The 95,128-nt window shown below is 39.2% G+C and carries 99 protein-coding genes and 1 pseudogene; 44 read left to right on the top strand and 56 right to left on the bottom strand.

The genetic code is table 11. From position 1 onward, the window contains the following. The first annotated feature begins 842 nt into the window (after positions 1-842). The 4 genes from Q8M41_RS16685 (at position 843) to Q8M41_RS16670 (ending at position 4,114) form a co-directional block, all read left to right on the top strand. Positions 843-1,406, top strand: a complete 564-nt coding sequence (locus Q8M41_RS16685) for an RNA polymerase sigma factor (protein WP_305366432.1) — start codon at positions 843-845, stop codon at positions 1,404-1,406. A 37-nt stretch (positions 1,407-1,443) separates the two neighbouring features. Beyond that, positions 1,444-2,016 (top strand): hypothetical protein, encoded by a 573-nt coding sequence (locus Q8M41_RS16680; protein WP_305366431.1) that lies wholly within the window; start codon positions 1,444-1,446, stop codon positions 2,014-2,016. After that, the gene (locus Q8M41_RS16675) at positions 1,997-3,238 is read left to right on the top strand and encodes a hypothetical protein (protein WP_305366430.1); all 1,242 of its coding nucleotides are present in this window, start codon (positions 1,997-1,999) and stop codon (positions 3,236-3,238) included. The genes Q8M41_RS16680 and Q8M41_RS16675 overlap by 20 nt, the downstream gene beginning before the upstream one ends. 102 nt (positions 3,239-3,340) lie before the next feature. Next, entirely contained in the window at positions 3,341-4,114 is a 774-nt protein-coding gene (locus tag Q8M41_RS16670) for a TerC family protein (protein WP_305366429.1), read from the top strand. An 11-nt stretch (positions 4,115-4,125) separates the two neighbouring features. Here the strand turns inward: Q8M41_RS16670 and Q8M41_RS16665 are convergent, their stop codons facing one another. Beyond that, positions 4,126-5,313, bottom strand: coding sequence for a class I SAM-dependent rRNA methyltransferase (locus Q8M41_RS16665; RefSeq protein ID WP_305366428.1), 1,188 nt, complete (start codon positions 5,311-5,313; stop codon positions 4,126-4,128). A gap of 148 nt (positions 5,314-5,461) precedes the next feature. Here Q8M41_RS16665 and Q8M41_RS16660 point away from each other — a divergent pair, with 148 nt between their 5' ends. The 4 genes from Q8M41_RS16660 to Q8M41_RS16645 all read left to right on the top strand — a co-directional run bounded on the left by Q8M41_RS16660 (position 5,462) and on the right by Q8M41_RS16645 (position 7,191). Continuing rightward, positions 5,462-5,797, top strand: a complete 336-nt coding sequence (locus Q8M41_RS16660; RefSeq protein WP_305366427.1) for a tRNA-binding protein — start codon at positions 5,462-5,464, stop codon at positions 5,795-5,797. Continuing rightward, positions 5,794-6,270 (top strand): nucleoside deaminase, encoded by a 477-nt coding sequence (locus tag Q8M41_RS16655; RefSeq protein ID WP_305366426.1) that lies wholly within the window; start codon positions 5,794-5,796, stop codon positions 6,268-6,270. The genes Q8M41_RS16660 and Q8M41_RS16655 overlap by 4 nt, the downstream gene beginning before the upstream one ends. 76 nt (positions 6,271-6,346) lie before the next feature. Next, complete coding sequence (locus Q8M41_RS16650) at positions 6,347-6,955, top strand: superoxide dismutase (RefSeq protein WP_305366425.1); 609 nt, start codon at positions 6,347-6,349, stop codon at positions 6,953-6,955. A gap of 68 nt (positions 6,956-7,023) precedes the next feature. Then, positions 7,024-7,191 carry a hypothetical protein gene (locus Q8M41_RS16645; protein WP_305366424.1) on the top strand — a complete coding sequence of 56 codons (168 nt, stop codon included), beginning with the start codon at positions 7,024-7,026 and terminating at the stop codon, positions 7,189-7,191. Here the strand turns inward: Q8M41_RS16645 and Q8M41_RS16640 are convergent. Continuing rightward, positions 7,188-8,129, bottom strand: a complete 942-nt coding sequence (locus tag Q8M41_RS16640) for a hydrogen peroxide-inducible genes activator (protein ID WP_305366423.1) — start codon at positions 8,127-8,129, stop codon at positions 7,188-7,190. The genes Q8M41_RS16645 and Q8M41_RS16640 overlap by 4 nt on opposite strands. A 241-nt stretch (positions 8,130-8,370) precedes the next feature. On the opposite strand from Q8M41_RS16640, the gene rluF reads away from it, so the two are divergent. Further along, complete coding sequence (rluF, locus tag Q8M41_RS16635; protein ID WP_305366422.1) at positions 8,371-9,111, top strand: 23S rRNA pseudouridine(2604) synthase RluF; 741 nt, start codon at positions 8,371-8,373, stop codon at positions 9,109-9,111. 9 nt (positions 9,112-9,120) lie between these two features. Here rluF and panD read toward each other — a convergent pair whose 3' ends face one another. Further along, positions 9,121-9,471, bottom strand: a complete 351-nt coding sequence (gene panD / locus Q8M41_RS16630) for an aspartate 1-decarboxylase (protein ID WP_305366421.1) — start codon at positions 9,469-9,471, stop codon at positions 9,121-9,123. Between the two features lie 214 nt (positions 9,472-9,685). On the opposite strand from panD, the gene Q8M41_RS16625 reads away from it, so the two are divergent. The 4 genes from Q8M41_RS16625 (at position 9,686) to Q8M41_RS16610 (ending at position 14,735) form a co-directional block, all read left to right on the top strand. Next, positions 9,686-10,609: a sugar phosphate isomerase/epimerase gene (locus Q8M41_RS16625; RefSeq protein WP_305366420.1), complete on the top strand. Its 924-nt coding sequence runs from the start codon at positions 9,686-9,688 to the stop codon at positions 10,607-10,609. Positions 10,610-10,722: 113 nt separating this feature from the next. Beyond that, positions 10,723-12,087, top strand: coding sequence for a Gfo/Idh/MocA family protein (locus tag Q8M41_RS16620; protein ID WP_305366419.1), 1,365 nt, complete (start codon positions 10,723-10,725; stop codon positions 12,085-12,087). A 45-nt stretch (positions 12,088-12,132) separates the two neighbouring features. Continuing rightward, positions 12,133-13,191: a PmoA family protein gene (locus tag Q8M41_RS16615; protein ID WP_305366418.1), complete on the top strand. Its 1,059-nt coding sequence runs from the start codon at positions 12,133-12,135 to the stop codon at positions 13,189-13,191. A gap of 188 nt (positions 13,192-13,379) precedes the next feature. Next, the gene (locus Q8M41_RS16610) at positions 13,380-14,735 is read left to right on the top strand and encodes a dipeptidase (RefSeq protein WP_305366417.1); all 1,356 of its coding nucleotides are present in this window, start codon (positions 13,380-13,382) and stop codon (positions 14,733-14,735) included. Between the two features lie 26 nt (positions 14,736-14,761). Here Q8M41_RS16610 and Q8M41_RS16605 read toward each other — a convergent pair whose 3' ends face one another. The 6 genes from Q8M41_RS16605 to Q8M41_RS16580 all read right to left on the bottom strand — a co-directional run bounded on the left by Q8M41_RS16605 (position 14,762) and on the right by Q8M41_RS16580 (position 20,594). Next, positions 14,762-15,022, bottom strand: a complete 261-nt coding sequence (locus Q8M41_RS16605; RefSeq protein ID WP_305366416.1) for a hypothetical protein — start codon at positions 15,020-15,022, stop codon at positions 14,762-14,764. A gap of 42 nt (positions 15,023-15,064) precedes the next feature. Next, positions 15,065-15,265 (bottom strand): hypothetical protein, encoded by a 201-nt coding sequence (locus Q8M41_RS16600; protein ID WP_305366415.1) that lies wholly within the window; start codon positions 15,263-15,265, stop codon positions 15,065-15,067. Positions 15,266-15,469: 204 nt separating this feature from the next. Next, positions 15,470-17,305, bottom strand: coding sequence for a glutamine--fructose-6-phosphate transaminase (isomerizing) (glmS, locus tag Q8M41_RS16595; protein WP_305366414.1), 1,836 nt, complete (start codon positions 17,303-17,305; stop codon positions 15,470-15,472). A 441-nt stretch (positions 17,306-17,746) separates the two neighbouring features. Further along, positions 17,747-18,106 (bottom strand): hypothetical protein, encoded by a 360-nt coding sequence (locus Q8M41_RS16590; protein ID WP_305366413.1) that lies wholly within the window; start codon positions 18,104-18,106, stop codon positions 17,747-17,749. Between the two features lie 196 nt (positions 18,107-18,302). Continuing rightward, a complete protein-coding gene (locus tag Q8M41_RS16585) occupies positions 18,303-19,682 on the bottom strand; it encodes a DUF4270 domain-containing protein (protein WP_305366412.1) in 1,380 nt (459 codons plus the stop codon). Between the two features lie 87 nt (positions 19,683-19,769). Further along, a complete protein-coding gene (locus tag Q8M41_RS16580) occupies positions 19,770-20,594 on the bottom strand; it encodes a glycogen/starch synthase (RefSeq protein ID WP_305366411.1) in 825 nt (274 codons plus the stop codon). Positions 20,595-20,741: 147 nt separating this feature from the next. Between Q8M41_RS16580 and panC the strand changes: the two genes are divergently transcribed. The 6 genes from panC (at position 20,742) to Q8M41_RS16550 (ending at position 27,837) form a co-directional block, all read left to right on the top strand. Next, positions 20,742-21,596 carry a pantoate--beta-alanine ligase gene (gene panC / locus Q8M41_RS16575; RefSeq protein ID WP_305366410.1) on the top strand — a complete coding sequence of 285 codons (855 nt, stop codon included), beginning with the start codon at positions 20,742-20,744 and terminating at the stop codon, positions 21,594-21,596. Beyond that, the gene (locus Q8M41_RS16570) at positions 21,593-22,600 is read left to right on the top strand and encodes a lysylphosphatidylglycerol synthase transmembrane domain-containing protein (RefSeq protein ID WP_305366409.1); all 1,008 of its coding nucleotides are present in this window, start codon (positions 21,593-21,595) and stop codon (positions 22,598-22,600) included. Before panC ends, Q8M41_RS16570 begins: the two co-directional genes overlap by 4 nt. Further along, entirely contained in the window at positions 22,584-23,078 is a 495-nt protein-coding gene (gene rfaE2 / locus Q8M41_RS16565) for a D-glycero-beta-D-manno-heptose 1-phosphate adenylyltransferase (protein WP_305366408.1), read from the top strand. The genes Q8M41_RS16570 and rfaE2 overlap by 17 nt, the downstream gene beginning before the upstream one ends. Before the next feature lie 149 nt (positions 23,079-23,227). After that, positions 23,228-24,367 (top strand): acyl-CoA dehydrogenase, encoded by a 1,140-nt coding sequence (locus tag Q8M41_RS16560; protein WP_305366407.1) that lies wholly within the window; start codon positions 23,228-23,230, stop codon positions 24,365-24,367. Between the two features lie 17 nt (positions 24,368-24,384). Beyond that, positions 24,385-25,632, top strand: coding sequence for a TlpA disulfide reductase family protein (locus tag Q8M41_RS16555; protein WP_305366406.1), 1,248 nt, complete (start codon positions 24,385-24,387; stop codon positions 25,630-25,632). An 87-nt stretch (positions 25,633-25,719) separates the two neighbouring features. Then, on the top strand, positions 25,720-27,837 hold the full coding sequence (locus Q8M41_RS16550) for a M1 family metallopeptidase (protein ID WP_305366405.1): 2,118 nt from the start codon (positions 25,720-25,722) through the stop codon (positions 27,835-27,837). Positions 27,838-27,883: 46 nt separating this feature from the next. Here Q8M41_RS16550 and Q8M41_RS16545 read toward each other — a convergent pair whose 3' ends face one another. After that, positions 27,884-28,231, bottom strand: a complete 348-nt coding sequence (locus Q8M41_RS16545) for a phage holin family protein (RefSeq protein ID WP_305366404.1) — start codon at positions 28,229-28,231, stop codon at positions 27,884-27,886. Positions 28,232-28,258: 27 nt separating this feature from the next. On the opposite strand from Q8M41_RS16545, the gene Q8M41_RS16540 reads away from it, so the two are divergent. From Q8M41_RS16540 to Q8M41_RS16520, 5 genes are all read left to right on the top strand, one after another. After that, positions 28,259-28,717, top strand: coding sequence for a hypothetical protein (locus Q8M41_RS16540; protein ID WP_305366403.1), 459 nt, complete (start codon positions 28,259-28,261; stop codon positions 28,715-28,717). 141 nt (positions 28,718-28,858) lie between these two features. Continuing rightward, the gene (gene rimP / locus Q8M41_RS16535; protein WP_305366402.1) at positions 28,859-29,323 is read left to right on the top strand and encodes a ribosome assembly cofactor RimP; all 465 of its coding nucleotides are present in this window, start codon (positions 28,859-28,861) and stop codon (positions 29,321-29,323) included. A gap of 32 nt (positions 29,324-29,355) precedes the next feature. Next, on the top strand, positions 29,356-30,591 hold the full coding sequence (nusA, locus tag Q8M41_RS16530; protein WP_305366401.1) for a transcription termination factor NusA: 1,236 nt from the start codon (positions 29,356-29,358) through the stop codon (positions 30,589-30,591). Positions 30,592-30,707: 116 nt separating this feature from the next. Then, on the top strand, positions 30,708-33,725 hold the full coding sequence (gene infB / locus Q8M41_RS16525) for a translation initiation factor IF-2 (protein WP_305366400.1): 3,018 nt from the start codon (positions 30,708-30,710) through the stop codon (positions 33,723-33,725). Positions 33,726-33,812: 87 nt separating this feature from the next. Then, on the top strand, positions 33,813-34,628 hold the full coding sequence (locus Q8M41_RS16520; RefSeq protein WP_305366399.1) for an FkbM family methyltransferase: 816 nt from the start codon (positions 33,813-33,815) through the stop codon (positions 34,626-34,628). 1 nt (position 34,629) lies between these two features. Here the strand turns inward: Q8M41_RS16520 and Q8M41_RS16515 are convergent, their stop codons facing one another. From Q8M41_RS16515 to Q8M41_RS16500, 4 genes are read right to left on the bottom strand one after another with little or no spacing between them, the layout of a single operon-like run. Further along, positions 34,630-35,574 (bottom strand): glycosyltransferase family 2 protein, encoded by a 945-nt coding sequence (locus tag Q8M41_RS16515; RefSeq protein WP_305366398.1) that lies wholly within the window; start codon positions 35,572-35,574, stop codon positions 34,630-34,632. 2 nt (positions 35,575-35,576) lie between these two features. Further along, positions 35,577-37,412, bottom strand: a complete 1,836-nt coding sequence (locus tag Q8M41_RS16510) for an ABC transporter ATP-binding protein (protein WP_305366397.1) — start codon at positions 37,410-37,412, stop codon at positions 35,577-35,579. A 41-nt stretch (positions 37,413-37,453) separates the two neighbouring features. Next, positions 37,454-38,461, bottom strand: a complete 1,008-nt coding sequence (locus tag Q8M41_RS16505) for a glycosyltransferase family 2 protein (protein WP_305366396.1) — start codon at positions 38,459-38,461, stop codon at positions 37,454-37,456. Next, entirely contained in the window at positions 38,461-39,336 is an 876-nt protein-coding gene (locus Q8M41_RS16500) for a glycosyltransferase family 2 protein (RefSeq protein ID WP_305366395.1), read from the bottom strand. The genes Q8M41_RS16505 and Q8M41_RS16500 overlap by 1 nt, the downstream gene beginning before the upstream one ends. Positions 39,337-39,431: 95 nt before the next feature. Here Q8M41_RS16500 and meaB point away from each other — a divergent pair, with 95 nt between their 5' ends. Next, complete coding sequence (gene meaB / locus Q8M41_RS16495) at positions 39,432-40,313, top strand: methylmalonyl Co-A mutase-associated GTPase MeaB (protein ID WP_305366394.1); 882 nt, start codon at positions 39,432-39,434, stop codon at positions 40,311-40,313. Positions 40,314-40,320: 7 nt separating this feature from the next. Here meaB and Q8M41_RS16490 read toward each other — a convergent pair whose 3' ends face one another. Beyond that, positions 40,321-41,610, bottom strand: a complete 1,290-nt coding sequence (locus Q8M41_RS16490) for an aminopeptidase P family protein (RefSeq protein ID WP_305366393.1) — start codon at positions 41,608-41,610, stop codon at positions 40,321-40,323. Between the two features lie 161 nt (positions 41,611-41,771). On the opposite strand from Q8M41_RS16490, the gene Q8M41_RS16485 reads away from it, so the two are divergent. From Q8M41_RS16485 to Q8M41_RS16465, 6 genes are all read left to right on the top strand, one after another. Next, on the top strand, positions 41,772-43,157 hold the full coding sequence (locus tag Q8M41_RS16485; RefSeq protein ID WP_305366392.1) for an OmpA family protein: 1,386 nt from the start codon (positions 41,772-41,774) through the stop codon (positions 43,155-43,157). 90 nt (positions 43,158-43,247) lie between these two features. Then, a complete protein-coding gene (locus tag Q8M41_RS18260) occupies positions 43,248-43,385 on the top strand; it encodes a DUF6728 family protein (protein WP_370870528.1) in 138 nt (45 codons plus the stop codon). Between the two features lie 57 nt (positions 43,386-43,442). After that, positions 43,443-43,823: a RidA family protein gene (locus tag Q8M41_RS16480; protein WP_305366436.1), complete on the top strand. Its 381-nt coding sequence runs from the start codon at positions 43,443-43,445 to the stop codon at positions 43,821-43,823. 2 nt (positions 43,824-43,825) lie between these two features. Further along, a complete protein-coding gene (locus Q8M41_RS16475; protein ID WP_305366391.1) occupies positions 43,826-44,755 on the top strand; it encodes an EamA family transporter in 930 nt (309 codons plus the stop codon). A 5-nt stretch (positions 44,756-44,760) separates the two neighbouring features. Beyond that, entirely contained in the window at positions 44,761-46,866 is a 2,106-nt protein-coding gene (gene recG / locus Q8M41_RS16470) for an ATP-dependent DNA helicase RecG (protein ID WP_305366390.1), read from the top strand. A gap of 38 nt (positions 46,867-46,904) precedes the next feature. Next, positions 46,905-48,173 (top strand): MFS transporter, encoded by a 1,269-nt coding sequence (locus Q8M41_RS16465; protein ID WP_305366389.1) that lies wholly within the window; start codon positions 46,905-46,907, stop codon positions 48,171-48,173. A 2-nt stretch (positions 48,174-48,175) separates the two neighbouring features. On the opposite strand, the gene Q8M41_RS16460 is transcribed toward Q8M41_RS16465, so the two are convergent. The 36 genes and pseudogenes from Q8M41_RS16460 to Q8M41_RS16290 form a co-directional block, all read right to left on the bottom strand. Continuing rightward, on the bottom strand, positions 48,176-48,388 hold the full coding sequence (locus Q8M41_RS16460) for a PLDc N-terminal domain-containing protein (protein WP_305366388.1): 213 nt from the start codon (positions 48,386-48,388) through the stop codon (positions 48,176-48,178). Beyond that, on the bottom strand, positions 48,385-48,609 hold the full coding sequence (locus Q8M41_RS16455; RefSeq protein ID WP_305366387.1) for a PLDc N-terminal domain-containing protein: 225 nt from the start codon (positions 48,607-48,609) through the stop codon (positions 48,385-48,387). Before Q8M41_RS16455 ends, Q8M41_RS16460 begins: the two co-directional genes overlap by 4 nt. 68 nt (positions 48,610-48,677) lie before the next feature. Next, positions 48,678-50,432 (bottom strand): ABC transporter ATP-binding protein, encoded by a 1,755-nt coding sequence (locus Q8M41_RS16450; RefSeq protein ID WP_305366386.1) that lies wholly within the window; start codon positions 50,430-50,432, stop codon positions 48,678-48,680. A 70-nt stretch (positions 50,433-50,502) separates the two neighbouring features. Then, positions 50,503-51,066: a ribosome recycling factor gene (gene frr, locus Q8M41_RS16445; protein ID WP_305366385.1), complete on the bottom strand. Its 564-nt coding sequence runs from the start codon at positions 51,064-51,066 to the stop codon at positions 50,503-50,505. A gap of 79 nt (positions 51,067-51,145) precedes the next feature. Further along, complete coding sequence (pyrH, locus tag Q8M41_RS16440; RefSeq protein WP_305366384.1) at positions 51,146-51,853, bottom strand: UMP kinase; 708 nt, start codon at positions 51,851-51,853, stop codon at positions 51,146-51,148. A gap of 32 nt (positions 51,854-51,885) precedes the next feature. Then, positions 51,886-52,995, bottom strand: coding sequence for an N-acetylglucosamine-6-phosphate deacetylase (gene nagA, locus Q8M41_RS16435; protein ID WP_305366383.1), 1,110 nt, complete (start codon positions 52,993-52,995; stop codon positions 51,886-51,888). Between the two features lie 56 nt (positions 52,996-53,051). Next, a complete protein-coding gene (gene tsf, locus Q8M41_RS16430; protein ID WP_305366382.1) occupies positions 53,052-53,891 on the bottom strand; it encodes a translation elongation factor Ts in 840 nt (279 codons plus the stop codon). A gap of 72 nt (positions 53,892-53,963) precedes the next feature. Next, complete coding sequence (rpsB, locus tag Q8M41_RS16425) at positions 53,964-54,821, bottom strand: 30S ribosomal protein S2 (protein WP_305366381.1); 858 nt, start codon at positions 54,819-54,821, stop codon at positions 53,964-53,966. A gap of 18 nt (positions 54,822-54,839) precedes the next feature. Next, complete coding sequence (rpsI, locus tag Q8M41_RS16420) at positions 54,840-55,226, bottom strand: 30S ribosomal protein S9 (protein ID WP_305366380.1); 387 nt, start codon at positions 55,224-55,226, stop codon at positions 54,840-54,842. A 9-nt stretch (positions 55,227-55,235) separates the two neighbouring features. Then, complete coding sequence (gene rplM, locus Q8M41_RS16415) at positions 55,236-55,679, bottom strand: 50S ribosomal protein L13 (RefSeq protein WP_305366379.1); 444 nt, start codon at positions 55,677-55,679, stop codon at positions 55,236-55,238. A 535-nt stretch (positions 55,680-56,214) separates the two neighbouring features. After that, positions 56,215-56,382: an Arc family DNA-binding protein gene (locus Q8M41_RS16410; RefSeq protein ID WP_305366378.1), complete on the bottom strand. Its 168-nt coding sequence runs from the start codon at positions 56,380-56,382 to the stop codon at positions 56,215-56,217. 1 nt (position 56,383) lies between these two features. Next, the gene (locus Q8M41_RS16405) at positions 56,384-57,238 is read right to left on the bottom strand and encodes an SPFH domain-containing protein (RefSeq protein ID WP_305366377.1); all 855 of its coding nucleotides are present in this window, start codon (positions 57,236-57,238) and stop codon (positions 56,384-56,386) included. Positions 57,239-57,433: 195 nt separating this feature from the next. Continuing rightward, the gene (locus Q8M41_RS16400) at positions 57,434-58,198 is read right to left on the bottom strand and encodes a polysaccharide deacetylase family protein (RefSeq protein ID WP_305366376.1); all 765 of its coding nucleotides are present in this window, start codon (positions 58,196-58,198) and stop codon (positions 57,434-57,436) included. Next, positions 58,195-59,136 carry a glycosyltransferase family 2 protein gene (locus tag Q8M41_RS16395; protein ID WP_305366375.1) on the bottom strand — a complete coding sequence of 314 codons (942 nt, stop codon included), beginning with the start codon at positions 59,134-59,136 and terminating at the stop codon, positions 58,195-58,197. Before Q8M41_RS16395 ends, Q8M41_RS16400 begins: the two co-directional genes overlap by 4 nt. Beyond that, positions 59,129-60,142, bottom strand: a complete 1,014-nt coding sequence (locus tag Q8M41_RS16390) for a glycosyltransferase family 87 protein (protein WP_305366374.1) — start codon at positions 60,140-60,142, stop codon at positions 59,129-59,131. Before Q8M41_RS16390 ends, Q8M41_RS16395 begins: the two co-directional genes overlap by 8 nt. A 116-nt stretch (positions 60,143-60,258) precedes the next feature. Beyond that, positions 60,259-60,660: an OsmC family protein gene (locus tag Q8M41_RS16385; RefSeq protein ID WP_305366373.1), complete on the bottom strand. Its 402-nt coding sequence runs from the start codon at positions 60,658-60,660 to the stop codon at positions 60,259-60,261. A 5-nt stretch (positions 60,661-60,665) separates the two neighbouring features. Beyond that, entirely contained in the window at positions 60,666-61,550 is an 885-nt protein-coding gene (locus tag Q8M41_RS16380; RefSeq protein WP_305366372.1) for a pirin family protein, read from the bottom strand. A 38-nt stretch (positions 61,551-61,588) separates the two neighbouring features. Further along, the gene (locus Q8M41_RS16375; protein ID WP_305366371.1) at positions 61,589-62,299 is read right to left on the bottom strand and encodes a pirin family protein; all 711 of its coding nucleotides are present in this window, start codon (positions 62,297-62,299) and stop codon (positions 61,589-61,591) included. A 17-nt stretch (positions 62,300-62,316) separates the two neighbouring features. Then, positions 62,317-63,108, bottom strand: coding sequence for an SDR family oxidoreductase (locus tag Q8M41_RS16370; RefSeq protein ID WP_305366370.1), 792 nt, complete (start codon positions 63,106-63,108; stop codon positions 62,317-62,319). Between the two features lie 52 nt (positions 63,109-63,160). Continuing rightward, positions 63,161-63,697: a YceI family protein gene (locus Q8M41_RS16365; protein WP_305366369.1), complete on the bottom strand. Its 537-nt coding sequence runs from the start codon at positions 63,695-63,697 to the stop codon at positions 63,161-63,163. A 111-nt stretch (positions 63,698-63,808) separates the two neighbouring features. Next, on the bottom strand, positions 63,809-64,396 hold the full coding sequence (locus Q8M41_RS16360; RefSeq protein ID WP_305366368.1) for a Crp/Fnr family transcriptional regulator: 588 nt from the start codon (positions 64,394-64,396) through the stop codon (positions 63,809-63,811). Between the two features lie 19 nt (positions 64,397-64,415). Continuing rightward, positions 64,416-65,147, bottom strand: coding sequence for a hypothetical protein (locus Q8M41_RS16355; RefSeq protein WP_305366367.1), 732 nt, complete (start codon positions 65,145-65,147; stop codon positions 64,416-64,418). Positions 65,148-65,296: 149 nt separating this feature from the next. Beyond that, complete coding sequence (locus tag Q8M41_RS16350; RefSeq protein ID WP_305366366.1) at positions 65,297-65,827, bottom strand: peroxiredoxin; 531 nt, start codon at positions 65,825-65,827, stop codon at positions 65,297-65,299. 44 nt (positions 65,828-65,871) lie between these two features. Further along, a complete protein-coding gene (locus tag Q8M41_RS16345) occupies positions 65,872-66,777 on the bottom strand; it encodes a prohibitin family protein (protein WP_305366365.1) in 906 nt (301 codons plus the stop codon). A gap of 251 nt (positions 66,778-67,028) precedes the next feature. After that, positions 67,029-67,523 carry a nuclear transport factor 2 family protein gene (locus Q8M41_RS16340; RefSeq protein ID WP_305366364.1) on the bottom strand — a complete coding sequence of 165 codons (495 nt, stop codon included), beginning with the start codon at positions 67,521-67,523 and terminating at the stop codon, positions 67,029-67,031. 174 nt (positions 67,524-67,697) lie between these two features. After that, positions 67,698-68,798, bottom strand: a complete 1,101-nt coding sequence (locus tag Q8M41_RS16335) for a porin (protein WP_305366363.1) — start codon at positions 68,796-68,798, stop codon at positions 67,698-67,700. 422 nt (positions 68,799-69,220) lie between these two features. Then, complete coding sequence (locus Q8M41_RS16330; RefSeq protein WP_370870527.1) at positions 69,221-69,685, bottom strand: ORF6N domain-containing protein; 465 nt, start codon at positions 69,683-69,685, stop codon at positions 69,221-69,223. Positions 69,686-69,764: 79 nt separating this feature from the next. Further along, positions 69,765-71,054, bottom strand: coding sequence for an amidohydrolase family protein (locus tag Q8M41_RS16325; protein WP_305366362.1), 1,290 nt, complete (start codon positions 71,052-71,054; stop codon positions 69,765-69,767). Positions 71,055-71,216: 162 nt separating this feature from the next. Then, positions 71,217-72,398, bottom strand: a complete 1,182-nt coding sequence (locus Q8M41_RS16320; protein WP_305366361.1) for a glycosyltransferase family 87 protein — start codon at positions 72,396-72,398, stop codon at positions 71,217-71,219. After that, positions 72,398-73,159, bottom strand: coding sequence for a bifunctional 2-polyprenyl-6-hydroxyphenol methylase/3-demethylubiquinol 3-O-methyltransferase UbiG (locus Q8M41_RS16315; protein ID WP_305366360.1), 762 nt, complete (start codon positions 73,157-73,159; stop codon positions 72,398-72,400). Before Q8M41_RS16315 ends, Q8M41_RS16320 begins: the two co-directional genes overlap by 1 nt. Positions 73,160-73,824: 665 nt before the next feature. Then, complete coding sequence (locus Q8M41_RS16310) at positions 73,825-74,037, bottom strand: hypothetical protein (RefSeq protein ID WP_305366359.1); 213 nt, start codon at positions 74,035-74,037, stop codon at positions 73,825-73,827. 3 nt (positions 74,038-74,040) lie between these two features. Beyond that, positions 74,041-74,142, bottom strand: a pseudogene (locus Q8M41_RS18255) (sigma factor-like helix-turn-helix DNA-binding protein); the annotation flags it as partial. Between the two features lie 156 nt (positions 74,143-74,298). Then, a complete protein-coding gene (locus Q8M41_RS16305) occupies positions 74,299-75,273 on the bottom strand; it encodes an SRPBCC domain-containing protein (protein ID WP_305366358.1) in 975 nt (324 codons plus the stop codon). Beyond that, positions 75,263-75,589, bottom strand: coding sequence for a helix-turn-helix transcriptional regulator (locus tag Q8M41_RS16300; RefSeq protein ID WP_305366357.1), 327 nt, complete (start codon positions 75,587-75,589; stop codon positions 75,263-75,265). Before Q8M41_RS16300 ends, Q8M41_RS16305 begins: the two co-directional genes overlap by 11 nt. Positions 75,590-75,702: 113 nt before the next feature. Further along, positions 75,703-77,100: an APC family permease gene (locus tag Q8M41_RS16295; protein ID WP_305366356.1), complete on the bottom strand. Its 1,398-nt coding sequence runs from the start codon at positions 77,098-77,100 to the stop codon at positions 75,703-75,705. 57 nt (positions 77,101-77,157) lie between these two features. Beyond that, the gene (locus tag Q8M41_RS16290) at positions 77,158-77,523 is read right to left on the bottom strand and encodes a hypothetical protein (RefSeq protein WP_305366355.1); all 366 of its coding nucleotides are present in this window, start codon (positions 77,521-77,523) and stop codon (positions 77,158-77,160) included. A 658-nt stretch (positions 77,524-78,181) separates the two neighbouring features. Here Q8M41_RS16290 and Q8M41_RS16285 point away from each other — a divergent pair. From Q8M41_RS16285 to Q8M41_RS16230, 12 genes are all read left to right on the top strand, one after another. Beyond that, positions 78,182-78,907, top strand: coding sequence for a GNAT family N-acetyltransferase (locus Q8M41_RS16285; RefSeq protein WP_305366354.1), 726 nt, complete (start codon positions 78,182-78,184; stop codon positions 78,905-78,907). A 3-nt stretch (positions 78,908-78,910) separates the two neighbouring features. Further along, positions 78,911-80,101 carry an argininosuccinate synthase gene (gene argG / locus Q8M41_RS16280; protein ID WP_305366434.1) on the top strand — a complete coding sequence of 397 codons (1,191 nt, stop codon included), beginning with the start codon at positions 78,911-78,913 and terminating at the stop codon, positions 80,099-80,101. A 4-nt stretch (positions 80,102-80,105) separates the two neighbouring features. Further along, positions 80,106-81,089 (top strand): N-acetyl-gamma-glutamyl-phosphate reductase, encoded by a 984-nt coding sequence (gene argC / locus Q8M41_RS16275; protein WP_305366353.1) that lies wholly within the window; start codon positions 80,106-80,108, stop codon positions 81,087-81,089. A 159-nt stretch (positions 81,090-81,248) separates the two neighbouring features. Then, on the top strand, positions 81,249-81,605 hold the full coding sequence (locus Q8M41_RS16270; RefSeq protein ID WP_305366352.1) for a four helix bundle protein: 357 nt from the start codon (positions 81,249-81,251) through the stop codon (positions 81,603-81,605). Between the two features lie 36 nt (positions 81,606-81,641). Continuing rightward, entirely contained in the window at positions 81,642-82,775 is a 1,134-nt protein-coding gene (locus Q8M41_RS16265; protein WP_305366351.1) for an aspartate aminotransferase family protein, read from the top strand. 21 nt (positions 82,776-82,796) lie between these two features. Next, positions 82,797-83,759: an acetylornithine carbamoyltransferase gene (locus tag Q8M41_RS16260; RefSeq protein WP_305366350.1), complete on the top strand. Its 963-nt coding sequence runs from the start codon at positions 82,797-82,799 to the stop codon at positions 83,757-83,759. After that, on the top strand, positions 83,756-84,580 hold the full coding sequence (argB, locus tag Q8M41_RS16255; protein ID WP_305366349.1) for an acetylglutamate kinase: 825 nt from the start codon (positions 83,756-83,758) through the stop codon (positions 84,578-84,580). The genes Q8M41_RS16260 and argB overlap by 4 nt, the downstream gene beginning before the upstream one ends. After that, the gene (proC, locus tag Q8M41_RS16250) at positions 84,580-85,398 is read left to right on the top strand and encodes a pyrroline-5-carboxylate reductase (RefSeq protein ID WP_305366348.1); all 819 of its coding nucleotides are present in this window, start codon (positions 84,580-84,582) and stop codon (positions 85,396-85,398) included. The genes argB and proC overlap by 1 nt, the downstream gene beginning before the upstream one ends. 5 nt (positions 85,399-85,403) lie before the next feature. Next, positions 85,404-86,462: a M20 family metallo-hydrolase gene (locus tag Q8M41_RS16245; protein ID WP_305366347.1), complete on the top strand. Its 1,059-nt coding sequence runs from the start codon at positions 85,404-85,406 to the stop codon at positions 86,460-86,462. Next, on the top strand, positions 86,462-87,055 hold the full coding sequence (locus Q8M41_RS16240) for a GNAT family N-acetyltransferase (protein ID WP_305366346.1): 594 nt from the start codon (positions 86,462-86,464) through the stop codon (positions 87,053-87,055). The genes Q8M41_RS16245 and Q8M41_RS16240 overlap by 1 nt, the downstream gene beginning before the upstream one ends. Next, positions 87,052-88,386, top strand: coding sequence for an argininosuccinate lyase (argH, locus tag Q8M41_RS16235; protein WP_305366345.1), 1,335 nt, complete (start codon positions 87,052-87,054; stop codon positions 88,384-88,386). The genes Q8M41_RS16240 and argH overlap by 4 nt, the downstream gene beginning before the upstream one ends. 49 nt (positions 88,387-88,435) lie before the next feature. After that, positions 88,436-89,692 (top strand): pyridoxal phosphate-dependent aminotransferase, encoded by a 1,257-nt coding sequence (locus tag Q8M41_RS16230; protein ID WP_305366344.1) that lies wholly within the window; start codon positions 88,436-88,438, stop codon positions 89,690-89,692. A gap of 45 nt (positions 89,693-89,737) precedes the next feature. Here Q8M41_RS16230 and Q8M41_RS16225 read toward each other — a convergent pair whose 3' ends face one another. Next, positions 89,738-91,060 (bottom strand): DUF6600 domain-containing protein, encoded by a 1,323-nt coding sequence (locus Q8M41_RS16225; RefSeq protein ID WP_305366343.1) that lies wholly within the window; start codon positions 91,058-91,060, stop codon positions 89,738-89,740. A gap of 186 nt (positions 91,061-91,246) precedes the next feature. Here Q8M41_RS16225 and Q8M41_RS16220 point away from each other — a divergent pair, with 186 nt between their 5' ends. Beyond that, positions 91,247-91,957, top strand: a complete 711-nt coding sequence (locus tag Q8M41_RS16220) for an SAM-dependent methyltransferase (protein ID WP_305366342.1) — start codon at positions 91,247-91,249, stop codon at positions 91,955-91,957. Between the two features lie 165 nt (positions 91,958-92,122). Here Q8M41_RS16220 and Q8M41_RS16215 read toward each other — a convergent pair whose 3' ends face one another. The 4 genes from Q8M41_RS16215 to Q8M41_RS16200 all read right to left on the bottom strand — a co-directional run bounded on the left by Q8M41_RS16215 (position 92,123) and on the right by Q8M41_RS16200 (position 94,962). After that, entirely contained in the window at positions 92,123-92,725 is a 603-nt protein-coding gene (locus Q8M41_RS16215; protein ID WP_305366341.1) for a tRNA-(ms[2]io[6]A)-hydroxylase, read from the bottom strand. A 114-nt stretch (positions 92,726-92,839) separates the two neighbouring features. Further along, on the bottom strand, positions 92,840-93,412 hold the full coding sequence (nadD, locus tag Q8M41_RS16210; protein ID WP_305366340.1) for a nicotinate (nicotinamide) nucleotide adenylyltransferase: 573 nt from the start codon (positions 93,410-93,412) through the stop codon (positions 92,840-92,842). Positions 93,413-93,477: 65 nt separating this feature from the next. Then, entirely contained in the window at positions 93,478-94,044 is a 567-nt protein-coding gene (gene gmk, locus Q8M41_RS16205; protein WP_305366339.1) for a guanylate kinase, read from the bottom strand. 54 nt (positions 94,045-94,098) lie between these two features. Next, the gene (locus Q8M41_RS16200) at positions 94,099-94,962 is read right to left on the bottom strand and encodes a YicC/YloC family endoribonuclease (RefSeq protein ID WP_305366433.1); all 864 of its coding nucleotides are present in this window, start codon (positions 94,960-94,962) and stop codon (positions 94,099-94,101) included. Positions 94,963-95,128: the final 166 nt, after the last annotated feature.

Below are 95,128 nucleotides of genomic sequence, written 5' to 3'. Positions count from 1 at the left end.
CTGTCAGTGTTAACTTTTACACATAAATTTCAGTTATTAACAAAAGAAAAAGAAGCAAAAAGAAAATCCTACAATAACAATAACCACTCTTTCTTAGAGATTACTAATCTAAAGGAAGGTGGTCGTATGTTTATAGAAACGCAATAGAATCCTGTTATTCGACCCTGAAGGGGTCGCATGTGAGAGTTTCCAATACATTCGACCCCTTCAGGGTCGGGATTTCCGTGTTAACGTAATTCTATAAACATTTGACCCATTCTGGGTCATTAGAAAAAATCTCAGCTTTATTGCAATCATCTGGATTGAATTAAACTCTTTATTTCATGATTTGCACCATCTGCATCAAGCTTATCGGTTTTTGAATACGAGGCTTAATTGGAAAATCGTCTACAAAACGTTTACTGAAATATATAAAAAAGGTATTTTATTAAGAACTTAATTTTAACCGGACAACAGTAATTGAGGAATAATCCAATAACACAGCGTTTAGTATGGCTTAGGGATCGAAGCGGCAGCTCATTTTGTCCAAAGAAATTTTTAGTTTAAAAGGAATTTATGGGCAAAAACTATAGCACAGAACCCGGTCCGCCCCAGGCGGAAAGCCCCAGATGGATAATTAGCGTATAATGCGAAAGGCAAAATGCTTAAAGTAAAAAGTTCAAAGCCGAAAGCCAAAACCCAATAGTAATTTCAACATTCAAAACATGATGTTATTTCTTAGGTCGCCTTCAGAACTCAGACCTCCTACCTCATATGCGAACCCCACCAATTAAATATTTCCCTTACCTTGATGCAACGTGGGAAAAATCCCTGCGTCTATTGATTAAGAAAAGCGTAAAAATTTGGAAGCTGTTTACGTAGATCAGCATTATGACCTTGTGGTTGAATGCAGAAACGGTAGTAGGAAGGCACAAAATGAATTGTACAAGCTCTATTCAAGGGCAATGTTCAATATTGCTATGCGCATTGTGAATGATGCGGATGAAGCGGCAGACGTGCTGCAGGAGGCATTCATAGATGCTTATACCCGAATTGCCGATTTCAGACAAGAGACCACTTTCGGTTTGTGGATGAAACAGATCGTTATCAACAGATCAATCAGTCAGATCCGTAAGCGCAAAATGGAACTGATCCCGATCGATGATACAGACGTTGAATCTATTCCGGATGATGAGGTGACTGATAACTCAGAATTCGAAATGCAGGTGCGGCAAGTACAGGCGACCATTCAGCAGCTTCCGTATGGATACCGTTTAGTACTTACGCTGTACCTGTTGGAGGGTTATGATCATGAAGAGATTTCACAGATTTTGCGCATCAGTGAAAATACTTCAAGGACACAGTTTATGAGAGCAAGAAGAAAGCTTGTTGAATTATTGAGGAATCAGGGGATAAGTTATAATTAATAATAAGATCCAATAAAGGATCAGGGAGAGGAAAAAGATGAAAGAAAAAGTAGAAAATTTTATCAAAGATAACAGGAGTGATTTCGATCAGTTCGAACCACCTGCTGATCTTTGGGCTAAAATCGAGAAACAACTGGATGAAAAACAGATAGGTATATCTCAAAATAAAACAGAGAAAAGGGAACGGGTTGTTCGTCTTAGTTTCCTGCTTAAACTGGCGGCTTCAATTATTCCGATTTTGTTTGCAGGTATCTGGTTTTATCAATATCAGTTTAAGCAATCATCTTATCTGAGCAATATTGATCCGCAATTGGCTCAGCAACAGGTACATTATGCATCATTGATAGAAGTTAAAAGGAGCGAGTTAAAACGAATTGAAAAGGAGGAACCTCAACTTTATCAGGAATTCTCAGAAGAGATCAAAAAGATGGATGCTAATTTTCAAAAATTAAAGCAGGATTTACCTGCAAGTCCGAACCAGGAAGAAACGGTTAAGGCGATGATCCGAAATCTTCAGATACAGATCGAATTATTGAATCAGCAGCTTGAAATAATACAACAGATTAACCAATTAAAAAAAGAACAAGGTGATGACACACAAAATATTTAAGAAAGCATTACTTTTTGCTTTAACGATGCTCTTTATAGAATTAGCATCAGCCCAGACAGTTGAGCCAGCCAGACCAAAGAGTCCCAGAGCGAACTCCGAACTTAAAAATATTGAGTTCGAAATAGCCGAAGCATTCAAAACAGTTGCAGTTGAAATTAAAAATATTGATTTTGAAAAGATCGGAAAAACGGTTGCAGTTGCTACCCGTGAATTTAGGAAAGGATTGGAAGACATTCAGATTATTATATCAGACAACCAGATTCCAGAAGATCCTGAGGAGCCTGTTGAATTAACCGGAACAGCCGAAAAGACAAAAAATATTACCAGATCCTTCTCGGTTGATAATAATGATAAGCTTTCGGTAAATAATCAATATGGAAAAGTTTCGGTGCATACCTGGGCTAAAAATGAGATTAAAGTTGAAATTGAAATTAAGGCTTATGAAGCATCTGAAAGTGGTGCTGAAAACCTGCTCGAGAGTGTTGATATCGCTGAGTTGAGAGAAGGGAATCTCATTAGTTTTAAAACAAATTTTGAGAAGACCTCTTTGAATTTCTGGTCGAGGGTGAAGAATGGGCAGGAAGAACGCAGAGGGGTTCAGGTTAATTATCAGATCTATATGCCATCAAAAAATCCATTGGATATCAGTAACCGTTATGGTAGAACTGAGATTGATGATTTTAACGGACCTGTCAATATTTCGAGCTCCTACGGTTCCCTTAAATCAGGGAAGCTGGATAATCCCGCTAACCAGGTAAAGGTTAGCTATGGCTCAGCAAGTATTGAAAACTTCATAAACGGAAATCTCTCTGTTGCTTATGGTAGTTTAACAATGAACCAGGCAGCAAAACTTAGTGCGACCATTAAATACAGTAAAGCTACTATTGCACAACTAAGTCAGGGTGGTAATTTTAATCTGGCTTATACCGGCGGATTTAAAATTGATGAAGTGGATAAAAGTGTTAAGAATCTGAATATCAACTCTTCCTATTCCGGTGTTTCATTAGGTCTGGAAGAGGGTGCAAATTTTGATTTTGATGTAACAGTAAACTATGCCGGGTTTAATTACAGTAATAGCCGTGTAAATCTTGTTGAGCAGATTACCTCATCAGATAAGCCAAAGACCTGGAGTCCAAGCAAAAACTATAAAGGTCAGATCGGTAAGGGTTCGGATAGCCGGATCATTATCAAATCCAATTATGGAGGGGTAAAATTTTTATAAACCAAATTGATTTGTCATTAAAACCTTCTTGTATTTACAGGGAGGTTTTTTTTGTTTTATTTCTATATGCTTTTAATTTACATTTGATGAAAGTTAAAAAATATGGAATGGATAGCAAATCCTGAGATCTGGATATCATTGATTACATTAACGGTACTTGAAATAGTACTTGGAATAGATAATATCATATTTATTTCAATAATGGCCTCTAAACTGCCGGCTAATAAGCAAAAGAAAGCCCGTCAGCTTGGTTTAGCATTGGCTATGATAACCCGTGTTTTATTGCTGCTTTCATTGAGCTGGATCATGACGCTGACCAGCCCGCTGTTTAATATGGGTGAATGGATAGGCTTAAGCGAAGGTGAATTATTTGAGAAGTTTGCTATTTCAGGACGGGATCTTATTCTGCTTAGTGGAGGATTGTTCCTGATTTATAAAAGTACCACAGAAATTCATGACAAGCTTGAAGGTGAAGAACATAAATCAGAAGGAAAAGCGGTGGTAACTTTTTCCGGAGTTATTCTTCAGATTCTTATTCTTGATGTTGTTTTCTCTCTGGATTCAGTGATAACAGCAGTAGGGATGGCTGATCATATTGGAGTAATGATTGCCGCGGTAATAATTGCAGTAATTGTAATGATGCTTTCGGCAGGGGGAATAAGTGATTTTGTAAACAAGCACCCGACAGTTAAAATGCTGGCTCTATCTTTCCTGCTTCTTATAGGAGTATCACTTTTAGCCGAAGGGTTTGAACAGCATATTCCGAAAGGATATATCTATTTTGCAATGGCGTTTTCGGTACTTGTAGAAATGCTAAATCTAAAGATGAATAAGGGTAAGAAGCCTGTCCAATTGCACAATGTACCTGAGGATTAGTAGGTGGAAATTTAACTAACCCTGCATAACAGCCCTTTTAAATATTCGCCTTCCGGGAAGGATGACCTTACCGGATGATCAGCGGGTTGTGAGAATTGCTGAATGAATTGTACATTTTTACCGGCATCAAGTGCCGCCCAGGCAATGATCTGTTTAAACATGCTGATATCGACCGCTCCCGAGCAGGAAAACGTTGCCAAAAGACCACCTTCATTCAATAAAAGCATTGCCAAGCGGTTAAGGTCTTTATAAGCTCTGGAGGCCTTTGTTAAAGCCGATCGTGAGGGGGCATATTTGGGCGGATCAAGGATGATAATATCAAATTTTTCATTTTCTTCCCTGAACACCCTCAATTGCTTATTTACATCAGATTGTATTTGACGGTGCGGGATATTTTGAAAATCATTGATTTCAATATTTCTTTTCAGAGTATTAAGGGCAAGTGCCGAACTATCTACACTAATTACCTCTTTGGCTTCGTTCTTCATAACATTCAGGCTGAAACCTCCTGAATAGGAAAAGCAATCCAATACTTTTTTTTCTTTCGCATATTCTGCGACCCATTTACGGTTATCACGCTGATCACAATAAAAACCAGATTTCTGACCCTCGGCAATATTGACCTGATAAAATATGCCGTTTTCTCTGACACTTACGAATTCAGGCGGTTCTGAGCCTAGCAGAACTCCCCCTGAAGAAGCTTCCATCCCCTCGTGTGCCCGTGCTGAAGCATCGCTTCTGTCGAAAATGCCTTTGGGCTTTAATAAACTCTGCAGTTCATCTAGCAGAATGTGTTTAATTCGTTCCACCCCTGAAGTTAAAATCTGTACGGAAAGAAAATCGGCATAACGGTCTACAATAAGGCCCGGCAAATAATCAGCCTCACTAAAAATTACCCGGTAGGTATTTGTTTGATCGGTATGCAGATCTGTTCTGAGTTTAACGGCATTTCTGATCTTTTTTCTCCACCAGGATTCATTGATTTCAGTTTCCAAATTCCATTCGAGTAAGCGAACGGCAACCCGCGACTGATCATTAAAGAATCCGTAAGCAAGAAAATCATTATTGCTGTCGGTAACCATGATAATATCGCCATTTTCAGGCTTTCCTTTAACATGATCTATCGCACCCGAAAATACCCATGGGTGTAATTGTCTGACAGCTTTTTCCTTACCTTTTTTTAATCTTACCGAATCCATGCTGCAAAGTTATCAAAGAGTTCCCCATTTCCTATTTCCCTTTCTACTATTCCCCATTTCCTAATTTACTGTTTCCCTCTGGTTGGTGTTATCACCAGCTAGCTCTGAAAACCTTTTGAATAATCCCGCCATCAACTTACCTTTGAACATGGAAGAAATAAACTGGGTTGATTTTGATAAGGTGGCATTGAGGGTAGGTACGATTCTTGAAGTTCTGGATTTTCCTGAAGCCAGAAAACCTGCATTTAAAATTAAGGCTGATTTTGGGGATCTGGGTGTGAAATGGAGCAGTGCACAAATTACCCGGCATTACACAAAATCTGAATTGATAGGCAGGCAGATAATAGGGGTTTTGAATTTTCCAAAAAAGCAAATTGCAAATTTTAGGTCAGAGTTCCTGGTTACAGGTTTTGCAGATCAGGATGGCCATATCGTTTTGGCTTCTGTAGAACGTCCGGTCCCAAATGGCTCAGCATTAATATGAGATACGTGAATTTTACGGATGGGCCGGAACAAAGTCCGGATGATTTTTTTATGGCAGAAGCCTTGAAAGAAGCACATAAGGCTCTTGCTCTTGATGAAGTGCCTATTGGTGCAGTTATCGTTCATGGAGGTAAAATAATAGGCAGAGGACATAACCTAACCGAACAGCTGAATGATGTTACCGCTCATGCAGAGATGCAGGCTTTTACAGCTGCTGCAAATTATACCGGAGGTAAATATTTGAAAGATTGCACACTTTATGTCACTATTGAACCTTGTGTGATGTGTGCGGGTGCGGCACACTGGACTCAGATTAGTCGCATTGTATACGGAGCTGAAGATGCAAAAAGAGGCTTTTCACAAATCAGTAAGCGGATTCTTCATCCTAAAACAGAATTGATATCCGGGGTATTAGCTGAAGATGCTGCAAGGCTGATGAGAGAGTTCTTTATTTCCAGACGTAACAAAACTTGACAACAAATTGAATAAATTCTAATAATTCGGTCTTATATTTGTTATAGAATAAATCATTAACCTAAATATAAAAATTATGGCATTTGAACTACCTGCGTTAGCTTATGCAACAGACGCTCTGGAACCACATATTGACAAGATGACTATGGAAATCCACCATGGCAAACATCATCAGGCTTATGTAGATAATGTAAATAAAGCATTGGCCGGAACTGACGGCGCGAATCTTAAGATCGAAGACCTGATGAAAAATATTTCTAAATTCCCGATGGCGGTAAGAAATAACGGTGGAGGTCACTTCAATCATACACTTTATTGGTCGGTAATGTCGCCTAATGGCGGCGGTGCTCCCTCAGAAGATCTGGCTAAGGCTATTGATGCTGCTTTCGGATCATTTGATGAATTCAAGAAAAAATTTGCTGAGGCAGGTATGACCCGTTTCGGTTCAGGATGGTCATGGCTTTCAGTTAGTTCTGATGGAAAATTACAGGTAAGTTCTACTCCAAACCAGGATAATCCATTGATGGATATCGCTGAGGTTAAAGGTACTCCAATTTTAGGAATGGATGTTTGGGAGCATGCTTATTATCTTAAATATCAAAACAAACGTGCCGATTATGTTGCAGCATTCATGAATGTTGTTAATTGGGTTGCAGTAGCTGAGCGCTTCGCGAAAGCAAAGTAATCGCATTTGGCATTAAAATTGAAATAGTGATGTATTTAATATACATCACTATTTCAATTTTAATGCTTATGAAAAATTTATCTTTTGTTGTAGCCTTTTTGGCTGTTAGCCTTTTATCGGGTTGTGATCTGATAACCGGCATTTTTAAAGCCGGTGCATACACCGGTATTTTTGTCGTTTTAGTGGTTATCGCACTGATCATCTTTGTGATTTCAAAATTCAGAAGTAAGGATTAGTCTGGCTTAATCTCCATAATTTCCTTTTTCTTTTTGCTGCGCATTCGTTTTGGAATAGCTTCAATAATTTCCTTCTCAAGGATTAATATTAGCTTGCGTTTAAGGAAATTTCTATGTGTAACAATACTTATTTCGCGGCTGGGTTCGGGTGTTTTAAAATAACGTACCCGGTCAAGCTGCTTAACTGAAAAATCACTTATTGAAAGCTCGGGCAAAAGCGTAATTCCTTTGTTCAGTTCAACCATGCGTTTGAGGGTTTCAACACTATCAGTATTGTATTCAAGAGGCTTCTGCTCATCTGTTTTTTTACGGTTACAGATATTTAGAATCTGATTGCGCATGCAATGACCTTCATTTAGAAGCCACAGATCTTCCAGATTTATATCTTTTGCTGAGATGTTCTTTTTACTGATCAGTGGACTTGATTTAGAAAGGTATGCAACGAATGATTCATAAAAAAGAGGTGTTTCACTCAAACTTTTATCCTCAAGCGGAGTTGAAAGTATCCCGCAATCAAGCAGCCCGTTTTTTAATTCCTGAACGATCTGGTCGGTCATATATTCCCATATCTGCAGCTGCACATCCGGGTATTTTTCCATAAATGCAGAAATTACTTTTGGCATCAGATAAGGTGCCATGGTTGGGATTATTCCGATTCTAAGTTCACCCGTGATTATATTTCTCTGATTGCTGATCAGCTCATTTAATTTATAGCTCTCTTTCAGTATGATTCTTGCCTGCTCTATTACTTCAGCTCCGATCTCTGTTGGTAATACCGGCTGTTTGCTTCTGTCGAAAAGCTTTACTCCAAGAGTTTCTTCCAGTTTCTGTACCTGCATACTCATCGTAGGCTGGGTTACAAAGCACTTCTCTGCAGCAATTCCGAAACTTCTGTAGGTATCTACTGCAACTATATATTCTAATTGTACTAAGGTCATATTATAGATTTTAACTATGTAAATATAATTAATATTGATTATAATGATAATAATGTATTTGATATATTTGCCTTATAATTTAACCAATTATATTCTGTTAAGGGGTTCTGTCGTTAAGGTGGGACCCTTTTTTGTTTTGACATTTAATTAACTTAGTTCGATATAAGTAAGTTTAAAAATTAATTGATAGTCTTATTACTTGCCACATTCTATTTACTTATTTTTGCAATGATTGCAATAAATGGAAGAACCTAAGTCAACACGAATAAATAAATACTTAAGTGAAATTGGCTATTGTTCCAGAAGGGCGGCTGATAAACTGATTCTTGAAAACCGTGTTACAATCAATGGTGTGGTACCTGAAATGGGAACTAAAATAGTCCCCGATGATGAAGTTAGGGTTGATGGTAAACTGGTTTCAACACCAGAAGAAAAGCCGGTATATATTGCATTCAATAAGCCGGTAGGAATAGTATGTACAACCGACACAAAAGCTGAGAAAAATAATATCATTGATTATATCAAATATCCGAAGCGTATTTTCCCAATCGGTCGCCTTGATAAGGCAAGTGAGGGACTGATTTTGCTGACAAGTGACGGGGATATTGTCAACAAAATTTTGCGGGCCAGAAATAACCACGAAAAGGAATATCTTGTTTCAGTAAATAAGCCAATAAATCCTGAATTTCTAAAAAGGATGAGGAATGGAATCCCAATTCTGGATACCATAACCCGCAAGTGTGAGGTGGAACAACTGGATAAGAATCGGTTTAAAATAATACTGACCCAGGGATTGAACAGACAGATCAGAAGAATGTGTGAATACCTTGATTATAAGGTAGTTAAACTCAAAAGAGTCAGAATAATGAATATCAGGCTAGATATACCCATAGGAAAATGGAGATATCTGACAGATGATGAACTGAATGAAATCACAAGATTGATTTCCGACTCAGCTAAAACTCATTTTGATGAGCCCTGAATGTTGTGATTATTTCAATAAATTAGTTTCCTCATCCGGGAATACAACAACAGGTTTATAATTTCTGGCTTCTTCTGCATCCATAATGGCATAGGTTATGATTATGATTACATCACCTTTCATAACTCTTCGTGCAGCTGCACCATTCAGGATAATATCTCCACTTCCTCTTCTTCCGGTTATCGTATAGGTTTCAAAGCGTTCACCATTATTGTTATTAACGATCTGTACTTTTTCACCCTCCAGAATATTTGCCGCATCCATTAAGTCCTGATCTATTGTGATACTGCCTACATAGTTAAGATCTGCATCTGTTACTTTAACCCTGTGAATTTTTGATTTTAATATGTGAATTTGCATGCTGCAAATTTAGTTATTTAAGGGAATTGTTTTAAATAGAAATGTTTCTCCATAAACCGTGCTTAGCCTATATTCTATTTATACTATTTACTTTCAAATAAATAGCTGTAATTCATTTTAATTGAGATCATTATGAATAAATTGACTTTAAATAAAGTTTTGTAGTATATTGATTTTAATATGTAAAATCTATTGTTTTTCAAATACTAATTAAATGACAGCTCGTAGAGATTTTATAAAAAGGAGCCTGATATGCTCTGCCGGACTTGCAATTGCTGGTTCCAGATCTTATGCTTCAATTGCTGACTCCATTACTCCCCAGATTTTTGATCCAACAATAAATATCAAAAAGTCAGCTATGAAATTCGGCTTGGTTACCTATCAATGGGGAAAGGACTGGGATTTACCTCTTATTATTTCTAATTGTGAGAAGACCGGTTTTGAAGCGGTTGAACTTCGTACCCAACATGCACATGGGGTTGAGATCAGCCTTAATACTTCGCAAAGAGCCGAAGTGAAGAGTAGGTTCGCCGACAGTTCGGTAACTTGTGTAGGATACGGTTCGAACTTTGAATATCATAGTCCGGATCGGGCTATACTCCGTAATAACATCGAGCAGACAAAGGATTATATCAAGCTATGCAGAGATATTGGAGCCAGCGGCATCAAAGTAAAACCAAATACTCTTCCTGCCAATGTTCCCAGAGAACAAACTATATCGCAAATTGCTAATTCATTGAATGAAGTTGGAAAATTTGCCAATGATTACGGTATGTTGATTAGGGTTGAAGCACATGGCCCAATTACACAGGAATTACCCAATATGAAAGCCATTTTTGATGAGGTAACAAATCCGAATGTTAAAATCTGCTGGAATAGTAATAATGTTGACCTAAACTCGCCCGGTCTTGAAAGCAATTTTAATCTGGTAAAGCAGTGGATTGGGGATACAGTTCATGTTCGTGAACTGACCCAAAACGACTATCCTTATCAGCAGCTTTTTAATCTATTTGCAGGTATTGATTTTAATGGTTGGATACTTCTTGAAGCCAGTTCTACTCCGCTTGATAAGATAAAAGCAATGAAGGAGCAAATGGTTGTTTTTAAAAATCTGGTGGCTAATATCAAAACGAAATGATGCTTAAATGAAATTAATGTCTGGCCTTGGCTTTCCTTGATATTTCAAATACCACACCAGGTCATTTAGTAATTTCCTTGATTGGAATTATAACAAATTAAATTTTTATAAAAATGACTCAAAGAAGAGATTTTATTAAAAAAAGCCTCATTGGGGGTGCCGGACTAGCAATTGGAGGCATGGGTTTCAGTGCTAAATCCTATGGATCAATTTTAGGGGCTAACGACCGTATTAATGTGGCAGTAATTGGAATAAGAGGGCGTGGAGTATCTCATATTGATGCTTGGTGTGAATTGAAGGAAAGTCATAATGTACGCCTAAAAACACTTTGCGATACAGATGAACAATTTTTTGATCCTCGATCAAAAACAGTCTTCGATAAAACAGGCATAAAACCTTCAACAGAATGGGATATGCGCAAAGTTCTGGACGATAAAGAAATTGATATAGTATCCTTTGCTACTCCGAATCATTGGCATGCTCTCGGAACTATCTGGGCCTGTCAAGCCGGTAAGCATGTATATGTTGAAAAACCTGCATCTCATAATATTTGGGAAGGCAGAAAGATGATTGAAGCTTCCCGAAAGTATAATAAGCGTATTCAAGTTGGTTTTCAGAACCGCTCAATTCCTAATGTGATGGAAGCGATGAAATTCCTTCATGGTGGTGGAATTGGTGAGGTTTTTATGGCTCGTGGCCTTTGCATTAAACCCAGAGATTCTTTTGGTATTGCCAAAGACAGCACCCCGCCCGCCAGCCTTCACTATGACCGATGGTTAGGTCCCGCACCTTACCGCCCATATAATGAAAAACGTGGTCATTACAATTGGCATTGGTTCTGGGATACTGGAAATGGGGATACCGGAAATCAAGGTCCACACCAATTTGATATAGCTCGCTGGGGACTAAATAAAAATGAGCATCCTGTATCAGTATACTCTTCCGGGGGAATTTATGGAATTGATCGTACTCAATGTGAGCAAGAAACTCCAAATACGCAGCTTACTATTGCCAAATATAATGATGGTAAAATTCTGGAGTTTGAAACCAGGGGACGATATTCTAATAGTGAATCCGGTCTTGGAATTAAAATTGGTAATATTTTTTATGGTAGTGAAGGCTATCTTGAGATTGATGGGAGTACCTGGAGAGCATACAGGAATAAAGAATCAGAGCCTTTTGCAGGATCAAAAGTTATACAAGCCAATGCTTCAGAAACCCTAACAGGTTCTAGCAACTCGGAACATTTTGTCAATTTTCTTGATGCAATTAAGTCGGGTAATAATGAAACATTGCATTGCGATATATTAAATGGGCATTATTCATCTGCCGTACCGTTTTTGGCAAATATATCTTATCGCCTTGGGCGCGAGATCAGGTTTATAGGTAATTCTGAAAAGTGTATTAATGATTCTGCTGCTGATGCGATGCTGACCCGTAAGTATAGGAGTCCTTATGTGGTGCCATCCAAAGTTTAAGTTTCTTAAGATTATATTATTTAAAGGGTTAGAATTAAAACAAAGATGAAATTAACTTCTAAACTGCTAATTGCAATTGTTTTAGCAAGTTCCAGTGCTTTATATGCACAGAATAAGACTTCAAACAGCAAGGCTTCAATGGTAAAATTTGTTAAACGCGACGCTGATAAAAGGGTTGATGTTTTGATTGGAGGGAAACTATTCACCTCTTATCAGTGGTTGGATACTGTATATAAACCTATACTCTATCCGGTGTTAACTGTCTCTGGGAATCCTATTACCCGTGGCTTTCCAATCGAACCAAGGGAAGGTGAGCGCCGTGATCATATCCATCATGCCGGAAACTGGTTTAATTATGGGAATGTCAATGGCTATGATTTTTGGGGTAATGGACATGAAGGGAAACGGAGTATTAATGGTGGTCAGATAAAGCATTTAGGAATTCAAAAACTTTCGGGCGGTAAGGGAGAAGGTTTATTGATTACCAAGTCAAGTTGGATTGATCCAAATGGGAAAGAATTACTGGCAGAAAACACTGAATTTCATTTTATAGATCAGGGTTCTATCCAAATCATCGACCGTATTGTTACTTTAAAAGCAAGTAATGGAGCAGTAAGTATGAAAGATACGAAAGAGGGCAGTTTTGGAATCCGCGTAGCCAGACAGCTTGAACTTCCTTCAAAAGAAGACCTTAAATTGACGGATGCACAAGGTAATCCTACTGCAATAAAGAAGATGGAGAATGATGTCCCAACAGGAAATTACAGAAGCAGTGAGGGCGATGAAGGTGAAGGAGTTTGGGGTAAACGTGCTAAATGGATGGATCTTTACGGCAATATCGGGGATGAAAAAGTATCAATTGTTATATGTGATCATCCCAAAAACCTGAGTTATCCTACTTATTGGCATGCACGGGGCTATGGCCTATTTGCTGCAAATCCCTTCGGTGTAAAAGATTTTACCAATAAAAAGGAAGAGTTAAATTATAGTATTCCGGTAGGGGGCACCTTAGTTTTAAGATACCGTATCCTAATTGGCTCAGGTACACATTTAAGTGATGCCCAGATTAATACCTATGCTGCAGATTTTGCTTCAAGATATTAAGCTTTAGCGTTATATTCAATAACCTCGCATATGCGGGATTAGTTGTTTTAGGATACCATTTTGAATTTATGTAGAAGGTTTTTCAAATTAAAAACAGTTTTTACGAGACCTGCATGGGCTTGAGCTCATGAGATAAAATAATAATGGTTAATACAAGCTTCATCGCCATTTAAAAACAATATATTCTAATGAAAAATAAGCGCAGAGATTTCCTAAAGCTTTCTGGCATGGCCGGTTTAGCTATAGCAGGTGATGGTATTTTTGGAGGTTTTGCTCAAGCCAAAGAATTTCCTAAACCTAATTTTCAATCATCTTTAAGTCTTGATCATTCAAGGTATGCCATAAATGAACAGATAAAACAGAATTTTGAAATAGCAAAAAGAATCCTTAAACCCAGTCAGAAACAGCTTGAACGGGGCCTGGAATTACACAGAAATTCTCTGGTCATTGATTGCTATGGATTCATGCCATCGGCTGCACCTAATGCTTCATCGATAAATTCGGCAATCGATTCCAAAGCATCTCAGTTGGAACTACAAGACATGATGGAAAGTCAGTCTATGACTCGTTTTGTCATCGATAAAAGAGAAAGGGAGGAATTAGAAAATGCTTGGAAGGCTTCCGGGGTAACTTGTGTGGTACAGAATACCGGTGAAGAGGGGAATGGGATTAGTCGACTGCTTAAGCGCTTAGCTAACTTTACTTATTCTACTGATATGATGAGTGATTTTGTAAGTAAAGCTGTAAAGCCGGAAGACATTCTACGGGCTAAAAAAGAAAATCGACATGCGCTATATTTCACCGGTAATGGCGTTCCTTTACCACAGGATTGGATTTCGGTAGAAGATGAATTAAGATATATCAGCGTATTCTTCCATTTGGGGATTAGAATGATGCACCTTACTTATAATCGAAGAAATGTAATTGGTGATGGCTGTGCAGAAAAAGCTAATGGGGGATTGAGTGATTTCGGACGGGAGGTAGTCAAGGAAATGAATCGTGTAGGTGTGATTGTGGATATTGCTCATTCCGGCTGGCAGACAAGCTTGGAGGCAGCTCAGGTTTCAGAGAAACCCATGGTAGCCAGTCATACTACAGTAGCTTCCATCAATAAGCATATTCGTTCGAAACCGGATACTGTGATTCGTAGAATTGCCGACACCGGCGGCTATATAGGAATTTGTTGCATACCAAGGTTTCTTGGGGGTAGTGGTGATATCGCAATGATGATGAAGCATATTGATTATGTAGTAAAAAAGTTTGGAGCTGATCATGTTGCTATTGGAACTGATGTGGCCTACAGATCTCAATTTTCAAATGAGGAAAGCAGGAAGATTTCTGCACGAAATCCTGAGAGAACTCGCTGGGAAGCACTTTGGCCGCCTGATGATTTCAAGGAAAGCTCAGACATGATTCAAAGCTTGGCCTGGACCAATTGGCCCCTATTTACCGTAGGAATGGTTCAAATGGGTTATTCAGATGATGATATTCAAAAGATACTTTCAGGAAATAGTATGAGAGTTGCAAATGCAGCACTTTCTTAAAATTGAATTGAACTATTTATTAGAAATTATTTACTGCTTTTAAATGAATATTTAAGCGCCATAAAAAGACTCAAAAATAAGCCCAGTAAAAATAAGCCGCCCATGTATCCGAAAACGGCATATTTTTCCTTGGCAATCTCTCTACCCAGCTCAGGGCCATATATTGCAGCAAAAAGCCAGATAAAAGGGTAAAGAAATCCGCCAATTGCAGTAGCATAGGAGGTAATATTTTTTATTCCCTGAGGAGCAGATAAAAATGATATGAAAAGCAGCACGCCCATTACCATTGCTCCAATTCCTGTTGCGTGAAAGTGAAATCTTTGATAATATCACCAGTTTTTTTCACTCTCTGCCTTTAAAAAAGCATCCTTTTCTGCAGCATCCTGAATAAGATTGATCTTTTCATTTTTGCTTAAGCCTTCCTTGATTTTGTCTTTAAAAAAGTCTTCATTGGCTCCGAAAATAATGGAAATAAATACTCCGCAGATCAGCGTGAGTATGGCTATTACAAATGGAATTCTGCTGGTCATGATGCCTGATTTTTAATATATGTTTATAATTTATCATAGCAATGTAAAAATAATCCAAAATAGCCCTGTTAGCTTTGGGGTGGGGGAAATGGAGAATAAGAAATAAAATGCCAGTTTCTGTACTACTGAGAGTAGAAAACGCCAAATCCATTTACTAAAAAGCGCATTTTCTACTCAATTGACATTGATGTTGCTCAAAAATGTTTATTCCACCGTGACCGATTTTGCCAAGTTTCTTGGCTGATCAACATTACAACCCCTCAATACGGCGATATGGTATGATAAAAGCTGTAATGGGATCGTAGCAAGAAGCGGCAGGAATATTTCGTCAGCATCAGGTATTTCTATGGTGAAATCAGCCATATTTCTAACTACAACATCCCCCTCGGTAACAATGGCAATGACCCTGCCTTTTCTGGCTTTAACCTCTTGTATGTTACTGATTACTTTTTCGTAAGAAGAGTTTTTTGTGGCAATGAATACCACCGGCATTTCTTCATCTATCAGGGCGATAGGTCCATGTTTCATTTCAGCGGCTGGATAGCCTTCTGCATGAATATAAGAGATCTCCTTTAACTTAAGGGCACCTTCAAGCGCAACCGGAAAACCACTCCCTCTGCCTAGAAACAAAAAGTTACTTGCATCCTTGAAGGCTTCGGAGATGTTTTTTATGCTATCATTTGAAAGAAGGCATTTTTCAACTAGTGCCGGAATATTGTCAAGTTCGGTAAGCAGATGAACCATTTTGCTTTGTGTGATCTTACCTCTTTGCTGTGCCATATACAAGGCCATTAGCGTAAGAACAGTTACCTGTGCTGTAAATGCTTTGGTTGAGGCAACTCCTATTTCAGGTCCGGCATGGGTGTATACACCGGCATGACTCAGTCGGGGTATGGAAGCTCCAACAACATTACAAATTCCAAAAATAGTAGCCCCTTTTGATTTTGCAAGTTCAATTGCAGCCATTGTATCGGCAGTTTCTCCTGATTGAGAGATTGCAATTACAATATCTTTTTCTGAGATTATCGGATTGCGATACCTGAATTCTGATGCGTATTCAACCTCAACAGGGATACGGGAATATTCTTCTATCAGGTATTCTCCTACCAGACCAGCATGCCAGGAGGTTCCGCAGGCGACGATCACGATGCGGTCAATATTTTTTAGTTTTTCTGCGTATTCTTTGATGCCCCCCAATTGAACATAACCCTCATCCGGATAGATACGGCCCCTCATACAGTCTTTTATCGACCTTGGCTGTTCAAAGATCTCTTTGAGCATGAAATGGTCAAATCCACCCTTTTCAAGCATCTCAAGCTTTAATTCCAGCTCCTGGACGTAAGGGATTTGAATAGTATTGTCAATATTCTTAATCAGTATTTCATCCCGTTTGATAAAAGCGATTTCATTATCATTCAGGTAAATTACATTTTTAGTGTATTCTATTATCGGGGAAGCATCAGAGGCAATAAAATATTCACCATCGCCAACTCCCAGCACCATCGGACTACCCTTACGGGCAGCGATTAGTTCATTAGGTTCATCCTTATCCATGATCACGATGGCGTATGCGCCAATCACTTTATCAAGCGCAATTCTGACTGCTTCTCTGATATCAAGACCTGTTTGCAATTGGATGTCTTCAATAAGGTGAATCAGAACTTCAGTATCTGTATCACTTTTGAAAATATGGCCTCTGGATAACAATGCCTCTTTCAGGCTTGAATAGTTTTCTATAATGCCATTATGGATAATTGCCAGGCGGTCATCTCCGGAGGTATGGGGATGTGAATTGCGGTCTGAAGGTTCACCATGTGTGGCCCAGCGGGTATGCCCCATGCCAAGAGTACCGCTCAGGTTTTCTCCCTCAACTGATTGCTTTAGGTCACTTACTTTCCCTGCCTTTTTATAAATGCTCAGATGACCGTTCATGAGTGCCACTCCGGCACTGTCGTATCCCCTGTATTCAAGGCGTTGTAAGCCCTTGATGATAATAGGCCAGGCCTCACGGTACCCTATATAACCAACTATTCCACACATAATTATGAATTAAAGTGTCGAAACTAACGATTTGTTGGTTAAAAGTAAAGGCTTATTGGAACTTTAATTAAGATAATTATATATAAGTTGAAATAAAGTTAGGCATAAAAAAGCCTCCAAAGAGAGGCGAAATGCTATTTATTTAACTTCTTTCAATCTAAAAATTTCTCCATTTCGTAGGACCTCTTTTTTACACTCAAGAATATCGAAAAAGTCATCTTTTGAATAGCCTAAAGGACGAAGTGCGTTTTTAATGATAAATTCTGGAATTGGATTAATGTGATTTTGAAATTAATGGGTCGGGTAAGATCCGCTCTGAAATATTTGCAATGCCCCTTTTCGTTTTTTATAAACTTACAACCTGCTAATTCCAAAAATGCCTCGAATTGTGATATAGATATGTTTTTTAGGTGACGTGTGCTCATTGGACGGGGCTGTTCGCTAGAACGCTAAAGTAACAACTCCGGGCTTATTAATGATTTCACGATATGACTCGTTTGTATTCTCTAAAAATTCTTTTTCTGGTGCTGCAAATTTCTTTTTTTTGACATTTACTTTCCATCCAAGTCTGGTTAACTCTTCCTGTAACACCTTTTTATGGGCAGTATATTTCACAAATTCTTCTAAGTTATACTCAAAAGATTTCTCTGCTTCAATATCTGTTTCGCCATACCCTGAAAGATCCAAAGCAGGTGAAAAGTAAAAATGGATTTCGTCTTCGACCCACATTAATACGGGAACATTAATATCATGTAGTTCGTTGCCAGCTTGAATTTTTTTGTGAAAGTGTCTGTTTGGCATGTATTTCGTATGTTAAACTTTATGCTTTATAACGAATAAATGTAATAATAGTTATATCAAAATCAAATGTTCCTGATTGTTAAACTTGTGACAAAGTTTAGCTTACGCTCTTGTATTGATATTTTGAATTCAAGAAAATCGACATATATAGACTTCGCTAAAACAAAAAATTTGTCCTAACTTTTATATAGCCAGTTTAATTTATCTTACTATAAATTATTCTAAGCTTCATTTGATAGCTGACACCGGATTTCCCGCTGCCGATCACTGCACCACCAGCTGTACTTCCGGATACTACCGGACCTGCTGAACGATTGTATTCTAAGTTTACTGGTGCAATATAGGTGTCGTATTGCTTCAGTTTACCTTTTATGATATCCTGAACATAGCTTGTGATCTGAAACCTGTAGTGCTTTTTGCTTGAGTCGTAAAAGCCACCGAAGTCGAGATCAGTTAATGAAAATGCAGGTTCGGTACTGAAGTCGGGTATAAATTGTCTTTGACTTGCAATATCCGTGCGGTACATGATTAGTCGTGATGCGGGTTTAAATGCATCTGTTCCACCTACAACTGAGACGATCAGTTCAGCTTTATTAATGGTAATATTTCCAAGGTTCTTTAACTTTTCGATATAAGGAAAGCGAATTTTTGTTCGCAAGCCAGCTAAACCCTGTACATAGGTAAAATTTTGCTGAGTGGTACTATTCAAATTAGCGGGAATAGCCGTCCCGGTATAATCATGTTTAAAGTCGGCAATTACCGGCACTGAATTATTCACAATAGGGAATTTGTGCAAAGTAGTATCAATCAAAGCACCATTCTGACTTTTATAATAAATTTCCAACCTGCTGGAGTCCGTCAGGTTAAAGAAGGCAACACCTCCCGGTCCGGTACTCTGAGCCTTGTTAATAGTGAGATAGAATCCCTTGATTGCCTTATTCAACAATTCATTGCTGCTTAAAGTAGTGCTGCTTGCTTTCAGAAAGTTAGCTGTAACAAAGCTTGAATTGATTGGTATCCTCATCTGAGGTGCTCTGGTCACCTGTTTATCGGGTTTACCCGTTACAAGTTCTGTAATTCTGACACTGTCTTTAACACTAAATCTAAGTTTTTTACTGCCGAGTACCGTTGATCCATAGCTTTGAGGCTGTGTATTGAAGTATTGGACTGAAGTACTCAAAGCATTATTAAGCTGATGAACATCAACCTGAAAATTTGATGTACTGTCACCATAAAAATCCTTGGCATAATAAAGTACCAGAACTGCTGAATCAAGTGTTGGAGTGGTTCCGAAAGTAAGCCCGGGAGGATCAAGTGTCAGCGACATTGCAATATTAGCTGTAGTTTTTCCAAAAATTGGATCAACCAAATATCCAAGCGGATATTTCTGCAGGGTATTGGTAACCATGGTGTCTTCCTTAACGGTGGATGAGATAACAGTAATTGTATCTGTAAAGCTACCGGTAACTTCGGTAGCCGGGTCAACATCAAGGCCTATAGAATCTGTATTCTGACAGCTGCTTAAAATAAAAAGACTTATCAACAGCGTTAATAAGTCCAGTTTGTATAATTTCATCCGTATTACATTAATTTTTAAAAGCTTGCAGGTTCTTTGCTATTTTATTACTACCCCTCATTGTTCCTGGAGCTCTGCTTTTTACGCTTAGGCTAATGACACTAATTCTTCGCTAGCAATTTCTTCGTAAAGGTTATAATAATTTTCGTAATCTGAAGTGGAATTGAATTCCAAAAGCGGTTTATTAGATTTTTTAACAAACTTTAACACTTCTTCATTGATATTTTCGCAGGCACAAACCACTGCATCAGAATAAGAGATTGCTCCCAGGTTCAAGGCGGTGTTGGTAGCATCAGAATACATTTCAGTATGCTCAGCATTCATTCCGTTCATGATTGCTTTTGTAGCAAATTCTGCACTTAAAGAGGTGTCAAAATTATCCTCATATAAAGAATAAACCACTTTTGAATTCTTAAAAGTAGGGTCGTCTTTATACAAAGTCTTCAAATAAGCAGGAACAAGGGCACTCATCCATCCATGACAGTGTACGACATCTGGAGACCAGCCTAGTTTTTTAACGGTTTCAAGCGCTCCTTTACAGAAGAATATGGTTCTTTCGTCATTGTCGGCATAGAATTTATTGTTGTTATCAGTAAATACATGCTTTCTCTGAAAGTATTCTTCATTATCAAGGAAATATACCTGCATTCTGGCAGAAGGGATTGAAGCAACCTTAATAATTAGGGGGTTATCATTATCATTTATAATGATGTTCATGCCCGAAAGTCGTATTACTTCATGTAGTCTGTTGCGGCGCTCATTAATATTTCCAAAACGTGGCATCAGAATGCGGATTTCAAATCCTTTGTCCTGCATAGCCTGAGGTAAGTGACGGGTAATCTCAGAAATTTTGGTAAGTTCAAGGAAAGGCGACATCTCATGCGTAATAAAAAGAATCTTCGTTTTTGCCATCTCCGGTTTGATTAATTTGAGTTTAAGAAAAGTTTTCGAAGAGCAAAGGTAATCATTATCTTATGAAATATCAACGAATTACGCAAGTTGTTTTGGTTCTGTTTAAGTATTTAACCATTTTTGAGCCCATTAAAATCAAATTTTAATTTGAAAATCTTCAACAACAGAGAAGCCATTCATCACTATCTGGATGATTTACGTTCAGCAGGCAAGTCCATTGGATTTGTCCCGACCATGGGTGCTTTGCATGCTGGTCACCTGTCCTTGATAGAGACGGCTCGCAGGAAGACAGATGTTGTGGTTTGCAGCATTTTTGTAAATCCAACACAGTTTAATGATAAAAAAGATCTCGAAAATTATCCAAGACCAATAGAAGAAGATCTCAAAAAATTAAGAGAATTTAAATGCGATGTTTTATTTCTTCCTGAAGTGGATGAGATGTATAATAGTTCAGAATTCTGGAAAATCGAGCTGGGTAATCTGGATAAGATCCTTGAAGGAAAGATCAGACCGGGTCATTATCAGGGGGTAACTCAAATCGTAAAGAAGCTTTTTGATACCGTGAAGCCTGATTATGCATTTTTTGGGCAGAAGGACTATCAGCAGATAATGGTGATTGCACATATGGTCAAAAAATTAAAGATCAGAGTGAAACTGGTTATTTGCCCGATTATCAGGGAAGATGATGGCCTTGCAATGAGTTCCCGTAATGTTTACCTCTTACCCGGGGAAAGAATGCAGGCCCTTGCTTTACACAAATCGCTCACATTGGCACAGGAATTATTCAAAACAGAACCGCTTAAGCAGATTAAGAAAAAGGTTAATACCTTTCTTGAATCATGTCCTGGAATTGAGACTGAATATTTCGAAATTTTTAATGCTCGCACATTTGAGCCAGTTACTTCTAAAAGGGCGGCAACAATGATCGCTTTGGTAGCTGCCAGAATAGGTAAAATCAGGATTATAGATAATATGTACCTGAATAAAGAAAATTTATATTGAGAATTTCGCTCGTCACATTTATCAGATACCTGGTATTCCTGATCATCGGTGTATTGCTTTTATATTTAGCTTTCAAAGGGCAGGATCTTAATAAAATGCTTTCTGATCTGAAGAAGGCAGATTTTGGCTGGGTTTTCCTTTCCGTTATCGCGAGTTTGCTTGCACATGTCATGAGAGCATACAGATGGAATTTAATGATTGGCTCGCTTGGGCATGGCACGCCTTCTATGCTAAACACTTTTCATGCAGTAATCATGGGATATCTTGCTAATCTGGCATTTCCACGCATGGGGGAGCTCGCAAGATGCAGCGTGATAAATAAATCGGACAAAATCCCTGTAATTAAGCTATTGGGGACTGTAATTGCTGAGCGTATGGTTGATTTGCTGATGCTGGGAATCGTATTTGCAATGGCTATAATGTTAGAATTCAAATTGTTATCCGGCTTTTTGTACGAGCATGTCCTCATTAAATTGAGCGGTAGAAGTGGAGATATTACCTTGCTGATCTTTGCATTTTTCCTGTTGATAATGATTATTATCTTCTTTCTTATCCTGATGAAAAGGAAAAAATGGGGGATTTCCAATCGTATTTTAAAATTTTTTTCAGGAATGAAAACCGGAATACTTTCAGTTAAAAATCTGGACAATAAGACCGCATTTGTACTAAGTTCGGTGTTCATCTGGTTGCTTTACGGGCTTTCATCTTACTTGTGTTTTTTTGCTCTGAGCGCTACTTCTTCTCTCGGCCCGGGTGCAGCACTTTCTACCCTGGTTTTTGGAAGTCTTGCAATGATTGCGCCAGTTCAGGGAGGGATAGGTGCCTTTCACTGGATGGTTTCGGAGGGTTTGACCATATATGGAATATCCAAAATTGATGGCCTTTCCTATGCATTACTGGTTCATACAACCCAAACATTAATTGTTCTTATTATTGGTTCATTAAGTTTAATTTTGTTCCTGAAGCAATCAACTGGTAAAAAGCAAAATGAGCAGACTGGATAATATTAAAAGTAAGATTTATACTACAGGGCAGATAAAGTCTGCGCTGAATGTATGGCGTCTACTCGGAAAAAAATTAGTGTTTACCAATGGTTGCTTTGATTTACTTCATTTAGGGCATATTGATTATCTGTCGAAGGCTGCTGACATGGGAGATAAATTAGTGATTGGCTTAAATTCTGATGAATCTGCATCAGCATTGAAAGGTCCGGGCCGGCCAATTATAGATCAGCTTTCCCGTTCGGTAATGCTTGCTTCATTTTCCTTTGTGGATGCTGTTGTAATCTTTGATGAGCCTACACCACTTCATCTGATTGAATTGGTGAGGCCAGACATTCTGGTTAAGGGGGCTGATTATTCCATTGAGCAGATTGTTGGTGCCGATCTGGTATTGCAATACGGTGGAGAAGTAAAGACCATCGAATATCTTAGCGGTTATTCTACAACCCTTATTGAGAAAAAAATCAGATCCAATTCCTGAAATTATCAATCAGGTATTTGTCATAGATAAGTTTTTACAGCAGATTCCACAATCCTCCGTATAACTAACGGAAATATTTCTTAATATTTGCAAAGGAGCAAATACTAATCAAGCCCGAAACATTAATTTTGGGCAATAAACCAATTATTATGTTTTTCGAATTTACGGAGGAGCAGCTGATGATTCAGCAGGCAGCCAGGGATTTTGCCAATAGTGAATTGAAGCCCGGTGTAATAGAACGGGACGAGCATCAAAAATTTCCACATGAGCAGATCAAAAAACTGGGAGAACTTGGTTTTCTCGGGATGATGGTTGATCCAAAGTATAATGGATCAGGACTTGATACCATTTCGTATGTACTCGCTATGGAAGAGCTATCAAAAATTGATGCATCGGCCTCAGTGGTGGTTTCGGTAAATAACTCATTGGTTTGCTTCGGCCTTGAGAAATATGGTTCTGACTTTCAAAAGGAAAAATATCTTAAACCACTGGCAGCAGGCGAAAAATTGGGTGCTTTTTGTCTTTCTGAACCTGAAGCCGGCTCTGATGCCACCTCACAGCAAACCAGTGCGATCGATATGGGCGATCATTACCTCCTCAATGGAACTAAAAATTGGATCACTAATGGTGGAAATGCCTCTACCTATCTTGTCATTGCCCAAACCAATCCTGCACAAAGACATAAGGGAATAAATGCACTAATCGTTGAGAAAGGTATGGAGGGTTTTACAATAGGTCCGAAAGAAAATAAACTTGGAATACGTGGATCGGATACGCATTCATTGATGTTTACCGATGTAAAAGTACCCAAAGAGAATCGAATTGGTGAGGAGGGTTTTGGATTCTCATTTGCTATGAAAACACTGGATGGAGGACGTATAGGGATTGCTTCTCAGGCATTGGGGATTGCTTCAGGTGCTTATGAACTGGCTCTGCAATACTCTCAGGAACGCAGGGCATTTGGAAAACCAATATCCGGTCATCAGGCAATTCAGTTTAAGCTCGCAGATATGGCTACCGAAATTGAAGCTGCCAGAATGCTCTGCTTAAAAGCTGCCTGGTTAAAAGATCAGGGACTTCCATATGCTCAGGCTAGCTCTATGGCTAAACTCTTTGCCTCGCAGGTAGCGATGAAAACTACTGTTGAAGCAGTTCAGATACATGGGGGTTATGGATTTGTCAAAGAATTCCATGTTGAACGTTTGATGCGCGATGCAAAGATAACCCAGATCTATGAAGGAACATCTGAGATTCAGCGCATTGTGATTGCGCGTGAGATTTTGAAATAGACAGCCAGGCTCATTCTATGAAACATTGCTTCAAAATTATAACTTTCCTTTTTCTACTCAGCAGTTTATATGCATGCCAGGGTAATTCGGATAATCAACTGGATAAAGGTATATGGCGTGCTACGCTCAAGACATCTTCAGGGGCCGAAATACCTTTTAACTTTGAAGTAATCGATTCGGCTGGTAAGAAATTTCTTGATGTTATAAACGGGGACGAAAGGTTCAGGGTTAATGAAATTTCAACGGTATCAGATTCCATATTTATTCAAATGCCTCTTTTTGATTCTGAGATCAGGGCAAAAATCAAGAATGGGTCTCTGAACGGACAATGGATTAAACAATTTGCAGATAGTAGCGAAGTAATGATGATTGAGGCCAAAAATGGTTATTCATGGCGTTTTTTCAAGGCGAATACCAAACCTGAATTTGTTATGTCTGGTCGTTGGTCTGTTAACTTTGAGGACACAAAGACGGGTAAATCAATTCCTGCCATTGGAGAATTTACCCAGCAGAATGGCCGCCTTCTAGGCACTTTTTTAACCAGTACAGGGGATTACCGTTTTCTGGAGGGAACTGTTTCAGACGATAACATTTATCTTTCCTGTTTCGATGGTAGTCATGCCTTTCTGTTTACAGGCAAAATACTGGACAACAATACAATAGTTGATGGAAATTTCTATTCCGGACTTTCTTCTGTTCAGACCTGGACCGCTAAGCGGGATGAAAAGGCTATCCTGCCTGATGCCTATTCAATAACAGCTTTGAAAGATGGATTTGATAAAATAGATTTTTCTTTTCCTGATCTGAATCGTAAGAATGTGTCCCTATCTGATTCAAAATTTAAGAATAAAATTGTTTTGGTACAGTTTTTTGGATCCTGGTGTCCAAATTGTATGGATGAAACTGCCTATCTGGTTCCATTTTACAAAAAGTATCAGCGCAAGGGGCTTGAAATCGTTGCTTTGGCTTATGAACGTACTGCTGATTATGAACGGTCAAAGCGAAATATTTTACGTTTACGCGAAAGGTTTGCCGTTCCATATGATATGTTAATTACAGGCTATATAAATGATAAAGCCGAAGTGGCGAAAAGTCTGCCAATGTTAAAGAGTTTTATGGGTTTTCCAACTTTGATTATTATTGATAAGAAAGGCAAAGTCAGAAAGGTTCATACCGGTTTCAGCGGACCCGGAACTGGAGTTCATTATGCGAATTTTAAAAAGGAATTCGAAAAAACAATTGATAATCTGCTGCTTGAACAATAGAAAATAAAGCTCCATTTGCAGGAAAGTACCTGCCTGAAAAGCATATGGAGTCCCGCTTGCACGGGACTTAAAAAACAAATTTTTCTTATGAAAACAAAATTTATCTTCTGCTACCCTATCCTGGTCTCAATATTTCTGCTGGCTTGTTCTGCACCAAGAATGGTAAATCTTGATCCGGTTACGGTTGTTGAAAATTCAAAGGGCTCAGTGGTTTACAGGGGAAGCTATACTAAGAATACAGATATATTAAATATCCGGCTTGATCTTAGTTTTGATTGGGATAGCGCCTACGTAATTGGAAAGGCTACAATTCTTGCTAAACCTTATTTCTACCCTTCTGATCAGCTGGTATTGAATGCCAATGGCTTTCGTTTTAACTCCGTTTCATTGGTTAACAGCTATGATAAAAAGCCACTGCGATATACTTACGATGGCAAACTACTAAGGATCAGTCTTGATAAGATATACACCAGAGATCAGAAATACACTGTATTTATTGATTATGTAGCAATGCCCAATAAATTAAAGATCGGTGAGGATATTGCTTCGGCGGGTGATCGTGGTATTTATTTTATAAATAGAGACGGAAAGGATAAAGGGAAACCGAGACAGATCTGGACACAAGGTGAAACAGAATGTAATTCGAACTGGTTTCCAACCATAAATGGCACTCAGGAGAAAATGACTCAGGAACTTAATATTACAGTGCCAAATGAGTTTGTCAGCCTTTCGAATGGTACGCTGGAATTTTCGAGCATGAATGGGGATGGTACCCGGACAGACAGCTGGAGACAGGAGCAGCAGCACTCTACTTATTTGACCATGCTGGCAGTCGGAGATTTTACAATTACTAAGGATAAATGGCGGGGTAAGGAGGTTAGTTATTATACCGAACCCGCTTACGCTTCTACCGCAAAGCTGGTATTTGGAAAAACCCCTGAGATGATGGAGTTTTTCTCAAATAAATTCGGAATTGAATATCCATGGGATAAATACTCACAGATCGTTGTACGTGATTTTGTGAGCGGGGCTATGGAAAATACTACTGCGTCTGTATTTTTCGAGGGTATGAATATGTCAGCGGGTCAGTATCTGGATGAAAATCACGAAGATATCATAGCTCATGAGCTATTTCATCAATGGTTTGGGAACCTGGTTACAGCCGAATCATGGGCTAATCTGCCTCTGAATGAATCTTTTGCCACCTACGGAGAATATCTATGGGAAGAATATAAATATGGCAGGGATCAGGCTGATTTGAAAGGTCTGGAGGATATGTCGGTTTATATCGGAAATAAACGAAAATCAGAACCGGATGTGATCCGTTTTGATTATGCCGATAGAGAGCAAATGTTTGATGAGATCAGTTATCATAAAGGTGGACGGATACTGCATATGCTTAGAAAGACGGTCGGAGATGAGGCATTTTTTGAATCTTTAAAGCTTTATCTGAAGAAGCATTCCTATAAAACGGCTGAAATTCATGACCTCAGGCTTGTCTTTGAGGAAATTACCGGCATGGACTTAAATTGGTTTTTCAATCAATGGTTCCTTGCTTCAGGACATCCGGTTTTAAGTATTCAGAATTCTTATGATCCGGTGAAAAGAGAGATTAGTGTTAATATTACCCAGGATCAGAATCTATCAGAAACACCTCTTTACCGAATTCCAATGGCTATAGACATTTATTCTGGATCGAAGGTTGAGCGTAAAGAAATTATCCTTGAAAGGCAAAATCAATCGTTCATTTTCCCCTCAGCAAACCCTCCGGATCTTGTGAATGTTGATGCTGAAAAGTATGTTCTTGCTGAAAAAACCGAAGTAAAAAATATCCAGGAGTATATTTTTCAATATCAACATGCACCATTATTTATGGACAGGATTGAAGCAATAATGAAACTGAAGGATATGAAGGAAGAAGCTGCAGCGAGAAATACAGTGGTTTCAGCGCTGAAAGATAAGAGCTGGCTTGTTCGTCATACGGCCTTATCTGTTATTGAAAATCTGTCGGATGATGAGCGTAAAGCCGTTCATGAAACATTGAAAGAAATGGCTCTTCATGATCAGGTTTCACAAGTAAGGGCTGCGGCTATCGAAAAACTCGGGAAACATTACCGGATGGCAGATAACAAAGAGGTATTTGCTCAGGCAGCGAAAGACAAGTCTCTTCTGGTAATCAGGGTAACTGAGGCTTTGAAAGAATAATAACATACAATTCCATAACAAGGGAAAACAGTGATCGGGATTATATCTAAGCGGACTTCTCTGAATGAAATGCCGAAAATATCATATTGATCAGAGCAAGTACAATTGCAAAAAGCACGGCAGAGAAAAACCCGCTGGTATTAAAGGTTTCCATCAGGTTGTCGACTAATAGTACCATGAGAACGGTAATAATGAAAGAAACCAAACCCAGCGTAAGAAAATTGATCGGAAAGGTTAGAATACGGAGAATTGTGCCGATGGTTGCGTTTGCAAGAGCAATAAGTATCCCTGCAATAATGGCACTCCAGAAATTTTCAACATCAACTCCCGGAAGCAGGTAAGCAGCAATGGCGACAGCTGCACCCATTAATAGAATTTCAATGATCAGCCTCATATTTTTTAGTTTTTTAATTTAATAACGATGAAATTGAAGAATCTATTCCATATTTCGGTAATTTTTTTGATTTTATTTAATTCCTGTAAACAGGAAATAGTTCAGGAAAGTACCCAAAATAAACTAATAATCAGGCTTAATCCCGACAGCAGCTCGATAGAATTAATTGGTTTAGCAAGTCCTGTTTTAGAGGAATTAAGGACTGATTCTCTCCCTGATTCGCTCTGGACTAATTTTTTTGCAGTTTATGAAGAACCAATAGATCCCGAAATGAGAGATTTTCAGCCGGCTTTGGGGGGTATCTATACCATTGAGGGGGAAAGAGTTCGGTTTAAACCAAAGGATAATTTCAAAGAGAACCGATTATATTTTGCCCGGTGTTATACAAAACTATTGCTTCAGGATGCCGAGGATCTGATTGAAACAAGAGAACTGTTTATTTCAGACGGGTTTACAGAATATAAATTCAGTCTTTCAAAAAATTAAGTCTTATAAATGTATTGAAATCAGGTATTTGCAATGACGGATAGTTTTTTTATATTTGCATCGATCTGAGAAGAGCCCCGACAATTTCGGGGCTCTTTTTTTACCAACCTGTTTTTCAAGGGAATTAAAAAAAGGTCAATCATGAATATAGAAAAACGTGTAATTGAGTTAGTTGAAGAAAAGATTGCTGACCGTCCGGATTTGTTTCTGGTGGACGTTCAGATGCATGGTAGCGGAATTTTGTCTATTTTAGTTGATGGAGACAATGGTGTTGCAATCAGTGATTGTGTTGCAATAAGCCGGCATGTGGGTTTCCATCTTGAAGAGGAAAATGCTATTGAACAAGCATACAGACTGGAAGTTTCCTCACCGGGAATAGATACCCCTCTAAAATCATTGCGCCAGTTCCAGAAAAATATTAGCCGTTTATTAAAGGTTAAACTCAAAGACGGCAATATCAGGGAAGGTAAATTGATGAGTGCAGATGATTCAGGAATAACTATACAGGAGAGTGTTAAGGAAAAGGGTAAAAAAGCAGTTTTGCTTGAGAACTTTATAAAATTTGAAGATATATCAGAAACGATAGTTTTAGTGAGTTTTAAATAACGTCAGTCCCGGACTGACAAATTCAATAAAAAATGAGCAATATTAATTTAATCGATTCATTCCAGGAGTTTAAAGACTTCAAGAATATTGACCGGCCTACGGTTATCAGTGTGTTGGAAGAGGTTTTTCGCAGTATGTTGCGGAAGAGGTATGGCACAGACGAAAATTGTGATGTGATCGTCAACCCGGATAACGGGGATTTGGAGATCTGGCGTACAAGAACAGTAATGGAAGATGGTTTCTCGGAAGATGATGATCTGGAGATCGAACTTGCCGAAGCAAAGGGAATTGATCCTGATCTTGAGGTTGGGGATGATTTTATTGAACAGATTACCCTCGAAAGTTTTGGCCGAAGGGCGATTCTGGCAGCACGTCAAACCCTTGTTTCCAAGATTCTGGAACTTGAGAAAGACGAAATTTTTAAGAAATACAAAGACCGTGTTGGTGAGATTGTAACCGGAGAAGTATACCAGGTTTGGAAAAAAGAGACTTTAGTACTCGACGACGAAGGGAATGAGCTTTTATTGCCTAAAACAGAGCAAATTCCTGCCGACTATTTCAAAAAAGGAGATTCTGTACGCGCCATCATTGAGAAAGTAGAAATGCTGAATGGTAACCCTAAGATCATCATTTCCCGTACTGCACCGGAGTTCCTGCAACGTTTGTTTGAGATGGAAGTTCCGGAGATTTTTGATGGCTTGATTACTATCAAGAAAATTGTTCGTGAACCAGGAGAAAGGGCTAAAGTTGCGGTAGAGTCTTATGACGACAGGATTGATCCGGTTGGAGCTTGTGTGGGTATGAAAGGATCACGTATTCATGGTATTGTTCGGGAATTGAAGAATGAAAATATCGATGTAATTAACTTTACAAATAATATTTCATTGTATATTCAAAGAGCATTAAGCCCGGCGAAAATTACAAGCATCAAACTTGATGACGAAGAAAAGAGAGCGGCAGTTTATCTAAAACCTGATCAGGTTTCGTTGGCAATTGGCCGTGGCGGTCACAATATTAAGTTGGCAGGAAAGCTTACAGGATACGAAATTGATGTATACCGTGAAGCGCATGAAGATGATGAGGATGTTGATATTGAGGAATTCTCAGATGAAATTGAGGGCTGGATAATTGACGAATTCAAACGTGTTGGTTTAGATACAGCGAAATCTATTTTAAGTTTATCTGTAGATGAATTAGTTAAACGTACTGACCTGGAAGACACTACAGTGAAAGATGTGATTGAGATCCTAAAGTCAGAATTCGAATAATTTATTCGATTGCAGCTCTTTGAAAAATTGCGGGCTTAAGAAAAAGCCCAATCCTCAAAGCATATAACATATAAAAAACGTACTTTTGTACAAAAATAGCGAGGTTAAAATAATAAATGTCAGAAGGTAAAAGCACAAATTTACTTAAAGCTGCGAAAGAGCTGAATATCGGCCTGAACACTGCGGTGGAGTTTTTAGGGAAAAAAGGTCACAAAGTTGAGGCCAGACCCAATACCAAACTCACCGATGAGATGTACGATGTTCTTCTTAAGGAGTTTCAGGGTGATAAGATCGTAAAAGAAGAAGCTAAACAAATTGTTATTGGCAAGATTCGTCGCGATGATATTCCTGTAACTAACGAAAAGACTGAGCCACAGCGTTCAAAGGATTTTGAACAGGAAGAGATTCTGATCAAGAATGTCAATCCATTTACTCCTCCTGCAGTTGAGAAGCCAAAAGCTGAATCTCAGGAGCCTGTAGCTACTGAGCCTAAATCAGAAGAAGGTGCTTTGCCGGGTGTTAAAGTGGTCGGAAAGATCAATTTAGATGACCTGAATTCCAAAACCCGCCCGGATAAGAAAAGTCCGGAACCTGAAAAGCCCGTTGTTGTATCAGCCCCGGCTGCTAAAGTTGAGGAGCCTGTAAAAGTTAAAGAACCGGAAGTAATTCCACAGCCTGCTCCTGAAAAAGCTGAACCTAAAGTTGAAACAGCACCTGCAGCAGAAATTAAAGAACCTGCTGAAAGTCCGAAAGAAACTATTAAGGAACAGCCTGAAGTTCCGGCTGCTAAACCGGTAGTTGAAGAAAAACAAGAAAATAAACCAAATACGCAGGAAAGTAATCCTGATGCTACTGTTATTCGGGCCAAAGCAGAACGTCTTTCAGGTCCGAATGTGATTGGCAGAATTGAGTTACCTGTTTCACCGGCCCGCCGTGGGCAGCCGGTTGCCTCTTCATCGAGTGCTGCTGGTGCTGACCATAAGCGTAAACGTAAGCGCAAAGATAATGCTCCGGGACAACCCGGTCAGCCTACGCAACAGGGTCAGCAGGGTCAGCAAGCCGGTGGATCACCACGTCCTGCACCCGGTGCTGGATATCAGGGTAATCGTCCTGATTTCAGAAATGCAAGACCCGGACAAGGAGGAGGAACAGCAGGTGGTGCTGCCCGTCCTGATTTCAGGAATAAACCACGTACACCGGATACTCCAAAAGCTGAACCAACAGATAAAGAAATTCAGGATCAGATCAAAGCAACACTTGCACGTTTAAGTGGTGCAGGTAAATCAGGAAAATTTGCACAGCGTGCAAAATTACGCCGTCAGAAGCGTGATGATGTTGCTCAGACTGCTGAAGATGCAGCATTGGAAGCAGAAATGCAGTCCAAAACCATTAAGGTTACTGAATTTGTTACTGCAAATGAGCTCGCACTAATGCTTGATGTTCCTGTTACTCAGGTTATATCAACCTGTATGAGTTTGGGAATGTTTGTATCGATCAACCAAAGACTTGATGCTGAAACTCTGACAATCGTAGCGGATGAATTCGGTTATGAAGTTGAGTTTGTGAAACCTGAAGATGAAGAAATTGGTTTACTTGAAGAATCCGACAGTCCTGAGGATCAATTACCAAGAGCTCCGATCGTAACCGTAATGGGTCACGTGGATCATGGTAAGACCTCGTTGCTTGACTTTGTTCGTAAGACCAACGTTATTGCAGGAGAAGCAGGAGGAATAACCCAGCACATAGGTGCTTATGAGGTAACTCTTGAAAATGAGCGTAAAATAACTTTCCTGGATACTCCGGGTCACGAAGCCTTTACGGCCATGCGTGCCAGGGGTGCCAATGTTACCGATATTGCAATTATTGTAATTGCTGCTGATGATAGTGTGATGCCTCAAACGCGTGAAGCTATTAATCATGCACAGGCTGCAAATGTGCCGATTGTATTTGCCTTCAGTAAGGTTGACAAGCCGGGTGCAAATGCTGATAAAGTTCGTGAACAGCTTTCTGCAATGAACATTCTGGTTGAAGATTGGGGTGGAAAATATCAGAGTCAGGAAATTTCAGGTAAAACCGGAGCAGGTATCGATCTTTTACTTGAAAAGGTGTGCCTTGAGGCGGATATGCTTGAATTAACAGCTAATCCTAATAAACGCGCAATAGGTACAGTTATCGAAGCTGCATTGGATAAAGGCCGTGGTATTGTTACTACTGTTCTGATCCAGGCTGGAACATTACGGGTTGGGGATGCGATACTTGCCGGTGGATACAGTGGGAAGGTTAAAGCATTACATAATGAGCGTGGAGTTAAGCTAGATCATGCCGGACCATCAACACCTGTGCAGGTATTGGGTATGCAGGGCGCACCAACCTCAGGTGATAAGTTTAACGTGATGGAAAGTGAAGTTGAAGCCCGTCAGGTTGCCAATAAGAGATTGCAGTTACAACGTGAGCAGGGATTACGTACTCAAAAACATATCACATTGGATGAGATCGGACGTCGTTTGGCGATCGGAAACTTCAAAGAGCTGAACGTGATCGTTAAGGGTGACGTGGACGGTTCAATTGAAGCGTTATCCGATTCCCTACTGAAACTGTCTACTGAACAGATCCAGGTGAATATCATACATAAATCTGTGGGTCAGATATCTGAATCAGATGTATTATTAGCTTCGGCTTCCGATGCGATCATCATTGGTTTCCAGGTTCGCCCTTCTGCAAGTGCACGTAAACTGGCTGAAGCAGAACAGATCGATATCCGTCTTTATTCAATCATCTACGATGCCATCAATGAGGTGAAAGCCGCGATGGAAGGTATGCTGGATCCTGAATTTGAAGAGAAAATTACTTCAAACGTTGAAATTCGTGAGGTATTTAAGATCAGTAAAGTGGGTACAATTGCAGGGTGTATGGTACTGGACGGAAAGATTACCAGGAACAGCAAAATTCGTATCATACGTGATGGTGTAGTTGTTTATACCGGTGAGCTTGCCTCATTGAAGCGTTTCAAAGATGATGTGAAAGAAGTTGCTACCGGTTATGAGTGTGGTTTAAATATTCAGAACTTCAATAATATTGAAGTAGGTGATATCGTTGAATCATACGAGCAGGTAGAAGTGAAAAGGAAATTATAATCTGAACAAATAATATTAAAAGCGATCTATTTGGTCGCTTTTTTTGTTTTGGCTGATTGATGTTTAATACCTATAAATCTGACAGGTGTGGGTTTAAGAAAAGAATTCAGAAGACTTAAAAGACGCATACAAATGAGGCTTAATTCGGGCGATATTAAGCTGGAATTAGGTCGGATTGCCGATTATAAACACTTCACTGTTGGATATGCTCATGTATTCGATAAACCTTTTAAATTTCATCACGGACCAAGTTTTTCGGAATCCTATATTGAACTTTTCGAGACGGAAATTTATCGGTTCGAACCCAGTGCCGGCTCAGGGATTATTCTCGATTGTGGTGCAAATATGGGCCTGAGTGTTTTATATTTTTCACTCAATTATCCTGATCATCATATTATTGCATTTGAACCTGACGCAGATATTTTCGCGATTTTGAAAGAGAATGTTGAGACCTTTGGATTGAAAAATGTGACACTTCATCAAAAGGCGGTTTGGACACAAAAAGAAACCTTAAAGTTCTTTACCGATGGTGGCATGGGTGGCAGAGTAAATAATGAATACTCCCGGCAGGAGCCCAAACTTATTGAAGCTGTTCCTTTACTCGATTACCTGACAGAGGATGTCGATTTTCTAAAAATTGATATTGAAGGAGCTGAGGATACTGTTTTGAAATATTGCGGAACAAGTTTGCAGAATGCAAAGCATATCTTTTTCGAATACCATAATAATGTGAATTCAAAGCAAACCCTGCATGAGCTTCTTGCACTGGTTGAAAGTTTAGGTTTCCATTATTATGTCAAGGAATCAGCTACCCGAAAACGCCCATTTGTAGATACCAGACTCATTTGCGAGAGCTTTGATATGGCCATTAATGTGTTCTGCTATAAAGAAAAGCAAGCCTGAACTAATCTGAAAAGATTCTTCTGATTTTTCCTCCCCACAATTCTTTCAGAGCAAAATTTAGTTTACTGAAAGCACTTTTTTTGTTAATGCTGAATAGTATCCCGCGATTCTTATGGATCAGCTTCGCCAGTCCGAATGAAATATATTCCTCTTTATTCTTTTGAAATTCAGCATAGAGATTTTGTATAAATTCGGGATTTTTATTCTTTGGATATTCAAGGCAGGACTTGATCCAGAGCATTTTCCGCTCATACTTCATTGCGGCAGTAAGTGGATTTCTAAGCGTATTATCCCTTTTCCGTTTTAAAATATTCGTGTCAGCTTTCTGATGCTGCCGGTATTTGACAAGGCTTTCACTAATGAAATCTATGCTGCCCAGATTTGTAGCAACGTATCCCATCCACCAATCATGAAAATAAGCATTGGGGAAAGGTAAGAGCTCATCTTTAAGCTCTTTTTTCATTAACACTGAATGTCCTGAAATGCAGTTAAAGAACAAAAAGGCCTCGGGTTGATTGCCCCGATACAAATTCATAATATCCGACATATTCCTGTGCAAAGATTGACCATTCTGGTCTACGAATTCGGAATCATGATAAATCAGTAAATGATTTCCAATGGCCTTAACCTGCTTTTCTATCTTTTTTAAATCCCAGATATCATCCTGATCTGATAAAGCAATAAAATCGCCATTACACAGCAGGAGTGCCTTTTCAAAATTTCTGATATAACCGAGGTTTTCCGAATTCACAAAAACTTGAATGTAGGGGTATTTAGCAGCATATTCTTCCAGAATTTTTAAGGTATTATCTGAGGAACAATCGTCAACGGCTATCAGTTCAATTGCCGGGTAGCTTTGATTTACAATAGAATCAAGCTGTTCTATTAAGTAAGCTTCTCCATTGTAGGTACATAAAGCTATAGAAACCAATGCTTTACCATTCATTTCTATTCGTTGAATGTTTGCATTTCGATCAGCTTTCTATAGAGGCCATCAGCCCTGATCAGTTCATTATGGGTGCCCTGTTCTTCAATTTTACCATTCTCAAGAACAACAATTAGATCAGCTTCCTGTATGGTGCTCAGGCGGTGGGCAATTACAATAGACGTACGGTTTTTCATTAAATTTTTCAGCGCGTTTTGAACCACTTTTTCTGATTCAGTATCCAGAGCAGATGTAGCTTCATCCAAAAGAAGGATGGGTGGATTGGCAAGTACAGCTCTTGCTATGCAGATCCGTTGTTTTTGTCCTCCCGAAAGTTTCATCCCCCTGTCACCAATATTGGTTTGGTACCCATCTGAGGTATGGATTATGAACTCATGAGCATTTGCAATTTTGGCCGCTTCGGTTACTTCCTCCACGGTAAATGATCTGCCAAATGCAATATTATTGAATATGGTGTCATTAAAAAGGATGGATTCCTGATTTACAATGCCCATCAGTGCCCTGACATCACGCATGCTGATATCCTTTATATTAAGTCCATCCAGACAGATTTCACCATGTAATGGATCCATAAATCTCGGTAAGAGATCCATAAGGGTTGTTTTCCCTCCTCCTGAAGGACCCACCAAAGCTACAGTACTACCTTTTAATATTTTAAAATTGATGTTTTTTAATACCTCTTTTTCACCATAGGCAAAAGAGACATTTTTTAATTCAATACAATCGTTGAATGAAGTTTTTGAAACCGGATTTTGTTTATCAATAATGTTTTCAGGTGCATCCAGTAATTGAAATACGCGCTCCCCTGCAGATATACCCTGGGAGATATTACCAAAGGCTTCTGAAATGGCTTTAGCCGGATTAATGATTTGTGAAAATATGATGATGTAGCCAATAAATTCAGCTCCCTGAAGATCTGATCCCTCCTGAAGAATCAGGGTACCACCATAGAAGAGGAGCGCAGCCACCGTAATCACACCCATCATTTCTGAAACCGGTGCTGCCAGTAAAACCCTTCTGGCTAGCCTCCTGTGGATTTTACTCGTCCACATATTTATAGCATTGAATTTCTCCTGAATATAGTGCTCGGCATTGAACGATTTAATGATTTTGACTCCATTAAGTCCCTCATCTATACTGGATACTAATACTCCTAAAGATTCCTGAGCGGCAGTTGCATGTTTCTTCAACCTTTTGACAATCACAGAAATAAGCAGGCCTGATACGGGAATAAGGATGAGTGCAAAAAACGTCAGTTTGGCAGATATTGTAAAAAGTACAGCAAAATTCAAAATTATTGCAATTGGCTCGCGAAGAATAACTTGTAAGGATCGTATGATAGAGTCCTGAATGGTCACTACATCGGTCATGAATCTCGAAATAAGGTCACCTTTACGCTGACTACTAAAGTATTGGATATCAATATTAGTTAGTTTTCTGAAAATGCTACTCCGGATGCGGGTTACAATCATTAACCTGAAATTCTCAATTACCCTGGCCGATAAATATTTAAACAGATTACTTAGTATTACAGAAATAACAATGGTAATGCTTACCATTTTTAAAGCTCCTACCTTACCCGAAGTGTTGATGATGCTTTGGAAATAATAATAAAACAAGTCCTTGAAATAGCTCAGGCTAAAATCGAATGAGGGTGAGGCAACTAATGCCTTTGCTCCGGTATCATTTGACTGATCAAACAAGAGTTCAAAAACAGGGATCAGTAATGTGAAATTTAGAAGTCCGAAAATGACACCTAATACTGATGTGAAAAAGAATGGAACCGCAAATTTCTGTACAGGGGCAGCAAAAGCAAAAAGTCGAAAAAAGGTCTTCATAAAAAGATTTCTAAAACAAAGTTAATCATTTTGAAAGATGTCTAATTTCTCCCGAAAATGATTGTTTGCCCCTCAAGCATCTTATTCATTTTATTAATGACATCATCAATGCTTATCCTACTATTATGTCGGGCCATTAATTCCTTCATTTTTTTGCGGGAATGTATTGCGGGATTAAGATTGTTCAAAAACATTCCAAAACTTTTATAATAGTAGAATTTTAAACCAATCCACATAAAGAGCATATCAATAAAAGTGATCTGGAGGAGCCAAAAAACTAATCGGATTTTGCTTAAATGTATGACATGTACGAAAAGCCTGTTTCGAAAGAAAATGGCCTTAACCCAATTTCGGGTACGATAATTTTTGGTTGTGGATGAATGATCGTGAATGCAATAAGATTTCGGGTCATAGTAACATTTCCAGCCCAAGCGCCATGCCCGTAGTCCCAGTTCAAAGTCTTCACAATAAAATGGTGAGAAGATTTCATCAAATCCGCCGATATCCTTTAATTTTTTTGTGTCGATTAAGGCATTTGCACCTGATAAATAGGCTGTGGGAGTAAGAAAATCCTCATTTTCCAGGTGATAAAAATTATTGGCTTTAATTTTAAATCCGGAGTATTTTAAAAATCTTGCGGTGTCCTGCGTTTCACCGTTTTTGGCTCCAATGATTTTACTCATTACACCAAAAGTGTCCGGAAGTTCAAAATATTTAAACTGACTTTCGAAATAGTCCTTATTCAACTCAATATCCGTATTAAGTAGTAAAACCAGATCTTTCTCAGCTAATGTAATTCCTTTATTACAGCTTACTGAAAATCCCTGGTTTTTGTCGTTAATTATCAAACGTACAAGGGGATAGTTTTGCCTGATAAATGCTACAGAACTATCTGTTGAACAATCATCTGTAATGATGATTTCAAAATCTGTTTTGGCATTGTTTAAGGCTTCGTAGACAGAAGGAAGATTTCTTTCCAAGAGGTGTCTGCCGTTATAATTTGGTATAACTACAGATATACTTTTTCGGGAATTTAACTTACCGGTCATTAAACAGTTTTGTAGTTTTTATATTCTCCGATTCTCCATTGCGACAGATCTTCAATTTTTTGTAAAATACTACGCCTCAGGCTCATTTTCTTTTTCATTAGCGTTGGATCAACCTGAAACTTCCAGTTACTGACTTCAATCCGTTTCTGCATAACCTGGGGGTGTGTACCTTCGAATCTGATCAGACGATCGGCATTGCCATAATCAAATTCAATATTTTCAGGAAGATGTTCCTGGATCCAGGAATCCTCATGGTAAAATTTATTAAAATTGCGAACTTTATTTCCAAGACCCGCGGGCGGCTGAACCCAGCCGTAATGATAAATATAAGCCTCTATTGGTTTTACGTTTATTTTTCTGCCATTTTTTCTAAAGCCTTGCGCATCCCGGTAAGAATGAACTCCGGGATCAAATTTTAAAACCCTAACCTCATTTCTATACCATCGTCTGGAGGAAGCTATGAAATCATAAGAGCCATAAAAATGCAGGTATTTAAATAAAAGGCCCTCAACATTTTTCTTGTTCAGATTCTCTTCCATAGCCTCTTTTATCACCGGAAGATAGTTTTCATGCACACACTCATCCCCCTGGATATAAAATGCCCAATCGGTATCTTTTGAAATCGCAGCATAAGCTTTATCAGTTTCCTGTGCAAATGTTCTCCCACCCTCGCGGATGCTTTCATCCCATACGGTATGAATAATTTTAATTTTTGGAGAACCGATACCTTCAATAAGTTCCAGTGTATTGTCGGTACAATCGCCAACTGCAATTACAAATTCATCGCAAACAGGCAAAATAGAAAGAATTGCCTGTACCACAGGGTAGTCATTATTAACAGCATTACGTATGAATGAAAAACCTGTAACTTTCATATTGGAAGAATATTGCGCAAAGTTAAATAAATTAGCCTCTTTTGCTTAATGTGCCCTAATTGTAAAATGAAATTAAAAACAGCTTACTTTGTATCATGCATCGAGACAAGCATAATAATTCCATACTGCTCCAGGACTTTAGAAAATTAGCCAGAGAATTAACCATTGTAGAAAATGATTTACCTGGTGCTGATGACTTGTTAAGGGATCTCAAATCAAATAATACTCCTGTTATTGGGATCACCGGCCCTCCGGGTGCAGGTAAAAGTACCCTGGTTAATGCAATGATAAACCAATTAAGTGCAAAGGGAAAACGTATTGCTGTTCTTGCAATTGATCCAACTTCACCATTTAATCAGGGCTCACTTCTCGGAGATCGTGTCAGAATGGCAGAACAATTCAATAAGTCGAATGTTTATATCCGTTCGCTGGCAACCAGGGGCTCATTAGGGGGCTTATCGGGCAAAACAATCGAAATGTGTGATGTGCTTAAAGCTGCAGGGTTTGATTATATTCTGGTTGAAACAGTCGGAGTTGGTCAGTCGGAAGTTGAAATTGCCGGACTTGCAGATATCAGTGTGGTGGTTCTGGTTCCGGAGTCGGGTGATGAGATCCAAAATATGAAATCAGGATTAATGGAAATTGCAGATATATTCGTTGTGAATAAATCTGACAGGGAGGGTGCTGATACTTTTGCCAATAATCTCAAAAAACTTGTCCATCAAAAGCCTGAACCAATCCCTGTTATTAATACCGTTGCTGATAAATCTATTGGAATTGAAGAACTGATGAAAGCTATTGAAAATCAGTCGGTTAAAGAAAACACAAGGCGTATGTTTTTACTCGCGGAAAAGGCCTGGAAGCTGCTTCAGCATCAGAAAATGAAGAATTTGGATAAAAATCAGCTTCAACAAGATATTATTAAAGCATCAGCCAATCCTGATTTCAATCTTTATAAGTTTATAGATAGCCTTTAGAAAGAACCTAAGAATTCATAATTTCTTCTATTTCTTCAACTTCAACCGGAATATCATCCATTAGGTCGATATTGCCATTTGTTGTTATCAGAATATTATTTTCAATCCGTATTCCCAAACCTTCTTTTGGAATATAAATTCCGGGTTCACATGTCAGAAGATTCCCGGCTTCAAAAGGCTTATACCTGCTGGCAAAATCATGTACATCCAAACCAAGGTGGTGTGAAGTACCATGCATAAAATACTTTTTATAAAGTGGAGCTTTAGGATCTTGTTTAGCTATATCCTGTTTGTTGAGTAAACCAAGCCCAATCAGTTCAAATTCAACTATTTTACCAACCTCAGCATGATAGTCATTCCATATCGTTCCCGGAAGAAGCATTTTTCTTGCTTCTTTCATAATCCGTAATACTGCATTATAAACATCTTTCTGGCGTTTACTGAAGCGCCCATTGACAGGCACTGAGCGGCTCATGTCAGCATTGTAATTAGCATATTCTGCCCCAAAGTCAAACAGAATCACATCACCATCTTTGCAGATCTGGTTGTTATCATTATAGTGAAGAATATTTGCATTTTTACCCGAAGCTATGATTGGGTTGTATGCATGACCACTTGCTCTCTGCCGAATAAATTCATGGATAATTTCAGCTTCAATTTCGTATTCAGCTACTCCTGGTTTTATAAATTTCAGGATTCTGACAAAGGCATCCCGGGTAATTTCACAGGCTTTTTTTGTCAGTTCAATCTCGATTTCGGACTTTACTGGGCGGAGCTCGCGCATTATCAAGGCAGCCCGCTTATAATTATGTAGTGGATAAAGATTCTTTATTTTTTCGATAAACCGGATATCAAGATAGGGAACCTTATGGGCATAGCGATCATTCTCATTGGTGTTGAGATAAATGCTTTCCGCATAAGCTATTATGGCTGGTAAAATATTCCAAAATTCATCAAGCCAGTATATAGAATTGATGCCTGAAACATTTTTTGCTTCCTGAATCGTCAATTTATGACCTTCCCAGACAGCAATGTATTCATTTGTCTGTCTTAAAAACAGGACTTCTCTGTATAGTGGATTAGGACAGTCGGGAAATAAAAATAAAATTGTTTCTTCCTGGTCTATTCCGCTTAGGTAAAACAGATCTGCATTTTGCTTGAATGAATGAGTTTGATCGCCACTTCGTGGAAATTCATCATTAGATTGAAATATGGCTATAGAGTTCGCAGAGAGTCTTTTTGTAAAATTTTGACGATTTTTTTGGAAGAGTTGCCTGTCAACGTGAGGATATTTCATGTTAAAAGTATATTTTTTTGTGTGCAATAAAACGATTTAGGATGTAATTTTTGTCAAAGAAAATGATTGGAACAGTATTTGATTATTTGCACAAGTCAAACTTATGACTATTTTTGTGTAAATTACACTAATGAAATTTGTTAACCTTTAAAAAAACGATTATGAATTATTCTACATTAAAGAAAGCCCTTGTGTTTTCATTAGTAGCAGCGTTGGGCCTCAGTGAGGTTTCTTTCGCACAAGATGCTACTAGCTCCTCTGCCAAGGTATTTGGTGGGAGAGGCCAGTATAGAACCTGGAGTTTAGGTGTCAATGCCGGAGTACTAGCACCTGTTGTTGCTATTGGCGGAACTAATGACTTTTCTAAGTGGAGCCCATCTTTAGGATATGGACTTACTTTAAGAAAGGCAGTAGATCATATCTTCGGAATTCAATTTGCTTACCACGGCGGAGAGCTTAGCTATGATAATGATGGCGCTACAGTTAACCTTGGATCAGGCCCACGTACTGACGGAGTTACCAAAATCAGCCATGCATTAGACCTTACAGGTATTGCTAACGTAGGTACAATTGATTTCCTTAAAAGAGAAAACGCAGTCAACTTCAATTTAAAAGCTGGTTTCGGTTATGCTGCTTATCACTGGAAAGAAATTAACCCTAACTCAACTCCTCCTAAAGGAACCTATGGTCCTAACAGAGATCGCAACAACATCCGTAACATGTATGTTCCGGTTGGTGCTGGTATCAAATTCAAAGTTTCTGAGCGTGTTAATTTCGATCTTGGTTACACCATGAACTTCCTTGATGCTGATAATCTTGATGGTACAAAAGGAAAAGGTTTCACAAAGGATAAATGGTCTTATACCTCTGCTGGTGTTGAATTCTCTTTAGGATCAACTGCTAAGCCGAACTTAGACTGGGTTAATCCACTTGCCTTAATGTATGATGAATTAAAAGATCCTACATTACGTCAGGAAGTTGAAGCATTAAAAGGCCGTGTAAGTGCACTTGAAGCTGCTGATCTTTTAAAAGATTCTGACGGTGATGGTGTTGCTGATAAATTAGACAAATGTCCTAACACAGAAGCTGGGATTAAAGTTGATGGTTCTGGATGTCCTTTAGATGTTGATGCTGATGGTATTCCTGATTCAAAAGATGCTTGTCCTACTGTTAAAGGTATCGCAAGATTGAACGGATGTCCTGAGATTTCAGATAGAGGTCCTGTTGTTCCAATCCAGTTTGAGTTTAACTCTTCAGTTTTGAGAACTTCAGCTTATTCAGTTCTTGATGGATTAGCTTCTTCACTGAAAGCAAATTCTTCTGCAGTAGTTCAGTTAGACGGTCACGCTTCTGCGGAAGGTACTGAAGAATATAACATGACTTTATCAAGAGACAGAGCTAATTCTGTTAAAACTTACCTGGTTAACGCTGGTATTGCTTCAAACAGAATTGCAACAACTGCTTATGGCGAAAGCCGTCCGGTTGCATCTAATGCAACTGAAGCAGGACGTTCCGAAAATCGTCGTGTTGAGATCAAACAACAATAAACAATACTGTATATAAGCATATTGTAAAAAAAGAATCCCGTCCCGATTATTTCGGGACGGGATTCTTTTTTTATTTAATATTTTTGTTCTATGTATTTTTTTAGAAAACACGATCCTAACAGACCCTCAAGTTTCAATCTGAAGGTAATGCATATAATTAACACCCTTGCTGTAGTGTTATTTCTGGGAGGTATTATTTATAAACTCCTTGAATGGTATGTATTCTGATTTAGCAGCAGCTTTCCTTTAGGCCGCAATGATTCTGTACCGAATTAAATAAAAATGATGAAATCAATAATTTATACTGAAAAGGCACCTGCACCTATCGGACCATATAGTCAGGCAGTGCAGGCAGGAAATATGTTGTTCATATCCGGCCAGATTCCAATAGATCCGGCAACAAACCAGCTTATCAATGGAAGTATTGGGGATGAAGCCCGACAGGTGATGAAGAATTTGGATGCATTACTTTTATCCGCCGGATTTTTATTCGAGGATGTGGTAAAAGCCACTATTTTTTTAAGCGACATGAATCATTTTGGCGAAGTTAATGAGATTTATGGTTCATACTTTCGCTCAGATTTTCCTGCAAGAGAAACCGTTGCCGTTCTTGGCTTACCCAAAAATGTGAATGTAGAAATCTCCCTGATTGCCGTTAAGTCCTGATATTGAAAACGGGCCGACTGAAATATTTTTTAGCCGCAATTATATCTGTGGTAACCTGGGGCTTTTTCTCTATTCCACTTCGTAAAATCCAGCATTACCCCTCAGATGAGATATTATATTACAGGATATTCACTTCACTAATATTTACCTGGGCTTTCATTGTATTATTTCGCATTAAAAATGTAAAATCTGACCTGGATTATTTTTATTCTCTGGACAATCAGGGACGCAGGAGAATTATCATTCTATGCCTGCTTTCGGGGGTATTAATAAGCGGGAACTGGTTCACCTATATATATGCTGTAAATAATGTTAATTTAAAGTCTGCGGCCTTTGCCTATATGGTATGCCCTCTGATTACCGCATTTGCTGGTTTCCTGATTCTAAAGGAAAAGCTCACCATACTGAAGCTCGTTGCACTTGGAATTGCTTCAGCTAGTATTTTGATCCTTGCACAGGGATCCCTGAGGGATGTTTTGTGGTCTGTATTTGTTGCTGCTCTTTACAGTTTTTTTCTGATTGCACAGAAAATAATGAGCAGGATGGATAAGTTCAATATGCTTGGTTTACAACTCCTGATAGCAGCTATCTTAATGTTTCCATTTTATATTTATAGCTTCCGGAGCTTTCCTCTTGATACCTACTTCTGGATTGATATTGTCATAATTGCAATTTTTTTTACCATAATACCTCTATTTTTAAGCCTGTATGCCCTGATCGGCATGCCTTCATCCACATTGGGTATCATTATTTATCTCAATCCGATTGTTGCTTTTGCAGTCGCATTTTTCTACTTTCACGAGGGAATTAGTCTGCATCAGTTATACGCATATTCCCTGCTATTAGCCGCTGTTATTGTTTTTAACTGGAATACGATCAAAGAAATATTTTTTAAAGTTCCGGTCAGTGAATTACCGGAAATTACTCCCTGAATGGATTGGCAGAACAAATCTTAAAAACTCCTGTAGAGTATTTAAAAGGTATAGGTTCTCAGCGTGCTGAGATACTTAAGAAAGATCTTGGGATATTTACTTATGACGATCTTCTCCACTATTATCCCTTCCGTTATATTGACAGAACCCGTTTTTATAAGATTCGCGAATTAAATCCCGATTTACCATCTGTTCAAATACTTGGACGGATTATTTCAAAAGAGATATTGGGTGATAAGCATACCAAAAGGCTTGTCGCGAGATTCAAGGATGATACCGGAAGTATTGAACTTGTTTGGTTTCAGAGTATCCGCTGGATTGATAAGATCATCCAGCCGGGTTCAGTTTTTATTGTTTTTGGGAAGCCTGTAATTTTTAACGGACACTTTTCGATCTCTCATCCTGAACTTGAGCCTTATCAACCTAATGCAGAGAACAGAGGTAATCTTACTCTACAACCAGTTTACAGCTCTACTGAGAAGTTAAAGCAGTTCAACCTTGACAGTAAAGGCATTCAAAGGGCTCAGGCTGCTCTTATTGACCAGGTAATCAGGCAGATTAAAGAAAGCCTGCCTGATTATATATTGGATAGACATAAACTGATTGGCCTGCAGAAAGCACTTTATAATATTCATTTTCCTGAAAACACCGAAATTCTCAAGACAGCAGAGACCCGTATAAAATTTGACGAATTGTTTTTCATTCAGTTGAAACTATTGAGGACCAAACTGGTTCGGACTCAAAAGTTTAAAGGAGCTATCTTCAGTAATGTGGGAGATAATTTCAATACTTTTTATTCAGAGAAATTACCTTTTGAGCTCACTGATGCACAAAAACGTGTAATTAAAGAGATCAGGCAGGATACCCAGCGTGGAGTGCAAATGAACCGTTTGCTTCAGGGTGATGTTGGCAGTGGAAAGACAGTGGTTGCCCTGATGATTATGCTACTGGCCATAGATAATGGTTATCAGGCCTGTATAATGGCCCCAACTGAGATTTTGGCTCAGCAACATTATTTGTCTATTAGGAGTCTGTTAGGCGATGACTTTGTCAGTGTAGAGATATTGACTGGTTCTACTGTGAAAAAAGCCAGAACAAGTCTTCATCAACGTCTGGAGAGTGGAGAGCTTGATATTCTTGTTGGTACACATGCGCTGATAGAAGACGCTGTTAAGTTTAAGAACCTTGGGCTTGTTGTGATCGATGAGCAGCATCGTTTTGGGGTTGAACAGCGTGCTAAATTATGGCGTAAAAATGTGATCCCTCCGCATGTACTCGTTATGACTGCCACACCCATTCCAAGAACTTTGGCAATGACTCTGTATGGTGATCTGGATATTTCAGTCATAAATGAGCTTCCTGCAGGAAGAAAACCGATAAAAACTGTTCATTTATACCACAACCAGCGTTTAAGGATGTTTGGTTTTATGCACGAGGAAATTGCAAAAGGCAGGCAGATCTATATTGTTTATCCTTTGATCAAGGAAAGCGAAAAGCTTGATTTATTATATCTTGAAGCCGGTATAGAAGCGATTATTGATGAGTTTCCAATGCCTGAATATCAGCATAGTATAGTTCACGGTAAACTGGCAGCAAAGGAAAAGTCATCCGAAATGCAGCGTTTTGTTAAAGGAGAAACACAAATTATGGTAGCTACAACTGTGATTGAGGTTGGAGTCAATGTTCCGAATGCCAGTGTGATGATTATTGAAAATGCTGAACGCTTTGGATTATCTCAATTACATCAGTTGCGAGGGAGGGTTGGCAGAGGGGCGGAGCAATCTTTTTGTATATTGATGTCTGGAAGCAAGTTAAGCAGCGATGCCAGAACCCGGTTGGATACGATGGTTAGAACCAATGATGGATTTGAGATTGCAGAAATTGATCTTCAGCTCAGAGGGCCCGGAAATATTGAAGGAACTCAGCAGAGCGGGCCGCTTGATGTGAAATTGGCTGATCTTTCAATGGATCAGAAACTTTTAGCTGATGCCAGGCAAACGGTTATACAGATACTTGAGGACGATCCGGAATTAAAGTCTGATTCAAACTTGCTCTTAAAGCAATATTTTGAACAGAAAACGGGTGGAATCAGCTGGGATAAAATATCTTAAAGAAATTATTTTACAATAAATGAAAGGATTTAATAATAATGACTGCTAGCAAGTCTTCAGAGGCTGTCAATGATCCCTATATCGCAATGCGTTTTCCGGAGTTCCGCTCCTATCTGGCCATGCGGTTTTTATTCACTTTTGCCTATCAGGTACAGGCTGTTGTAGTTGGATGGCATATTTATCAGCTAACCAAAGATCCGCTCTCTCTGGGGCTTATAGGTCTCGCAGAAGCTATTCCTTCAATAACAGTGACCCTTTACGGTGGATATATTGCTGATAAATCGGATAAAAAGAAACTAATGATCTGGATCATCCTTGCGATGCTGCTATCAAGCCTTGTATTGATGCTTGTATCCAGCCCTGAGGGACTTGAGTATCTGGGACAAAAATCAGTCATTTTGATCATGTATCTGATGATATTTTTTGTGGGAATCGCCAGAGGTTTTTATTCACCTACTGCTTTTACCTTAGTGGCTCAGATCATCCCCAGAGATCATTATGCAAACTCATCAACCTGGAACAGTGGAATTTGGCAGATTGCATCGATCATGGGGCCGGCTGTTGGTGGATTGTTATATGCATTCAGCGGTATTACCGCTTGTTTTGTAGTGATCGTCAGTTTTATGGCCATGGCACTGGGATGCATTGTCTTTTTTGTCAAAAATTATCCCCCTCAGTTTGTTCCAAGGGAAAATATATTTAAAAGTCTTTCGGAGGGCATCAAATTTGTCTTTAATAATAAAATGATTCTGGGTGCATTAAGTCTGGATATGTTCTCTGTATTTTTTGGGGGTGCGGTTGCCTTGATGCCTATTTTTGCTCATGACATTCTGAAGGTTGGTTCGGAGGGCCTTGGTTTTCTACGTGCTGCACCGGCTGCAGGTGCAGTGATCACGATGTTTATCATGGCCAGATATCCTCCGATGAACAAGCCCTGGAGAAACCTGCTTTTGGCTGTTGCAGGTTTCGGTCTGTCTATTATTTGCTTTGGACTTTCACGTAATTTTTATTTGTCTTTAATCTGTCTTTTCTTCGAGGGTGCATTTGATAGTGTCAGTGTAATAATCCGGTCAACCATATTACAGTTGCTAACCCCTCAGGAAATGCGTGGAAGAGTTTCGGCAGTTAACGGCATGTTTATTAACTCATCGAATGAGATTGGTGCCTTTGAGTCGGGAGCGACCGCAAAACTTATGGGGACAATACCTTCAGTGCTTTTTGGAGGTACGATGACACTATTGATTGTGTTTTTTACTTATCTGAAAACCAGGAAGCTTGTCCCTTTGGGATTGAAGCAAATTAACTGAGATTAGATTCTGTTTGTTCTTCCAGCAACAAAATAGATTATAGAACCAAGTATTGGTGCAATTAGAATTACAATTAGCCAGAGTAATTTTGTATTTGTAGGCTTATTGCTTCTGAACAGGTCAAGCAAAGTATAGACGATCAAAATTGCCCAGAGAATCCCAAACAGAAAGCGGAAGATATTTCCGATAAAAAGTAGACTTGTTAGTGTGATCATAATGCTTTTTGTTTTCGCCCCCAGAAAAGATAAACTACTGCTCCAAGGTATGGTGCTATCAGTATAAAAATGATCCAGAGAAATTTTTGACTCGTACTTAAGTTTTTTGACTTCAGAGTATCGAAAATTGCAAATGGAATAATGAGAAGAAGGGATACAATGGCAAATATTACCATAATCCATTCCCAAATACCAAAGCCTGATGTGAATACTCCGATCATAGGATGTTAAGATATTCAAACATGACCTTAAAAAGGTTCATGGTTCATTGCTGAATATACAAAATTATTTAAACTTCTGTACTGTATTTCTCGCCGATCTGTTGGCGCCACATGGCGTAATATAGACCTTTTTCTGCAATCAGTTCATCGTGTTTACCTGATTCAATGATATGTCCCTTCTCAAGTACGAAGATTTTGTCAGCGTGCATAATGGTTGAAAGCCTATGCGCAATTAGTATTGTAATATGATCCTGAATAACAGAGACATCACGAATAGTTTCGGTAATTTCCTCTTCGGTAATTGAATCGAGTGAAGAAGTAGCCTCATCAAATACCAGGATATTTGGTTCGCGTAATAGAGCCCTGGCAATAGAGAGACGCTGTTTTTCGCCTCCTGATACTTTTACGCCACCTTCACCGATCACCGTATCCAAACCTTTGTCTGCACGCGCAAGTAAATTCTGACAGGCAGCTTTTTGCAATACACGCAGGCAATCTTCATCACTGGCATCCGGACGAACGAAGAGCAGGTTTTCCCGGATTGTACCTGAGAATAATTGTGTATCCTGGGTAACAAAACCTATTTTTTCACGCAGTTCATCCAGATCAATATCGGTTCCTGGAATATCATTATAAAGTACCTGCCCGGCCTCCGGATGGTATAAACCAACCAGAAGTTTTACTAAAGTAGTCTTTCCAGATCCCGAAGGCCCAACAAAAGCAATCGTTTGTCCTTTTACAGTCCCAAAGGAGATATTTTCAAGTGCATAACGGTTTGCCGATTGATGTTTAAAGCTCACTGAATTGAATTTAAGACTGGTGATGCGGCCCAAAACTGCCGGTTTTAATGGTTTTTTCTCTTTTGGAGTACTTAATATCCCTCTAAAATTATCCAGAGATACCTCGGTTTCCCGGTAAATATTGATAATGTTTCCGAGTTCCTGTAATGGCCCAAAAATGAAGAAGGAATAGATGAAAAGTGAGAAAAACTCGCCTACACTGATTCTGCCTGCGAATATGAGGTAAAGCATCAGCAGGAGAATCATGTTTCTCAATAAGTTTACGAGGGTACCCTGGATAAAACTAAGGCTGCGGACATATTTTACTTTCTTCAGTTCAAGTTTTAATATTTTATCAGTGGTATTACTCAGGCGCTTAATCTCCTGACTGGATAGTCCAAGGCTTTTTACAAGCTCAATATTACGAAGTGATTCGGTGGTAGATCCTGCTAGTGCTGTGGTTTCACTGACAATAGTTTTTTGTACAATTTTAATTTTTTTACTCAATACAGAACTGATCACGCCAAGAATCGGGATTACAGAAACGTAAACCACAGCAATAGACCAATGGATATTGATGGCATAAACAAAGACAAAAGTTACCCCTACCAATGAAGTAAACACAATATTAATGAGGGCAGTGATTAGCTTTTCGGTATCAGTTCTTACTTTTTGAAGGATTCCCAATGTTTCTCCACTTCGCTGGTCTTCGAATACGGAGTAAGGTAATTCCAGGGAATGAGCCAATCCATCTGAATAAATCTTTGCTCCCAGACGCTGGGTGATCACATTCACATAATAGTCCTGAAAGTTTTTTGCAATTCGGGAAACCATTGCCACACCCATTGCCGCAAGGATGAGTAAACCTGCACCCTGAAAGAATTCTTCAGTGGTATATTCATGATATCGGGTTACATAGGTATCAATGATCTTTCGGAAGATCCAGGGATCAAGCAGAGAAAAAATTTGATTAATTGCTGCCAGAAGCAGAGCCAGGGCAATAAGTCCCTTGTAATTTTTTAAATAATCTGCTAATAGTTTCATATGGTATCAAAATTAAAAAAGGGAATACTGCTTTTGCCATATTCCCCTTCTTTTTACAATCATATTAAGATTAGACAGTCATGATATCTTTTTCCTTGGCCTCCATCAGGCGGTCAATTCTTACGATACACGAGTCTGTTAATTTTTGAACATCACCTTCACCTGTTTTAATTTCGTCATCTGATACCCCCTCAGATTTTGAGCGTTTAATTTTTTCATTCGCATCTTTGCGGATATTTCTGACTGCAATGCGACCCTTTTCAGCCTCTTCTTTCACTTTTTTCACAAGGTCTCTACGGCGCTCTTCAGTTAACGGCGGAACGTTTAAGCGGATTACAACCCCGTCATTTTGAGGGTTTAGGCCGATATTTGCCTCCATAATTGCTCTTTCTATAGGAATCAGCATCGTTTTTTCCCATGGTTGAACAACTAATGTACGTGCATCAGGAGTATTGACAGTACCGATCTGGTTCAAAGCAGTTGGAGTTCCATAATAGTCCACAAATATCCCGTCGAGCATGGAAGGCATTGCTTTACCAGCACGAATTTTTACCAATTCATTATCACAAAACTCAATGGCTTTTTCCATATGAGCTTTCGCATCATCTAGTTGTTTCTTAATTAGCTCGTTCATAATATATCTGTTCGATCTGTAAAATTAATTAAATTCCGGTTATTCTCAGGTATTTAAGCTCTACCCAATCTTTGATTTCTTAGCCTTTCACTAATGTACCAATAGGTTCACCATTTACCAGACGCATTAAATTACCTGGTTTATTCATATCAAAAACAATGATTGGCAGGTTATTTTCCTGACAAAGGGTGAACGCGGTCATATCCATAACATTCAGATTCTTTTTGTAAACCTCATCAAATGTTATTTCATCGTATCTAGTGGCATCTGGTTCCTTCAATGGGTCAGCAGTATAAATTCCATCTACGCGTGTGCCCTTCATTACAACATCTGCATTGATCTCAACCGCTCTCAGAGAAGCTGCGGTATCAGTTGTAAAATATGGATTACCTGTTCCCGCACCAAAGATCACGATCCTGCCTTTTTCGAGGTGGCGGACTGCACGGCGGCGAATAAAGGGTTCACAGATCTGCTCCATTTTAATAGCAGTAAGCAAACGTGTTTTTACACCGGTTTTTTCAAGTGCATCCTGCAAAGCCATGCTGTTAATCACTGTAGCGAGCATACCCATGTAATCTGCCTGCACACGATCCATACCTGCTTTTTCAGCACTCAGACCACGATAAATATTACCGCCTCCAATTACGAGTGCAATCTCTACCCCTTTAGCATGTACGGCGTGAATGTCTTTTGCATATTGAGCAACACGGTCAATGTCTATACCGTATTGTTTCTCACCCATCAATGCTTCACCGCTTAATTTTAACAGGATACGTTTGTACTTCATGGAGATAATTTTTTTAAAGTTATTAAAATATTTTAGTTGAGCTTACCTGAAAAGTAGGTGCTATGATGTTGCAGTTCTTCGTTTATCACTATAATATCGGCTCTATATCCCCCTTTTATCAGACCCCTATTTTGGTCTCCCATTAAGCGGGCAGGATACGTTGAGGCCATCCTTAGAGCTTCATCCAGGGGAATACCAACCTTTAGTACACAGTTTTCAACTGCTTTGAGCATGCTTAGGCAAGAACCTGAAAGAGTTCCGTCGGGCATGGTATACCTGTCGCCTTTAAATACGTGCTGATAAACACCTTCATTGGTTTCGGTAACTGCGTCAGTGATCAGAAATAATCGATCACCCAGTTCGCGTTTAGCCAGTTCGATCATTGGGAAACTCACATGAACACCATCAGCCACTATACTGGTATAAGGTTTTAGTTTAAAAATTGCAGGTACAAGTCCGGCTGCCCGATGATGAATTGGCGGCATGGCATTGTAAAGATGGGTAGCAGCCTGTACCGGATTGTTTAAAAAGGATAAAGCTTCCTCATATGTCGCATCGCTATGTCCAGATGAAATAATGATATTGTTTGAATGGAGGAAATCTATCAATTCCTGATCCTGAAGCTCGGGGGCGATCGTCATCATTTTTAATTCACCCTCTGCTCGTTCCACCCAGCTTTTTATCTCTGCAAGAGTTCCTTTTTTGATATATTTTTCAGGATGGGCACCTTTACGTTTTACGTTCAGATAAGGTCCTTCAAGATGAAGGCCCAAAAAGTTACCTGTTGCTCTTTTGCGATAAGCTTTAGCTGCATCAATTGCTTTATTGACTACCTCATCACTATTGGTTGCTGCTGTGGCGAAAAATCCGGTTGTACCCTGGACGAGAAGATCATTTTCCATTTGTTCCAGACCTTCCTCATCTGGTAAAGCACCAAATAATTTACCACCGCTGCCATAAATTTGAAGATCAATAAGTCCGGGAGCAATAGTCAAACCCTTAAGGTCCGTTATTTTGAAACCCGCAGGAATCTGTTCAGGATCAGCGATCGAATGGATTTGTCCATTACTTATTAAAAGGGCTTTATTTTCCAGTCTTTCTTCTCCGGTAAAAATGCTGGCATTAATAAGTGCTTGATCCATAGCGTAAAAAAATAAAGGCAAAAAAAAATCCCCTCCAATTTGGAGAGGATTAAGAATTAAGCTCCTAACTGAACCCGCTTAAATGCGGTAACGGTGAGGCCTTTTTCTACATCATTTAAAAACTGTGCGACAGTTTTAGAAGAGTCTTTAACAAACTCCTGATTTAGTAAGGTAGAGTCTTTATAGAATTTATTAAGCTTACCTGCAGCAATCTTTTCAACCATTTCTTCAGGCTTACCTTCTGCACGGATCACATCTTTAGCAATTTCAAGTTCTCTTTCGATAGTTTTTGAATCAACATCACCTTTATCTATCGCAACCGGGTTCATTGCAGCAATTTGCATAGCCACATCTTTACCCACTTCATCAGCACTTGCAGGATTAGCGTTTAATGCAACTAATACTCCAAGACGATAATTTCCATGGATATAAGCGATCACTTTTTCACCAGTTACTGATTCAAATTTAGAAACACCTACTTTCTCACCAATCTTTCCGATTTGTGAAATGATAGTATCAGCTAATTTTTCACCATTAAGTTCAAGCTCAACTAATTCTTCTAGTGAAGAAGGGTTTTTCGCGATTGCCAAATCAGCAATACTATTTGCAAAGGCGACGAAATCAGCGTTTTTAGCTACGAAATCGGTTTCACAATTGAATTCAACAATCACACCGCGTTTTCCGTCGGCTGTTGTTTTTGCAATAACTACTCCTTCATTTGATTCACGATCCTGACGGCTTGCAGCGACTTTTGCACCTTTTTTACGAAGGTAATCAATTGCAGCTTCGAAATCTCCGTTAGCTTCAGTTAATGCTTTTTTGCAATCCATCATACCGGCTCCGGTTTGCTGGCGTAATTTATTTACATCTGCGGCAGTAATTTGTACTGTAGACATTATTTAAATTATTAATGTATGAAATTTAATTAGCCCTCCCCATTACGGGGGAGGGTTGGGAGGGGGCTCCCCTTACTCTTCGCTTTTGGCTTCAGGCTCAGCTTCAACCGCTACACCTTCAGGGCTTGTAGCCTTGCGGGTACGTTTGCCGGGAGTTGCTGCTTCATCTTTAGCTTCACCTTCTGTATCAACCTTAGCTTTTGCAGCTGAAGCTTCTTTGTCTGCTTCTTCTTCTTTCTCACGCTTACGCTCATCCAATCCTTCGTGGATTGCTTTCATGATAACGTCAGTAATCAATGTAATTGATTTGGTTGCATCATCATTTGCCGGGATAGGGAAGTCGATGTTTGAAGGGTCAGAGTTAGTATCAACCATTGCAAATGTTGGGATGTTTAATTTCATCGCTTCAGCAACAGAGATATGCTCTTTCTTAACGTCAATAATAAACAATGCAGCAGGCAGGCGGTTCAGATCAGCGATACCTCCAAGAAGCGCCTCTAATTTGATACGCTCACGCTGAATCATTAACTTTTCTTTCTTCGATAATACATCAAAAGTTCCGTCTTTGGTCATCTTGTCGATGTTAGACATCTTTTTGATTGATTTACGAACTGTAGCAAAGTTAGTTAACATACCACCTAACCAACGCTCGGTTACGTAAGGCATGTTTACAGAACGTGCCTGCTCAGCAACGATGTCTTTAGCTTGTTTCTTTGTAGAAACAAATAAGATCTTACGTCCTGATTTTACGATCTGTTTGATCGCAGCAGCAGCTTCTTCTAATTTTGTTAAAGTTTTATTTAAATCTATAATGTGGATGCCATTACGCTCCATGAAAATGTACGGTGCCATTTTCGGATCCCATTTGCGGGTAAGGTGACCAAAATGTACACCTGCATCCAATAAATCCTGATATGTTGTTCTTGCCATTGTCTGATCCTCCTGAGATTAACGTTTACTAAATTGAAATTTCTTACGGGCTTTCTTACGACCTGGTTTCTTACGCTCAACCATACGGTCATCGCGGGTCATAATGCCTTTTGCTCTCAATGCAGGTTTTTTCTCTGGATCCAGCTCTACAATAGCCTTGGCGATTGCTAAACGAACGGCTTCTGCCTGTCCTTTAACACCACCGCCGGCAACGTTTACAGTCACATCGAATTTTCCTGTTGATTCAGAAACTTCGGTTGACTGCATTACGATGTATTGTAATGGCAATGTTGGAAAATACTCCTTGTAATCTTTACCGTTTACGGTAATGTTGCCGCTTCCATCTGTTAGATAAATGCGTGCAACTGCGGTTTTTCTTCTTCCTGAAGTGTTTGTAGTTGACATTTCTCTTAATTACGGTTTAATGGTTGTAGGATTTTGCGCTGCATGCGGATGTTCTGAACCTGCATAAACGAACAGGTTTTTGTACAATGCACGGCCCAAACTGTTTTTAGGTAACATACCACGTACAGCCTTCTCTACCACACGGGTAGGATGCTTCGCCATTAACTCTTTTGGAGAAATGAATTTCTGCCCACCAGGATAACCGGTGTAGGAAACATATTGCTTTTCAGCAAACTTGTTCCCTGTGAGTTTTACTTTGTCTGCATTGATAACGATAACATTATCTCCGCAGTCTACGTGTGGGGTGAACGATGGCTTGTTTTTTCCTCTGATGATCATTGCGATCTTAGAAGACAAGCGCCCCAAAATCTCTCCTTGAGCGTCAACAACTACCCATTCTTTGTTGACGGTCACTTTGTTGGCAGAGACAGTTTTGTAACTTAACGTATTCACTTGCTTGAATTTAAATTATGTGTTAATTATTATTTACCCTAAAATTAGGGACTGCAAAGATAGGAGATTTTTTCTAAAGAGCAAATGGTTGGAGTGAAAATGTAATTCTTTAGTAAGGAGTTGAAAATTGATAATGAGACACGACGAAAGAGTGAAAGTTGAGAGTTGAATTGGGTATGTCAAGACAACGAAAGTGTTGAATTGGCTGGACAGCGAATGGGTGGGTATGGATATCCAGGCTTGAAGGGCTTAGATGATGGATAAGAGCCTGGTAGCCTTAGCATATTTTTATGTGGAAAGCAGAGTCTGGTTTCCATAGGTAACGCCAGTCCTGCTGTTCGCTGCAAGTCCTCGCCTATAATGAGGGTAGTTAACTGTGAATTTTGTCTGGCTCCGGGCTTTTCGCTGCCATCAGGTTTAGATTGGAAGTTATTGCTGCTTAAGGGAACAGATCATCGTGCTTAGTTTTGAATAGTCGCAGAATGGTAGAAATTTTAAGCGCAGACAATTTTATTTATGTAAAGGCCGGAATTGATTATTTTTTCTCTGGCTGCTTTTTGAGTCTACCAGCCTTTTTTAAAGCATTGCTCAGAATCCATTCTATTTGTCCGTTGACACTTCTGAAATCATCTGCAGCCCATTTCTCAAGTGCTTTCATTGTTTCGGAATCTATCCTTAATGCAAATGGTTTTTTTTCACTCATTTTATTGATGCAGAGTTCCGGTGTTAACCACAGGTTGAGTATCCTTATCTCCGCAAAGGACAACAAGTAGATTGCTTACCATTGCAGCTTTCTTCTCTTCATCAAGCACAATGATCTCCTTCTCAGAGAGCAGAGCCAATGCACTTTCAACCATCCCAACGGCTCCTTCAACAATTTTGTGCCGGGCTGCTACAATTGCTGAAGCCTGCTGCCTTCTAAGCATAGAATGGGCGATTTCAGGAGCATAGGCGAGATATGCGATACGTGATTCAATGACCTCAATGCCTGCTATTTCCATTCTCTCGACGATTTCTTCCTCCAGTGCTTTATTTACATCATCGAAATTTGTACTGAGGGCAATTGTGGCAGTTTCATCTCCAAAATGATCGTAGGGAAAACTTCCTGCCAGTTTCCTGACAGCAGAATCCGTCTGAACTTTTATGAAATGTTCGTAGCTATCCACCTCAAAGGATGATTTAAAGGTATCATTAACACGCCACACGAGTATTACACTGATCAGAATAGGATTTCCAAGCTTATCATTTACTTTTATTTTCTCACTCTCGAAATTCCGGGCACGAAGGGATATTGTTGTTTTCTTAAAGAATGGATTAACCCAATATAAACCATTCTGATTAATGCTCCCTTTATACTCGCCAAATAGCAGGAGGATTTTGGCATTATTTGGACTTACAATCGTTAGTCCTATGGATAGGAAACTAAAAAGTACGATCATTGATGCTCCAGCCCCTTCTTTCTCATATAAAAAAAAGTAAAGTGATAAGCTTAATATGACAAAAAGTACGGGCAAAACAATATACCCGCTAACAGGCCTGATAATTTTTTCAGTTTTCATAATACTATTTTGATATTAAAATGATATCAAATATAATATTAATTTTTAATTCCAAAAAATTTCTGATTAATTTATTGGAGGAAGCAGAAATATTTCCTGGCTGAATTTCTGTAAATGAAAGATTTTATTGGATTTGTCCAGTTTGATTATTCTATCTTTCAAAACATATTTAAGATATTTCCCAGGTTGATATAGTTATAGGAAATCTGATATAGTGCTGAAGGTATAATTCTTTTGTTTCAAATACCCTATGAATGAATCCATACGTTCAATCATTTTGATGCCTGAATTCCTGCTAACATATCCGGGAAAACCGAATCTTTTCTGATCTCCCAATTCTGTAAATTCCCAGGGATGGAAATAGATGTTCAGATATCCGTCCTTTGTATGGGTTCTTTCAGCCAGCCATTGATAGATACTTAAGGGAAGATTATGAAAGGATAACCAGAATAATGGGAATCGTAAGATGGGACTTACGGAAGCAGGAACCTGCCAGGTTCCTGCTTCTTTGTAGAATTTTCTTGGTTTTGATAAATTATTATACCTTCCAGGTAGCCAGGTTGGATTGATGGAGCTGTTGTAGATATATCCGGCTTTTGTAATTTCATATTCATCAACTGGTTTCATTCTTGCCATGCGGTAACCTTTTATTTCTTTACCCGAAAGCTCTTGAAGCGCAATTTTTGAGGATGCCAGATGAGCAGTTTCAAAATCGGAATGATAATAACCGTGGGATGCCAGTTCATGTCCGCCTTCAACAATTTGACGGATTAGCTCAGGTGCATTTTGAGCGAAAATTACCGTACTGAAAAAGGTAACTTTTACCTGATGTTTATCAAGTAGTTTAAGGATTTGCTTCGTTCCCTCCTTTGAAATGCCTATCTGATCTTCAAAAGGTATGTCCTTTCCGTACTCAAAGGGCATATCGAACTCCTCAATATCAAAACTGAGTAAAATCAATTTGTTTGTGCGTTTAGATTTGTGGATCGTATAACATAATTTGGACGCTCTTTAACCTGCATAAACATCTTCCCCACATAAATTCCTATAATTCCCAATATCATGAGTTGTAAACCTCCAAAAAACACAATTGTCATCAGGATTGATGCCCATCCTGAAACTTCTTTACCGGTATAAATTGCATATAAAATATAGGGCAAATACAGTATAGAGCAAATAGTAAATGCAAAACCAAGATAAATTGCAACATATAATGGCCTGACCGAAAATGAAGTAACCCCCTGCAATGCAAAACTAATCATTTTCTTAAAATGGTATTTGCTTTCGCCCAGAGTTCTCTGATTCGGGTAATATTCTATTGAAACTTGTCTGAATCCAATCCATTTAATAAGTCCCCTCAGAAAGGGTTCATTTTCATGAAATTTTTTCATGACACTAACTACTTTTTTATCGAGCAGCCTGAAGTCAGCCGATCCTGGTTCGATTTCTACATCCGAAAGGCTATTGATCGTACTATAGAAAAGTTTTGAAGTTAGACGTTTAGTTATAGGAAGCTTTTTATCCTCTTTTCGTATCGTATACACTACTTCATAACCTTCTTCCCATTTGGCCAGCATTTCCGGAATTATTTCAGGCGGATGCTGCATATCACAATCAAGACTGATCACACAATCACCATTTGAATGATCCAGCCCCGCTTTTAGGGCATTCTGGTGACCAAAATTTCTGGAAAATTCGATATAGAATATATTTTTATTCGTCAGAATAAGTTCCTGAATTTTTTCCATAGTACTATCGGTGCAGCCATCGGCAACCATAATAATTTCATATCTATATGGAAGTGGTTCGAACAGCTTTTCGATGGCAGCAGTAATCTTTGGAATATTCTCGGATTCATTGAATGCTGGAATTACGATAGAGATTAACTTATCATGCATGGGTATTAATTTTTTTAAAATCTATGGCTAGCATTTGGTAAATAATTGTGAACCAGACCAATACACAGGGAAGTGCTTTCAATGAATATGGCTTGATATAGGTATCCCGTATGATTTTGGGGAATAGATCTGATGGTGACATGCTTGTCAGTATAAATGCAAATACAAATAAAATCAGAAATGGCAGATTGGGTATACTGGCATTCTGCATTAGCCTTCTAACCATCCCCATTAATGAAATATCCTGCATAGAGGTCAGTGAGACATTCTGCATATTTTTTTCTTTGAGTGAAATGAACCAGTCTGTATAAGACCTGACCATAAATTCAGGCGAAGATAATATAGCAGGGAGTATGATTAATACTGCGAGTGCAATGAATCCTGAAACAATTAAATTTAGTTTATTCTTGCTGAAAAAGAAGAATGCTAGTCCGACAATGCCATACAATTTGATCAAAGTTCCCAATGCGATTGCAAAAGCTGATTTCACTTCCTTTCCATTATGCAGATATGAGAAACTGATCATAATCAGGCCAGTAAGGCCAACATTAAACTGGAAGCTGAGCATTGCTATCAGAGCTTCGTGAGCGCATAATAAAGCAATAATTGACCTGATTCTTAAAGGCAGCGGAAGACTGTAAAAACCCATGCATAAGACCAGCGCATTGGCAATGTTCCAAAGTGAAGTACCTAATGCATCCGGCAATATTGCAAATGGAGCAATAACCAGAGCGAATACAGGCCCGTAGTGATTGGAATCTCCGTATTCATCAGGATATTCCGCAAACAATGGTTTTTCGCTCAGGCTGTGAAGAAATGTGTGTTTGAAAATTTTGTAATTATTGTAGGATCCTCTGGTGTATTGTTTTACTCCTGTAATGAGTGCAATAAGTATGAACAGAGAGAATACAAATCTCCTACTTAGTACAATATTATAAAATTTACTTTTCTGGTCTGACTCCACGAAGGGTAAAGCGCTAATTTGGTCTATGGCCGTTATTGTCAAACTTAAAAGGTTTAATCATAACGAAAATATTACAATAGCAAATATATATATATATTACAATAAGATGATAAAAATCTTTTAATCGAATAAAAACGAAGATTAATTGCTTAATTCATTCAGGATTTTAACTCTGAACTACTAATTTCAATTGGGTTGGTCAGTATTTTATGAACCGGACAGGCATTTGCAACCGCAAGCAGCCTTGTTCTTTGTTCTTCTGTTAGATTACCGATAAACAGGAGTTTTCGGTTGATACTTGTTTTGGTCTTAGTATCATTCTGTTCCAGCTCGATTTCCAGTTTTACTTCCTGCAGATCCCATTTTTTATGATCGGCATACATGCGAAGAGTAGCAGCTGTACATGCGGCTAAGGCAGAAGCCAGCAGTTCTTTTGGAGAAAAGCCCAAATCTTTGCCACCCGAATCAAGCGGCTCATCGGCAATGAGGGTATTTCCTGAGGGTGATTTAATTTCAATTCTATAAAGTTCTTTCGCAATACCTGCTTTTATCTTAGTCATGGTAATTATTTTCTTAATGAAGAAGGATAGGGAACAAACTCATTTTCATCTCCTTTAATTTTAGGGAAGCCCTGTGCAATCCATTTTTCTCTGGCATCTGAAATAATTTCCTTGCTGCTTCCAACAAAGTTCCAGTCGATGAACCGTTCTTCCGGTAAAGGTTCTCCACCGAATATATAAATACTTGTATTGGCTTCCATAACAAATTCGCACAAGGTGCTATCCTTAGCAATCAGGATTTGCTTTGGAAGGTAGGTATTCCCTTCACTTTCGATACTTCCTTCGAGTATATATAATCCAGATTCCCCGTATAGTTCATGCCCGATTTTGATACGCTGCCGAATCTTACTTTTAATTTCAAGCATATATAGTTTACTGTATACAGGTACTGGCGACTTTCTACCAAATGCTTCCCCGGCAATGAGTTTAAACTGTGTATAAGCATCCGTCCATGAAGGGATTTGGGAACTATCCAGATGGAAAAATCCAGGTTCCATCTGCTCGAGTTCTTTAGGTAACGCTACCCAGATTTGCAGGCCATGCATCTCTTTTTCAGAATATCTCAAATATTCAGGTGTTCTTTCAGAGTGTACAATTCCTTTACCTGCGGTCATCCAGTTGACTGCACCGGGTTTGATCTCCAATTCATTTCCAAGGCTGTCGCGGTGCATAATACTGCCCTCGAAAAGGAAGGTGAGGGTAGAAAGCCCAATGTGCGGGTGTGGAAGCACATCGAAGTTTTCACGTTCAGACATTCTTACAGGGCCCATATGGTCAATAAAAACAAAAGGACCTACCATTCTTTTTTGACGGAATGGAAGTAAACGCCCAACCAAGAATTTGCCTATGCTGGCTGCGCGTTCTTCAATGATTAACTCAATATTTGACATTATGAAATTTTAATAAATCTTTTGCTCCGGAAGTACGATCAGGTCATTGGAACTTCCATCAGGAGAATTTCGGAATCAGTATCGGCTATTATCTTAAAGTTATCAATTTCCGTGATACCAAAGCCATCCCTTTTATATAGTTTCTGGTTATTGATTCTAAGCTCTCCATTCAGAATAAATGCATACACGCCATTGCCTTTTTCTTTGACCGTATATTCTGTTTGGAAACCTTTGTCGAGTTTGCCGAGATGAAACCAGACATTCTGATGAATCCAAACACCCGCATCCTCAGGGTTCGGTGAAAGGATTTGCTGCAATTTATTATGCCGATCTTCCATATCCAGGCTGATCTGATCGTATCGAGGGGTTACATTTCTTTTGTTTGGAACAACCCATATCTGTAAAAATTTCACTGCTTTGTCAGTGTTTGCATTGTATTCACTATGTGAGATCCCTGTACCTGCACTCATTATCTGCACATCACCGTTTTTGATCACGGTTTTATTCCCCATACTGTCCTTGTGCTCCAGATCACCTTCAAGTGGGATGGAGATAATTTCCATATTATCATGCCTGTGAGTGCCAAAACCCATCCCGGCATCAACGGTATCATCATTTAATACCCTCAATACCCCAAAATTCATCCTTGCCGGATCAAAATAATTGGCAAAACTGAAGGTATGTTTACTATGTAACCAACCATGAATGGCATCACCGCGGGTATCTGCTTTGTGAAGTATTGTTTTCATCGTTCTGATTATTAAAATTATACAAACCCGTAGCTATTTGACTGTCCGCCATCGATGGCAATTGTCTGACCGTTGACGTAGGAACAATCTTCACTCATGAGAAATACTACCAGTTTTCCAACTTCTTCTGGTAAGCCTAAGCGTTTTGTCGGGTTAAATTGTGCATACTCACTTTCTGCTTTCTTAGGATCAGCCGGATTAACCTGTTTGAAGGCTTCGGCAACCATTGGAGTCAGGATTGCTCCGGGAGCAATGGCATTGGTTAAGATGCCATATCTTCCGTATTCCAGCGCGGCATTTTTGGTAATTCCACTTACAGCATGTTTTGTAGCCACGTAAGGAGTCTGGTTCATTACACCACGGATCCCGCCAACAGAGGCCACATTCACAATTCTACCATAATTTTGCTTCTGCATCACCGGAATGATATAGCGCATTCCGTAATACACGCCCATTAGGTTAATGTCGATCACTTTCTTAAAAATATCTACCTCGTAATCTGCTAAAAGTGCCTGTTTACCCTCAATACCAGCATTGTTGTAAAAACCATCTATGCGCCCGTATGTTTTAACGGTTTCATCAACATAGCTTTTTACTGCCTCTTCTTTGGAAACATCAGCTGTAATTGTGAGAACCTTTGCCTCCGGATAAGCACTTTGAATGCTTAATTTTGCAGCTTCAAGAGCCTGAGCATTATAGTCAATAAGACTAAGTTTTGCACCCTCTTTTGCAGCTTCAATAGCAGTAGCGAGTCCCAGCCCCATACCGGCACCGGTAATCACAATGACTTTATTTTCTAACTTTTTCATAACTATTGTTGTTTAGCCCATCCTATAATTCATCGGATTGGCTGGTTTAACCTTAGGCTTGTTTTACAAATTGCACTTCAGCATTGATCCTTACTTCTTCGCTCACCATTACACCACCGGCCTCCAGAGCCGCGTTCCAATTCAGTCCCCAGTCTTTACGGTTGATCTTTCCGCTTAGTGAGAAACCTGCTTTTTCATTTCCGTACGGGTCTTTCATTAATCCACCGAATTCCACATCAAATGTTGTTTCTTTTGAAACACCTTTTATGGTTAAAATGCCTTTCAACTGATAGTTCTCGTCATCCAGTTTATTGAATGAAGTACCTTCAAAAGTCAGCTCCTTATGATTTTCTGCATCAAAGAAATCTGCACTCTGAAGATGACCATCACGGTCGGCATTGTTAGTAAAGATCGAAGCGGCATCTACGTTTGCCTGTACTTTAGCTTTACTGAAGTCTAATCCTTCAGATATGATGCTTGCACTAAATTTTCTGAATTCACCTTTAACATTGGTGATCATTAAGTGTTTTACCTTAAATACGATCTCACTGTGTGTAGGGTCTAATACCCAGTTTGTTAGATTTTCCATTATTTGATTTCCTATGTGATTTTAAGTTTATGTCTTGTTTGACGAAACAAAGTTCCGGCTAATCCAATGGACATTCGTTCACATAGGTTAATAAATGAAAATTCTCTCGTATTATTTTTTACCGGAATATTCTTTGCGTATACGACTGAGTGACTGAGGTTTAATACCCAGATAAGAGGCGATGAGGTATTGCGGAATGCGTTGAACAAATGCAGGGTGTAAGTTTGAAAACTCAGTATAGCGGTGTTCGGCATCTTCACTATTAGTTTTTGCGAGGCGATATTGAAGGCCAATAAATGCATTTTGGATCAGAATCCTGAAAAAATGTTCAAACAGGTGATTGCTCTGGCAGATTTTCTCGTAATTATCATAATTCATCACCAGGATCTTGCTGGGCTCAAGAGTTTCTATGGTATAAATGCCGGGTTTACCAGAGAAAAAACTGTAATGATCCGTGATCCAGTATCCTTCAAGCGCGAACTGTATGGCATGTTTGTCGCCATGTTCATTGACAAAATAGGAGTAAGCTGATCCTTTAAGAATAAAATAGACATATTTACAATGCTCTCCTTCTTCAGAAAGAATGGCTTTCTTATCAAATGATTTTGGAAATAGGAATTTGGAGAATTGTTCAAATTCCAGATCGCTTATCGAATGCCCGATAGTTCGTTGAATATTTAGCCTGAGCAGATCCTCCATTTCATATCAAATTAGCAAATCAAATTTGCATCTCATAGCCTAATCCATCCAGCATATGTGCCAGAATGGGCTCACATTTTTCTTTACAGCAGGGATAGTAATTGTTGTGTTTCCATTGAGCGGACTTTGGTGATTGTCCCCACCAGAATTCTGCAATGGCCAATGGCTTCATTTGATGTTGAAAAGCATACTGTAAAAGTTTTGGCCCTGCACATTCGCCTGCCCCTGCGGGTGGATTTTTATAGGATGCAGCTTTGAAAATTTGATTCAGACTCTTTTCCTCTCCTTTTTGATTTAGGAAATTATAGTGATTGAAAAGTTCATTTTGCAAGGCTTTGGAATGGATTCTTCGGGCTATTTTCAGAATGCCGATCCTTTCTTTTTGATCCTCTTCCTTTAATGCTTCTGCTTTTTTGATCTCTTCATTCATTCGGGTGAGTTCTGCCATACCATTGTTTAGGAAGCTGTTTTGGTGAAGACTGTCGAAAACCGGGGGTACAAATTTGGAATGATGGTTTCCACCAGCCAGTTTACCCGAAAATGCTGCCAGATATCCCAGTTCATTTTCCGAAGTCTGAACAACTAAAACACCGAACATCTTTCCAATTATGCTTCCTTCCTGATCAGGCTTTAAGCCAAAGTTATGGGTCCAGTCATCCTGATCAAGAAGATAGCCCTGTAATTGTTCTGCTGCAACCTGGCATAAAGGATGAGGTTTGTTATTTTCAAGAAAAGTGAATTTCTCAGGCAAAGACCCGATAGTTGGCGGTTCCTTGAATAGGGTAAAAAAGGGGTCCGGAGTAGCTATATCTAATATGATTAAAATGTGTTTCCCGGCATTTACTGCGCGGATTAAACAAGTTTCAGATTGATTAATGAAACTTCGCCGCAAATATCGACTTATTTTTTACTTAACTCATTTACTTTTAAAACAAGCTGATCAAAAGATAATCGATCTGAATTATTCTTTCCCACGTAGCGATATAATTCTTTTCCATCCGGTCCGAACAGGACAGTTGCAGGATAATGCACGATCTGGTTGTGAAATTTATAACCATCTGGAATACCAAGCTGTTTTGCTAATTTCGCATCAGGATCCCGATAGATTGGGAAGTTTTTCAGATCCTCCGCGGCTAATTTCCCTGACCATGCTCTGATTTCAAGTTCAGTATCAGGCTTGATAAATACCTGTACTACATTTTTCAGAGTTTTTGCTTTGCTGAAATATTCCTGGGTATGACGGATACAATAGGGACATTCAGTTTTAAGCAGGAAATGGAGAGCGACAAATTTGCCTTTTTCTTTGCTTAGTACAAACTGACGTTCATCTGTTGCGGATTGTAAGCTGATATTAGCACTTGACTGGGCCTTGATACTTAAATTTAAGAACAATAAACACAGTATAGTTATAACGCTGTACTTGATTTTCATAAAACAATTTTTTTTGATAATGTGGCTTAAAAAAATTTATTAAATTAATTTCCTCCAAGAATGATTGGAGCATTTTTGCTGTTTCCCATGATGATTACTTTAGTGTTTGGGGAAAGTGCAATCTCCTTCTGAGCCTTAATTGTTTCATACTGGAGCTGCTTATCGCTTAAACCCGTAGACAAGATCCGTTGGTAATCTGCAATACCCTGAGCTTCAACCCGTTTTCGTTCTGCTTCCTGTCTTTCTTTTTGGAGTACAAATGTCATTTTCTGGGCATCCTGTTCGGCATTGATTTTTGATTCAATGGTCGTTTTTACCGATGCGGGTAAAGTAATATTTCTAACTAGCAGTTGTTCCAATTCAAGTCCGCGTTTAATAAAACTTTTATTGATTGTATTAAATATTTTATTCTGGAATTCATCTCGTTTACTTGAATAAAGTGCCACAGCATCATAAGATACAGCATTATCTCTGATGGCTGTACGTGCAATTGGTCTAACGATTTTATCCAGGTAGTCTGTTCCAATGGTTCGTAGAATTTCTGGTGCGGCAGAAGGTTTAACTTTAAAAAGTACAGAGAGATCGATGATTACTTCAAGTCCATCCGCTGAAAGTACCCTGATGGCATCGTCGCCAACTTTTCCGCCTTCATCATTGACACCAGACATGGTATAATTTTGAGTTTTTACATCAAAGGTGGTTACCTTCATCATAGGGTTAACGATATTTAAACCACTGTACAAAACATCATTATTAACTTTTCCAAAAAGTGTTTTTACGCCAACTTCTCCCGATTCAACTACTTTGAACATTGAAAGGGATGCACCTATGATTACTAATACGATGGCGCCAATGCGGGTAATGGTACTAAATCTTGCTGCCAGACCATCCTGGGAGGCCATAAAAAAACTGGCAATAATGGCAAATATTCCGATGATAATTAAAAACATGATTGTTGGTTTTTTTACATAAAGTTAATACAAATCATTAGCTATACGTGAATATTAATTTCAGATGAAGTTTATTCTGATGAGGAAACCGTATAAAACAGCCAGCTATTTGTTATGAAATGAGACCAAATGAAGGTGAATTTAGTATACTCTCAATTTACCCACTCACAAAAAAATGGAGTCAGCAATAACTGACTCCATCTAAGTTTCTTTTTTTGGAAGGCATTCAATCTTCCATAACAATATCACAATTACATACCTGGTTTTGCCGGCATGGAGCTCACGCTCATGTCACGAATACAAATATATTTACCATCACGCTTTTCAAAAACCGACATAAAGTGTCCTTTATCTACCTCTTTACCGGCTGAATCCGTTGTTGTCCATGTGCCAACTTCAACAGCCTGTTTTCCCTCTGCAAAAACATCAACTACAGAGTAAGCATATGCCTGGCCGGCAGTTTCTTTAGCAATACGAGCAGCAATTCTTTCCTTGATTGCTGCTTTTCCAACGGTCGGTTCTTCATTAGAATTATAGCTTATTGCGTCATCGCTATAATAGGCAGCAACTGCATCCGCATCTTTGGCTTTATCTCCTGCCGCATAAGCATCTTCTAATTTTTGGATTTCAGCTTTCACTGAATCCAGATTTAAAGTAGCCTCCGGAGCTTGTATAGTGTTATTGCAGGATGCTAAAAAGAATGCTGCCATTGCAAAAAACGCGGATAATTGTGTTTTGATTTTCATAATATTTTCGTTTAAGTTAAAAAAATATTATAGAAGGTAAGTATAAAATAATTGATAATCAGATATTTATAAATAATTAGAATGTTATATAAGTCAAAATTTAAATATAGATAGGAATAGGTTAAAACTATTTCATTTATATTTTATAAGTACAATTTTGCCATTAACCCTGTATCATAGTTTAATAGTCATATTCGAGGTTAGAGAGTAGTTTTTAGTCGAATTGTTGCTGAATTCCCGTTCTCCTGCATTGTAAACCTTGCCCTCGATCCTGAATTGAAGTTTTTTGCTTATCTGATAATCGAAATTGCTGGAAATACCTGATACCCTTAAACCATTAAGGTTATTGGTTGCAATGATGATCCGGTTTTTATCGTTGTAGTATTCTCCCCTTACTGCAAGTTTAATTTGCTCACTCACTGAATATCTCAAAATAATTACCGGTGAATACCAGATTCCGTAATCGGTGCTATTGTATTTGTCGCTGCCTAAATCGAATCCAGCAATTATGCCGAGTTTTTCACCCGGCTCAAATTGTGCATACAGATTATGAAAGGTTCGTAAAGCATTAAAATTATTCTGAATGTCCGTACCGGTGAAGTTGCTGTAATTCAGAAGTAATTTTTCGGAAGGCTTATAATTTACCTGAATTCCAAAGGAAGGCTTTTGAACTAAATCTAGTTTTTTAATTCTTTGCCAGCCGTTTAAGACCAAAAATGCCAGATTGAGATTTCCTTTTTTAGTTGAATAACCGAGTTTGATCCCTGTTTCGTAATAGGGAGAATTTTCAGCCAGAATACTTCTTGTTAAAGTCCAGCAGTCGGCACTGATTGCACTTTCAAATCCAATATGTGAAGGCAGAATGCCTGCATCTAACCAAAAATTTTGTTCTTTTGATAGTTTAACTCCTATATTGGCTTCATACAGATGTCGGGCCCAGGCAGGCTCTGCACTAAGATTGTATCTTGAATAATTTCCAGTCATTAAGCCCAAATTTGCCCTGAGATTTGTGGCCGAATAATTCGTTTTTAACAGAATGAGGTTTGCATTGATCTCATTATGCCTTTTGTGATTATATATAAAACCTGGTTTTCCATGATTTACGGGCTTTGCAAAATCATAGCTGTAGTATAATTCAGCATAAGCATTAAAAGTTAGATTTTTTAGCGAGTCATTCTGGGCAAATATGCTGGCAGACCGAAGGATAAAAACAATCATTAATATTATTTTCAATTGGTTTGGTTTTTTTCTGGATTGACGTCTAAATAAATTCATTCAGATTAATTTATAAAATTTACCGATAAACTAACCTCTACTTTTGTAAACGTCTATATTTCTTTTTAATGAGATTTTGTTAGTGGGTTGATAAATCAGCGGCGCCTGCTCAACCGTAACATCACTTTTATCTAAACCAAATGCTTTTCATCACTTTGACCCAGTCGTTTCAGAATGAAATAGGAGTTTAGATTAAACCTTCTTTTAATGCAAATTCGTTTTCTACAGAAAGGAATTTTTCTATAACTACGAATTTGAAATCAGGTTCATTATTGTATTTACTTGAACCATCTGGTCTGATATGTAACTTCAATTCTTTAATGCAACTAAATCCTGGACTACCTTTTTTAAAAAAGTTCGGTTCTCAATTGAATTCTGAAGCCCGCGTTGATATTAATTCTGATGAGTTTATTGTTATTTTTTTAAAGCTCGTCCGGCATATATCCAATTCTTTTTCTGGATTCAGGTTTTTCTTTTCTATCAACCAATTCGTCCAGATAATTAAAGACCAGTGCAATATCCTTGCCCTGATTGCTTAGCTTATTTTTGATTTCTTCAATTTCCAGTTTTAATTCATGGTTCTCAGCAATTACCCGACGCAATCGTGTAAAAATTCTTACCAGCTGAATATTTACCTGAATTGCTATTGGGTTATTAAGTACACTGGATAACATCAGTACCCCATGTTCTGTGAAAACATTTGGTAAATATTGACGTCCACCTCTTCCTGGCTTTGAGATCACAAAATGTGATCTCAAAGCTTCCCATTCCTGCTCAGTAATCTGGAACATAAAATCTGAGGGGAATCTATCTGTGTTTCTCTTAAGTGCTTGATTGAGGATTCTGGTTTTAACTCCATAAAGCTCAGCCAGGTCACTGTCGAGCATGACTTTTTGTCCTCTGATCTCGTAAATTTTATTTACAATAATTCCAGCAATGAATTGATTAAAATCTGAGGTTGATCACTTACCTTACCCAGATCCCATTTATCATCACTTTCTCGACATTCCTCATTACTTTTATATCTTCCAATGGATTACCCCTTACCAGAATCAGATCAGCGAGCTTTCCTTTTTCGATGCTGCCTAACTGATTTTCAATCCTGAAGAAACGTGCATTTTCCATCGTGGCAGCATGAATGACTGCAGCGTTTGACATTCCGCTCTCCACGAAAAGTTCCATCTCCCGCTGATAAGCCCAACCTTTTTCGGCATATGGGACCATGCCATGTGAACCAACCACAACTTTTGCTCCCCCTTTCTGAAGTTTGGCTGTCAATTTCATCATCTGATCGAATCCTTTTAGTTTAATACTGTCAACAGTTCCCTTTCCGGGCTGATATTCAAAAATAGCAAGCGTCGGACTAACAAATGTGCCTTTTCTGACGAGAAATCTGGTTAGACTATCCGCTGCCGGAGAGTTCAAATCAATTGCTGCCCAGGATTCATAGCGACCCTGTTTCCGATAATTATTATCGGCTAGCATTGCCTGACGATATTTTTCGGCTTCCCGTTTCGGTGTGAGGGATAATCCGAATGAAGTTATGTGTTCAATCCCATCAAGGCCAGCTTCAATTGCATGTTTAGCTTCAGTAATTTCCAGATGTCCGGTTACGGGTATCCCACGTTTATGTGCTGCATCGCTGATTGCTTTTATCATTCCCGGTGGAGTTCTAAAATAGATCTTGATAACTGTAGAACCCTGATCTGCTACTTCGTTCACTTGTCTTACCGCCTCTGAGTCATCACGAACTACATAAGCATCATTGGGGTATGCCGGAGGTGAACCATCCAGATGTGGGCCACTCAAAAAGAGCCTTGGATTGTATTTGCCTGATTTCCGTACCTTGTCGTACATCTCAATCCATAGTCCTGGATCGCGAAGTGATGTAACACCATTCTGTAGGAAGGTTGATGGAAGCTCATCAGATCCATCGATATGGAAATGGGAATCGATAAGGCCTGGTAAAAGTGACATACCCTTTCCCTGAACAATTTCAGCACCCTGAGGAATCTGTATACTTTTTGAGGGTCCTGCAGCGATAATTTTATCCCCTTTAACCAATACTGAAGCATTTGGAATAGCTTGGGCACCATTCCCGTCAATCAGATTGACATCGACTATGGCTATAGTCCCGATTCCCCGGGGCAACTCGGCCTCATTAAGTGGCTTGATAGTCTTTTGAATTGATTTTTGGGCAAAAAGAGCAGTAGCCAGGAAAATAAATACAAGAAGCAGAATGAGCAGGCGTTTCATACTTAATTGATTTTTATATTTTGGAAAAATAGAGATAATAAAGTCATATTTATCTTTTTGCCATCGCTTTTATTGATTTGAATTTAATGATCATAGCCTATAAACAGAGTCAATGATGTTTTCAGCTACATCATTGATTAGTAAAGAACTAATACTAAATTTTCATTTGACCAGGCCATAATTCTTAAAATCTCTGGTCAATAATTGGTAACTGATTGCCAACCAGATTAGAACGCATGGTAGCGCCTTTAATGAATAGGGTTTTATAAATTCATCCCGAATAAATTTTGGGAATAAATCGGAGGGTGAAAAACTGGTTAACAAGATTGCGAAAACAAAAAGAACAATTTGCCAGGGTTTTAATGGTCTTTTTTGGTTTACAAACCATATAGCCACACCTGTAAAAGCAATAATGTAAGTTGGGGATTCAGAACTTGTGCTAAAAATAACGGTAAATATTAATGTGCTTGACAATATTAATAACCTGAAGGTAGACTCTTTATATTGGCTGATTCGCAAATAAGGTAGGCCAAATAAGATAATACCTGCTCCCAAAAAAGGCCAGTTTGGAATTAAGTGATTTCCGGATATTCTTCGCACCATCCCCATCAAACAAATATCCTGGTCGGTAATTAATGTGCTATTCATCCTATTCTTTTCTGTAATGGCCTCAAACCAATCTTTGTAAGTTTGAACTATATAAGCAGGAGATGAAAATAGCATCGGAATTGAAAATGCAAGGGCACTCCAAAAAATCAAACCTGACACCAGCATTAATTTATTTTTCGAGAATAAAAAGAATGCTAAACCGACAATACCATAAAGCTTTATGAATGTGCCTAAGACAATCATCAATGCTGCCCAAAAATCCTTTTTTTGATCAATAAAGGTATAGGTAAGCAGAACAATTGCCGTCATGGATGGATTAAACTGGGAGCTAAGGATAGATGTTAGGTTCTCGTGTGCGGCAATAAGTAAAATTGCTAAGGTTGTGCCAGAAGGCAAGGGTAATTTCCTGATTGCAAACAAGAGTATAAAAGAGTTGAAAAAAGTCCATAGAGTATGACCCAGCCAGTTTGGAAGTATTGCAAAGGGGGCAATCAGAACACTAAAAATGGGTCCGTACAGGTTATAATGCTGAAAATTTTCGGGCTGTGGTAAGAATAAATTCTTCTGATCAAGCAGACTGAAAAAAGTAAATTTAAAAATAAGGAAGTTGTTATAGTTACCACTCTTTAAGATTTTAATCAAAGCAAGAGCGCTGATTAGATACCATAATGAGAAAATATAGATCTTCTTTTTAAAAATTGTTTCTGTAAAAAAAGTATTTACAACCTTTAGCATTATCTTTTGTTTTTGGATAGCGAAAGAAATATAGATACACCGAATGGAAGATTAAACACGTTAAGCAGGCTCAATTCTAAACTAAATATTCGATATAGGATTCGGCTGATTAAACTATTGCTATTATGCAGGGTGGCATCTGAACCTGCCCCTTTCCTGATTAGTTTTTCAGGGATCATTTTACTCAATAATCTGAATAAGGCTATAGGAAGAAATAATAGTGTATTATAAAAAGTGGCTCTTACTGGAATTAAATCCTCTTTTTTAACTAATTCTTTAAGGTTTTTGAGTGTATATCGTCTGTAATGATGGTTTACTTCATCATGATGGCTCCACAAAAACATGTAAGCAGGAACCGTAAGCACAATCAGGCCATCTCTTTTACAAACCCTTCTCATTTCTTGTACACCCAATCGATCATCTTTTACATGTTCAATAACGTCAAATGCACAAACGAGATCAAACTCTTCTTCTTTAAATGGAAGATCCAGAATAGAGCCATGGATAATATCTAAATTAAATTGTTGTTCGGCATAATCGCAACAATCCTTATCATATTCAAGCGAAATAACTTTTCCAAATTTTGAGAGCAGCTCACTAGTTTTACCTGTTGCAGCTCCAATATTTAAAATATTTAGTTGTTTATTTTCAATGGTTTCAAAACTGTTTGAAATTAGTTTACTTATGATTTTACCCCTTACCCTGAACCACCAGTGATGACGTTCTAAAAAAGCATATTCCTTGTAATAATTAATATTCATTCTGGTATTTTACTGTCTGGTACTTATGAACTTAATTAGGTTAATCAGAATTTGTCTTAAGTATCCTGTTTCTTAATTAAATAAGTAAAAGGTTTAATTGCAACATTAATATTACAATAATAGGATTAAATCAAAAATCTTCAATAAATATTATCATTTTTCTTTTTTGTGAAATTTGCTTTAGAATATAATATGGAGGTGCAAGTTCTGCAGCCACAAAACGATGTAATTGATACCAAATGTTTTTAGCAAATTGCCACGTATTTCAGTTGAAAAATGATTTTGGATGGACAGATTTCTGGCGCAAGTTTTATTTTAGCTTTCTTCTTCAATCTTATATTTCTCTATTTCACGCGACAGCTCTATTGCCTTAATCAAATGTGTCCACTCGTTACCTTCAAAGATCAGACGAAACCATTTTCTATCATTGTTTCATTCCAGTAAAAAGTCGTCCAGAATGGTAGTTGCAGTAATAGAATGCGGGTAATCCATAATGTGGAGGATCTAAGTTTGTTAAGTTTCTCTTATGTTATAATGACTGGTTCTGCTATATCTACACTATAAATGGTTATAGTCTGATATAAATAAATTATGATTGCAATTGCTGTTAACGCAATCTGAAAACTTGCCGAGAAAAGAAAGAATTTGTTAGCAGAAGTAAACTGCTACATAAAGATTTTGCTGAGAATTGCTGAACCGACGCCCACCCATAAAATCCCACATACAAGTGTGAAAAGTTTAATGGCTTTCATTTTTGAGATGAAATGGTAGACTTTCAGCTGTTTAAGTTCATCTGTGTTGATTTTATTTAAGAGAAGGCTCATTTCCAACTTCTCATTAGCTGTTGCCCAATATTGTTTTAGTTCAGATTCCTTCATTTTCTATAAGTTTAATTGTGAGAAACTAATTTTTAGCTTGCCTTTGATACGGCTGATCTTAGTACCGACATTACTTGGAGAGATTCCCAGAATTTCGGCTATTTCAGAATATGATTTGAACTACTGTTTCTCTCATTATTCGCAGGACAATTCAAAAAATCACAGCATTCTGATTTTTTTCTGTATAAACATTTTGCCCGGTTTCAAAACATAGCAGGCTAAATCACATAAGAATTCCGGGGTCTTCAATCATTTCCAGATTTAAATTTCGTTTTTGGTGTTATAGTTTACCATCCAGTTAATACCATATTTATCTGAAAAGCTGCCGAAGTAAGCCCCCCAGAACATGTCCTGCAATGGCATAGTAATATTTCCTTCAGCTGATAGTTCTTCAAAAATTCGTTTCGCTTCTTCCTTAGTTTCAGGTTCTAATGAGATGTGCATATTATTGCCCTGAACTACGGTAAAGCCCATTTCCTTTGGAGCATCAGTTCCCATAAGTATGTGATTTCCAGTTATGGGTAATTCAATGTGAATAACCATGTTTTTTACTGCCTCAGCTATAGGTGGATGATCTGCATCGGCTGGCAAATCACCAAAGCGCTGTATCCCATTTCCGCTGAACTCCGTTTTGAATACTGATTTGTAAAATAAAAATGCGTCTTCTGTATTTCCCGGGAAGTTCAGATAGGTACAAACTCTTTCTTTGTTATCCGTCCGTAGTTCGTTTCTGAGTTTGAACTGTGTTTCAAGATATTGATCAAGATTACTCAATGCTGCCGTAAAACCTTCTTTAAATCCTAGCTGAATAATTTTTTCGAGATCTTCTAACGCTTCATATTTTATGGCAATATCTACTATAGTTTTATCTGTATTTGCGCTGAATGAGTTGGTCCAGAAGGATCGTGGAAAATCTGTGTTTATATTTCCTTCCTCATCACAGAAAGCATCCAGGCCTGAAAAATTTTTCTGAGGCTCTATTTTTTTATAATCAGCCCTGCACCAATGTGTAGCACCATCTGGTCCGACCATAGCATAAAACCAGGAGCCGCCTTCCCTGAAATCCATCGATCTTGTTTTTGTCTGATATGGTTTGGGAGCCCACCAGAGGTCAAGCAGTTCTGGTTTTGTCCAGCAATCCCAAACCAGCTTAAGATTAGCAGCAAATTCTCTCTTTACATTAATGGTTTTGCTTTCCTTGTTTACAGAAAAGTTGAATAATAAATCAGGATTCATTTTCTTTATTTTTTAACGTTAACAATACATTATCGAGTTCGCTGAACCTTTGCTCCCAGATTTTTCTGAACTGTTCAAGCCATTTATCAATTTCTTTCATTTTGCTGACTTTTAGCTGATAGTAAATTTCTCTGCCCTGAACTTCCTGTTTTACAAGTTGGCACTCAGTCAATATCCTTAAGTGTTTAGAAACAGCCTGCCTGCTGGTATCGAAGTGCTCGGCAAGCGTGTTTGGGGTCATTGCATGAAGGGCAATAAGTGCAATTATAGCTCGCCGGGTAGGGTCGGCAATGGCTTGGAAAACATCTCTTCTCATTATTTAAATTATTATGAAACCAATCAGTTGCAAATATACATATGCAAAATTTAGTTTCGCAAATTATTTTAAAATTTGAATTGAGATTATACTCCTTGAAGTGATTCCTGTATTTAAGCTGTTTTTCGTTTCTTGAAATAATAATAAACCGGTACACCGCTAAGAACAAGCATAATTCCCACCAAAGATTGCTGAGGCTGAACCCAGATAGTATTGATTGTTAAAGCAATAGAGAATAGCAGCAATACAATTGGAACGAATGGGTATCCTGTTACCTTAGCCTGGATCATTCCTTTTCTTTTCATACGAAGAACTGCGAAGGCGAGAAATCCATAAAACACGAAATTCAGAAAGATGACCATGTTGGTGAGTGTATCAAAGGAGCCGGATATCAGCATAATACAACCCAGAATCATCATATAGTTTAGGGATACATGAGGTGTTCTGAACCTGGGGTGGACTTTCTTCAAATGGCTGAACAGGTAGCCCTGTTGTGCCATTCGGTAGAATTTACGGGGAGAAGAAACAATATTACTGTTCAATGCACCGAATACGCAGATTATAAGAAGTACTATTAGTAGAATTTTTCCGAAGGTACCCAGTAGGGTTTCCGCCACAACAAATGCACCGATCTGATTTACATCAATGGCCCTGATTTGCTGGAGACTGAGCACATTCATATAAGTATAGTTAAGAAGCGTATAGACTAATGCTACAAGAGATAAACCGATTGTAAGGGCCAGGGGAAGGTTACGCTTCGGATTAATGATTTCACCCGAAATATTGGTAGCGGTTTCCCAGCCATTATAAGCCCAGAAAGCACTGAGCATTGCAGCAAAAAATGCACTGTAAAACAGCATTCCTTCGGGTGCATTTACAGTATTGAACGTACTGTTGGAACTTTGTGTTTCCGGCCCGGAATAAGCAAGTCCCACAATAATCAGAACTGATATACCCAAAATTTTAGCGCTAGTAATGATGGAGTTGAAAACACCGCTTTCACGGGATCCCAGAGAATTTACTCCTGTAAGTACGATTATTGCACTAATTCCAATCAGTTTAACACCCGAGTTTGCAAAAGGGAAAATGAAGCCCCCAATCGAAAAGTCTTTCCAGGCATCCAGCGGTTTTGGAATGGGGATAAATGAATTGATAACCTCACCAAACAGAAAGGCGAGGGCGGCAATTGCCGCCGGACTAATAATTATAAAATCAGCCCATCCTGAAATGAATGCAAAAAAATTTCCAAAGGATAAACGGAAGTACTCATACAAGCCTCCGGATTCTTCAGTAAGAGAAGCTAAAGCACTCACGGTAAACGCGGCAAATAAACTGATTACACCAGCCAGAATCCAGGCCATCAGGATTGCAGTCTCACTCAGCCCGGTTTGAGCCATTGGGACTATTTTTTTAAATACTCCGCTCCCAATCACTATCCCGACCACCATTAAGGTACTTGCAAAAAGTCCTAATGTTCTATTTAGTGATGCTTCAGTTTTTACCTTATTCATTTATTGAAATCGTATTTTAATAGTTTTCGTGTGCACCGCTTGTTGTTTGAATAAAAATCAGTCTTTAGCAGACTCAGATTTCAAGGCAATGATGGTCCAAAGTGCACCCAAAGCATCCATTCCACCTAATAAAATAATAGATACAGGCATTTGTCCGGACACAAAAAGTAATATCGCTCCTAAAGTGAAACCAAACCTAATATAAACTGAAATTTTTATGAAGGGCTTGATGTTAGCCAGGCCACTTAAAATATCATAAGAACCAATAACCAGTGCTAGTAAGCCAATAAATCTTGCCCAGGCACTTGGTATTGGTGGTAAAAGCGTCAAATCGATTAATTTTTCGGGCAAAAGGATAAATAAAAGTCCGGTACTAAATACATAAATACCAAAGAAGAATAATGATTTACCTGATGGTGTCATTTTATAAGGTCTTTACAATTGTCAATAGAATTTTACAATAAGTAAGAGCAATTTATATAATATGTTGTGTAAAACAATAAACGGATAAAAGAAATTGCCTGGGGTTCAGGACTTTATTCTAACAATTTCTTAAATCCGAAACTCTCTTTTTTGTTAAAAAAATTAACTGTTGATTAATGGCAGAATGCTTAAAATCAATTATTATTGACTTACATGGTAAGTATAATCCTGTAAACTTGATTAGATCCAGTGGACATTGGCGCTTGTTGTACAAGGCCTGCAATGACAAAACAGTATTAAAAAATTGTAATATTATCCCCTCACTATTGCAGATTTCAGTATTTTTTTCGTTTTTTTGTAAAAAATTTCAATACCACTTATACTATTAACAATGAATAGTTTAAACTACCAGGCCAATACAGGATCATTAACTCAAATGGGTTATATGAGGGGTATTGTATGTAGTAATTTCAGGCCTGAGAAGTTAGTGTTGCGTTTCCGACGACCCTTTATGCCGCGGACTTGAATCTTGGCATTAACCCCTAGGTAACCGGAGCATTCCTGCCGGAAGATCAATCAATCAGATTATTCACAAAAGGAAAGACTAAAAACGTAGTCTTTTTTCCGATTCAAAACCGGATTTTTTTCTTCAAAGTACATGAAAGAAAACGAATTTGTTGTCATCCCGGCAACAGAACATCATATTGAATACGCAACACAGATCTGCGATGAGATGGCAGAGTCTGCCAAAGCCAGAGGCACAGGAATAGCCAGACGAACCCCTGAGTATATCACTTCAAAGATGCTGGAAGGCAAGGCTGTGATTGCACTTCATCAGGATGGTACCTGGGCTGGTTTCTGCTATATTGAAACCTGGAGTCATGGCACTTTTGTGGCCAATTCCGGACTTATCGTAAATCCTTTTTACCGTAACCGCGGGCTTGCACGGCTAATTAAACGAGCAGTCTTTGACCTTTCCCGCAAACGATATCCGGAGGCTAAGATCTTCGGTTTGACTACCGGGTTAGCCGTAATGAAGATCAATTCTGAACTTGGTTACGAACCGGTAACCTATTCCGAACTAACTCAGGATGAGGATTTCTGGAAAGGCTGTCAGAGTTGTGTGAACTATGATATCCTGAAAAGCAAGGACCGTAAAAACTGTATGTGTACAGCGATGTTATGGGACCCTGAAGAAAAGGCCAAAGAGATTGAACGCAAAATGAAAGAAGATGATGAGCGTTTAAAAATGGAGGCAGAGGAACGTTTAAGTAAGGTTGCGCGCAAGCAAACCCTGTTCGAGCGTCTTGAAGAAAAATTACGCAATTCATTGAAAATGATTGCGGCTATAGGTGCATTATTTGTTAAACTTTTACAAAATTAAATGATGAAGAAGAAGGTGGTTTTAGCATTCAGCGGAGGTTTAGATACATCCTTTTGTTGTATATACTTATCCAGAGACCGCGATTTGGAAGTGCATTCTGTGATCGTAAATACAGGTGGTTTTTCTGAGGAAGAGCTGAAGCAGATCGAGCAGCGTGCATATGCCCTGGGAGTTACTTCTCATGCTGTAGTTGACGAAACGCTGAACTATTACGAAAGTTGTATCAAGTACCTTATCTTCGGCAATGTGCTGAAAAATGCAACTTACCCTCTTTCAGTAAGTGCTGAGCGGGTAAGCCAGGCTACTGCCATCGCCAATTATGTGAAATTAATCGGTGCTGATTATGTAGCTCACGGAAGTACCGGAGCCGGTAATGATCAGGTTCGGTTTGATATGATATTCAATATCATGATCCCGGGAGTGGAAATTATCACCCCAATCCGTGACCTGAAATTAAGCCGTGAGGCAGAAATTGAATATTTAAATAAGCATGGTGTTGAATATACTGCCGAGAAGGCAAGATACTCAATCAATAAAGGTATCTGGGGTACCTCGGTTGGGGGTAAAGAAACACTGACCTCCAATGAGACCTTACCTGAAGAGGCATGGCCAACGCAGGTTACTCAAACCGAGCCGCGTAAGCTGGAACTTGATTTTGAGCAGGGTGAACTAATTGGGATTAATGGAGAAAGCCTAACACCGGTTAAAGCCATACAGAAGCTGCAGGAAATTGCACAACCTTATGGAATTGGTAGGGATATTCATGTGGGTGATACTATAATTGGTATCAAGGGTCGTGTTGGCTTTGAGGCTGCTGCGCCAATGATCATCATCAAGGCTCACCATACTCTGGAGAAGCATACTTTAACCAAATGGCAGTTGAGCTGGAAAGATCAGTTATCAAGTTTCTACGGCAACTGGCTTCATGAAGGGCAGTTCCATGATCCAATCATGCGAAATATTGAAGCATTTTTAAGCGATACACAGAAAACCGTCAGCGGAAAGGTATTTGTAAAACTTCATCCATACCGTTTTGAGATCATCGGAATTCAATCTGAGAATGATCTGATGTCTAACAAATTCGGAAGCTATGGCGAGATGAATAACTCATGGTCGGGGGAGGATGTAAAAGGCTTCTCAAAAATATTTGGAAACCAGACAATGATCTGGCATCGGGTACACGATAAAAAATAATATAATGGGAACTATCAGAATAGGAATCGCAGGCGGAGCTGGATATACCGGCGGAGAATTGCTCAGAATACTGATCAACCATCCTCAGGCAGAAATATGTTGGGTACATAGCAACAGTAATGCTGGAAAGCCGCTTTCTGATGTGCATGCCGATCTGTTTGGTGATACCGATCTGAAGTTTACTGATTCAATTTCCCAGGATATAGATGTGCTTTTTCTTTGCGTAGGTCATGGTGATGCCAAAAAGTTTCTGGATAGCCATGAAATTGCAGCGAGGATAAAAATTATCGATCTTTCTCAGGATTTCAGGTTAAGCCCCAATGCTACACATGGAAGCAGATCCTTTGTTTATGGCTTACCTGAATTGAACAGGGAAGCCATCAAAAAGGCTAATAACATTGCTAATCCGGGCTGTTTCGCCACCTGTATTCAGATTGGATTATTGCCTCTTGCAGCCGCTGGATTATTGAACTCTGAAGTACATATCAACGCAACTACCGGCTCTACAGGGGCAGGTCAAAGCCTGAGTCTTACCTCCCATTTCAGTTGGAGAAACAATAACCTGTCGGTTTACAAAGCTTTTGAACACCAGCACCTCAACGAGATTGGTCAAAGCCTCAATCAATTGCAAAACAACTTTGATCAGGCGATGAATTTCATCCCACAAAGAGGTGATTTTACGCGGGGGATTCTGGCAGCAATGTACACTGAAACTGAATTGAGTCTGGATGAAGCCTATGGTCTTTATGAAAACTATTTTAAAGATCATCCCTTCACCCATCACAGCAAAAGAAATATTGACCTGAAGCAGGTAGTGAGTACTAATAAAGCCCTGATCCATTTGGAGAAGCATGGTAATAAATTGTTCATCATCAGCATTATAGACAATTTGCTAAAAGGTGCCAGCGGGCATGCGGTCCAGAATATGAATTTGATGTTCGGGATTGGGGAAACGGTGGGCTTGAGGTTGAAGGCTACTGCCTTTTGAGCTGAAAGCGAAAAGCTAAAAGGCGAAAGCTATAGGCGTAATACTACATTAATATTAGCTTTTAAAAAACAACCGTTGAATAGGTTGTTTATACTTTCCAAATGAGTGATTATAAATTTGTTCCTGAAACAATAGTAGGAACTCAAAATTTGGAAATTAATGAGAGATTATAAAAGATTAGCGGTTTGGAGAAAATCGCATGAATTAACATTATCGATATATCATGATATACTCCCAGCATTTCCAAAGCATGAGGATTTTCATCTTGCTTCTCAGACAAAGAGGGCTGCATACTCTATTCCGATGAATATTGCAGAAGGAACAGGGAAAAATACCGATAAGGATTTTACTAGTTTCTTAGACATTAGCTTAGGTTCAGCCCACGAATTGGAATATTGCTGTTTGTTGGCAAAAGACTTAGGTTATTTAACAGAAGAACAATTTAATAAAGTAAATAACGAAACCAATCAGGTAAAAGCAATGCTGATTGGATTAATAAGATCAATAAGGAAATAGCACGAGCTTTCGGCTTTCCGCTTTTAGCTTAATAAGATGAAACTATTCGACGTATATCCTCTCAATAACATAGAAATTGTAAAAGCTCAGAACAGCAGCGTTTGGGATGCTGATGGCAATAAATACCTGGATCTTTATGGCGGACATGCCGTGATTTCAATCGGTCATACCCATCCGCATTATGTAAGGCGTTTGACAGAGCAGCTGAATAAGGTTGGGTTCTATTCTAATTCAGTGATTATCTCTCAGCAGATAGAATTGGCTGAAAAGCTTGGAAATCTATCTGCTAAACCTGACTTTCAGCTCTTTCTTTGTAATTCTGGTGCTGAGGCTAATGAAAATGCCCTAAAACTGGCATCTTTTTATAATAAGCGCAAAAAAATCATTGCCTTTAAAGGCGCGTTTCACGGGCGTACTTCATTGGCTGTTTCGGCAACAGACAATCCGAAGATCATTGCTCCGGTAAATGAAACAGACAATGTCACTTTTCTTCCGTTCAATGATGAACAGGCTTTGGATAATGCTTTTAAATCATTTGGCAATGAGATATCTTCGGTAATTATTGAGGGTATTCAGGGTGTTGGCGGTATCCGGGAAGCATCGAAGGGCTTTTTGCAGAAGATCAGAAGCCTTTGTGATCGGTATGATGCGGTTTATATCGCTGATTCAGTGCAATGCGGCTATGGGCGGACTGGCCAGTTCTACTCACACGATTATGCAGGTGTGGAGGCTGATATTTATTCAATGGCAAAAGGAATGGGCAATGGCTTCCCAATTGGGGGGATTTCCATTTCACCTAAATTCAAGCCATGGTATGGTGAGTTGGGAACAACGTTTGGCGGAAATCATTTAGCCTGTGCGGCGGCACTTGCTGTTCTGGAGGTGATGGAGAAAGATGATCTGATGAAGAATGCAGAGAAGATTGGAGATTACCTGATAAAGGAATTGAAACAGATACCGCAGATCACTGAGATTCGTGGAAGGGGCTTGATGATCGGAATTGAGCTTTCTGAAGAGTATGCAAACGTTAAAAAGGATTTACTTTTTAAGCATCGTATCTTTACCGGAGAGGCAAAACCGAATGTGATCAGGCTTTTACCAGCTTTAAATATCACAAAAGAGCATGCTGATCAATTTTTGACGGCATTGAAGGCAGAATTGAATAAATAAAATACGGCTATTTTTACGAATATGAAACTATTTTCTTCCGTTAATGATGTTGCAGACCTGAAATCTTTCATTGAGCAGGCACTGATCCAGAAGGCAGATCCCTATGCAAATCAGTCGCTGGGTAAGAATAAAACCCTCGGACTGGTATTCCTGAATCCTAGCCTGAGAACCCGCTTAAGTTCGCAGAAGGCGGCTTTGAATTTGGGTATGAATGTGATGGTAATGAATCTTGACAAGGAAGGCTGGGCTTTGGAAACAGAAGACGGAATAGTGATGAATGGTACCTCTGTAGAGCACATTCGCGAAGCAGCAGCAGTAATGGGTCAATATTGTGATATTCTTGGTTTTCGTTCATTCCCTAAATTATTGAATCGTGAAGAGGATTATGGCGAGGGCTTGTTCAATAAATTTGTGAAATATAGTGGAGTTCCTGTGATAAGTTTAGAGAGTGCTACCCTGCATCCCTTGCAGAGTTTTGCCGATCTGATTACCATTGAGGAATATAAAAAAGTGGCAAAGCCAAAGGTTGTTTTAACATGGGCTCCGCATGTTAAATCTTTACCTCAGGCTGTTCCAAATTCATTTTCTGAATGGATGTGCCGTGCACAGGCGGAAGGAATGATCGATTTTGTGATCACCCACCCAGAAGGTTTGGAACTGGCTGAGAAATTTACTCCAGGAGCAAAAGTTGAATACGATCAGGATCTTGCATTAAAGGGTGCAGACTTTGTGTACGTTAAGAATTGGTCATCATATAATGACTACGGTAAAACCGTTCAGAATGGCGAATCGTGGATGATGACTCATAAGAAACTGGAGCCAACCAATGAGGCGAAAGTAATGCACTGCTTGCCTGTTCGTCGTGATTTCGAGCTTTCTGCCGAAGTGTTGGACGGTCCGCACTCATTGGTCATAAAGGAAGCCGCAAACAGGGTTTGGTCTGCTCAAACGGTATTAAAAAATATGCTGGAGGGCTTATTATGAAATCCCTGAAGGTTATAAAGATTGGTGGAAATGTGATCGACAATCCGGAAAGTCTGCAACAATTTATTGCTGATTTTGCGTTGCTGCAGGGGCCTAAGATACTGGTTCATGGCGGAGGTAAAATTGCGACCAAACTAGCCGAAGATCTGGGTATCAAATCAAAAATGGTTGAAGGCCGAAGAATTACAGATGGGGAAAGCCTGAAAGTGGTAACCATGGTGTATGCCGGTTTGATTAATAAGAATATTGTCGCAGGCTTGCAATCTGAAAATTGCAATGCCATAGGCCTTTCTGGTGCCGATGGAAATATGATCAGGGCAACAAGGCGTCTGCCGCAGAAAGTCCTCTCCTCCGGAGAGGATTTAGGTGAGGCCGTTGATTATGGTTTTGTGGGTGATCTTGATGAATCATCGATTGATCGGCAGGGGCTCAGGAAACTATTGAAAGCTGGTTTCACACCAGTTTTTTCAGCTATCACGCATGATGGTAAAGGTCAATTATTAAATACGAATGCTGATACCATTGCTTCTGCAATTTCTATCTCAATGTCAAAGGATTATGAAACATCTCTGATCTTTTGTTTCGAAAAGGCAGGAGTGTTGATGGATGTGGAAGATGAAGGTTCAGTAATCCGCTCGATTGATCCTCATTATTACAATGAATTAAAGTTACAGGGTATTATCAATGATGGCATGATCCCCAAACTGGATAATGCCTTTGAAGCAATAAATAAAGGACTAAAGGAGGTTTGTATTGGCAAAGCTGATGCATTGCCAGGTTTAAATAATGAAAATTTTGGTACACGCTTAATCAGCAGATAATGAAAACAGGAACAAAAAGAACAGCAATTTTAGGAAGCGGAAATATTGGTATGTCATTGGCCAAAGGACTGGTTAAAGCTGATTATTGTAAACCCGCTGATATCACCTTGACGCGTCGAAATGTTCAGCGACTGGATACTGTCTCGGCACAGGGTTTTCAGGTCGGCTCAGATAATTATGCTGCTGCTGCAGGGGCCTCAATAGTCATTCTGGCTGTTTTGCCTCAGCAACTTGATAATTTATTGGAGCAGATCGACGGTGCTCTTGATCCTGCTAAACATCTGGTGATTTCGGTGATCTCTGGAGTTAGCTGTGCTGATATTCGCGCCAAACTGGGCAGCAGAGTTCAGGTTGTCAGGGCAATGCCAAATACGGCTATTGCAATTGGTGAATCTATGACCTGTGTCGCTTCTGATAATGCAGAGGCTGAAAATATCGCAGAAGTGACCAAAATGTTTGAAACAGTAGGTTCTGTTATTAAGATCAATGAAGATTTGATGACAGCCGCCACTGCACTTTGTGCCTGTGGGGTAGCATTCTTTCTTAGAGCCGTTCGTGCAGCATCTCAGGGTGGTGTCGAGATCGGTTTTCATGCCGATGAGGCATTACGTATGGCTGCACAAACAGCCAAAGGAGCAGCATCACTTTTATTGCAGCAGAACAGCCACCCAGAACATGAGATCGATAAGGTGACCTCACCAAAAGGATGTACCATTGCCGGATTGAATGAAATGGAGCATAATGGTTTTAGCTCTTCAATGATTAAAGGAATTAAATTATCAGCTCAAAAGGCGGGTGAATTATATACAAACGATTAAGGAAAATGACCGGTATACTGTTTGATGACAGTCTTAATTTATTGCGTAAGCTGATCAGTATCCCTTCATTGAGCAGGGAGGAGGAGAATACTGCCTCGGCAATCGAGCGATTTCTGGAGGATCAGGGAATAAAAACCCATCGTATGATCAATAATGTCTGGGCATACAATGAGCATTTTGACCCAAAAAAGCCTACTATTCTGCTTAATTCGCATCATGATACAGTAATGCCTAATCCGGGATATGATCGTGACCCATTTGCGGCTGATATCATTGATGGTAAATTGTTTGGTTTGGGGAGTAATGATGCAGGAGGCTGTCTGGTATCGCTGATTGCGGTATTTATTCATTTTTATAAAGAGAAGAATTTAAAATATAACCTCTGCCTGGCTGCAACTGCCGAGGAAGAGGTTTCAGGCAAGAACGGTATTGAGCTGATCCTTCCTCAACTGGGTCAGCTTGAATTTGCAATAGTTGGAGAACCGACATTAATGCAAATGGCCGTTGCCGAGAGGGGATTAATGGTTTTGGATTGTGTTGCACATGGTAGGGCGGGTCATGCTGCGAGGGAGGAAGGTGAGAATGCGATCTATAAGGCAATGAAGGATATTAATTGGTTCAAAACCTATGAGTTTGCGAAGAAATCGTCCCTGTTTGGCCCTGTTAAGATGAGTGTAACCATCATCGAAGCCGGATCCCAGCATAATGTAGTTCCTGCGATTTGTAATTTTACGGTTGATGTGAGGGTAACTGATGCCTACCGGAATGAGGAGGTACTGAAGATTATAAGTCAGAATGTCGACTGCGATGTTAATCCACGGTCAACCCGCTTAAAACCATCTTCAATTAGCACCGAACATCCAATTGTTAAGGCAGGAATCGCTTTGGGCAGGGAAACCTATGGTTCTCCAACCACTAGTGATCAGGCATTATTGGACATTCCCTCACTAAAAATGGGTCCTGGAGATTCGGCACGTTCACATATGGCTGATGAGTATATCTATGTAAATGAAATTGAGGAGGGTATAGACCTCTATATAAAATTATTGACGGAGATAGTGTGATGGCAAAGAATTTGAATATTACCCTGGAAAGTGAAAGAGCCTTACTTCGTCCGCTTGAGCTAGATGATGATAAAGCTTTGCAGGAGGTAGCAGATGATGATAGCCTCTGGATTTATGGTCTTCATGATCTTTCGAAGCCTGTAGAGTTGAATAAATATATTAAAAAAGCGATTTCTGACCGTGAAAATGGCACAAGTGCAGCTTGGGTAATCATTGATAAAAAGACCAATAAGGTGGCAGGCTGTACCCGACTTGCAGAGATCTCCTGGCGGGATGAACGGGGGCAGATTGGCTGGACATGGATAGGACGTGATTTTCAGGGAAGCGGATTGAATAAGGAAATGAAGTACCTGATATTGACCTATGGTTTTGAGGTTTTGGGACTGAACAGAATTGAATTTAAAGCAGATGAGCGTAATCATCAGTCACGCCAGGCATTATTGGGAATTGGCGCTACCCGCGAAGGGGTATTACGTCAGCATATGAAAATACATAACGGATACATCAGAAATACCGTTTTTTACAGTATTTTGAGATCCGAATGGGATACAATTAAAGCACAGTATTTCACAAATTTTAAAGCAGTTCTATGAGCAAGCTCTGGCAAAAGGAAACAGAAACTGAAAGGTCTGTAGAAAAGTTTACTGTTGGAAATGACAGGGAGTTGGATCATCAGCTTGCTGCGTTTGATGTATTGGGTTCATTAGCCCATACCCGTATGCTTGAAAGCGTTGGTTTAATGGATAGCAGGGATCTGGAACAGGTTCAAACTGGTCTTAAACAGATTTTCAGGGAAGTTCAGGAAGGTAAATTCAGCATCGAAGATGATGTGGAAGATGTACATTCTCAGGTAGAGCTATTGCTTACCCGCAGGATTGGTGATGCCGGCAAAAAAATTCACAGCGGACGGTCCAGAAATGATCAGGTTCTGGTAGATCTCAAATTGTTCTTTCGTAGTGAGATTCAGAAACTGGTCAGAAATACTGACATTCTGTTCACTCAGCTGATTGCACAAAGTGAAGAGCATAAGGATAAATTACTTCCGGGCTATACACATTTGCAGATTGCGATGCCTTCATCCTTCGGATTATGGTTCGGAGCCTATGCCGAAAGCCTTGCCGATGATATGGAGCTGATGCTTGCAGCCTGGAAAATCTGTAATAAAAACCCATTGGGTTCTGCAGCAGGATACGGTTCTTCCTTTCCATTGAACCGTACCATGACCACTAAATTACTGGGCTTTGATTCGCTGAATTATAATGTAGTTTATGCCCAGATGGGCCGTGGAAAAACTGAGCGTATTTTGGCTCAGGCAATGTCTTCAGTTGCGGCAACTTTGGCTAAACTTGCTATGGATGCCTGTTTGTTTATTAATCAGAACTTTGCATTTATCAGTTTCCCTGATGAACTGACCACTGGTTCAAGCATAATGCCTCATAAGAAGAACCCGGATGTTTTTGAGCTGATTCGTGCCAGATGCAATAAGATACAGGCTTTGCCAAATGAAATTGCCCTGATGACCACAAATCTGCCATCAGGCTATCACCGTGACCTCCAATTGCTGAAAGAGAATCTGTTCCCGGCCTTCAGATCACTGAATGAATGTCTGGAAATGACAGGCTTTATGTTGCAATCTATCAGAATTAAGGAGGATATTCTTAAGGATGAGAAATATGCTTATTTGTTTAGTGTAGATGCCGTGAATGAAGAGGTTTTAAATGGACTACCTTTCAGGGAAGCCTATAAAAAAGTTGGAGCAGCAATCGAAAAGGGAGAATTTAAGGCACCGGACATTGTTAAACATACACATGAAGGAAGCATCGGGAATCTATGTAATGAGGAGATCAACGCATCATTTAAGGAGATCTTGAAAAGCTTCAATTTTGAAAAGGTAGACAAGGCAGTTGAAGCATTAATCAGGTAGAATAGATAATTTATAACAGGTTGATATCCTGAAGAATACAAAAATAGAAATGAAGGTATCCAAAATAGCAAGTACCCTTGAGGGTTCAGAAATAATAAAAATTGCAGGTCAGATCAATGAATTGAAAAGTAAAGGTGAGCAAATTGCGAACCTGACTATCGGAGATTTTGATTCAAATATTTTCCCGATTCCCAACGAGCTGAAAGATGGAATTGTTGAGGCTTATCAGGCCAACCAGACCAATTATCCACCTGCCGAAGGTGTGGCAGTATTGCGTGAGAACATTTCAGTTTTCCTACAGGAGCGCTTTGGTTTATCTTATAACAGTAAACAAATTCTGGTTGCCGGCGGATCACGTCCTTTGATCTATGGAACTTATATGGCTCTGGTTGATCCCGGAGACAAGGTAATTTATCCTACTCCATCATGGAATAACAACCATTATTGCCGTTTTACAGGGGCAACTCAGGTTGCGGTTAAGACTTCGGCGGCGAATAAATTTATGCCAACAGCCGATGATATCCGTCCGTACCTAAAGGGTGCTACATTACTGGCCTTATGTTCTCCACTTAACCCAACCGGTACCATGTTTGCCAAAAAAGATCTGGAAGAGATCTGTGATCTGGTAATTGCCGAGAATAAGACTCGCGGAGCGGAAGAAAAGCCACTGTATATTATGTATGATCAGATCTATTCCCTTCTGACCTTTGGCGATCAGTTTCACTTTGATCCGGTTACTTTAAGGCCCGAACTGAAAGATAGGGTGATTTATATTGATGGCATATCCAAATGCCTTGCTGCTACCGGTGTTCGCGTTGGCTGGGCGTTTGGTCCGGAACATGTAATCGATAAAATGAAAACGATTGTAGGGCATGTTGGAGCCTGGGCACCAAAGCCTGAGCAGGTAGCAACAGCAAAATTTTTAACTCAAACGAAAGAACTAAATAGTTACCTGACGATTTTTAAAGCAAAAGTTCAGAAAAGTTTGGATACTCTATATCAGGGTATAATCCAGCTTAAAACGGATGGTTTTGCTGTAGACGCGATCAATCCGATGGGGGCAATCTACTTAACTGTTAAGGTCGATTATATAGGTAAAACCACTCCAGAAGGAAATGTTTTGAAGGATAGTGCCGAAGTTAATTTTTACCTGATCAAAGAAGCGAAAATGGGTATAGTACCATTTTCGGCATTTGGTACAGATAGCGGTGTAAACTGGTTCAGAGCTTCTGTTGGAGGATGTTCGCATGAGGATATAGAACAAATGATCCCCAGGATGCGGGCTGCACTCAGTAAGTTGAAATAATATGCATAAAACAAAAAAACCGGCGAATTCGCCGGTTTTTTTGTTTTAATTACCTCTGGAGGGCCTGTTCTGGCTACCCCTTCCATTTTCTTGTCCTGAAGAAGAGTTACCACGTCCTTCTGAACTCTGTGAAGGAGCCTGACGATCCTGTGGTGCACTTCTCTGTATGCGTTCAGGTGCCGGTGCCTGGCGTTGCGGTTCGCTTCTCTGAACCCGTTCAGGTGCAGGATACTGGCGTTGTTGTGGTGCACTTCTTTGAATTCTTTCCGGAGCTGGTGCCTGGCGTTCCTGAGGTTCATTTCTCTGAACGCGTTCAGGAGCCTGATACTGACGTGGTGCCTGTGTTACCCGTTCAGGTCTTTGTTCCCTTGGTGCCTGAGCAGGTGCCTGCCTGATTTGCTCCTGACGATCAGTTATTGGAGGGCGTTGTCCGCTTAGACTCCCCCTGATATCCTGATTATCGTAGGTTCTGCCTGATCTCTGTGATGAAGCCGGAATCTGTCTGCTTTCAGGTCGTACAGCTCCACGATTTACTGAATTATCAGCCACAGGGCCTGAACCTCTTCCGGTTACAGCTCCTCGGCCTCCAGAATTGTCAGTCGGACGGTCAGGGCGCGAATTTTGTCCGGGATTGCCTCCTCTATCCGGCACCCTATTCACCTGTGGCCTGTCGTTTCTGTTGTTTCCATAATTCGTCGGTCTGTTATCCCTGACATCATGAATACGAACTGGCTGACGGGTTACTCTTCTGATCTCATCAACCCTGGGGCCTGTATAATACCGGTTTTGGTTGTATACATAGGTATTGTTGATAATGACTGTGTTGTTGTAAATGTTCCGGTTTCTGTATCTGTCGTAACGGGGATACCTGTCATAATAGATATTTTGTTGCGGTACAAATACCCAATAGTAATCAGGAATTCTTGATCCGATATTAATATTGATATTGATTCCGGGACCCAGCGGTGCCCAGCCATAATGACCGCCACCACTTCTCCAGCTCACCCATGCCGGTCCCCATCTGGTATCCGGAACCCATATCCAGCCTCTCCGGCTACTGTGATGCCAGCGACCATAGTGGAATGGTGCCCATCCCCATTCGTAATCGGATACCCAGGTATTTCCATATTTGGTCATTTCCCAGTGCCCATTCGTGTAATAAGGTCTAAAATCATCCTGATCTACATCAGGGCGCCATACATAACCATATTGCGGGTCATTTATCCATACTCCATAAGGGGACAGTTCCTCATAAAATGTTTCAAGAGAAACGTCGTCATACTGAGCTTTTACCTGTGCCGGCACTAGAAATGACAGGAATAATAGTAGTCCAGCCAAATATTCCGGGAATTTGATGTTCGTTTTCATAGCTCCTAAAATTTGATTTGTATAATCTTATAAGTAAGACAATAAAATTTTGCCATAGGTTGTATTGTAATTAAATTATTACGTAAACTCATTTTGGGCAATATTTATGCATCCCGCATTTTATACCATTTACTACATATAACTCATTTGAGAGGAATTTGTTTTAATTTGTACCAAAATCTAATCATGCTTCCAGGCTCCCTTTATCTTATTCCTGTGCCTTTGGCAGAAAATGCTTCGGCAAAGTCGTTCACGCCCTATTTAGTAGAAACGATAAATCATATCAATGAGTATATTGTAGAGAATAGTAAAACTGCCCGCAGATTTTTAAAAGAAGCAGGTTTAAAGATTCCGCAGAGTGAACTTATTATCCATGATTATGGAAAGCATCAGCGGGAAGGTAATTTAAATGAGTTTTTCAAAGGGCTTTTAGCCGGTAAGAATGTTGGCCTGATGAGCGAAGCAGGTTGTCCTGGTGTTGCCGACCCCGGTGCTGAAATTGTTGCTCTGGCTCATCAAAAGGGGATAAAAGTAGTGCCGCTAGTTGGTCCCAGTTCCATTTTACTGGCATTGATGGCTTCAGGTTTTAGCGGACAAAGTTTTACATTTCATGGTTATCTGCCCATTGATAAAGTCCAGCGGGCAAATAAGATCAAAGAGCTTGAGGCTCTGGCTGAAAGACATAGCCAGACTCAGTTATTTATTGAAACCCCTTTTCGTAATAATCCAATGCTGGAGGAGATTCTGCGAAGTTGTAAAGTGGAAACAAAACTGTGTATTGCCTGTGATCTAAACTCGGAAGATGAATTTATTCAAACAAAAAGTATCAAAGACTGGAAGAATAAAGTCCCTGAACTGCATAAAAGGCCTGCGATATTTTTGTTGTTCAAGAAGTAAGACCCTGCCGGCTAATCCTTGGAATGAAAATTTGAGAACTATTAAATGTGAAATGACATGGATTTGTCATTGCGATCAGCCCTGGGCTGAGAAGCAATCTCTTCTGTTAGTGAGATTGCTTCGTCGTGCCTCCTCGCAAGGACATTCTTTTCAAATGACGGATAATTACCCATGAATCGTCTCCGATTTTCCGTAATTCTGAATCACTTTAGCCTCATATTCCAAAAACTCTTTCCAGCGTTTTTCTACATCAATATTACCTGCATACTTGCGGGCAAGGCCGATGAACATCGTATAATGCCCGGCTTCACTGACCATTAGCTCGTAGTAAAAATCTGAGAGTTCTTTATCATTGATGTGTTCAGACATCACTTTGAAACGTTCACAGCTGCGTGCCTCAATCATTGCTGAGAATAATAAACGGTCTATTAATTGATCCTGGCGACTGCCTCCTTTGATTACAAACTGCATTAACTCATTGACATAATTGTCTTTACGTTCACGTCCCAGGGTGTATCCCCGGGCAAGGATCAGGTCGTGAACCCGCTTAAAATGATCCATCTCTTCCTGAACAAGCATCGCCATTTCCTGAACCAGATCAGACAGGTTAGGATTCTGCACAATTAGGGTAATGGCATTACTTGCAGCTTTCTGCTCACAAAAGGCATGGTCAGTCAGAATTTCTTCGATATTGCTTTCCACCACATTCTTGACCCAAAGCGGGTCGGTTGGAAGTTTCAGTTTTAAAATGGTTTTTTCCTTGCTCACGTTTGAATTTTTTAACCCTGTCAGTGTTTTTAACGCTTGCAAGGTCGATTTCATTCTTAAATATGGTTTCAAGGCTGACAGTCCCGGACCTGATCCGGGACTGTCAGCCTTATTTTAACGATACAGATTCTTTCCTTCAATAAATTTCAGCACCTTTTCAGGGACAAAATATTGAACATTTTTTCTTTCTTTAACAGCCTTGCGGATAAAGGTAGCCGACAATTCCATCATTGGAGTTTCAGTAATACTGATAGAAGGATGTTGTTGAAAATCATGATTATCAAATCCCGGGCGCGGGTAAATATGAATATGATAGTCGCGCAGGATGAGTTCATAATTTTTCCATTTTTTTAATGATACCAGATTATCTGAACCCATGATCAGGCTGAACTCATGTTCCGGATATTTCTCACTAAGGTAGGTAAGGGTATCAATCGTGTAAGATGGCTGAGGAAGCTTAAGTTCCACATCACTTACCCGGATATTGACAGCATCTTCGGTGGCCAGTTTTGCCATCTCCAGACGGTCGTACATATTGATCAGATCACTCTTTTCTTTCAATGGGTTATGAGGCGAAACAACCAGCCAAACCTGCTGAAGATCAGTATGATTGGCCATATAATTGGCAATGATCAGATGGCCGATATGAATAGGGTTAAAGGAGCCGAAGAATAATCCAATTTTCATATTCCTGGAGATATGAGATTGGAGATATGAGATATGAGACCGCGCAATCTGAACATGTTGTTTAATTATTGAGCCAGAAATTCTCTAACCAGCTTTTCTGCCTCTTTACAGGCTGTTTCGAGCTCGTAATTTTTCAATATCACGTCGAACTGATCGGCATATAGCAGTTCCTTATCTGCCTTTTTTATGCGCTCGGCAAGTTTCTCGGGAAGATCAGTACCTCTGCTAGTCAATCGCTCAATCAGAACCTCAAGTGATGGTGGCTGAACGAAAATCGCCAGGGCTTTATCGCCAAATTTTTTCTTCAGGTGAAGTCCGCCAATGACGTCAATATCAAAGATAACGTGCTTGCCTTCAGCCCAGATACGATCAATTTCGGAGCGTAAGGTTCCATAAAAGGTACCTGTGTAAACCTCCTCAAATTCCAAAAATTCCTTCTGAGCAATTTTATGAAGAAAACTCTCCTTGCTAATGAAATAATAGTCTTTGGCATTTACTTCATCACCACGCTGATGCCTGGTTGTAGCTGAAATAGAAAATGAAAGATCAGGGATCTTATTTAATAAATGGTGGACTATTGTAGTCTTACCCGCACCTGAAGGAGCTGAAAATATGATGAGTTTGCCGTTCACTGATATTTAGTTGTCAGTTGTCAGTTGCCAGTTGTCAGTCTGGAATTCTAACAGCTATAGTACATTAAGTAATTGTTCTTTAATCTTCTCGAGTTCTTCTTTCATTCCTACCACAATCTGCTGCATTTTGGCATCATTGGCTTTCGAACCCATGGTATTGATCTCCCTGCCGATTTCCTGCGAAATAAAGCCGAGTTTTTTACCATTTGCATCTTTGTCCTTAAGTGCTTCAATGAAATAATCACAATGGCTTTTCAAACGGATCTTTTCTTCAGTTATATCCAGCTTATCAATAAAATAGATTAGCTCTTGTTCGAAGCGGTTATGATCCACATTTTCTTTTCCCACAGCCTCTTCCAGAAACTGGTTTAGCCGTTCCCTTATCGACGGTATGCGAAGCGGCTCCTGAATTGATACAAGTCTCATTCCTTCCAGAATGTTGTTTATTCTAAGAATAAGGTCTTGTTTTAGAACATTTCCTTCGTCCTGACGGAAGTTCTGAAAGTTTAAAAGTGCCTCCTCAAAGGTTTTATAAACAGTCTTCCATTCATCCTCACTGGCTTCATCTGAGCCGTATTGAATAACATCAGGAAAATTTAAAGCCAGTTGAAACAGATTGTTTTTTTCAGATCCCAATGTATCGGCTGCTTCATTGAGCTGATCATAGTAATGTTTGAGCAAAGGCTGATTAATACTTGAGGTTTTTAGCGTAGTTTCCGCATATTCCACATTAATGCTAATGTTCACTTTACCTCTTTCAATTTGCTTGCTGCATTCATTTCTCAATAGAAATTCTTTATCTGAAAATGATTTAGGAAGTTTTAAAGAAAGCTCCAGGAACTTGCTGTTCAATGATTTGATCTCTACCGTATATTTTGCACGGGAATAATCATTGGCTGCCAAGCCATAACCTGTCATCGATTTTATCATTTTGCAAAGATAAGATTTAATCAAAAGAATTCCTCGAAGCTCTGCTTCGGGGTTCTGGCCTAATCTTATATTTGTTTTATGAGTGAACATATTCATAAACGTCATAATAAGAATTTGCTGTTGTACCATTTGGTTTGTCCGATAAAATATAGGA

Origin of the sequence: Daejeonella sp., from assembly GCF_030684675.1 — a bacterium.
GTDB lineage: Bacteria > Bacteroidota > Bacteroidia > Sphingobacteriales > Sphingobacteriaceae > Daejeonella.
The sequence above is the reverse complement of the archived record's forward strand: the minus strand, read 5'-3'. Positions and strand labels throughout refer to the sequence as shown.

Bases quoted from the DNA above. Each gene is read 5' to 3' on its own strand.
- Q8M41_RS16680 (WP_305366431.1), top strand. From the start codon at position 1,444: ATGAAAGAAAAAGTAGAAAATTTTATCAAAGATAACAGGAGTGATTTC.
- Q8M41_RS16675 (WP_305366430.1), top strand. From the start codon at position 1,997: ATGACACACAAAATATTTAAGAAAGCATTACTTTTTGCTTTAACGATG.
- Q8M41_RS16670 (WP_305366429.1), top strand. From the start codon at position 3,341: ATGGAATGGATAGCAAATCCTGAGATCTGGATATCATTGATTACATTA.
- Q8M41_RS16665 (WP_305366428.1), bottom strand. From the start codon at position 5,313: ATGGATTCGGTAAGATTAAAAAAAGGTAAGGAAAAAGCTGTCAGACAA.
- Q8M41_RS16660 (WP_305366427.1), top strand. From the start codon at position 5,462: ATGGAAGAAATAAACTGGGTTGATTTTGATAAGGTGGCATTGAGGGTA.
- Q8M41_RS16655 (WP_305366426.1), top strand. From the start codon at position 5,794: ATGAGATACGTGAATTTTACGGATGGGCCGGAACAAAGTCCGGATGAT.
- Q8M41_RS16650 (WP_305366425.1), top strand. From the start codon at position 6,347: ATGGCATTTGAACTACCTGCGTTAGCTTATGCAACAGACGCTCTGGAA.
- Q8M41_RS16645 (WP_305366424.1), top strand. From the start codon at position 7,024: ATGAAAAATTTATCTTTTGTTGTAGCCTTTTTGGCTGTTAGCCTTTTA.
- Q8M41_RS16640 (WP_305366423.1), bottom strand. From the start codon at position 8,129: ATGACCTTAGTACAATTAGAATATATAGTTGCAGTAGATACCTACAGA.
- rluF (WP_305366422.1), top strand. From the start codon at position 8,371: ATGGAAGAACCTAAGTCAACACGAATAAATAAATACTTAAGTGAAATT.
- panD (WP_305366421.1), bottom strand. From the start codon at position 9,471: ATGCAAATTCACATATTAAAATCAAAAATTCACAGGGTTAAAGTAACA.
- Q8M41_RS16625 (WP_305366420.1), top strand. From the start codon at position 9,686: ATGACAGCTCGTAGAGATTTTATAAAAAGGAGCCTGATATGCTCTGCC.
- Q8M41_RS16620 (WP_305366419.1), top strand. From the start codon at position 10,723: ATGACTCAAAGAAGAGATTTTATTAAAAAAAGCCTCATTGGGGGTGCC.
- Q8M41_RS16615 (WP_305366418.1), top strand. From the start codon at position 12,133: ATGAAATTAACTTCTAAACTGCTAATTGCAATTGTTTTAGCAAGTTCC.
- Q8M41_RS16610 (WP_305366417.1), top strand. From the start codon at position 13,380: ATGAAAAATAAGCGCAGAGATTTCCTAAAGCTTTCTGGCATGGCCGGT.
- Q8M41_RS16605 (WP_305366416.1), bottom strand. From the start codon at position 15,022: ATGGTAATGGGCGTGCTGCTTTTCATATCATTTTTATCTGCTCCTCAG.
- Q8M41_RS16600 (WP_305366415.1), bottom strand. From the start codon at position 15,265: ATGACCAGCAGAATTCCATTTGTAATAGCCATACTCACGCTGATCTGC.
- glmS (WP_305366414.1), bottom strand. From the start codon at position 17,305: ATGTGTGGAATAGTTGGTTATATAGGGTACCGTGAGGCCTGGCCTATT.
- Q8M41_RS16590 (WP_305366413.1), bottom strand. From the start codon at position 18,106: ATGCCAAACAGACACTTTCACAAAAAAATTCAAGCTGGCAACGAACTA.
- Q8M41_RS16585 (WP_305366412.1), bottom strand. From the start codon at position 19,682: ATGAAATTATACAAACTGGACTTATTAACGCTGTTGATAAGTCTTTTT.
- Q8M41_RS16580 (WP_305366411.1), bottom strand. From the start codon at position 20,594: ATGGCAAAAACGAAGATTCTTTTTATTACGCATGAGATGTCGCCTTTC.
- rfaE2 (WP_305366408.1), top strand. From the start codon at position 22,584: ATGAGCAGACTGGATAATATTAAAAGTAAGATTTATACTACAGGGCAG.
- Q8M41_RS16560 (WP_305366407.1), top strand. From the start codon at position 23,228: ATGTTTTTCGAATTTACGGAGGAGCAGCTGATGATTCAGCAGGCAGCC.
- Q8M41_RS16555 (WP_305366406.1), top strand. From the start codon at position 24,385: ATGAAACATTGCTTCAAAATTATAACTTTCCTTTTTCTACTCAGCAGT.
- Q8M41_RS16550 (WP_305366405.1), top strand. From the start codon at position 25,720: ATGAAAACAAAATTTATCTTCTGCTACCCTATCCTGGTCTCAATATTT.
- Q8M41_RS16545 (WP_305366404.1), bottom strand. From the start codon at position 28,231: ATGAGGCTGATCATTGAAATTCTATTAATGGGTGCAGCTGTCGCCATT.
- Q8M41_RS16540 (WP_305366403.1), top strand. From the start codon at position 28,259: ATGAAATTGAAGAATCTATTCCATATTTCGGTAATTTTTTTGATTTTA.
- rimP (WP_305366402.1), top strand. From the start codon at position 28,859: ATGAATATAGAAAAACGTGTAATTGAGTTAGTTGAAGAAAAGATTGCT.
- nusA (WP_305366401.1), top strand. From the start codon at position 29,356: ATGAGCAATATTAATTTAATCGATTCATTCCAGGAGTTTAAAGACTTC.
- infB (WP_305366400.1), top strand. From the start codon at position 30,708: ATGTCAGAAGGTAAAAGCACAAATTTACTTAAAGCTGCGAAAGAGCTG.
- Q8M41_RS16515 (WP_305366398.1), bottom strand. From the start codon at position 35,574: ATGAATGGTAAAGCATTGGTTTCTATAGCTTTATGTACCTACAATGGA.
- Q8M41_RS16510 (WP_305366397.1), bottom strand. From the start codon at position 37,412: ATGAAGACCTTTTTTCGACTTTTTGCTTTTGCTGCCCCTGTACAGAAA.
- Q8M41_RS16505 (WP_305366396.1), bottom strand. From the start codon at position 38,461: ATGACCGGTAAGTTAAATTCCCGAAAAAGTATATCTGTAGTTATACCA.
- Q8M41_RS16500 (WP_305366395.1), bottom strand. From the start codon at position 39,336: ATGAAAGTTACAGGTTTTTCATTCATACGTAATGCTGTTAATAATGAC.
- meaB (WP_305366394.1), top strand. From the start codon at position 39,432: ATGCATCGAGACAAGCATAATAATTCCATACTGCTCCAGGACTTTAGA.
- Q8M41_RS16490 (WP_305366393.1), bottom strand. From the start codon at position 41,610: ATGAAATATCCTCACGTTGACAGGCAACTCTTCCAAAAAAATCGTCAA.
- Q8M41_RS16485 (WP_305366392.1), top strand. From the start codon at position 41,772: ATGAATTATTCTACATTAAAGAAAGCCCTTGTGTTTTCATTAGTAGCA.
- Q8M41_RS18260 (WP_370870528.1), top strand. From the start codon at position 43,248: ATGTATTTTTTTAGAAAACACGATCCTAACAGACCCTCAAGTTTCAAT.
- Q8M41_RS16480 (WP_305366436.1), top strand. From the start codon at position 43,443: ATGAAATCAATAATTTATACTGAAAAGGCACCTGCACCTATCGGACCA.
- Q8M41_RS16465 (WP_305366389.1), top strand. From the start codon at position 46,905: ATGACTGCTAGCAAGTCTTCAGAGGCTGTCAATGATCCCTATATCGCA.
- Q8M41_RS16460 (WP_305366388.1), bottom strand. From the start codon at position 48,388: ATGATCACACTAACAAGTCTACTTTTTATCGGAAATATCTTCCGCTTT.
- Q8M41_RS16455 (WP_305366387.1), bottom strand. From the start codon at position 48,609: ATGATCGGAGTATTCACATCAGGCTTTGGTATTTGGGAATGGATTATG.
- Q8M41_RS16450 (WP_305366386.1), bottom strand. From the start codon at position 50,432: ATGAAACTATTAGCAGATTATTTAAAAAATTACAAGGGACTTATTGCC.
- frr (WP_305366385.1), bottom strand. From the start codon at position 51,066: ATGAACGAGCTAATTAAGAAACAACTAGATGATGCGAAAGCTCATATG.
- pyrH (WP_305366384.1), bottom strand. From the start codon at position 51,853: ATGAAGTACAAACGTATCCTGTTAAAATTAAGCGGTGAAGCATTGATG.
- nagA (WP_305366383.1), bottom strand. From the start codon at position 52,995: ATGGATCAAGCACTTATTAATGCCAGCATTTTTACCGGAGAAGAAAGA.
- tsf (WP_305366382.1), bottom strand. From the start codon at position 53,891: ATGTCTACAGTACAAATTACTGCCGCAGATGTAAATAAATTACGCCAG.
- rpsB (WP_305366381.1), bottom strand. From the start codon at position 54,821: ATGGCAAGAACAACATATCAGGATTTATTGGATGCAGGTGTACATTTT.
- rpsI (WP_305366380.1), bottom strand. From the start codon at position 55,226: ATGTCAACTACAAACACTTCAGGAAGAAGAAAAACCGCAGTTGCACGC.
- Q8M41_RS16410 (WP_305366378.1), bottom strand. From the start codon at position 56,382: ATGAGTGAAAAAAAACCATTTGCATTAAGGATAGATTCCGAAACAATG.
- Q8M41_RS16405 (WP_305366377.1), bottom strand. From the start codon at position 57,238: ATGAAAACTGAAAAAATTATCAGGCCTGTTAGCGGGTATATTGTTTTG.
- Q8M41_RS16395 (WP_305366375.1), bottom strand. From the start codon at position 59,136: ATGCATGATAAGTTAATCTCTATCGTAATTCCAGCATTCAATGAATCC.
- Q8M41_RS16385 (WP_305366373.1), bottom strand. From the start codon at position 60,660: ATGACTAAGATAAAAGCAGGTATTGCGAAAGAACTTTATAGAATTGAA.
- Q8M41_RS16380 (WP_305366372.1), bottom strand. From the start codon at position 61,550: ATGTCAAATATTGAGTTAATCATTGAAGAACGCGCAGCCAGCATAGGC.
- Q8M41_RS16375 (WP_305366371.1), bottom strand. From the start codon at position 62,299: ATGAAAACAATACTTCACAAAGCAGATACCCGCGGTGATGCCATTCAT.
- Q8M41_RS16370 (WP_305366370.1), bottom strand. From the start codon at position 63,108: ATGAAAAAGTTAGAAAATAAAGTCATTGTGATTACCGGTGCCGGTATG.
- Q8M41_RS16365 (WP_305366369.1), bottom strand. From the start codon at position 63,697: ATGGAAAATCTAACAAACTGGGTATTAGACCCTACACACAGTGAGATC.
- Q8M41_RS16360 (WP_305366368.1), bottom strand. From the start codon at position 64,396: ATGGAGGATCTGCTCAGGCTAAATATTCAACGAACTATCGGGCATTCG.
- Q8M41_RS16350 (WP_305366366.1), bottom strand. From the start codon at position 65,827: ATGAAAATCAAGTACAGCGTTATAACTATACTGTGTTTATTGTTCTTA.
- Q8M41_RS16345 (WP_305366365.1), bottom strand. From the start codon at position 66,777: ATGTTTTTAATTATCATCGGAATATTTGCCATTATTGCCAGTTTTTTT.
- Q8M41_RS16340 (WP_305366364.1), bottom strand. From the start codon at position 67,523: ATGAAAATCAAAACACAATTATCCGCGTTTTTTGCAATGGCAGCATTC.
- Q8M41_RS16335 (WP_305366363.1), bottom strand. From the start codon at position 68,798: ATGAATTTATTTAGACGTCAATCCAGAAAAAAACCAAACCAATTGAAA.
- Q8M41_RS16330 (WP_370870527.1), bottom strand. From the start codon at position 69,685: ATGCTCGACAGTGACCTGGCTGAGCTTTATGGAGTTAAAACCAGAATC.
- Q8M41_RS16325 (WP_305366362.1), bottom strand. From the start codon at position 71,054: ATGAAACGCCTGCTCATTCTGCTTCTTGTATTTATTTTCCTGGCTACT.
- Q8M41_RS16320 (WP_305366361.1), bottom strand. From the start codon at position 72,398: ATGCTAAAGGTTGTAAATACTTTTTTTACAGAAACAATTTTTAAAAAG.
- Q8M41_RS16315 (WP_305366360.1), bottom strand. From the start codon at position 73,159: ATGAATATTAATTATTACAAGGAATATGCTTTTTTAGAACGTCATCAC.
- Q8M41_RS16310 (WP_305366359.1), bottom strand. From the start codon at position 74,037: ATGAAGGAATCTGAACTAAAACAATATTGGGCAACAGCTAATGAGAAG.
- Q8M41_RS16305 (WP_305366358.1), bottom strand. From the start codon at position 75,273: ATGAATCCTGATTTATTATTCAACTTTTCTGTAAACAAGGAAAGCAAA.
- Q8M41_RS16300 (WP_305366357.1), bottom strand. From the start codon at position 75,589: ATGAGAAGAGATGTTTTCCAAGCCATTGCCGACCCTACCCGGCGAGCT.
- Q8M41_RS16295 (WP_305366356.1), bottom strand. From the start codon at position 77,100: ATGAATAAGGTAAAAACTGAAGCATCACTAAATAGAACATTAGGACTT.
- Q8M41_RS16290 (WP_305366355.1), bottom strand. From the start codon at position 77,523: ATGACACCATCAGGTAAATCATTATTCTTCTTTGGTATTTATGTATTT.
- Q8M41_RS16285 (WP_305366354.1), top strand. From the start codon at position 78,182: ATGAAAGAAAACGAATTTGTTGTCATCCCGGCAACAGAACATCATATT.
- argG (WP_305366434.1), top strand. From the start codon at position 78,911: ATGAAGAAGAAGGTGGTTTTAGCATTCAGCGGAGGTTTAGATACATCC.
- argC (WP_305366353.1), top strand. From the start codon at position 80,106: ATGGGAACTATCAGAATAGGAATCGCAGGCGGAGCTGGATATACCGGC.
- Q8M41_RS16270 (WP_305366352.1), top strand. From the start codon at position 81,249: ATGAGAGATTATAAAAGATTAGCGGTTTGGAGAAAATCGCATGAATTA.
- Q8M41_RS16265 (WP_305366351.1), top strand. From the start codon at position 81,642: ATGAAACTATTCGACGTATATCCTCTCAATAACATAGAAATTGTAAAA.
- Q8M41_RS16260 (WP_305366350.1), top strand. From the start codon at position 82,797: ATGAAACTATTTTCTTCCGTTAATGATGTTGCAGACCTGAAATCTTTC.
- argB (WP_305366349.1), top strand. From the start codon at position 83,756: ATGAAATCCCTGAAGGTTATAAAGATTGGTGGAAATGTGATCGACAAT.
- proC (WP_305366348.1), top strand. From the start codon at position 84,580: ATGAAAACAGGAACAAAAAGAACAGCAATTTTAGGAAGCGGAAATATT.
- Q8M41_RS16245 (WP_305366347.1), top strand. From the start codon at position 85,404: ATGACCGGTATACTGTTTGATGACAGTCTTAATTTATTGCGTAAGCTG.
- Q8M41_RS16240 (WP_305366346.1), top strand. From the start codon at position 86,462: ATGGCAAAGAATTTGAATATTACCCTGGAAAGTGAAAGAGCCTTACTT.
- argH (WP_305366345.1), top strand. From the start codon at position 87,052: ATGAGCAAGCTCTGGCAAAAGGAAACAGAAACTGAAAGGTCTGTAGAA.
- Q8M41_RS16230 (WP_305366344.1), top strand. From the start codon at position 88,436: ATGAAGGTATCCAAAATAGCAAGTACCCTTGAGGGTTCAGAAATAATA.
- Q8M41_RS16225 (WP_305366343.1), bottom strand. From the start codon at position 91,060: ATGAAAACGAACATCAAATTCCCGGAATATTTGGCTGGACTACTATTA.
- Q8M41_RS16220 (WP_305366342.1), top strand. From the start codon at position 91,247: ATGCTTCCAGGCTCCCTTTATCTTATTCCTGTGCCTTTGGCAGAAAAT.
- nadD (WP_305366340.1), bottom strand. From the start codon at position 93,412: ATGAAAATTGGATTATTCTTCGGCTCCTTTAACCCTATTCATATCGGC.
- Q8M41_RS16200 (WP_305366433.1), bottom strand. From the start codon at position 94,962: ATGACAGGTTATGGCTTGGCAGCCAATGATTATTCCCGTGCAAAATAT.